The organism is Streptomyces spinosus (genome assembly GCF_020400655.1).
GTDB classification, from domain to species: Bacteria; Actinomycetota; Actinomycetes; order Streptomycetales; family Streptomycetaceae; genus Streptomyces; species Streptomyces argyrophylli.
In genome coordinates this window covers 1-113,856 of record NZ_JAINRC010000021.1, presented here as the reverse complement: position 1 = coordinate 113,856, position 113,856 = coordinate 1, and the positions used below count along the sequence as shown (strand labels likewise).

99 protein-coding genes and 11 pseudogenes (1 of these 110 only partly in view) are annotated in these 113,856 nt (G+C 70.3%); 55 read left to right on the top strand and 55 right to left on the bottom strand.

Annotated features, from left to right (window positions below):
- Positions 1-859, bottom strand: the 5' portion of a protein-coding gene (locus LG395_RS33770; protein WP_225812425.1) for a Rossmann-fold NAD(P)-binding domain-containing protein. It extends 800 nt beyond the left edge of the window; only the first 859 of its 1,659 coding nucleotides appear in the window; the start codon lies at positions 857-859; the stop codon falls past the left edge of the window.
- A 1,382-nt stretch (positions 860-2,241) separates the two neighbouring features.
- On the opposite strand from LG395_RS33770, the gene LG395_RS33765 reads away from it, so the two are divergent.
- The 3 genes from LG395_RS33765 to LG395_RS33755 all read left to right on the top strand — a co-directional run bounded on the left by LG395_RS33765 (position 2,242) and on the right by LG395_RS33755 (position 6,440).
- On the top strand, positions 2,242-3,510 hold the full coding sequence (locus LG395_RS33765; protein ID WP_225812423.1) for a B12-binding domain-containing radical SAM protein: 1,269 nt from the start codon (positions 2,242-2,244) through the stop codon (positions 3,508-3,510).
- A gap of 262 nt (positions 3,511-3,772) precedes the next feature.
- The gene (locus LG395_RS33760) at positions 3,773-5,158 is read left to right on the top strand and encodes an MFS transporter (RefSeq protein ID WP_225812421.1); all 1,386 of its coding nucleotides are present in this window, start codon (positions 3,773-3,775) and stop codon (positions 5,156-5,158) included.
- The gene (locus tag LG395_RS33755) at positions 5,148-6,440 is read left to right on the top strand and encodes a hypothetical protein (RefSeq protein WP_225812419.1); all 1,293 of its coding nucleotides are present in this window, start codon (positions 5,148-5,150) and stop codon (positions 6,438-6,440) included. The genes LG395_RS33760 and LG395_RS33755 overlap by 11 nt, the downstream gene beginning before the upstream one ends.
- On the opposite strand, the gene LG395_RS33750 is transcribed toward LG395_RS33755, so the two are convergent.
- Entirely contained in the window at positions 6,405-6,905 is a 501-nt protein-coding gene (locus LG395_RS33750; RefSeq protein ID WP_171159360.1) for a winged helix-turn-helix transcriptional regulator, read from the bottom strand. The genes LG395_RS33755 and LG395_RS33750 overlap by 36 nt on opposite strands.
- A 98-nt stretch (positions 6,906-7,003) precedes the next feature.
- Here LG395_RS33750 and LG395_RS33745 point away from each other — a divergent pair, with 98 nt between their 5' ends.
- Positions 7,004-8,215 carry an MFS transporter gene (locus LG395_RS33745; RefSeq protein WP_225812417.1) on the top strand — a complete coding sequence of 404 codons (1,212 nt, stop codon included), beginning with the start codon at positions 7,004-7,006 and terminating at the stop codon, positions 8,213-8,215.
- Between the two features lie 121 nt (positions 8,216-8,336).
- Here LG395_RS33745 and LG395_RS33740 read toward each other — a convergent pair whose 3' ends face one another.
- The gene (locus LG395_RS33740) at positions 8,337-8,867 is read right to left on the bottom strand and encodes a DUF4142 domain-containing protein (protein WP_171150019.1); all 531 of its coding nucleotides are present in this window, start codon (positions 8,865-8,867) and stop codon (positions 8,337-8,339) included.
- A 259-nt stretch (positions 8,868-9,126) separates the two neighbouring features.
- Positions 9,127-9,978 carry a LysR family transcriptional regulator gene (locus LG395_RS33735; RefSeq protein ID WP_225812416.1) on the bottom strand — a complete coding sequence of 284 codons (852 nt, stop codon included), beginning with the start codon at positions 9,976-9,978 and terminating at the stop codon, positions 9,127-9,129.
- Positions 9,979-10,059: 81 nt separating this feature from the next.
- On the opposite strand from LG395_RS33735, the gene LG395_RS33730 reads away from it, so the two are divergent.
- The 5 genes and pseudogenes from LG395_RS33730 to LG395_RS33710 all read left to right on the top strand — a co-directional run.
- Complete coding sequence (locus LG395_RS33730; RefSeq protein WP_225812414.1) at positions 10,060-10,542, top strand: dimethylsulfonioproprionate lyase family protein; 483 nt, start codon at positions 10,060-10,062, stop codon at positions 10,540-10,542.
- Positions 10,543-10,647: 105 nt separating this feature from the next.
- A complete protein-coding gene (locus LG395_RS33725) occupies positions 10,648-11,007 on the top strand; it encodes a DoxX family protein (protein ID WP_225812412.1) in 360 nt (119 codons plus the stop codon).
- A gap of 203 nt (positions 11,008-11,210) precedes the next feature.
- Complete coding sequence (locus LG395_RS33720; RefSeq protein ID WP_225812411.1) at positions 11,211-11,504, top strand: hypothetical protein; 294 nt, start codon at positions 11,211-11,213, stop codon at positions 11,502-11,504.
- A gap of 138 nt (positions 11,505-11,642) precedes the next feature.
- Positions 11,643-11,810, top strand: coding sequence for a hypothetical protein (locus LG395_RS33715; protein WP_171159365.1), 168 nt, complete (start codon positions 11,643-11,645; stop codon positions 11,808-11,810).
- A gap of 218 nt (positions 11,811-12,028) precedes the next feature.
- Positions 12,029-12,151 (top strand): annotated as a pseudogene (locus LG395_RS33710) (IS5/IS1182 family transposase); the annotation flags it as partial.
- A 676-nt stretch (positions 12,152-12,827) separates the two neighbouring features.
- Here LG395_RS33710 and LG395_RS33705 read toward each other — a convergent pair.
- Positions 12,828-14,258 carry an MFS transporter gene (locus LG395_RS33705; RefSeq protein WP_225812410.1) on the bottom strand — a complete coding sequence of 477 codons (1,431 nt, stop codon included), beginning with the start codon at positions 14,256-14,258 and terminating at the stop codon, positions 12,828-12,830.
- 476 nt (positions 14,259-14,734) lie between these two features.
- On the opposite strand from LG395_RS33705, the gene LG395_RS33700 reads away from it, so the two are divergent.
- The 6 genes from LG395_RS33700 (at position 14,735) to LG395_RS33675 (ending at position 20,798) form a co-directional block, all read left to right on the top strand.
- Positions 14,735-15,328, top strand: coding sequence for a TetR/AcrR family transcriptional regulator (locus LG395_RS33700; RefSeq protein ID WP_171159367.1), 594 nt, complete (start codon positions 14,735-14,737; stop codon positions 15,326-15,328).
- A gap of 50 nt (positions 15,329-15,378) precedes the next feature.
- Complete coding sequence (locus LG395_RS33695) at positions 15,379-16,134, top strand: SDR family NAD(P)-dependent oxidoreductase (protein WP_225812409.1); 756 nt, start codon at positions 15,379-15,381, stop codon at positions 16,132-16,134.
- A 128-nt stretch (positions 16,135-16,262) separates the two neighbouring features.
- Positions 16,263-17,150 carry an ABC transporter substrate-binding protein gene (locus LG395_RS33690; RefSeq protein ID WP_263983352.1) on the top strand — a complete coding sequence of 296 codons (888 nt, stop codon included), beginning with the start codon at positions 16,263-16,265 and terminating at the stop codon, positions 17,148-17,150.
- An 869-nt stretch (positions 17,151-18,019) separates the two neighbouring features.
- The gene (locus LG395_RS33685) at positions 18,020-19,588 is read left to right on the top strand and encodes a hypothetical protein (RefSeq protein WP_225812408.1); all 1,569 of its coding nucleotides are present in this window, start codon (positions 18,020-18,022) and stop codon (positions 19,586-19,588) included.
- Positions 19,589-19,709: 121 nt separating this feature from the next.
- Positions 19,710-20,090: a hypothetical protein gene (locus LG395_RS33680; RefSeq protein WP_225812407.1), complete on the top strand. Its 381-nt coding sequence runs from the start codon at positions 19,710-19,712 to the stop codon at positions 20,088-20,090.
- A 246-nt stretch (positions 20,091-20,336) separates the two neighbouring features.
- On the top strand, positions 20,337-20,798 hold the full coding sequence (locus LG395_RS33675; protein ID WP_225812406.1) for a hypothetical protein: 462 nt from the start codon (positions 20,337-20,339) through the stop codon (positions 20,796-20,798).
- A gap of 414 nt (positions 20,799-21,212) precedes the next feature.
- On the opposite strand, the gene LG395_RS33670 is transcribed toward LG395_RS33675, so the two are convergent.
- The gene (locus tag LG395_RS33670) at positions 21,213-21,695 is read right to left on the bottom strand and encodes a hypothetical protein (RefSeq protein WP_225812405.1); all 483 of its coding nucleotides are present in this window, start codon (positions 21,693-21,695) and stop codon (positions 21,213-21,215) included.
- A 22-nt stretch (positions 21,696-21,717) separates the two neighbouring features.
- Between LG395_RS33670 and LG395_RS33665 the strand changes: the two genes are divergently transcribed.
- Positions 21,718-22,122 (top strand): ankyrin repeat domain-containing protein, encoded by a 405-nt coding sequence (locus tag LG395_RS33665; protein ID WP_225812404.1) that lies wholly within the window; start codon positions 21,718-21,720, stop codon positions 22,120-22,122.
- A gap of 29 nt (positions 22,123-22,151) precedes the next feature.
- Positions 22,152-22,754 (top strand): AraC family transcriptional regulator, encoded by a 603-nt coding sequence (locus LG395_RS33660; protein WP_225812403.1) that lies wholly within the window; start codon positions 22,152-22,154, stop codon positions 22,752-22,754.
- Positions 22,755-23,064: 310 nt separating this feature from the next.
- On the opposite strand, the gene LG395_RS33650 is transcribed toward LG395_RS33660, so the two are convergent.
- The 9 genes and pseudogenes from LG395_RS33650 to LG395_RS33610 form a co-directional block, all read right to left on the bottom strand.
- Positions 23,065-24,036 (bottom strand): quinone oxidoreductase family protein, encoded by a 972-nt coding sequence (locus tag LG395_RS33650; protein ID WP_225812401.1) that lies wholly within the window; start codon positions 24,034-24,036, stop codon positions 23,065-23,067.
- Positions 24,037-24,174: 138 nt separating this feature from the next.
- A complete protein-coding gene (locus tag LG395_RS33645) occupies positions 24,175-24,555 on the bottom strand; it encodes a nuclear transport factor 2 family protein (RefSeq protein WP_225812400.1) in 381 nt (126 codons plus the stop codon).
- Between the two features lie 50 nt (positions 24,556-24,605).
- Positions 24,606-24,989 (bottom strand): hypothetical protein, encoded by a 384-nt coding sequence (locus LG395_RS33640; protein WP_308071475.1) that lies wholly within the window; start codon positions 24,987-24,989, stop codon positions 24,606-24,608.
- Between the two features lie 453 nt (positions 24,990-25,442).
- Positions 25,443-26,828 (bottom strand): sensor histidine kinase, encoded by a 1,386-nt coding sequence (locus LG395_RS33635; RefSeq protein WP_225812396.1) that lies wholly within the window; start codon positions 26,826-26,828, stop codon positions 25,443-25,445.
- Entirely contained in the window at positions 26,825-27,487 is a 663-nt protein-coding gene (locus LG395_RS33630) for a response regulator transcription factor (RefSeq protein ID WP_225812394.1), read from the bottom strand. The genes LG395_RS33635 and LG395_RS33630 overlap by 4 nt, the downstream gene beginning before the upstream one ends.
- A 140-nt stretch (positions 27,488-27,627) precedes the next feature.
- Positions 27,628-27,993: pseudogene (locus tag LG395_RS33625) on the bottom strand (DedA family protein); the annotation flags it as partial.
- Positions 27,994-28,060: 67 nt separating this feature from the next.
- Positions 28,061-28,570: a polysaccharide deacetylase family protein gene (locus LG395_RS33620; RefSeq protein WP_225812392.1), complete on the bottom strand. Its 510-nt coding sequence runs from the start codon at positions 28,568-28,570 to the stop codon at positions 28,061-28,063.
- A 16-nt stretch (positions 28,571-28,586) separates the two neighbouring features.
- Entirely contained in the window at positions 28,587-29,939 is a 1,353-nt protein-coding gene (locus tag LG395_RS33615) for a COG4705 family protein (RefSeq protein ID WP_225812390.1), read from the bottom strand.
- 100 nt (positions 29,940-30,039) lie between these two features.
- A pseudogene (locus tag LG395_RS33610) lies at positions 30,040-30,467 on the bottom strand (COG4705 family protein); the annotation flags it as partial.
- A gap of 236 nt (positions 30,468-30,703) precedes the next feature.
- Between LG395_RS33610 and LG395_RS33605 the strand changes: the two are divergent.
- A complete protein-coding gene (locus LG395_RS33605) occupies positions 30,704-31,495 on the top strand; it encodes a COG4705 family protein (protein ID WP_225812388.1) in 792 nt (263 codons plus the stop codon).
- Positions 31,496-31,757: 262 nt separating this feature from the next.
- Here LG395_RS33605 and LG395_RS33595 read toward each other — a convergent pair.
- Together LG395_RS33595 and LG395_RS33590 are read right to left on the bottom strand one after the other, a co-directional pair.
- Positions 31,758-32,087, bottom strand: a pseudogene (locus LG395_RS33595) (cation transporter); the annotation flags it as partial.
- Positions 32,059-32,229, bottom strand: coding sequence for a hypothetical protein (locus tag LG395_RS33590; RefSeq protein ID WP_225812491.1), 171 nt, complete (start codon positions 32,227-32,229; stop codon positions 32,059-32,061). The pseudogene LG395_RS33595 and the gene LG395_RS33590, both read right to left, overlap by 29 nt.
- A gap of 222 nt (positions 32,230-32,451) precedes the next feature.
- Here LG395_RS33590 and LG395_RS33585 point away from each other — a divergent pair, with 222 nt between their 5' ends.
- Both LG395_RS33585 and LG395_RS33580 read left to right on the top strand, forming a co-directional pair.
- Positions 32,452-33,342 (top strand): SDR family NAD(P)-dependent oxidoreductase, encoded by an 891-nt coding sequence (locus tag LG395_RS33585; protein WP_225812487.1) that lies wholly within the window; start codon positions 32,452-32,454, stop codon positions 33,340-33,342.
- Between the two features lie 66 nt (positions 33,343-33,408).
- Entirely contained in the window at positions 33,409-33,987 is a 579-nt protein-coding gene (locus LG395_RS33580; RefSeq protein WP_225812386.1) for a TetR/AcrR family transcriptional regulator, read from the top strand.
- Here LG395_RS33580 and LG395_RS33575 read toward each other — a convergent pair.
- Together LG395_RS33575 and LG395_RS33570 are read right to left on the bottom strand one after the other, a co-directional pair.
- Entirely contained in the window at positions 33,939-34,586 is a 648-nt protein-coding gene (locus LG395_RS33575; protein WP_225812486.1) for a transposase, read from the bottom strand. The genes LG395_RS33580 and LG395_RS33575 overlap by 49 nt on opposite strands.
- A 3-nt stretch (positions 34,587-34,589) precedes the next feature.
- Positions 34,590-34,802, bottom strand: a pseudogene (locus LG395_RS33570) (transposase); the annotation flags it as partial.
- Between the two features lie 158 nt (positions 34,803-34,960).
- Here LG395_RS33570 and LG395_RS41800 point away from each other — a divergent pair.
- Positions 34,961-35,266 (top strand): response regulator transcription factor, encoded by a 306-nt coding sequence (locus LG395_RS41800; RefSeq protein ID WP_225812384.1) that lies wholly within the window; start codon positions 34,961-34,963, stop codon positions 35,264-35,266.
- Here LG395_RS41800 and LG395_RS33560 read toward each other — a convergent pair.
- Positions 35,256-35,780 (bottom strand): DUF4232 domain-containing protein, encoded by a 525-nt coding sequence (locus tag LG395_RS33560; protein ID WP_225812382.1) that lies wholly within the window; start codon positions 35,778-35,780, stop codon positions 35,256-35,258. The genes LG395_RS41800 and LG395_RS33560 overlap by 11 nt on opposite strands.
- Before the next feature lie 780 nt (positions 35,781-36,560).
- A complete protein-coding gene (locus tag LG395_RS33555; RefSeq protein ID WP_225812380.1) occupies positions 36,561-37,187 on the bottom strand; it encodes a TetR/AcrR family transcriptional regulator in 627 nt (208 codons plus the stop codon).
- 274 nt (positions 37,188-37,461) lie between these two features.
- On the opposite strand from LG395_RS33555, the gene LG395_RS33550 reads away from it, so the two are divergent.
- Positions 37,462-38,340 (top strand): NmrA family NAD(P)-binding protein, encoded by an 879-nt coding sequence (locus tag LG395_RS33550; RefSeq protein WP_225812378.1) that lies wholly within the window; start codon positions 37,462-37,464, stop codon positions 38,338-38,340.
- 15 nt (positions 38,341-38,355) lie between these two features.
- Positions 38,356-38,544: a hypothetical protein gene (locus tag LG395_RS33545; RefSeq protein ID WP_225812376.1), complete on the top strand. Its 189-nt coding sequence runs from the start codon at positions 38,356-38,358 to the stop codon at positions 38,542-38,544.
- A gap of 238 nt (positions 38,545-38,782) precedes the next feature.
- Here LG395_RS33545 and LG395_RS33540 read toward each other — a convergent pair whose 3' ends face one another.
- A complete protein-coding gene (locus LG395_RS33540; RefSeq protein ID WP_225812374.1) occupies positions 38,783-40,858 on the bottom strand; it encodes a glycoside hydrolase family 36 protein in 2,076 nt (691 codons plus the stop codon).
- A gap of 428 nt (positions 40,859-41,286) precedes the next feature.
- On the opposite strand from LG395_RS33540, the gene LG395_RS33535 reads away from it, so the two are divergent.
- The 6 genes from LG395_RS33535 to LG395_RS33510 all read left to right on the top strand — a co-directional run bounded on the left by LG395_RS33535 (position 41,287) and on the right by LG395_RS33510 (position 47,653).
- Positions 41,287-42,075 (top strand): GntR family transcriptional regulator, encoded by a 789-nt coding sequence (locus tag LG395_RS33535; protein ID WP_225812372.1) that lies wholly within the window; start codon positions 41,287-41,289, stop codon positions 42,073-42,075.
- A 185-nt stretch (positions 42,076-42,260) separates the two neighbouring features.
- Complete coding sequence (locus LG395_RS33530) at positions 42,261-43,556, top strand: D-tagatose-bisphosphate aldolase, class II, non-catalytic subunit (protein ID WP_225812369.1); 1,296 nt, start codon at positions 42,261-42,263, stop codon at positions 43,554-43,556.
- Positions 43,553-44,716: an SIS domain-containing protein gene (locus LG395_RS33525; protein ID WP_171159387.1), complete on the top strand. Its 1,164-nt coding sequence runs from the start codon at positions 43,553-43,555 to the stop codon at positions 44,714-44,716. The genes LG395_RS33530 and LG395_RS33525 overlap by 4 nt, the downstream gene beginning before the upstream one ends.
- Positions 44,717-44,765: 49 nt before the next feature.
- On the top strand, positions 44,766-45,758 hold the full coding sequence (locus tag LG395_RS33520; RefSeq protein WP_225812367.1) for a BadF/BadG/BcrA/BcrD ATPase family protein: 993 nt from the start codon (positions 44,766-44,768) through the stop codon (positions 45,756-45,758).
- On the top strand, positions 45,755-46,705 hold the full coding sequence (locus LG395_RS33515; RefSeq protein ID WP_225812365.1) for a DMT family transporter: 951 nt from the start codon (positions 45,755-45,757) through the stop codon (positions 46,703-46,705). The genes LG395_RS33520 and LG395_RS33515 overlap by 4 nt, the downstream gene beginning before the upstream one ends.
- Before the next feature lie 96 nt (positions 46,706-46,801).
- Complete coding sequence (locus LG395_RS33510) at positions 46,802-47,653, top strand: class II fructose-bisphosphate aldolase (protein ID WP_225812364.1); 852 nt, start codon at positions 46,802-46,804, stop codon at positions 47,651-47,653.
- Between the two features lie 393 nt (positions 47,654-48,046).
- Here LG395_RS33510 and LG395_RS33505 read toward each other — a convergent pair whose 3' ends face one another.
- From LG395_RS33505 to LG395_RS33485, 5 genes are all read right to left on the bottom strand, one after another.
- Positions 48,047-49,498, bottom strand: coding sequence for a cellulose binding domain-containing protein (locus LG395_RS33505; RefSeq protein ID WP_225812363.1), 1,452 nt, complete (start codon positions 49,496-49,498; stop codon positions 48,047-48,049).
- Between the two features lie 36 nt (positions 49,499-49,534).
- Entirely contained in the window at positions 49,535-51,115 is a 1,581-nt protein-coding gene (locus tag LG395_RS33500) for a beta-N-acetylhexosaminidase (protein WP_225812362.1), read from the bottom strand.
- Between the two features lie 97 nt (positions 51,116-51,212).
- A complete protein-coding gene (locus tag LG395_RS33495; protein WP_225812361.1) occupies positions 51,213-52,085 on the bottom strand; it encodes a carbohydrate ABC transporter permease in 873 nt (290 codons plus the stop codon).
- Positions 52,082-53,065: a carbohydrate ABC transporter permease gene (locus LG395_RS33490; RefSeq protein ID WP_225812360.1), complete on the bottom strand. Its 984-nt coding sequence runs from the start codon at positions 53,063-53,065 to the stop codon at positions 52,082-52,084. The genes LG395_RS33495 and LG395_RS33490 overlap by 4 nt, the downstream gene beginning before the upstream one ends.
- A 131-nt stretch (positions 53,066-53,196) precedes the next feature.
- On the bottom strand, positions 53,197-54,477 hold the full coding sequence (locus tag LG395_RS33485) for an extracellular solute-binding protein (RefSeq protein ID WP_225812359.1): 1,281 nt from the start codon (positions 54,475-54,477) through the stop codon (positions 53,197-53,199).
- A gap of 296 nt (positions 54,478-54,773) precedes the next feature.
- Here LG395_RS33485 and LG395_RS33480 point away from each other — a divergent pair, with 296 nt between their 5' ends.
- Complete coding sequence (locus LG395_RS33480; protein WP_225812358.1) at positions 54,774-55,628, top strand: GntR family transcriptional regulator; 855 nt, start codon at positions 54,774-54,776, stop codon at positions 55,626-55,628.
- A gap of 374 nt (positions 55,629-56,002) precedes the next feature.
- Here the strand turns inward: LG395_RS33480 and LG395_RS41795 are convergent, their stop codons facing one another.
- Together LG395_RS41795 and LG395_RS33470 are read right to left on the bottom strand one after the other, a co-directional pair.
- Complete coding sequence (locus LG395_RS41795) at positions 56,003-56,896, bottom strand: helix-turn-helix domain-containing protein (RefSeq protein ID WP_225812357.1); 894 nt, start codon at positions 56,894-56,896, stop codon at positions 56,003-56,005.
- Between the two features lie 33 nt (positions 56,897-56,929).
- Entirely contained in the window at positions 56,930-57,670 is a 741-nt protein-coding gene (locus tag LG395_RS33470) for a peptidoglycan-binding protein (protein ID WP_308071474.1), read from the bottom strand.
- 380 nt (positions 57,671-58,050) lie between these two features.
- Here LG395_RS33470 and LG395_RS33465 point away from each other — a divergent pair, with 380 nt between their 5' ends.
- The 3 genes from LG395_RS33465 (at position 58,051) to LG395_RS33455 (ending at position 60,972) form a co-directional block, all read left to right on the top strand.
- Positions 58,051-58,509: a peptidase inhibitor family I36 protein gene (locus LG395_RS33465; protein ID WP_225812356.1), complete on the top strand. Its 459-nt coding sequence runs from the start codon at positions 58,051-58,053 to the stop codon at positions 58,507-58,509.
- Between the two features lie 38 nt (positions 58,510-58,547).
- Entirely contained in the window at positions 58,548-59,432 is an 885-nt protein-coding gene (locus tag LG395_RS33460) for a hypothetical protein (RefSeq protein WP_225812355.1), read from the top strand.
- Positions 59,433-60,444: 1,012 nt separating this feature from the next.
- Positions 60,445-60,972, top strand: coding sequence for a GNAT family N-acetyltransferase (locus tag LG395_RS33455; protein ID WP_225812354.1), 528 nt, complete (start codon positions 60,445-60,447; stop codon positions 60,970-60,972).
- A gap of 18 nt (positions 60,973-60,990) precedes the next feature.
- Here the strand turns inward: LG395_RS33455 and LG395_RS33450 are convergent.
- Positions 60,991-61,612, bottom strand: a pseudogene (locus tag LG395_RS33450) (IS5 family transposase); the annotation flags it as partial.
- A gap of 18 nt (positions 61,613-61,630) precedes the next feature.
- The gene (locus LG395_RS41315) at positions 61,631-61,756 is read right to left on the bottom strand and encodes a hypothetical protein (protein ID WP_263983350.1); all 126 of its coding nucleotides are present in this window, start codon (positions 61,754-61,756) and stop codon (positions 61,631-61,633) included.
- A 336-nt stretch (positions 61,757-62,092) separates the two neighbouring features.
- Between LG395_RS41315 and LG395_RS33445 the strand changes: the two genes are divergently transcribed.
- Together LG395_RS33445 and LG395_RS41790 are read left to right on the top strand one after the other, a co-directional pair.
- The gene (locus LG395_RS33445; protein ID WP_225812353.1) at positions 62,093-62,893 is read left to right on the top strand and encodes a class I SAM-dependent methyltransferase; all 801 of its coding nucleotides are present in this window, start codon (positions 62,093-62,095) and stop codon (positions 62,891-62,893) included.
- A gap of 104 nt (positions 62,894-62,997) precedes the next feature.
- On the top strand, positions 62,998-63,921 hold the full coding sequence (locus LG395_RS41790; protein ID WP_372463504.1) for an SMI1/KNR4 family protein: 924 nt from the start codon (positions 62,998-63,000) through the stop codon (positions 63,919-63,921).
- A gap of 522 nt (positions 63,922-64,443) precedes the next feature.
- Here the strand turns inward: LG395_RS41790 and LG395_RS33435 are convergent.
- Positions 64,444-65,874: a selenium-binding protein SBP56-related protein gene (locus LG395_RS33435; RefSeq protein ID WP_225812352.1), complete on the bottom strand. Its 1,431-nt coding sequence runs from the start codon at positions 65,872-65,874 to the stop codon at positions 64,444-64,446.
- A 235-nt stretch (positions 65,875-66,109) separates the two neighbouring features.
- On the opposite strand from LG395_RS33435, the pseudogene LG395_RS33430 reads away from it, so the two are divergent.
- From LG395_RS33430 to LG395_RS33405, 6 genes and pseudogenes are all read left to right on the top strand, one after another.
- Positions 66,110-66,339 (top strand): annotated as a pseudogene (locus LG395_RS33430) (hypothetical protein); the annotation flags it as partial.
- A gap of 667 nt (positions 66,340-67,006) precedes the next feature.
- Positions 67,007-67,204 (top strand): annotated as a pseudogene (locus LG395_RS33425) (ricin-type beta-trefoil lectin domain protein); the annotation flags it as partial.
- A 140-nt stretch (positions 67,205-67,344) separates the two neighbouring features.
- A complete protein-coding gene (locus LG395_RS33420; RefSeq protein ID WP_225812351.1) occupies positions 67,345-68,883 on the top strand; it encodes an arabinofuranosidase catalytic domain-containing protein in 1,539 nt (512 codons plus the stop codon).
- Positions 68,884-69,332: 449 nt separating this feature from the next.
- Positions 69,333-71,741, top strand: coding sequence for a ricin-type beta-trefoil lectin domain protein (locus tag LG395_RS33415; RefSeq protein ID WP_225812350.1), 2,409 nt, complete (start codon positions 69,333-69,335; stop codon positions 71,739-71,741).
- A 69-nt stretch (positions 71,742-71,810) separates the two neighbouring features.
- Positions 71,811-73,793 carry an alpha-L-fucosidase gene (locus tag LG395_RS33410; RefSeq protein WP_225812349.1) on the top strand — a complete coding sequence of 661 codons (1,983 nt, stop codon included), beginning with the start codon at positions 71,811-71,813 and terminating at the stop codon, positions 73,791-73,793.
- A 73-nt stretch (positions 73,794-73,866) separates the two neighbouring features.
- Positions 73,867-75,174 carry a ricin-type beta-trefoil lectin domain protein gene (locus LG395_RS33405; RefSeq protein ID WP_225812484.1) on the top strand — a complete coding sequence of 436 codons (1,308 nt, stop codon included), beginning with the start codon at positions 73,867-73,869 and terminating at the stop codon, positions 75,172-75,174.
- A gap of 225 nt (positions 75,175-75,399) precedes the next feature.
- Here the strand turns inward: LG395_RS33405 and LG395_RS33400 are convergent, their stop codons facing one another.
- Positions 75,400-76,008 carry a TetR/AcrR family transcriptional regulator gene (locus tag LG395_RS33400; RefSeq protein ID WP_263983349.1) on the bottom strand — a complete coding sequence of 203 codons (609 nt, stop codon included), beginning with the start codon at positions 76,006-76,008 and terminating at the stop codon, positions 75,400-75,402.
- A 171-nt stretch (positions 76,009-76,179) separates the two neighbouring features.
- Here LG395_RS33400 and LG395_RS33395 point away from each other — a divergent pair, with 171 nt between their 5' ends.
- Positions 76,180-76,917 carry an SDR family NAD(P)-dependent oxidoreductase gene (locus LG395_RS33395; protein ID WP_225812482.1) on the top strand — a complete coding sequence of 246 codons (738 nt, stop codon included), beginning with the start codon at positions 76,180-76,182 and terminating at the stop codon, positions 76,915-76,917.
- 921 nt (positions 76,918-77,838) lie between these two features.
- On the opposite strand, the gene LG395_RS41785 is transcribed toward LG395_RS33395, so the two are convergent.
- The 3 genes from LG395_RS41785 to LG395_RS33375 form a co-directional block, all read right to left on the bottom strand.
- Entirely contained in the window at positions 77,839-78,279 is a 441-nt protein-coding gene (locus tag LG395_RS41785) for a hypothetical protein (RefSeq protein WP_372463503.1), read from the bottom strand.
- A 237-nt stretch (positions 78,280-78,516) separates the two neighbouring features.
- The gene (locus tag LG395_RS33380) at positions 78,517-79,293 is read right to left on the bottom strand and encodes an IclR family transcriptional regulator (RefSeq protein ID WP_225812346.1); all 777 of its coding nucleotides are present in this window, start codon (positions 79,291-79,293) and stop codon (positions 78,517-78,519) included.
- Between the two features lie 10 nt (positions 79,294-79,303).
- Positions 79,304-79,765 (bottom strand): MarR family winged helix-turn-helix transcriptional regulator, encoded by a 462-nt coding sequence (locus tag LG395_RS33375; protein WP_225812345.1) that lies wholly within the window; start codon positions 79,763-79,765, stop codon positions 79,304-79,306.
- Positions 79,766-80,004: 239 nt separating this feature from the next.
- Here LG395_RS33375 and LG395_RS33370 point away from each other — a divergent pair, with 239 nt between their 5' ends.
- The 4 genes from LG395_RS33370 to LG395_RS33355 are packed head-to-tail and all read left to right on the top strand — an operon-like array spanning position 80,005 to position 83,784.
- The gene (locus tag LG395_RS33370; RefSeq protein ID WP_308071473.1) at positions 80,005-80,922 is read left to right on the top strand and encodes an SDR family NAD(P)-dependent oxidoreductase; all 918 of its coding nucleotides are present in this window, start codon (positions 80,005-80,007) and stop codon (positions 80,920-80,922) included.
- The gene (locus LG395_RS33365; RefSeq protein ID WP_225812344.1) at positions 80,922-81,797 is read left to right on the top strand and encodes an amidohydrolase family protein; all 876 of its coding nucleotides are present in this window, start codon (positions 80,922-80,924) and stop codon (positions 81,795-81,797) included. Before LG395_RS33370 ends, LG395_RS33365 begins: the two co-directional genes overlap by 1 nt.
- Positions 81,798-81,809: 12 nt before the next feature.
- On the top strand, positions 81,810-83,315 hold the full coding sequence (gene menE, locus LG395_RS33360) for an o-succinylbenzoate--CoA ligase (protein WP_225812343.1): 1,506 nt from the start codon (positions 81,810-81,812) through the stop codon (positions 83,313-83,315).
- A 13-nt stretch (positions 83,316-83,328) separates the two neighbouring features.
- The gene (locus tag LG395_RS33355; protein WP_171159407.1) at positions 83,329-83,784 is read left to right on the top strand and encodes a MaoC family dehydratase; all 456 of its coding nucleotides are present in this window, start codon (positions 83,329-83,331) and stop codon (positions 83,782-83,784) included.
- 367 nt (positions 83,785-84,151) lie between these two features.
- On the opposite strand, the gene LG395_RS33350 is transcribed toward LG395_RS33355, so the two are convergent.
- From LG395_RS33350 to LG395_RS33335, 4 genes are all read right to left on the bottom strand, one after another.
- On the bottom strand, positions 84,152-85,087 hold the full coding sequence (locus LG395_RS33350) for a PDR/VanB family oxidoreductase (protein ID WP_225812342.1): 936 nt from the start codon (positions 85,085-85,087) through the stop codon (positions 84,152-84,154).
- A complete protein-coding gene (locus LG395_RS33345) occupies positions 85,084-85,266 on the bottom strand; it encodes a hypothetical protein (protein ID WP_225812341.1) in 183 nt (60 codons plus the stop codon). Before LG395_RS33345 ends, LG395_RS33350 begins: the two co-directional genes overlap by 4 nt.
- Positions 85,263-86,327: an aromatic ring-hydroxylating dioxygenase subunit alpha gene (locus tag LG395_RS33340; RefSeq protein WP_225812340.1), complete on the bottom strand. Its 1,065-nt coding sequence runs from the start codon at positions 86,325-86,327 to the stop codon at positions 85,263-85,265. The genes LG395_RS33345 and LG395_RS33340 overlap by 4 nt, the downstream gene beginning before the upstream one ends.
- Positions 86,328-86,659: 332 nt before the next feature.
- On the bottom strand, positions 86,660-88,276 hold the full coding sequence (locus LG395_RS33335) for a flavin monoamine oxidase family protein (protein WP_225812339.1): 1,617 nt from the start codon (positions 88,274-88,276) through the stop codon (positions 86,660-86,662).
- A 678-nt stretch (positions 88,277-88,954) separates the two neighbouring features.
- On the opposite strand from LG395_RS33335, the gene LG395_RS33330 reads away from it, so the two are divergent.
- Entirely contained in the window at positions 88,955-90,181 is a 1,227-nt protein-coding gene (locus tag LG395_RS33330; protein WP_225812338.1) for a cytochrome P450, read from the top strand.
- A 51-nt stretch (positions 90,182-90,232) separates the two neighbouring features.
- Here the strand turns inward: LG395_RS33330 and LG395_RS33325 are convergent, their stop codons facing one another.
- From LG395_RS33325 to LG395_RS33305, 5 genes are all read right to left on the bottom strand, one after another.
- Positions 90,233-91,507, bottom strand: coding sequence for a cytochrome P450 (locus LG395_RS33325; RefSeq protein ID WP_225812337.1), 1,275 nt, complete (start codon positions 91,505-91,507; stop codon positions 90,233-90,235).
- On the bottom strand, positions 91,504-92,121 hold the full coding sequence (locus tag LG395_RS33320; protein WP_171159414.1) for a GTP-binding protein: 618 nt from the start codon (positions 92,119-92,121) through the stop codon (positions 91,504-91,506). Before LG395_RS33320 ends, LG395_RS33325 begins: the two co-directional genes overlap by 4 nt.
- Positions 92,102-92,458, bottom strand: a complete 357-nt coding sequence (locus LG395_RS33315) for a DUF742 domain-containing protein (RefSeq protein WP_171159415.1) — start codon at positions 92,456-92,458, stop codon at positions 92,102-92,104. The genes LG395_RS33320 and LG395_RS33315 overlap by 20 nt, the downstream gene beginning before the upstream one ends.
- Complete coding sequence (locus tag LG395_RS33310; RefSeq protein WP_225812336.1) at positions 92,455-92,874, bottom strand: roadblock/LC7 domain-containing protein; 420 nt, start codon at positions 92,872-92,874, stop codon at positions 92,455-92,457. Before LG395_RS33310 ends, LG395_RS33315 begins: the two co-directional genes overlap by 4 nt.
- Positions 92,875-92,993: 119 nt before the next feature.
- Entirely contained in the window at positions 92,994-94,742 is a 1,749-nt protein-coding gene (locus LG395_RS33305) for a sensor histidine kinase (protein WP_263983346.1), read from the bottom strand.
- 401 nt (positions 94,743-95,143) lie between these two features.
- Between LG395_RS33305 and LG395_RS33300 the strand changes: the two are divergent.
- A pseudogene (locus tag LG395_RS33300) lies at positions 95,144-95,681 on the top strand (lamin tail domain-containing protein).
- Positions 95,682-96,087: 406 nt separating this feature from the next.
- Here the strand turns inward: LG395_RS33300 and LG395_RS33295 are convergent.
- The 3 genes from LG395_RS33295 to LG395_RS41545 all read right to left on the bottom strand — a co-directional run bounded on the left by LG395_RS33295 (position 96,088) and on the right by LG395_RS41545 (position 100,833).
- Entirely contained in the window at positions 96,088-97,419 is a 1,332-nt protein-coding gene (locus LG395_RS33295) for a hypothetical protein (protein ID WP_263983362.1), read from the bottom strand.
- A gap of 874 nt (positions 97,420-98,293) precedes the next feature.
- Complete coding sequence (locus LG395_RS33290) at positions 98,294-99,880, bottom strand: Na+/H+ antiporter (protein ID WP_225812334.1); 1,587 nt, start codon at positions 99,878-99,880, stop codon at positions 98,294-98,296.
- Between the two features lie 488 nt (positions 99,881-100,368).
- Entirely contained in the window at positions 100,369-100,833 is a 465-nt protein-coding gene (locus tag LG395_RS41545; RefSeq protein ID WP_225812333.1) for a LysR family transcriptional regulator substrate-binding protein, read from the bottom strand.
- Between the two features lie 848 nt (positions 100,834-101,681).
- Here LG395_RS41545 and LG395_RS33280 point away from each other — a divergent pair.
- From LG395_RS33280 to LG395_RS33270, 3 genes are all read left to right on the top strand, one after another.
- Positions 101,682-102,239: a hypothetical protein gene (locus tag LG395_RS33280; protein ID WP_225812332.1), complete on the top strand. Its 558-nt coding sequence runs from the start codon at positions 101,682-101,684 to the stop codon at positions 102,237-102,239.
- 264 nt (positions 102,240-102,503) lie between these two features.
- A complete protein-coding gene (locus LG395_RS33275) occupies positions 102,504-102,872 on the top strand; it encodes a hypothetical protein (protein WP_225812331.1) in 369 nt (122 codons plus the stop codon).
- A 51-nt stretch (positions 102,873-102,923) separates the two neighbouring features.
- Complete coding sequence (locus LG395_RS33270; protein WP_225812330.1) at positions 102,924-103,286, top strand: DUF5335 family protein; 363 nt, start codon at positions 102,924-102,926, stop codon at positions 103,284-103,286.
- A 130-nt stretch (positions 103,287-103,416) separates the two neighbouring features.
- Here LG395_RS33270 and LG395_RS33265 read toward each other — a convergent pair whose 3' ends face one another.
- Positions 103,417-103,788 carry a MerR family transcriptional regulator gene (locus tag LG395_RS33265; RefSeq protein ID WP_225812329.1) on the bottom strand — a complete coding sequence of 124 codons (372 nt, stop codon included), beginning with the start codon at positions 103,786-103,788 and terminating at the stop codon, positions 103,417-103,419.
- A 26-nt stretch (positions 103,789-103,814) separates the two neighbouring features.
- On the bottom strand, positions 103,815-104,582 hold the full coding sequence (locus LG395_RS33260; RefSeq protein WP_171159421.1) for an SDR family NAD(P)-dependent oxidoreductase: 768 nt from the start codon (positions 104,580-104,582) through the stop codon (positions 103,815-103,817).
- 493 nt (positions 104,583-105,075) lie between these two features.
- Between LG395_RS33260 and LG395_RS41780 the strand changes: the two genes are divergently transcribed.
- The gene (locus LG395_RS41780; RefSeq protein WP_372463502.1) at positions 105,076-105,390 is read left to right on the top strand and encodes a hypothetical protein; all 315 of its coding nucleotides are present in this window, start codon (positions 105,076-105,078) and stop codon (positions 105,388-105,390) included.
- 515 nt (positions 105,391-105,905) lie between these two features.
- Here the strand turns inward: LG395_RS41780 and LG395_RS33250 are convergent.
- Positions 105,906-107,723: a hydroxysqualene dehydroxylase gene (locus LG395_RS33250; protein ID WP_225812328.1), complete on the bottom strand. Its 1,818-nt coding sequence runs from the start codon at positions 107,721-107,723 to the stop codon at positions 105,906-105,908.
- Between the two features lie 204 nt (positions 107,724-107,927).
- Here LG395_RS33250 and LG395_RS41305 point away from each other — a divergent pair, with 204 nt between their 5' ends.
- A complete protein-coding gene (locus LG395_RS41305) occupies positions 107,928-108,335 on the top strand; it encodes a transposase (RefSeq protein ID WP_308071472.1) in 408 nt (135 codons plus the stop codon).
- Between the two features lie 21 nt (positions 108,336-108,356).
- Here the strand turns inward: LG395_RS41305 and LG395_RS33240 are convergent, their stop codons facing one another.
- From LG395_RS33240 to LG395_RS33230, 3 genes are all read right to left on the bottom strand, one after another.
- Complete coding sequence (locus tag LG395_RS33240; protein ID WP_225812326.1) at positions 108,357-108,815, bottom strand: PPOX class F420-dependent oxidoreductase; 459 nt, start codon at positions 108,813-108,815, stop codon at positions 108,357-108,359.
- Between the two features lie 317 nt (positions 108,816-109,132).
- Positions 109,133-110,896: a thiamine pyrophosphate-dependent enzyme gene (locus LG395_RS33235; RefSeq protein ID WP_225812325.1), complete on the bottom strand. Its 1,764-nt coding sequence runs from the start codon at positions 110,894-110,896 to the stop codon at positions 109,133-109,135.
- A gap of 14 nt (positions 110,897-110,910) precedes the next feature.
- Positions 110,911-112,494, bottom strand: a complete 1,584-nt coding sequence (locus tag LG395_RS33230) for an FMN-binding glutamate synthase family protein (RefSeq protein WP_225812324.1) — start codon at positions 112,492-112,494, stop codon at positions 110,911-110,913.
- A gap of 299 nt (positions 112,495-112,793) precedes the next feature.
- On the opposite strand from LG395_RS33230, the gene LG395_RS33225 reads away from it, so the two are divergent.
- Positions 112,794-113,219: a PaaI family thioesterase gene (locus LG395_RS33225; RefSeq protein ID WP_225812323.1), complete on the top strand. Its 426-nt coding sequence runs from the start codon at positions 112,794-112,796 to the stop codon at positions 113,217-113,219.
- A gap of 142 nt (positions 113,220-113,361) precedes the next feature.
- Here the strand turns inward: LG395_RS33225 and LG395_RS33220 are convergent.
- Positions 113,362-113,544, bottom strand: a pseudogene (locus tag LG395_RS33220) (IS701 family transposase); the annotation flags it as partial.
- Between the two features lie 73 nt (positions 113,545-113,617).
- Between LG395_RS33220 and LG395_RS33215 the strand changes: the two are divergent.
- A pseudogene (locus LG395_RS33215) lies at positions 113,618-113,856 on the top strand (hypothetical protein); the annotation flags it as partial.

The window sequence follows — 113,856 nt, the reverse complement described above, 5'->3', positions numbered from 1 at the left end:
CGCTGACGGTCAGTTCCAGGGCGCCGTCGATGCGTTCGTCGAGGACGCCGTCGGCTCCGTAGCCCTGCGCGAGCAGACCGCCGTCGTCGATCACCAGCACCTTGCGGCCCGCGCCGTGGGCCTGGCGGACGAAGTCGTCCACCCGCTCGTTGACGGCCAGGGCGTAGGCACGCGCCGCGGTGTCGGCCGAGCCGTTGATCACCGAGTTGTCCAGGGTGTCGCTCCGGTAGCCTCGGTGCAGGAACCAGGCGTGGACACGGTCGCGGTGCTCGGTCCGGTCGCCCTTGGACAGCGCGAAGATCCACTCCTTGTCCATGCCGGCCCGCTCCATGCCGAGCAGGAAGCCCACGCTGTTCTCCACGTAGTGGTCGCGGAAGATCAACGCCCAGTCACGGAAGGCCGGTTCCTCGTCGGCGTAGCGGGCGACCAACGGCATGCCGCGCACGATGGTGTCGATCTCCGCGTCGGTGTAGCACCGGCCGCGCAAGGTCAGCGCGTCGACGAGACGGTCGAAGACGACCTCGGCCCGCCCGGAGAGCGGTCCGGCGGCGGTGAGCAGCACCTGCGTGCGGCCGGCCGGGGGATCGACGGGATCCAGGGTGTCCGGGGCCGCGTCGGCGACCGGCCGGCTGCGCAACTGCACGGGAGTGCCGTCCAGTTCGAACACGAGACCGCCGGGCTCCCGTTCCGCGGGTTCCCCGAGTGGCACGCCCTCGCCGCGCAGCACCGAGCGGACGGTCTCGTCGACGTCCTGGAGCGTCATGCGGCCGTCGAGGACCTCGTACCGGCCTGAACCGGGATACGCCGCCGTGCCGTCCTGCACCGCGACACCCAGGGACTCGCTTTCCGGAAAAGCCATCGTCTCAACCTCTTCTCGTCGTGGATCGGGCCATCGATCGGTGCTGACCAGGACACCGGGAGGGGCAGCCAGTGCCTCCTGCCGCGGGGCGGGAACTGTGCGGGAACGGGATGGGCGGGCGGAGCAACGGCCCGTGGGGACAAGCACGGAGGCGGGAAGGAAGGGAGACCACCTGCGGCCGGGTCGGGTCCACGCCGCACCGGGCCGTCTCACACACCGGAGCCTATGAAGATCGCCCTCCGTCTCCCCAGCCCCTACGGCCCCTACGACCCCCTGCCGCTCACCCGGCGCGGGAGAGGGCTGAACGGGATCGGGTACCGGGGTGCGGGGGCGGGCGGGGACACGGGGCGGGCCAGGGCGGCGGGCATCCGGCGCGGGAGACGGTGGGGACCGGCGGGGGAAGGGGAGGCGTACGGCCGGGCGCGGGGCGGGACTTGGCGCGCGTCGCCGTGAGGTGCGGCCGGGTTGCGGTGGGGGCCCGGCGCGGTCCGGCTGGTGCGCGGCGTGCGTCCGGCGTCGGGTGGCGTGCACCGGATGGGCACGTGTGCTTCACGGCTCTGGGTGCTTCACGGCCCGTGGCCCGTGGCCGGCGCCCCGAGGACTTCCCCACGCCCCGCCACCTCGGCAAGGTTCGTCACGGCGCGCCCGGGGGCGTCTCCCGCCCGGGTGCGCGACAGGGGGTCGTAGGGGCCGTAGGGGCTGGGGATGCGGAGGACGATCTTCATAAGCTCGCGGTGCCGGGCACGGCCCCGGCGCGGCCGGTCCTCTCGCATGCCGGTCCCGCACGGTCCCGTTTCCGATGGAGGGGGCACCGGCCGCTTCCCTGCATGCCGGTCGCCGCGGATCGAGGGCCCCGCCCACGACGAGAAGAGGTGGAGACGATGGCGTGGAGTTCGACACCGCCGGCACGGCCCCTTCAGCGGCGGTGAACCCCTCGGCGCACGGGGACTCCGTACGCCCGTCCCGCTGCCGGGGCGACCGCGCGGACCGGCTCACGGGCCGGACCCCGGCAACGACCGCCCGGACACCGCGGCCCGTCCGGCCCGTCGCACCGCCCGTCCGGCCCGTCGCACCGCCCGCGCGGTCGGGCAGCCGCCCGCCCGCCAACGCACCGTGACCACCGCCCACCCGCCCCCGGCAAGGCCGGGTGAACCGGCAGGCCAGGTCGACCGGCCCGGGGCCGGCGGCCCGGCGCCCTCGCCGTACGGCCACAGGTCCGCGCACACCGGAGTGCCGGCGGACCCCCGCACCACGACGCTCACCTCCGCTTCCCCCGCACACCCGCCGGCGCGACCGCGGCGGCGCCGAGGGCGACCGGGTCCATCACCCACGCCCTCCAGGCCCCTGCCGCCCGCGCCCATGACCTCGCCCGGGAGTCCCCGATGACCCAGGTCTGTTTCGCCATTCCCGACGACGAATTCGAGCGCGACTTCCTTCAGCTGCCCCTCGACGTGGCCAACGCCTGCGCCGCCCTGCGCGCCGAAGGCATCGGCGTGTCCGTCTGGGACAACCGGCTTGCCGACACCCCGCCCGACACCGGCCCGGACCCCGACATCGTGGTCGTCGTGACCGCCATCGCCGACCGCGCGCAGTGCTATCCGCTCGTGCTGCATCCCGTCCGGGCGCTGGTGGACCAGGTCCGCCGGCAGTGGCCGCGGGCGACGGTGCTCGCCTGCGGACCGCACGCCACCCACCTGCCCGAGGCCACCCGCGAGGAACTGGGAGTCGACTTCGTCGCGCGCGGCGAGGCCGACTCCGCCGCCGTACAGGCGGTGCGCGACCTGGTCGCCGGCCGGCCCGGGCTGCCGGTACTGCCCCTGGTGGACAGCTACCCGCAACTCGCGCCCGAACAGTGGCCGTTGCCCGCCTACGACCTGTTCGACCTGACCTCGTACACCGCCGAGGTGTTCATGGACGGACAGGTGCGCCGAGGCTCGTGCGGCATGGTGCTGGGAGTGCGCGGCTGCACCTACGGGTGCACCTTCTGCCATCTGCCGTTCGGCACCCGCATGCGCCCGCAGCCCGTGGAGCGCACCCTGGCCGAGATCGCGGCCATGCGAGAACGCGGCGTCGACTTCGTCTTCTTCCTCGACTACGTCTTCGGACTCCACCCCACCTTCTACAAGGACCTGTGCCAGGGCCTGACCGGGCAGGGCCTCGGCTGGACGGGCCAGAGCCGGGCCGAGGTGGTGCTGCGCACGGACGTGGAGCAGTGGGCGGCGGCCGGCTGCAAGGGCATGTGGCTCGGCGCCGAGTCCCCGGGGATCGCCGACACACCGGTGGGCAAGCGGGTCAAGCCCGGCGTCACCAACGCGGCGGTGCGCAAGCTCCAGGACGCCGGGATCACCCCGTTCGCCTTCCTCCTCATCGGGCTGCCCGACGACACCGCCTGCCAGAACGGCGAGCTGCTGCGATGGGCGGCCGACCTGCCCGGCTACTTCGGGCTCAACCAGCTTTTCCTGCGTCCCGGCACCAAGCTGTACGAGCAGCTGGCGCCCCGCTACAACGACGGCCGGATGCCACGCACCTGGGCCGAGGTGGAGGCCGTGACCCGGCGCTACCGGGAGAGCTACCCCGTGGACCTGAACGAACTCTGGGACCAGTTGGTACGGCTGCCCAACTACCTCGGCAACGCCATGGCGGCGCTGTGACGGGCACGGCACCCCCCAGCCCCCGCCGGCCCCAGCCCACCACCGCCCCACCGGCCCGCCGAGCCCGGGGAGAACGGGCCGCGCGGCGACCGACTGCCGGGCGACGGCACGGCGGGCGACAGCTGCGCGCAGGACGATCCGGCGGAGAACGGTCCGGCCGGCCCGGCGGCCTCGCCGACCCGGTAGTGACCACGGTGCGCCGGTACCACGACGGAGCGCCGTCGGCCGCCCCGCTGCGCCGGCGCCGGGAGGTCGCGCAGCGATGAGCACCGCACCGTCGGCGCCGCCGCGGCCGGGCCGGATGAGCACGGTGCTCGGTCTGCCCCGGCTCGGCGGTCAGCGGCTCCTGCTCGCCGCCGTCGTGGTCGACAGCACGGGCAGCGGACTGGCCGTGCCCTTCCTGCTTCTCTACCTGACCCGGCAGGACCGCATGACGGCGGCCACCGCCGGAACGCTCCTGACGGTGGCCGGGGTCATCGCCCTGGCAGCGGGACCGCTGTCCGGGCCGCTGCTCGACCGATGGGGCCCGGGCCGTCTCGTCCAGGCGGCCCACGTGCTGCGCGCGACGGCCTTCCTCGGCTACCTGACGGCGGGCTCACCGCCGATGGTGCTGGTGATGGCCACGCTCGCGGCACTGGGGGACAACCTGTTCTGGCCGGCCAACCGGGCGTTCCTCGCCCGTCGCTGCCGACCCGGCGAGTTGATCCGCTGGTACGGCCTCGAACGCACCCTGCGCAACATCGGGCTGGCGGCCGGCGGACTCGCGGCGGGATTCCTGGCCGGGTGGGGCCTTACCGGCCTGCGGCTGGTCATGGCCGGGAACGCGGCCAGCTACGTCCTCGCCACGGCGTTGCTCACCCCTCTGCTGGTCACCGCCCGGCGCCCGCCCGCCGACCCGGCACCGGCCGCGCCCGGGACCCGTCCAACCGTGTCCGGGCCCCGTCCGGCCGCGCCCCGGCCCGACCGCGCGTACGTCACGATGGTGGCGGCCAACACGCTGCTCGTGCTGGTCTGCGTGGCGCTTCCGGTGCTCGTACCGCTCTACGTCGTCCAGCAGCTCCACCAGCCCTCCTGGGTCGTCGGCGCGGTGTTCGCCCTGAACACCGTCCTGGTGACGGCAGGCCAGACCCTGGTGGTGCGGTACCTGGAGCGGCGTGAGTACCTGCGCACCCTCCAGTGGGCGGCCGTGCTGTGGTGTGCGGCGGCCGTACTGTTCGGCGCGGCGAGCGGGCTGCCGGGGACGGCGGTACCACCCCTGCTCGCGGCCGCCGTGCTGGTGTTCACGTCGGCGGAACTGCTCCACGCCCCCACCAGCGACGCCGTCGCCGTCCGCATGGCACCCGAGGACAGGCCCGGCCGGCACCTGGGTCTGCACCAGCTGTCCTGGGGAGTCGGCTCCGCGATCGCCCCGTCGGTCCTGACCTGGGCGCTGGCTCTGGGCCCCTGGTGGCCGTGGGTCCTGCTGGCCACCGGGTCGGCGGCGGCCACCGGCGCGCTGGCCGCCGTCCGCCGCGCCGTCGGCCCGGTCGTCCCGGACCGGGACGGAGCCGGGCACTGGGCACGACCGGCCGCGGCCGCACCCGGTCTGCGCCGGCGGCAGGCATCCGAACCAGACGACGAGCGGAAAGAACGAACCGATGGCCGATGAGATGACGTTCTGGGACTACTCGCGGTCGCAGACGCTCAGCCGCTACAACGGCGCGAGGATCGACGTGCGGGAACTGGCGGAGCTGTGCCGCGTCCGCGGAGACGCGGAACGGGCCGACGTCGAGCCCCCCTCCCCGGACGCCATGGCGCAGATCCATCCGCTGGCGCTCAAACGGCCGCGCCGGTGGGAGACGGCGATCGCCGCCACGATCTACGCCGGGAGCGGTCAGGTCGCCGCGCGGCAGGAGATCATCAAGGCGAGGGAGCTGCTGGACCGGCTCCCGAAGGCCGACCGGAGCACCCTCACCGTGCCGCGCATGCTGGCGCTGGTCCCCACCATGATCGCCGGCTTCCGCTTCAGCCGGCGCAGCGAGACGTTCAACCCCGAGGCGAACCGCTACCTGGACGGAGCGCGGTTCCTCTCGGCGCTGCTGGAGGACAGGCCGGCCCTCGACGTCGAGATCGGGCTGTGCGCACACCGGGCCGGTGTGAGCGACCCGGTTCTCCCCGAGCACGTCAGCCCGACGGGCGCCGGCCGCATGGTGGCGTTCGTCGGAGCGCTGCTGGACAACTCGCTCGCCGGGAGACGCACGGTCAACGTGTCCCAGCAGACGGCGACCGACCGGGCCGCGAGCACGGTCAACTCGCTCGTCTTCACGCGCTACGCGAGCGAAGGGAGGGTGGAGGACCTGCTGCGCATCCTCGATCAGCACGCGGACGACATCCGGTCGGTGCTGGCGCGGCACAACGCCGTCTCGGACACGGAATTCCGCTTCACCCCGCTCGATCCCTTCAGCGAGCTGGTCGAGCGCGACATGGACGAGGCGTTCGGCCCCGACTGGTCCGGCGCGCCCGCCCAGCCGCGATGGCGAACCGGAGGGACACTGGACGCGGCCGTCGAGGCGGCGAAGGGCAAGATGGCGCGGTTCATGCGGGACGAGCCGCTCGACGTCGACCGCCTGATCAGGCTGCACAAGGACTCCGACGAACCCAGTGAGCGCGGTGTCTCGGCGCTCCAGTGGTTCGACCGGCACCAGCGGCAACCGCTTCAGGTCCGGGCCCGGTACGACGTCGCCTTCCACCACCGCCTGGCCCTGGCCACGTTGGCGAAGAACGGCGTGGGAATCGGCATGGAGCGAGGATGGGACGCGTACCAGTGGCTGGCGTGGAACGCCGCGTACGGGACGCCCAGGACGGCCATGCCGCTGCTCTACGCCAGGAGTTCGACCGAGCCCGCGAGCCACGTCTCACTGCGGAGCTTCAACCTCCGCCAGTTCTGGTGAACTTCCGTCCTCGGTCTTCCGCACGTGAGTGGTGCCGGCGTCGATGGGAGCCCCGTCGGCGCCGGTCGGTTTGAGGTCCGGCACGCGGGCGCCGTGCTCGTCGACCAGTGTGGAGCGGGGTTCACCCGGCTCGAAGGCGTGGCGTTCCCCCCACTGGCGCATGGTGAGCAGGACGGGGAAGAGGTCGCGGCCGGCGTCGGTGAGCACGTACTGCAGGCGGCGGCCCGAGGGCGCGGTCTCCTGGGCGAGCACCCCGTGCGCGATGAGCCTGCGCAGACGGTCGCTGAGGATGTTGCGCGCGACGCCGGTCCGCCGCTGGAACTCGGTGAAAGACCGCGCGCCGTCCATCGCGTCCCGGATCACCAGCAGACTCCACCGGTCACCGACGAGGTCGAGGGTGCGGGCCACGGGGCAGTCCGGATCCGTCCAGGCGGGCTTCGGAGCGGCCGCGGAGGGGCGCGTCATGACACCTCCCGATGAGTTGCGAATCGAGACCATCATGCCCTACGGTCGAAACAGTTTCATTCTGCTACTCATTCGCCGCTCATTTTGTTGGGAGTGCGATGGACGTCTGGCGACGGTTACTCCTCGCGACCGTGTGCGGTGTCGCGGTAGCGAGCATCTACGCCGCGCAAACGGTGCTGGGGCCCATGGGGGCCAGCCTCGGTGTGCCGGCGGAACACGCCGGGTGGATCGTCTCGACGGGCCAGTTCGGCTACCTGGCCGGCCTGGTGCTGCTGGTGCCGCTCGGCGACGTCGTCTCCCACCGGCACCGGCTCATCGCGGTCCACCTGGTGATCACCGCGGCGGGCCTGGCCCTGACGGCCGCGGCTCCCGCCGCGTGGACGGCCTTCGCGGGGCTCGCGCTGGCCGGGATGTTCGCAGTCGTGGTGCAAACCACGGTGGCCTACGCGGCATCGGTCTCCCCGCCCGCTGAACGGGGGCGGAACATCGGAGTCGTCACCTCGGGCGTCGTGGTGGGCATCCTGGGAGCCCGGGTCGTCACCGGAGTGCTCGCACAAGTATGGGGCTGGCGCAGCGTGTACACCGTGCTCGCCGCGCTCGCGCTCGCACTCGCCCCACTTGTCCTGCGCGCGCTGCCACCCGAAGACACCTCCCGCCCCCCTGCCGGCTACCGCCAGGCCCTCGTCTCGCTCGGCGGACTGTTCGGGCAGCGTCTCCTCCTGACACGCGGCCTGATCGCATTCTTCCTGTTCGCATCGTTCGGCACCCTCTGGAGCGGCCTGTCCCTGCCACTGGCGGACACACCATGGCACCTGAGCGAAAGCCAGATCGGCCTGTTCGGCGTCGCCGGACTCGCCGGCGCACTGGGCGCGGCGCGTGCGGGACGGTGGGCGGACGCGGGACGAGCCGTCCCGATCAGCGGCTACGCGCTGACTCTGCTGATCCTCTCCTGGGCCGCGACCGCGCAACTGCCCTGGTCGCTGTGGCTGCTCCTCACCGGCATCGTGGTGCTCGACTTCGCGGTCCAGGTCGTACACGTGAGCAACCAGCACCTGCTCACCACCGCGCATCCGGAACGCACCAGCAGCGTGATCGGCGGCTACATGGTCTTCTACTCCCTCGGATCCGCCCTCGGCGCAGCCGCCACCACCTCGGTCTTCACCTCCCACGGCTGGACCGGCTCCAGCCTGCTCGGAGCCGGATTCGCGACCTGCGCGCTGATCGTCTGGGCCACCGGCGGACGTCGACGCCCAACGACCCCGAATGTCGAACAGGCCGGCCGAGTGGCGGAGAGTTTCCGGTCTTCCTGAGAGCTCTCCACTCGGCACCGACCCGGCCGACGGCGGACAGCCCGCTGCCGGCCGGGCCCGCGGAACCCAACGCCGTGGTGCCGACGCCGACGGTGATCGGATCACTGCCGGTCGGCCCCGGTCAGCCGGTGTGAGCGGGCATGTGGCAGATGCCCTGGCGGACCATGTCCAGGTGCATCACCACGACCGGACGGGCGTTGCGTGCAGCGGCCACGACCTGGCTGTTCTTCCCCGCTTTGATCTCCTGGTCGATCAGCGCGAGTGTCTGGCGGTGTCCGGCATCCTGAGCCTGGAGCCATGCCCTGTCGTAGGCCGACGTTCCGGCCTTGGCCTGCACGGCGGCCAGTTGCTTCTGCTGCTGCGCGGACGGGGAGGCGGGCAGCCGCACGTTCAGCTTGCCGGCCAGTGTCTTCACATCCGCGTCCAGCTTGGTGTGGTCACGTACCAGTACGGCGCCGACCTGCTTGACGCACGCGGTACGGGCATGCCTGCCTGCGTCCTGGCCCGCCGCGATCTCGGCGAGGTTTCCCTGGTGCACCTGCACCAGGAACGTCGAGTCCTGGCCGGCGAGCTTCTGGGCGAATGCGTGGGGTGCGGCCGTACCGCACAGCGCTACCGCCGCGAGCGCGGCGGCCACCGATCGTTTGCGCATTGGTCTTGCTCCCTTCGCGTCGGCTCGGCACAAGTGCGCCGCACCGGCGATCGGAACGGGCGCGCGATGGAGCGCCCCATGCATCTGTACCGGGAAGCCACCCGTCCGTACCGGATCGGCCCGCAGTTCACCCGAGCGGCCCACACGGACAGCCCCGGGGTGTGCACGGACGTACGCTGAACGCTTCGGCCGGCTCGGGGGAGTCCACCGCGAGAACCCGACCCTTGGTCCCGAGTGCGACCGCACCGGTCACCGAAGCTCAGCGACGGTACGCGGTCGTCGCGATCTCGACGAACGATCGGATCAACGGGTTGGCGTCACCCTCGTTCCACACCGCCACCACCCGGCTCGGAGGCATGTCGACCAGCGGCACCACGGCCAGCTCCGCGGGCAGGTCGTGTCCGAGCGGGGCCAGACCGACCGTGCCGTTCCACAGCACGGCCTGCAGACATTCCTGTACGGCGCGCACCTGTGGGCCCTCGCGCGGCGTGCCGCCGTTCCAGTACGACTGCCAGAGAGGGTCGGTGCCAGGCGGGAACTGGAACCAGCGGCGACCGCTCAGTTCCGCCAGTCGCAACTTGTCGCGACGGGCCAGCGGATCGTCAGCGCGCACGACCACGCCGACCGGATCGGTCCGCAGTGCGCGCACCGTCAGGCCGGTCTCGTCGAACGGCGCCCGGGTCAGCGCCACGTCAACCAGTCCGGCACGCAACCCGCAGGTCGGATCGGTCAGATCGGTGTCGCGGACACGGACGTCGATACCGGGGTGCTGCCGGCGGTAGGCCGCGGCCAGCCTGGCCACTCCCGGATCGGTGCCGTCGCCCAGGATGCCGATGGTGATGGTCGCGGCACCGGCCGCCGCGCTCACGCGCACCCGGACGCGGTCAGCGTGGTCGAGGAGTGCCCTCGCCTCGTCGAGCAGCACCGTGCCCACCGCGGTGAGCGTCACGCCGGCCGGCGAGCGAACGAAGAGCAGGGCCCCGACGTCGGCCTCCAACTGCTTGATCGCCCGGCTCAGCGGCGGCTGGCTCATGTGCAGCCGGGCGGCGGCCCGGCCGAAGTGGAGTTCCTCGGCGACCGCCACGAAATAACGCAAGACCCGAAGCTCCACTCTGCAACGATACCGACAAGGTATCGGCGCTGCGGGACAGGTCTTGGACACCCTCGGGGGACCGGCGGTGAACTCGGGAGCATGACCGAAGAAACCGAAGCCGCCGAGCAGCACACCCACCCCGCGATATCAGTGAGGGGCCCCGGGGACGGCGAGACGATCACTCTGGGTACCACACGCATGAGGGTCCTGGAGGACGGCAGCCACACCGGACACCGCCTCGCGATCACCGAGTCCCTCCTCGCCCCCCACACCCAAGGACCGCCGCAGCACCGCCACGCCCGACACGACGAGGGCTTCTACATCCTTTCCGGCACCGTGCGGTTCACCGTCGGCAACAAGGACTACGACGCCACCACGGGCACACTCGTGATGGTCCCGCCCGGCACCTCCCACACCTTCGCCAACCCGACCGACCAACCCGCCCTCATGCTCAGCACATTCACCCCTGCCCTGTACGTGCAGTACTTCCGGGACCTGCGGGACCTACTCGCCGACGGCCGGCCGCTGACACCACAGGCCAACATCGACATCATGAGCCGCTACGCGACCGAGCCCGCCTGAAACCGAGCCTCTCCCCCCGGACGGCGGCCCCGGGCGGCACCAACGTCCCTCGGAAATCGACGCAAACGACGGCCTCCGTAAACCGGTGACCCACGAACGGAAACGATGAACACCGCCTACTGGACCCTCGCAGGACTGCTCGCGCTCTTCTACCTCTACGCGGGCACGCTGAAAGTGATCCGCAGCCGCGATCAACTCCGGCCGATGATGGCCTGGGTCGACCACATACCCCTGCCTGCGCTGAAAGCCCTGGGGGCGGTGGAGATACTCGGCGCGACCGGCCTGATCCTGCCGCCGCTGACCGGTATCGCCCCCTCGCTGGCGCCGGCCGCGGCCATCGGATTCGTACTCCTGCAGACCGGCGCGATCGCCGTCCACCTGATGAGCGAGGACCGCCGGATCACACTCAACGCCGGGCTCATCCTCACCGCGGCCGTGACCACCTGGCTCGCCACCCAGCTCTGATCCCACACAGTCCGGAAGGCGGGACCCGGGCGACGCTCCACCACCTGTGGTCCCCGGCGCGGCAGGTCCGATCATGACGTGGTCGGCCCGCCGGCGCCCAGGAGACGCACCTCGGTCCGACGCCGAGTGGGCCGCGGGACGGCTGTCGGTGGAAGGTCTGATCGTGATGCAGCGTCGAGGTGCTTCGGGGTATACGGGCCGGCATGGCACCGATGACTGAGCGCGTCATGTTCCTGCGGGCCGTGCGGCAGATGCACCGGATCCGCTCCTTCTACGCTGGGGGTGTCCTGTTGTGGGCGGTGTGCGCCGCCTGGACCGGCTGGCAGGCGCCGGGAAGCCGGCAGATGTGGGCGTGCGTCCTCCTCCTCACCGTCTTCACCGGTCTCCTCGTCACGGCCGACCTGTCCCTGCGACGCCTGGAAGTCCCCAAGACGGGACGACCCGCGCATCACGCCGCATCGCATAAGGCGGCAGGCCCTCGTCACGCTCACGCCTGAGCCCGTCACCACCGCCGGTGCGCAGACTCGTCTCGGGGCCGCGCCTGGCGGGCCAGTGCGAGTCGGGGATGACTTCACGTCTGCGGAGACGATGACCGGGCATACGGGTCTCACCCACCTTCGAGAGGAGTTCGTCTCATGCTCGGCATAGTCGCGGCAGTGCTGTTCTTCGTGTCGTTTCTGATCAACGCGGCGGATCTCAGCACCAACGATGTGTTCTCTTCGACGAACGTGATGCTGCTGGGGCTGACTGCTCTGGCCCTGCACGTGGCCGGTATCGGTTCCGGCTGGACCCGCAGACGCTGACCTCCATCATCCCGGGGCCTGGTGACAGTTGTTACCAGGCCCCGTTCGTCTGGCTGTCAGCCTGGCCCGCGTCAGCATGCCTGGCGTCCTTGGAGACCCGGCCTGAAGACCACTCGTGCACGCGGCGGATGCACCGGTCCCCTGAGCGGAGCGCGGTCCCACCGGTCCCGTCCTGCCCGACGAACGCGGCTCCTTCCAGACCGCCCACACACGGCTGAGTTGAGCGGTGCATCAGCCGTCTCGCGCAGTGGCGTGGCCTGGCCGCCCGGACCGACAAACTCGCGATCGTTCACCAGGCCGCACTCCACCTCGCCGCCATCTTCATCCGGGCACGGCGCTGACCAAGGAGACAGAACCCGGGCGAGCCGGGAATGTCCTGGTGGCGGTCGCGTCTCGCCGAGGGTGGTGAGGAGGACGACGTGACGCGACGGTGCCGGTGCGGTGAGCCCGTCGAGTCCGGGGCCCGCGATGCGGAACAGCACGGCGGTGGGGTCGAGGGCGGGTACGGCTTCGAGAACCTCGTCGCCGCGGCCGAAGGCCGGACCTGCTGGGTGGATCAGGCGCTTTCGGTCTCGACGGCGGGTGGGCGTGCGGAGACGGAGGGACGGGTGCCGCCGCGGAGCCGGCGGGCCTGGGCGACGGCTTCATCGGGGTGACCGATGAACTGTCCAGGTCCAGGTAGCGGCAGTCGCCGGCCGGCAGGCGCTCACCTGCGACTCGGAAGCGGTACGTGGTCCCGAAGCCTTCGACGCCGACGGCCTCGGAGGGGCCAGCCCAGCCGAAGGATGCCGTGGCGTCTGCCTTCCGCTTTCCGCGCCGCCTGCCGCGGCACGGAAGGCGGACGCCCCGGCCACGACGCCCGACCCGCCGTCGTGGACCCCCTCGAGCACGCTCGAGGGGGTCCACATGTCTGGGACCTCGACGCCGGCCCGTGACTACTCAGCGGTCGTCAAGCGGCTGGCTGTGGCCGGGAGTTCACCGCCGTGCACACCGCACGGGGCGCTGATGGGGACGGCGTCACGAATTCGCTTTCCGTGCCGTCGGGTGGATGCCGATGAAGCCAAGCACCGCGCCGAGGGTCGTCACACCGGCGGCGATGGCGAAGCTGAAGGCATAACCGTGTGCGGTGGCGCTCATCGGGTCGGCGCCTGCGTGCTGCAGCACGGTGGCGTGGCTGGTGCCCAGCGAGACGAGGGCGGCCAGGCCGATGGCGCTGCCGATCTGCATGGACGCGTTGTTCATGCTGGTGGCGATGCCCGCGTCCTCACCTGTGGCGCCGTCCACTCCGGCGACGGTCGATCCGACGAGGACCAGGCCGCCTCCCAGGGGCACGAGGATGAGTCCGGGCAATACGTTGGCCAGGTACGTGCCGTGGGTGCTCAGCCCGGAAAGGAGGACGTACCCGACTGTGGCGATGGCAAGTCCGCCTCCGTTCAGCGCCCGCAGTCCGAACCGGGGAAGGAGGCGCGGTGCCACCATGGTGGCGCTGAACAGAATGACCGCCCCGAATGGCACGAAGGCGAATCCGGTCGCCAGTGCGGAGAAATGCAGTATGTGCTGCACATACAGGCTCAAGGAGAAGAACAGGGTGGCGAAACCGACGTAGTAGCAGATACGGACGACGTTGGCGATGCTCCGGTTGCGTGAGCGCAGGAACGTGAGGGGCACCAGAGGCTGGGCCACTCGGGCCTCGACCAGCACGAAACCGATCAAGCAGAGCACGCCGATCGCCACGCAACCCAGGACCAGGAACGAGAGCCAGGGATGGGTGTCCTTCTCCAGCAGGCCGAACACGACCAAAAGCAGGCCGAGAGTCACCAGGACGGCGCCCAGGACGTCGGGACGGCCTCGCTTGGCGGCCCGGCTCTCGGAGATGAGCGGGAAGGTGGCGAGAAACGCGAACGCAGCGATGGGGAGGTTGATGAAGAATATCCAGCGCCAGGAGGTGATGGTGGTGAGGACGCCTGAGAGCATGACGCCCAGGGCCACGCCGACTCCGGCCAGGCCGCTCCAGATGGCCATGGCCCGTGCCCTTTCCTGCCGTTGCGTGAACAGCAGCGTCACCATCGACAGGGCCGCCGGGCTGACGAGTGCCGCACCGATGCCCTGGACGAAGCGGCTGGCGACCAGTAGACCGGCTTGCTGGGCCACCCCCGCGCTCGCCGATGACAGCGCGAAGATCGCCAAGCCGGTGAGGAACAGGCGCCTGCGGCCCAGCAGGTCACCCAGACGTCCGCCGAGCATCAGCACGCCGCCATAGGTGACGGTGTATCCGTTGACGACCCATGCCAGGCCGGTGGTCGTCAGGCCGAGGTCCCGCTGGATGGGGGGCAGAGCGACATTGACCACGGTCACATCGAGCAGCAGCATCACCTGTACCAGGCAGATGACCCCGAGCGCGCGCCACCTGCGCGGATCCGGTTCGGGAGTGGGACTGATCGATGTCATCGCTGATCTCCTTCTGGTCGGCCGGGACGCAGCCGTGCTCCTCAGCGGTCGTAGGAGGCACGGCCCAGGCCGACGGGTCCGTGGACAGTTCTTGACGCGTTCAACGCAAGGAGGCTGCTCGTGCCTGGCCGCGATTGAGGACAGCGAGGGTGCACATCCGGACCCCCGCGACGGTCACGTCGCAACCGCGGGCAGCCGCCCGGAGACCGGTCACCGTGGTGTCACTGTCTGCACACCTCGCGTCGCACCGGGCCTCGGCCGACCGGTGAAGGGCTCCCGGGCCCACGCTGACGGCCCCGGCTTAGACGGCCGTTCCGGCGTGTTCGGCCGAGTGGGCGAGGCAGAAGTCCCCTCGGTACAGCTGCACCGCCCCCAGTAGATGCGCATCCCGGCCGCAAGGCGTCACCTTGACAACGTAGGGGTCCCCAGCCATCGTGGAAACTATGGAAACTACACCAGTTTCGAGAGTTTCCGAGGTGGACGAGCAGCGCGCCGACGTGATCGTGCAAGCGGCCTGCCGGCTGTTCTTCGCGCCGGGGCTCGCGCGGGTGAGCATGGACGATCTCGCTCGTGAGCTCGGGATGAGCAAGAAGACGATCTACCGTCACTTCCCGGACAAGCGCAGCCTGCTGGCCGCGGTATTGGACCGGCAGTTCGCGACAGTGGAGCGCACGCTGGCGGCGGCGGCCGAGGAAGCGGAAGGGCAGCCATTCGGTCTGCAGGTCCGGCGGCTCTTGATCGCGGCAGGCAGTGAGCTGGGGCGGATCGGCGCGGCTCAGCTCGCGACGGGGCGGGGCGACGCGATGTTGCGCCAGTACGTGGAGCAGCGTGTGGACGCGGTGGTCCACCGGCGGCTCGACGAGTTGTTCAGGGAGGGGCACCGGCGGGGACTGCTGTCGACGCCGCCGGAGCTGCTGAGCGAGATCACCCGCGGCGCCCTGGAGCGTTTGCTCACCTCGCGGTTGCCGCACGATCTGGGCTGGACCGCGGCGGATCTGCTGCGGGCGACCGTCGACACCGTGCTCTACGGAGCGATCCGCTCGGCAGAACCGGGCACCGACGACGCATGACCCGGGGCGGTCGTTCCGACCACCCGCGCTGACGAGGAGGAGGTGGTCCCATGACCGGGGGAAGCGGCAGGGTGGCACTGGTGACAGGGGCGAGCAGCGGAATCGGTGCGGCCAGCGCGCGCCTTCTGGCCGCGCGAGGGATGCGCGTAGTGGTCAACTACCTGCGCGGCAACACGGCAGCCGAGGAAGTCGTGGCCGACATCGAGGCCGCCGGCGGTCAGGCCATGGCAGTACAGGCCGACGTGCGCGAGGCAGCGGCGATCGAGAGCATGGTCCAGCAGGTCCAAGCGGCATGGGGACACATCGACGTGCTCGTGCACAACGCCCTCATCCCGTACGCGATCAAGTCGTTCCAGGACATGACCTGGGAAGAACTGGGCGGCAAACTCAACGACGAGATGTACGCGGCGTTCGCGGTCACCAAAGCCGTCCTGCCGGCCATGACCGAACAGGGCTGGGGACGCATCATCTACATGGGCACCGGCCTCAGCCGCCGGCCCCGGGAGAACATGATCGCCCTCGGCACGTCGAAGGCCGCACTGGAGCAGTTCGCCCGGTACCTCGCCCAGGAACTGGGCCCGCGGGGCATCACGGTCAACGTCGTCGCGCCCGGCCCGGTGGAGGGCACCCGCATCGCGAACGAGTTCGACGACGACCACAAGCGGCGTCAGGTGGCCGCCACCCCCATGGGGCGCCTGGCACGCCCCGCCGACGTGGCCCAAGCGGTCGCCTTCTACGCCAGCGAGGACAACGCCTTCATGACCGGCACCACGGCCGCGGTCAACGGCGGAATGGCCATGTACTGACGCCTTCTGTCGGTACTCAGGGCGATACGCATCCCGCATCCGGCATAGCGGCACCTGACACACCGGCCGCACACCGCCCCCACGACACGAGCGGACTCAGCGCGGCGACACCATCAAGGGAAACGCCCATGCACACGATCGATCTCGCCTACGTCGGGCGAGGCCTGCACGAGGAACTCGTCGCCTACATCGCCGATCAGGAGGACTACTACGCCCAGGAAGGCGTCCACGTCGCGCTGCGGGACGGCTGCTCGTGGGCCGAGGAGCGGCTGCGCCGCGGCGCCACCATCGGGCTCGGCCGGGCACTGCTGTCCCGACTGACCGGCGGCATCCCCTGGGTCACGCTCAATGTCAACACGTGCAGCCCGCTGTTCTGGTTCCTCGCCCGCCCCGGCATCACTTCCCTGGCCGACCTGGCCGGCCGGCGGCTCGCGGTGCACGCCCCCCACACCGCGCCCGGGTGCTTCACACGGATCGTGCTGCGCCAGGCCGGCCTCGACCCGGACCGTGACGTTCAGGCCATCGTCCGCCGGCCCGGCGACTACGGCATGGACCTGCGCGGGCTACAGGACGGCAGCATCGACGCCGCCCTGGTCGGCAGCACCATGGCGCCGGAGGCAGTAGCCGCCGAGCACGGCTGGCAGGTGCTGGCCTGGGTCGGCGGCCATTTCAAGATCCCCACCGTGGGGGTGGCCGTCGATCCCACCTACACCGACCCGGACGACCCCGCGGTCCAGGCCGTCGTACGAGCCCACCGGCGAGCCCTGCAGGTGATCCACAACGACCCCGACACCACGGTGCGGTACATGCACACGTTCCTCGGCCGACACACCGAGGACGAAGTCCGAGCGCACTACGAGGCGTTCATCGCCCCGCATTACACCACCGACGGCCAAGTCGACCTCGCCGTCGGCACCACCGCGATCACCGCGGTCGCCGCCGAACTCGGCGTCCCCGCCACCATCACCGCAGCCGAGTTCTACCGCACCCCAACGACCACACCCGGGCCGCATTGATCACGAGCGTTGTCGACACTCGATAGGTCCGTGAATGGTGTCCCGTCTTCAGGGGTGGGACTCAGGACGGCTGGGGCGGCTGCGCTCCCTGCGGGCTTCGGAGTTCGTTCGCCTGGTCAGGCGAGGGCGTGAGAGGACTACCGGCTGTGATGCGGCGGGCGTACCCCGCTCGTAAGCGGGCAGCTCAGCCAGCACCTCTCCACCGGCCGCCACGATCAACCCCGCGCGGCCCCGGGTGGCGAGATACCTGAGCGGGTGCTCGGAGGAACCCCGGGGGAGCTCCTCAGCTGAACCGCCGTCATTCTCGCCCGCTGGCCACCCCCGGTTTCAACACCGCCTTGCTGACGGCCGGTTGCCCGACACCGGCGCGTATTCGCCCTCTTCCTCGGCCTCGTGAAGAGGAACGAGGCCTGAGAATGCCCGAACCGCAGGAGATCTCCTTGACCTGACGCCGTTGCGCGCGTAGGTCGACGACGGTGTCCCTGTGAAGCGGGCGAGCGTCCGCGGGGCCCGGTGGAGGGATGAGGGCGGCCTCTGTGGCAGATCCGACTGGAGACAACGCAGAGCCGTCAGAGCTGTTCTCCGAGTCGGTGCTCCAGGCTGGAACCGGCCTTGGCGGCAGTGCACCAGCGGTCGTATGCATGGCACGAGTCCATCCCGCGGTGCAGCGTCTTCGGCGCTTGCACGTCCATGCCGGCCGGGTCCAGGAGCTACGCCCGGTTCGCTCCGGAGGCACGATGACGCGCATGTCCCTCGCGCTGGGCAGCGGCTGAGGACTTCAGGGTGGTGCCGGGCCGGGCGAGGAGGAGAGCATCGTGTCGCGTCGGGAGAGAAACACCGGAGACTTACCGCTGGCTGCGGCCGTTCCCATGCCGTCCTGGCGGGCCAGGGCGGGCTGGCTGCTGAGGGCCCACCGGCAGTGCCACGGCGACGCCGGACTGCGGGGCCTCCGGGGCTTCGCGCGGGCCCTTGCGGCCGTGAACGGCGACGCCAGCCCGAGCTCGGTGTCGCGCTGGGAAACCGGACGGACCGCCGTGGACCGCGGCGTCGTACGTCGGTACGAAGACGTCCTCGGGCTGCCATCCCACCATCTGCTGTCCGTCATCGACGCGATGGCCCGCTACGACGGAGGACGGTCAGCGGTGGCCTTCCTCCGGCCTGCCCGGCCGACGAGCACGGGAGACCGCGCGACCGGACGGCGACTGGACGCCCTGCTGGACCGGGTACTGGACGGCGACATCCTGGCGGCCGGGGACTGGGACGATCTGACCGCACTGGTGACCGCTCCCGGGGTCGTGGTGGCGCCGGGCCGCGTCCGGCAGTCCGTGGCACGGCGGCTGCTGAAGGAGATGCTGGTCTCGGACGGCATGGCCTGGCAGCGGCGTTACGAAGCAGTCGGGCGGCTGATGGCCGACGAGGTGTGGGCGACGGACGCTGTCGAGGCGTGCGAGGACGTGCTGGCGTGCCCCGAACACGCGGGGTTGATCGAGGTCGCCAGCATCCTGGAGGCCAGTGCCCATCCGCAGGCCGCCCGGCAGGTCCTGCGACAGCTGACCGACCCGATCGCTTCGGAGACCTTCTACGGGGCACTGCTGGCCAGCCACCGCAAGAACCGCAGGCGTCACTTCTCCGGTCGGCAGTCTGCCGTCCTCGCCGAGGTGGTGTCCGGCGTCCTGGAGAAAACCGCCGGCCGGCTGGAGGCTGAAGCCGCCGCCGTGCTGCTGCAACAGTTACCGCTGCCACCGGCCCGAGCGGCACGCCTCGCCGAGATGGCGTACGAGCGGCCCGTGACCCGGAACATCGTGCGGCACGGGCGGCTCGTCGAACCGCACGCCGCTCGGGTCGTGCTGGACCGCATGTCGGCCCGCTTCTCCGACGGTCCGGGGCCCGCCCCCGACGCGGCGCTGCGCGGCGTCGTCGACGACATGCTGCACCACCCCGTGGCGGACGTCCGGCTCTACACGGCGATGCTCCTGGACGCCAGTCCCTACGGCGGCGCGGTGGCCGAGGCGCTCTGTGAAGAACTGCGTGTGCCCGGCACGGTGCAGGTGACCGAGCGCGCAGTGCCGGTCCTGCACGCCCTCCGGGTGCTGGGCGGCCCCGACCAGCGGCCGACCGTCGCGCGGCTCACCCTGGCCCGCGGACTGCCCCATGAGGTCGAACAAGCGGCGGTGCACGCGCTCGGGCACATCGGCGGCCACAGCCCCGCGGGCTATTGGCAGGCAGCCCTGCGACGCCTGGAGGAGCACTGGCGGGAGCATCCCGGCCCCACCGCCCGGACCGCCCTGAAACGCTTCGTGTACAACGCCGCCATGAGCGGAGAACTGGATCTGCTCCGGCGCCTCGCCCACCCCCGGGCGCACTCCGAGCCGTTGCGCAGCCTGTCGGGCTGGTGGGTCGAGCTGGCCCGCGCCGTCCGGGAGAGCGCGTGCGTGTAGCTCGGCCGGGGCGGTCCCGGCGTGCGTGTTGCACAGCAGCAGAGCCGGTGCAACGCATCCGTCCGGGCAGCCCGGGCGCGGCGAGTATGAGCACGCCGATTCCCCGACCTCTGGAGGAGACATGAGGACGCGCTTGCGCACCGGAACGGTTGCCATCGCTCTCGCCACCGCCACCGCGGCACTGGCCCTCGGCACCGGCGGTGCCGCCGACGCCGCGGCCCTGAAGTCCGCCACCGGCTGCAACAACAACGTGTGCATCTACGTCGCCGGCAACGCGGGCGGCACGGTGCTGGTCCAGGCCTGGGCGCGGAACACCACCTTCACCGGGTACTTCCACGTCACCTGGCCCGGTGGGAGCCGGGACAGCGGCACCCAGACCTGGTACGGCGGCAAGGGCAACTACTACTCGACCAGCTTCACCTCCGGCTCCGGCTCCGTGTGCGCCACGGGCTACACCACGAGCGGAGCGGCGCAGGGCACCCCCTGCGTCAGGGTGTCCTGACCCGGCGGCCCCCGGCCCGGCGCTGCTGCCCGCATCCTCACCGGGGCGGGCAGCGCTGCCGGGCCGGGCGAGCATTTCCCGACGCCGACCTGTCCGGCCGATGCGGCCACGCGTCTTCGCAACAGACCGTAGCCGAAGCATGCTTCGCCGGGTATTTCGACCAGTGGGGGGATCGTGCTGTGACCGGATAGGTTCGCCGGGTCGGTGGACGAGGAGCGGCCACCGGCCGGTACGGGGAGGCGGGCGATGAGTGACAACTACCTGACGGTGATTCCGACTGATCCGTACTGGCGGCCCAGTAAGGATGCGGCGGATCGTGCTGCGGCTGTGCTGTCCGGGATGCTTCCCGACGACGACGCCCGCCGTGGCCTGGAAGCCAAGTGGCATGACAGCGTCGAAGTGGTCTTCTGCGGCGCCAGCCTGGAGAAGATCTCCTGCCCGCGCTGCGGTTCGCAGTTCACACCCGACTGGTGGGGGGAGTCCGTCTCGGAGCGCTACAAAGAAGGCTTCTCGACGCTCACGGTGACGGTTCCCTGCTGTGGCGTCGAGACGTCGCTCAACGAGCTGGTGTATGACTGGCCGACGGGGTTCGCGCGGTTCAGGCTCGAGGTCCTGTATCCGAACCGGGCATGGCTGACCGACGAGGAACTGGCCTCGCTCACGGAGGCGCTCGGACATCCCGTACGGCAGATCCTCATCCACACCTAGCGCTGCGACCGCGTAAGTTCGCCGGGTTGGTGGTCGTAGCGGCTGGGTGTGCGGTGACGCCCGCTCCCACCGATGGGGGTGCGGTGGCTGAGACTGTCCTCGTTGCCGTGGCACTCCCGAGCGGAGCCGTCCCCGCCGCAATGGGGACTTGCTGAGCGGCCTTGTCGTGACCTGGTGGCATCACGACTGACGCGCCGGCCGCTCGGCGCTAACTCGCCGGAGGACACAGGCCTGGGCGGCGCCGAACGCCACCGAACAGGCGCCCTGTCCGGCGCATGGCGCAACGGCCAACGGGCTCGCGTTCCGCCCTGGGGCGGGCAGGGGGCGCTGTCCGAGGCGCGCTGGCGGGTCCGCGCTCCCGGGAATGCGTCACGCGCCGGCCGGAGGCGGGCTGGCCGAGGAGACGGAGGAGACCTACGCGGGTGGCGTCATGGCCGCGTCACGGCCTCGATGTCGGGCGAGGGCGTCGCGAAGGTAGGCGGGTAGTGCCTGGCAGACGGCAGGGTCCGCTTCCCAGCCGGGGTCGGTGAGGTGGTCGGCCATGACGACGTGGTGGCCGTGGTCGGTGCGGACGAGAAAGCGGAACGTTTCGCCCCGGCTGTCCCGGCCGGCGAGGTAGGCGGCCAGGACGCCCCTCCCGCCGGACACGGGAGAGGCGGCGTTGACGAGCAGCGGCTCGGGTCGGGCCGGGGCGGCCTGCTTCGGCCGCGCGGCGAGTGGGGAGTGCCGTCCTTTCTCGACCGCGTGCAACTGGTCCCAGTCGACCTCCGGGTGTGCGGCGGGGATCGCGTCGACGGAAGCCGTGGCGTGGAGCGCGACGTCGACGGCCCTGACCCGGCTGCTACCGAAGCGGACCTCGATCGACCTCGGAGGGGGTGCCCCTATCTCTTTGGTCAAGGTCGTGGGTCAGGATGGCGGCATGACGGATCGAGATCGGTTGGGGCGGACGGCGGTGCATTATGCGGCTGTCGATGGGCACGTGGAAGGCCTGAAGGTGCTGTTGGCCGAGGGCGCCGACCCTGAGGCAGCCGATGCCGCAGGCTGGACGCCGCTGCATTTTGCGGCTCAGGCCCAGGCACCATCGGTTATCGAGATTCTCTTGGCCGCGGATGCCCGGGTCGATGCCGTGGATGGTCAAGGCAATACGCCTTTGTGGCGGGCGGTGTTCTGTTCGCAGGGCGAGGGGGCGGCGATCCGGCTGCTGCTGGAAGCCGGTGCCGACCCCGACCGGGTTAACGTTCACGGTGTGAGTCCGCGGGCATTGGCCGGACGGATCGCCAACTATGACGTGGCTGCCCACCTTCCGGGCGGAGCTTTCTCCTAGGCTCTGCCGACTGCCTGACCGGCCGAGCGATGCTGTTGCAGTTCCCCCGGCAGCTTCTTCCGTTGCCGGAAAAGGCGGTAGCACCGCTATGTGGTGCGGCGCTTGACGGACGAGCAGGGGTCGGTCTGCTCCTGCGCCAGATGCTCACCGGCCTCGCCGATACACACGCCGACCTCACCTCCGGTGACAGCGTCCGGCTGGGCACCACCGCAGTCGACCTCACAGCCGCCCTACTCGCCCACCATGCCGACCGGCAGACACTGCTTCCGACTGGCTCACGGCAGCGCGCACTGTTCGAGCAGATCAGCGCCCACATCGCCACCCACTTGGGCGATCCCCGCCTCACACCCCGCGCGATAGCGGCGGCACACTTCATCTCCACGCGCTATCTGCACCGTATCTTCCAGCAGCACGGCACCGCAGTCAGCGACGTCATCCGGCAGCAACGCCTCGCCCGCTGCCGACGAGACCTGGCCGACCCGGCCCAGTGCACCGTCCCCATCGCCGCCATCGCGATGCGCTGGGGATACCCGAGGCCATCCGATTTCACCCGATCGTTCCGCACCGCCACCGGCATGACTCCAAGCGAGTACCGTGCCGCCAGCCAGGACATGGACCGAGGACAACGGTAGCTACACCCAGGGCAAGGTCCACCCGGCGTGGGGATCTGTCCGGCGGAGGGCTGCCGCGTGACACCGGCCGGGCGCCCTCGCCGCCGACGTCCTCCGCCGTACCCACGCGCTCCCGGCCGGGCAAGGTCCGCGCCGACCGGGCCTACGGCTCGCGCGCGAACCGCGCTTACCTGCGCAGGCGCGGCGTACGGTGCACCCTCCCGGAGAAGGCGGACCAGATTTGCAATCGCCAGAGGTTCGGTTCTCGCGTGGCCGTCCGCCGAGGTTCGACAAGGCCGGCTATGAACAGCGGCCCGCCTACCCGGCCGGTTCAGCGGCTCGCATCGAGCAGCAGCTTGCCGGAGGTACGCCGCGACTCGATGTCCGCGTGTGCCTGAGCGGCCGCGCCCAGCCGGTAGCGCTCACTGATGCCGATCCGCAGCTTCCCCTCACGGATCTTGTCGAAGAGGTCCTGGGTGTGCCGGAGCAGCAGCTCCCGGTTGTGGATGTGGTCCGCGTACACCGCGTAGGTGATTCTGACGCTCTTGGGCAGGTCGAGCATGCGCACGGTGGGGACGTCGCCGATCAGCGGGCCGTAGTAGACCAGGGTGCCCACCCTCCGCAGCACCTCCAGCGAGGGCCGGAACGTGGTGGCGCCACCGCCGTCGAAGACCGCGTGCACTCCCTCCCCGTCCGTCAGCTCCTTGACGCGGTCCACGAAGTCGCCGCCGGAGGAGACGAGCACCTCGTCCGCGCCCGCCGTCTTCGCGACAGCGACCTTCTCCTCCCGCGAGACCAGGCCGATCACCCGTACGCCGCGCAGTGTGAGCAGCTGGGTGACGATGCTTCCCACACCGCCGGCGGCGGAGTGGACGAGCGCGGTCTCACCCTCGGCCAGGGGCGCGGACTCCGTGACGAAGTGGTGGGCGGTGAGTCCCTGCATCATCGTGGCGGCGGCGATGTCGCTCGGGATGTCGTCCGGGACCGGAACGACCTGGTCGGCGGGGACGGCGATCTTCTCGGCGTAGCTGCCGTAGACCGAGACCCAGGACACCCGGTCGCCGATCGCGAAACCGCTGACGCCCTCTCCGATGGCGGTGACCCGGCCGGCGCCCTCGACACCGGGGACGAAGGGCGGCTCGCCGGGCACCGAGAAGCCGGAACGGGTGCCGGTGTCCATGAAGTTGATGCCGGCGAAGTCGATGTCCACCACCAGTTCGCCCGGCTCGGGCACGGGGTCGGGCCACTCCTTCAACCGGAGCACTTCCGGCCCGCCCAGCTCTTCCACTACCACAGCCCGCATGGGGCACACCTCTTTCTGTCGGTACGGCCGCCGGTCGGGCGGCGAGTGCATTGACGGGTCCCCCGGGACTGGCAGGGGCCCTGTTGTCGCGGGGAGGGAGACGTCGGTCCCTGCCGCGTTTTCGGCCAAGCGCCCCGCTCAGGCGTGCAGGAGGGTGGACGCGTAGGCGGGGTTGGTGTAGTCGCGCCAGGCCGCGATCCTGCCGTCGCGCAGCTCGTAGACGGCCATGTTCATCACGGGGGCGAGCTCGCCACCGGGCAGCGCGAGCCCGTGGATCTGCTCGGCGATGACGACGTCGCCGTTGACCGCCTGGTGCACGGTCTCGAACTTGATCTGCCCGAAGTTGGCGAACACGCCCTTCCACAGAGCTATCACCGCGTCGCGCCCCCTGACGGGCGCGTCACCGTAGGCGGTGAAGAGAACGTCGTCGGCCAGGAACGGGGCGAGGGCGTCGGCGTCCTTGCCGTTGAAGGTGTCCACGAACTCGCGGACCAGTGTGTCGTTGTCGGTGACAGCCATGACGCAAGCCTCCAGGCTCGGTGGATACGGGTGTGCGGTTGCCGCCGCTGTCATGTCACGCGGTGGACCATGGCCCAGCCGGCCCGGCGGCCTCTTGCGGTATGACTGCGAAAGTAGAGCGCACTTTTTGGACCGGCAAGTCCAGGAAAATGGGCGGCAGACCGGAAAGATCCTCGGCGCGCGCCGGCGCCGCGTAGGGGCTGACAGCGTCTCCGCACCGGATTCCCTCGCCGCCGAGGTAGAAGCCCCAGGCCACCTGGGCATTCGGCCGCTTCCAGTCGGGTGTGCCGGTGAAGCCGCACGTGGAAGGTGTCCCGAGGCGGCTCCAGTGCCGGGATGCCCAGGTACTGCGTACGCGGGGCGGGGAGGTCGTGATCGCGGGCGTACAGGGCGCTGCCGGCAGCCAGACCCGCGCCGGCGCTTTCCCCGGCCACGGCGATCCGGCCGATGTCGACGCCGAGCTCCCTCGTGTTCCCGACCAGCAAGGTCAGCGCGGCTCAGGAGTCCTCCAGGCGGCGAGGACTGAGAGCTCGAAGACGATCAGGAATTTGCGTCTCTTCAGACGTCACATGCAGGTGAGGCTGCCGGCCAGGGAGACGAAGGCTGCGTGGAGTCAGGCTCGGCACTCCCAGCGGGCGGCGAGGCGTTGAGCGCGCCCCACGGGGGAGGACGGCCACGAGCGGGCTGCCGCCCTGCCGCGCCCCGGCGATCGACGCTTGCTGTAGGGCCGGGCATGTCTGAAGACACCGCCTGGCCGTGCCCCACACCGTCACCCGCAGGCAGCCCGGGCACCCCCCGCGCCCAGCGCCGGCGGTCACCGGCGTCGTCGTAGCGGGTAGGTGCCGGAAGGCCGGCCCGCGACCGGCCGGTGACGCAGCAGGCTCCGGTCACCCAGCGGGCAGGCTGACCGTGAACCTGGCTCCAGGCACGTGTCCGCGGTCATAGGACACCTCACCGCCTACGGCGCGGGCCAGACGCCGTGCCAGCGGGAGCCCCAGGCCCGCACCGTCGTGTCCGTCGTCGGAGTCGGCGCGGCGGCCGGGCAGGAAGAGTTCGTCCACGAACTCCTCCGCCACGCCGGGGCCGTCATCGACGACGTCAATCCGTACGGTGCCGGGGCCGCGCCGTACGGACACGGTCACGCGGGCGCGGGCGTAGCGTACGGCGTTGGTCAGCAGGGGGCTGAGGATGCGTTCCAGGAGAGGGGCTGCGACTCCTGCCTCGAGCACCGGCGTTTCGGTCTCCACGGCGGTCATCATCCGGTCCGGTGTACCGAGTTGCCGGAAGAGGCGGTCCAGGACGGGCACGACATCGGTCGTGCCGGGGGCCGTCGTCGGGTTCAGCGCGTCTCCGCGGGCCTCGTTCAGGAGGGTGTCGCAGATCGTGCGCATGGACTGGGCGGCGTCGCCGATCACCTCGTGCACGGCGCGGGTCTCGGCGTCCGTGCGGGGGCGGGTTCGCCACCAGTCGAGTTCCATGATGATCCGGGTGAGGGGGGTGCGCAGTTCGTGGGACAGCTCTCCGGTCAGCTGCTGTTCGTGGCGCAGAACGGTGCGGATGCGGTCGAGGAGTGCGTCCAGTGAGGCTCCGAGCCGTGCGAGTTCGGTCGGGTGGTCTTCCGTGCCGAAGCGCTCGTCGGAGCCCACGGCGCTCCACTGGGTGGCTTGGTCGGTCATCGTCCGCACCGGGCGCAGCGCCCGGCCGACCGAGAGCCGGGTGAGTACGTACGTACAGCCGAGCATCACGGTGTCCAGGATCAGCGACCCCAGCAGCAGAGTGTCGGCCGAGCTGCGGTACGGGGCGAGGCTCAGGGCGGTGACGACGGTGGCGGAGGCCTGGCGGCCCGGGAAGTGCTGGGAGCACACCCTGACGGATGAGCGGCCCTGGGCCTGGACGGTCGCGCAGGCGTGCTTCCGCTGTGCGGCCAGCCGGTCGGCGGCCTGCGTCAGGGAGGTGCCGTCCGGAGCCGACGGGGGCTTCTCCAGCAGACGGGTTCCTGCGTAGATCCATACGTTGGCGTCGAGGAGACGGTCGTTGACGGTTTCCAGGACGCGGACCCGAGGGCCGCTGGTGTCGATGGTCGTGGCCACCGCTGCCGCCCGGTTGCGTAGTTCGTCGTCCGCCTGGTGCTGTAGGTGCCGGTCCATGACGGTGTTGAACGTCACGGTCAGGATCGTCATCAGCGCGGCGGCGGTGGTCAGCGCCACGAGGGAGAGCCGGCCGCGCAGGGTGCGCGGGCCGACGCGGCGGAAGAAGCGCAGCACGCGGTTCATGACAGGCGGTGTCCTGTTCCCCGTGCCGTACTGACGGTGAGGTCGCTGCCCGCCTCGCGCAGCTTGCGGCGCAGTCGGCTCAGGTACTGGTCCAGGGTGTTGTCGCTGACCTGCGCTCCCTCGGGCCAGCCGGACCGCACCAGGTCTCGGCGGCGTACGAGAGTGCCGTCCGCGGCGGCGAGTGTGGCCAGCAGCCGGAATTCTGTGGGGGACAGGCCGATGCGGGCACCGCGCACGGTCACGCTGTGGTCCACCGCGTCCAGGACCAGGTCGCCGGCCGAGGCCACCGCGGTGGCGGCGGTCCGTCTGATGACGGCTCTCAGCCTGGCGACGAGCTCGGCCAGGTGGAAGGGCTTGGGCAGGTAGTCGTCGCCCCCGGCGGAGAAGCCCGACAGGCGGTCGGTGAGCCGGTGCCGGGCGGTCAGGAAGATCACGGGGGCGACGAAGCCGTTGGCACGCATCGCCTGGCACACGTCCCGTCCGTCCGCGTCGGGCAGGCCGACGTCCAGGATGGCCGCGGCGATGTCGTCGGTGGCCAGCCGCAGGGCTGTGGCGCCGTCGGCGGCCAGGACCGGCTCGAATTCCTCTTCGGACAGTCCTCGGCGCAGCACGTCCCGTAGGGCGTGATCGTCCTCGACAACCAGGATCTTGGGGCGCATGATGCTCCGTCGGCCTTCCGGCCGGGGTCGTACGTGCGGTGAACGATTCGGGCAGCAGTGCCTCACACGGCTCATGCGGCCGGCAGCAGGGCACCGAGTCGTCTGGCGGTGAGCCGGCGCGCCAGGGCCTCCGGCTGCCGTCGCTCCACCAGTTCTTCGGCGCGCTTCACTCCTTCGTGCAGGCGCCCGGAGCGGCTGCGGGCGATCAGCGCGCCGCCCGCCTTCCGGCCGAGCAGGTATCCGCACTGTGCCCCGGCCGGCGCGCCGGTGGCCGCCGCGACCGGCAGAGGTACCGGAGACAGGTGCACCGCCCGGTCCCCGGTGCCCGTGCACAGCAGACCCGCCGTGAACAGCAGGGAGTCGCCGGGAAGGAAGAACCCGACCAGCAGTCCCGTCTCGGCGGACATCACCACGCCGACGCCCAGCACGCCGAAGGCGGCCAGGAGCGAATGGGCGTCGAGCACGTTGACGGCCGGCTGCGAGGCCGGATGAGGCGGGCTGGTCATAGGCGCCTTCCCTGTAGGGGCCGAGAGTGCATGCCCGGCGATGAATGACTCCGTGAACGTAGATTGTCTACAGAACTGTAGACGAACGTCGACCGCGAAGTGTTCCCGGGCTGCGGGCGCTGGGTGGCGGCCATCCGTGGTCACACAGCGGGCCGACCTCGAAGCCCCGTTCCGCGTAGGTGTCGAGGATGCGGGGAAGGGCGTCGAGGGCAGGGTGCCGGGCGCCCGGGGCGGAGGTGCGGTCGGAGTCGTGAAGCAGGATGGTTGCGCCGCCGTCGAGGTCGCGGGCGACGGTGCCGCGCACGGACTCCGCTGTGGCCCGTGCCGTCCAGTCCGCTCCCCAGCAAGGCCACAGTACCGGTGTGCGGCCGAGGCGCCGGGCGGCGAGGTGGGCGGCGGTCGGCATGACGCCGTACGGCAGCCGGAACAAGGCGGGCCGAAGTCCGGTGATCACGGTGACGGTGTCGTGGGCGCCGCTGGTGGTCCGCAGTGCCGCCGACACCGGGGCGCCGGGCCTTGGCGCACCGGTACTGCGCGGTGGGTGACCGGTCCTGGGCAGGCCCTTCGAACCGGCCACCAACGCGGTCCTCTGCTCAGAAGCGGTGGCTCTGAAGGTCGCCCAGCAGGGTTTCGAGTTGCTTTTCCTGTTCGGCGGCCGAAACGGGCTGGATGTTGCCGTGGTCGATGGCGTACGCCTTGAGGACCTCGTCCATCTGGTGGTCGAGCAGCGTCCAGGTCGTGTTGTTGACCGCCTGCAGCGAGGTGGCGTCGGCGTCCCAGTCGTCGCGCATCTTCTGCACGGTGGCATGGGAGGCCGCGGCCGTCCCGGCCCGGTCCTGAGCGATCGCCGTCCGCGCGAACCTCTCGTACTTCGACACTGCCGCAGTCGTCTGCTTGCCGGTCAGGGCCGCCTTCGGACAGGCCGGCATCGTCTCGCTCCGACCGGTCGGGTCGCAGGTGACGTGAGGCTGGTGGTGGGCCCAGATCATCAGCGCGACGGTGCCGGCGGCGATCACTGCGAAGCCTGCGAGCGCGATGCGCTCCTTGCGGGCGTTCGTAACCGGCGGCTCGTGCGTCGCCTCGGAGGTCTCGGCGACGTCCTGGCGGCTGATCGTCAGGTAGATGACCGTTGCCAGGATGGCGCCGAGGAAGATCAGGCTGGTGGCGAAGGTACCGAGGCCGAGTCCCACCGGGTCGCCAGGGTTGGCTGCGGCCTTCGGGGAGGCGAGCCAGTCACCGATGTTGGCGCCGAGCGGGCGGGTGAGAATGTAGGCCAGCCAGAACGAGAGAACCGGGTTGGCGCCGAACTTCCACAGCGCGGTGATCGACGCGATGAGGCCCAGCGGCAGGAGCACCGACTGCGCGGGTGTCCAGTTGGTCAGCTCCAGCGTCCAGTCACCGAGGGCGGTGCCCAGCGCGAACGTCACCAGGACGGTCAGCCAGTAGAACGCCTCACGCGGGAAGGTCGTGATGCTGTGGATCGACAGGGTCCGCTCACGCAGCCACCACACCCCGAAGACGAGGGCCAGAAGGACCGAGAACACCGCTGAGCTGAGCCACAGCGGGACGTTCTGCTTGTCGGTGAGCATGTCGGTGTACAGCGTGCCGGTAACGCTGACCACCACCACGGTGAGCCAGTACGGGAACGGCACGTAGCGCTTCGTACGGAACTGGACCGCCAGCACGATCGCGAAGACCGCGGTGAACAACAGCATGGTGTTGGTCAGGCCGAAGCCCAGCGTCTCGTTGATGTAATCGGCGAAACTCTCGCCGACGGTCGTGCAGAGGATCTTGATGATCCAGAACCAGACCGTGACCTCGGGCACCTTGTTCAACAGGCGGCTGCCCGCGACATGACGAGCAGTCGTGGTAGTCGACTCGGTTCCGGTCTCCTTGCCGGGTGTCCACCTCTGGACGACCGGACTCTCAGGCGTTTCACGCGTCATGCCGCACGACTGTGCCACCGGGAACCTGAACACATCCTGACTGCGGGCCCGCCGATCACTCTCGCAGCATCAACAGCACGTATCCATGGACACACCCACGTCACCGGGGCACTTCATTGGCTTCGGCTGCTGTAGGAGGTGCAGACGTGAGGCGGATGACCAGCCCGAGGCAGATCGCGAGGAACAGGGCGCTGGTCATGACGGTGCCCCGGCCGAGATCCCCGTCAGCGGTGGACTGGGAGAGGTAGTCGCCGATGGACGCGCCGAGCGGACGGGTCAAGATGTAGGCGATCCAAGCTCCACACCGCGTTCAGGTCCAGCCGAAAGTGCGCGATGGCCACCGCGGCGATGGCTGCCGCGAACAGGACGGCGGACAGCCAGTAGCCAAGGTCGACGCGCTCGGACACCAGGTCACCCGGCCGCAGTGCCGAGGGCGAAGGTGAACGGCACCGCCGGCCGGTAGAAGGACTCGCGGCTGGCGATGTCGACGTGGTGGAGGGACGGGGTCTGCTCGCGCCGGTACCAGGCGACTCGATGTCCGGCCGTTGGGTCGGCCAACTGCCGGGTCCTGCTCTTCAGTCGCCAGGTCGATGCCGGGACACAGCCGATATCACCGGCCGCACGCTGCTGACCAGTGCGTCGGCCTCTGTGTTCAGGTCGCGTTCAGGTTCGGCCGAGCGTCGGGCAACTCCCGTACCGGAAGCGCCAAAACTCTGGCAAAGGGGTCTGGGGCGAGTGCCGGTCACCGTGCCATGGTGCCTGCCATGTCGACTGATCACCTCACTCACAACCGGCCCGTGGGCCACCTCCGGCACGCGGCGAGCAAGGTGCCGGAGGTGACCGTCTACTTCTGGATCATCAAAGTGCTGACCACCGGGATGGGCGAGACAGCGTCCGACTACCTGGCCCACCTGCTCGGCCCGATCCCCGCTGTCGGCCTCGGTGGTATCGCCCTGGTGGGCGCTCTGGCGGTGCAGTTCGCCGTCCGCCGGTATGTGGCCTGGGTCTACTGGACGGCGATCGTCATGGTCAGTGTGTTCGGCACGATGGCCGCCGACGTCCTGCACGTGGGCCTCGGCGTGCCGTACACGCTCTCGACCCCGTTCTTCATGGCCGGGCTGGCCGCCGTCTTCGCCCTCTGGTACAGAGCCGAAGGCACCCTGTCCATCCACAGCATCCACACTCGGCGTCGCGAGACCTTCTACTGGGCCGCCGTGCTGGCCACGTTCGCGCTGGGTACCGCCGCTGGTGATCTCACCGCCACGATCGGTCTCGGCTACCTGGGCTCCGCGGTCCTGTACGCCGCCGCGATCGCCGTTCCGGCCGTCACTCACCGGTGGGGGAGGCTGAACGCGGTGGCCGCGTTCTGGGCGGCGTACGTCGTCACCCGCCCCCTCGGTGCCTCCGTCGCCGACTGGATGGCCGCCGGCCACGGCAGGGGCGGACTCGACCTGGGCCTGGGGCCGGTCACTCTGTCCTGGACGATGGCGATCCTCGGCTTCGTCGGCTATCTGGCCCTGTCCCGCAAGGACGTCCAGCGCGACATCACGCCGTGACACACCGGTGGTGTCGAGCGCGACGCGGTCACCCGGCGGGCAGGAACCGTGCCCCCGGGCGTGTTCGGGGTCGTACGCCACCTCGCAGCCGGCGGGAGTGGGCCAGGCGTCGCGCCGGCGGCAGTCCCAGGCCCGCTCCCGTCCTCCCTCGGTGCCCCCTTCTGCGGGCGCCGGCGGTGTGCTGGTGGGCGCGGTTGATGGTGCAGTCGACCGGCACCGTCCACTCCACCGCGCCCACCGCGTCGTCGCGGACCTGGACGACGGCCGCTCGCGTCGCACAACACGCCTCCTCACGCCAGGCGTCGCGCCCCTCCTTCACCGCCACCGCGGCGATGACCAGGGCTGCCGGAGCACCGGCTCACGACCAGCCGAACACGGCGCCCGCGACCAGGCCCACCAGCAGCGCCGCCGACAAATAGGTGCACAACAGCGTCTGCTTGGAGTCGGCCACGGCCGATGCGGAGCCGAGTTCCCGTCCGGCGCGGCGCTGGGCCGCCGAGAGGACCGGCATGACCACGAGCGAGAGGGCAGCCGGCGCGATCCCGGGCAGGGTGCGCGTAGCCTCACCTGTACCGGCCAGGGCCCGTACTGACCGGGACGAAGTGGTTGCGGCGGAAGTAGCCGATCTGGCCCTCGACGCCGCCCTTCTCGTGTGCGCCCCCGATGCCTCGACGGCAGTAGAAGCTCTCGATGCCGTAGGGCGATCTGAAGGCGATCCACCTGTCCGCTTCCACCCTCGCCCGGCTCAGCCCAAGCACGCGGGCGACGGCCGCCTTGCCTGGCGTCGGCGAACGCCGAAGGGCTCAGGGACGGTTCTCCAAGCCGCGTCAGCAGGTCCCGTGGCGGCCCGGCGTCGCCTGGGTGACTGACGACTCTTAACCGGATAGATCATCCGAATATGTGCTACCGTCCCAGCTAAGCGGATGACCTATCCGGATCTCTGGGTGGAGGAGCCTATGAGGAAGACAGCTGTGATCACAGCCGGAACGGCTGGCATAGGCCTGGAGACGGCCCTGGGGCTGGCTGCTGCCGGGTTCGCAGTCACCGTGGTCGGACGCGACGCCGACCGGGGCGCCCGGGCGGTCGCCCGAATCAACGCGACAAGCCCGGATCACCCTGGCCGGTTCCTATCCGCCGACCTGGCCTCGCTCGACGAAGTGCGCACGCTCGCCGAGCGGATCAACTGCGACCATGCCGCCTCGGGGGAACCGCTGACCGTTCTGGTCAACAACGTCGGGGCGATGTTCGCGGATCGCCGGGACGTCGGTGGCGTCGAGGCGTCGTTCGTCGTCAACCATCTCTCGCCGTACTTGTTGACCGAACTTCTGCTGCCCATCCTGACGGCCAGTGCGCCGAGCAGGATCGTGAACGTGACTTCAGGGGCGGTCGGGGTCGCCAAGCGGGTTTTCGACGCCGTTGAGCCGCCCGGAGGCTACTACGGCTTCCACTGGTACGGCCGCGCGAAACTCGCCAACCTCGCCTACACACTCGACCTGGCCGCGCGACTCAAGGGCACGGGCGTATCAGTCTTCGCCGCCGACCCGGGAGGGGCCGCCACCGACATGACCAACGGCACCCTGACCGACCCGAAGATCGTCTCGCCCGCCCTGCGACTGCTGTGGCCACTGGTACGCCGCACATTCGAACGCTCGACATCGGGTCCGGCGTCCGTGGCGGCCAGGCCCTCGGTCGTCGCCGCCACCGACAACGCCCTGGCCAGTCACACCGGCATCGTCCTCGGAGCCCGAGCCCGCCCTGTGACGCCGTTCCGCGCGGCAACAGATCCCCGCCTGGTAGCGGCCGTACGCCGACTCAGCGAACGGTACGCGCCCCTCTCGGCCGCATGATCGCCCATATGGCGAAGGCGCGGCCCACGCAACCATCTGGATGGGCTATCCGATTACACTGCTCTCATGACGACGACGCCATTGCGCAAGGATGCGGCTCGCAACTGGGCCCAGATCGTCGCCGTCGCCCGTGTCCTGGTCGACGAGGGCACGCCGTTGCAGCTCAACGACGTCGCCCGCCGTACTGGACTCGGTGTCGGCACCGTCTACCGGCACTTTGCCACCCCCGAAGCGCTGCTGGAGACCGTCGCCACCCCTTGCCTGGAAGCTCTGGCTGCGCACGGCGAGCAGGCGCTGGCCGACACCGACCCCTGGCGCGCACTGGAGCAATTCCTGATCCACACCGTCGAAGCCCAAGTCACCGACGCCTCCCTGTCCCCGGTCACCGCCGCAGCCACAGACGCGCTGCCGCGCACCACGGAACTCAAGAGGTCGCTTCGATCGGCCGGCGCCACACTCCTCGACCGGGCCCGCGACGCCGGAGCGGTCCGCCCGGACCTGGCCGCCGCCGACCTCGTCCCGCTCATGTGCGGCATCGCCCACGCCGTGAACGTCCATGACGGCCCTCCCACCGACCGGGTCGACACCGCACACCGCTACCTGGCCACACTGCTGAGCGGCCTGCGAGCTGCACCGAACGCATGAGATGCCTCCCGCGCCACCGCCGGCGCGAAGCCGGCCTTGAGGCCCCGGGTGAAGACACGCAAGTGGGGTAGGTCCTCGGCCTGCGACAAGGTGATCCAGGTGCTCAGCAGGGCGGCATTGCCGTCGGCGGGATCCAGCAGCACGGCGAAGTGGTGGACGAGGTCGGCCAGAGCGTTCATCTCTTTGCAGGTGGTGCGGGCGGCCTCGATGTGGTCCCGCCGGTGGTCTTTGAGGCGCTCGGGGTGGGTGAGCAAGTAGCGGGGCGGGGCGCCGGGGCGAAGTGCGGGTCGGTCGGCCTTGACGCGGCCCTGGACGATGTAGTGGGCGAGCACGTTCGAGCTGCCGGTGCAGCCCGGTTCCCTGATCTCCTGGAGGAGATGGGACCCGCTTTCGCCCAGCAGGTGCTGTGCGCCGACTTCTTTGCGGACGGCCTCGACGAGGTTGTGCCACAGCTGCCGGCGGTCGCTGATCCGGAGCGCGTCGGGCAGGGCTCGGCGGACCGCCTCGGCGTAGGTTGTCGATCCGTCCCGGCACCCGGCCTCGAAGCTCGGATGCCTGCGCAGCCAGGCCTCCACAGTGGCGGTTTCGCGGCCGGGCAGTACCGACGATTCGGTTGTGGGGGCGAGCCCGGCGTAGGAGGCGAGGTTCGCGGCGGTGGGGAGGCTGATGCCGTCACCGACGGTGACCAGCAGGACTGTGGCGGTCCTGACCGCGACCCGAAGCATCGAGGTCAGGACCTGGGAAAGAGAGTGGTCCTCCAGCAGGGCCTTGATCCGGGCTTCCAGAGCACGGCGTTGTGCGTGGACGTCGGCCAAGGGGCCGGGCGGGGGAGGGGACCACGGCTCGAAGGTGCCCGTCTGATGGTCAGTGACATCCGCCTGGGCGGCGCCTACTTCGGGGCCGTCCGTGTCAACACCGGCGCCGTTACCGGCACGTCTTCCCCGTTCTCGCCCCGGAGGCGGTCGACCATCTGGTGGCCCAGGCGGTCGCCGGGCCGCCGCCTGCCGTACCGCCCCGACTGCCCGCACTCACCTTGCGCGAGCGGGAGGTGCTAGCGGGGGTGGGGGACGGGCTGAGCAGCGCCCAGATCGGTCGACGTCCGGGCTTGGGGGTGCCCACGGTGAAGGCACACGTCTCGCGGATCATCAAGAAACTGCAATGCGAGAATCGGGTACAGGCCGGGCTGTTCGTGTTGCGTCGCAACAGGGCCCCCGTGGCGCCGGGAGTGCCGGGACGCCGGGCACCGCGCGGGTGCCCGGCGCGGCTCGTCAGGCGGTGAAGGGCACGGCGTCGGTCGGGTCGGCGTGCCAGTTGGTCGCCACGGGCCGGTCGACGGTGACCGTCTGCGGCAGCTTGAGGGTGACGGAGTTCGACTCGTCGCCGGTGACGGAGAGGTGGAGGCGGTCGAACTGCTTGCCCTGGTTGTCGTTGGTGGTCTTGGGGTTGATGCCCGCGTAGGCGGCCTTGGACCCGGACAGGGTTACGTCGTCGCTGACGGCGTGCTCCGCCGGCCCGACCTCGGTGTCGGCGGAGGAGCCGAAGGAGGCGGAGGGGAAGACGCCCCGCAGGTGGCAGGTGACGCCGGGCTTGGCCTTGGCGGTGAGGAGGAGGTAGCCACCCGCCTGCGTCTTGGACGTGAGGTCGAAGGACAGGTCGCCGGTGACGCAGGCCCGCGTGACCGGGCCGCGGCCGGCGGCGGCGTGGGCGGTCGCCGTGGCCCCGGCGGTCAGGGCGGCGGCCGCGACGGCGGCCAGGGCGAGGTGGGCAGACGGGGAAGCGAAGCGCGAACGCATGTCGAGATCTCCATGTGCGTAAGTGATCATCCGGCGGGTCGCTCGGACGACTGCAGCCTGTACCGGTGTCCGTCCCAGGAGCCACAGACTGCGGACATCTCGGGACACTGGAACGGTGGAACGGCCGCTGATCAGCGGCGATGGTGACGGCCTGGAACGGGCGACTGGGACGAAGGCGCCGTTCGGCCCTTGTTCGGACCCGGCGGCACTCAGAGGTCGTGAGCCGTACGTGCGGGTGATGCGGTCCGCGTCCCGGCGGCCGAAGTTCGGGGCGGCGGCCATGACCGGGCTTCGGTCCGCAGGCCGGACGTCTCCGTCGGCCTGGACGCCGACTCCCCGCAGATCCTGATCAGCGCCTCCACCCGGTTTCTCGTGCACGGGCCGAGCCCGCTGCGCCGATCCCGCCACCGCCTCCACCTAGCCGTTGCGCAGCCTGCGCCAGGATGCCTCCTCCCGGGACCTGTCCCCGCCCGCCGGCCGTGACGCGGCCACCCATCGGACAGCCGGACGGCGGACCATGCCGTGCCGCGCCGCCGTCGGTTGGTGGCCTGCCCGTGCCGTGCCCCGCCGCGCCTTCCGCCCCCCGGGTCCGCACGCGCCCGGCTGTCCGACCGGCGGCCCCCGTCCGCCCCGCTGCCAGTGCCCGCCGTCCTCGCGCTGGCAACGCGCTGCTCAGACCTGCCGATGGCGCGGCCGCCACGACTGGTCTTCGTCGCATCCGGTGGGCTGCCTGTGCTGCCGCGGCGGCCCGCGTCCGTGGGACGGCAGCGCGCGGCGCGATCAGCGTTCTGCGGCGAACGACTTGACGTAGGCCAGGGCTCCGTACAACGCGTCACGCAGAGGTGTGGACTCGCCGGCCGCCTGGTCCAGCAGCGCTCCGCCCTGGAACGCGGCGGCGAGCAGGTGGGCGAGTGCGGCCGGGTCGGCCTCCGGTCGCAGTTCGCCGCGCTCACGCATCTTGCTCAGGCCGCGCTTGAACAGCTCCTGCCAACGCTCAAAGCCGTCGGCCACCGCGTCCCGGTGGGCGGGCTCGGTCTTGACGACCTCAGCGGCCAGGGAGCCGAACGTGCACCCGCCGCGGAGCATGTCCTGCGAGGCGATGTAGGAGTCGGCCCACCGGCGCAGCGCGGCGAAGCTGTCCAACTCCCCGAGTTCGGGCGCCTGGTGACGAGCGACGATGGTGTCGGCTTGCCAGGCGAGCACCGCGCGCACCAGGGACTCCTTGGTAGGGAAGTGGCGCGTCAGCTGCGAGCCGCTAACCCCGGCGGCCGCACGGATCTGCTCGTTGTTGGTGTTCTGCGCGCCCTGTTCGTAGATCAGTTCGGCGGCCGCTTTCACGATGCGCTCGCGTGTGGCCAGGCCCTTGGCGGTCAGCTTCCGGGCCGGCGCTTCGCGGGTAGTGGTCATGCGCACTACCTTATCGCAAAAAGGGCTTGACGGCCCCTTCTGCGAGGTGTTCTCTGGGGTGATGGAAAAAGGGCCTACAAGCCCACTTTTCTGGGAAGCGAACCGGATGTAAGCGGACCGGATGTCCACACAGGCGGCACCACACACGGTCGCGACGGCCACAGCCGCCTGCTGAACGGGTTTCGCCCCGCCTCGCTCATCTCGCGCTGCACCCGCCCGCAGGACTGACGCTGCAGTTCCCCCCAGCTCCCTCTCAAGAACGGAGATCACCATCATGAAACGCCACCTCCTCGTGATCGGGGCCACCGGCAAGACCGGCCGGCACACCACCGAGCTCCTGCTCCAGCGCGGACACCGCGTCCGCGCACTCGTCCACGGCCTCGACGCACGCGCCGAGCGGCTCGCCGCCCTCGGAGCCGAGATCGTGGAAGGCGACGTCCTCGACCTGGACTCCCTGGCCCGGGCGACCAAGGGCATCGACGCCCTGTACTTCACCTATCCGATCCGCCCCGGCCTGATGGACGCCACCGCGAACGTGGCCCAGGCGGCGGAGGAGAACGAGGTCAAGGGGATCGTGAACATGTCCCAGGTCTCCGCCCGCCGCAACACCGCGAGCAACGCCGCCCGCCAGCACTGGGTCGCCGAACGCGTCCTGGACCACGCCCCGGTCCCGGTCACCCACCTCCGGCCGACCTTCTTCGCCCAGTGGCTGATCGACACCTGGGCCGACGGCACCGGCGAACTGCGCCTGCCGTTCGCCGACGGACGTCACGCCCCCATTGCGGAAAGCGACCAGGCGAAGGTGATCGCGGCCATCCTGGAAGATCCCGCACCGCACGCCGGCCAGATCTACCGGCTCTACGGAGCCGAAGAGCTCGACCACTACGAGATCGCCGAGAAGATGTCGCGGGCGCTGGGCCGGAAGGTCACCTACGTGCCCATCGGACTCGACGAGTTCGCCGCCATTCTGCGCGGGCGCGGCGCGTCGGACCACCTGATCCAGCACCTGCTCGCCGTGGCCGTCGATTACCGAGACGGCGTCTTCGCCGGCACCAATGACCTGGTCAAGACGATCGGCGGCAGCGCCCCCCTCGACGTCGAGACCTTCATCGCCCGGAACCGCACGGCCTTCGACCTGCCCACCACCATCTGAACGCTGGAGAAGGCAATGAGTATGCGGTTCGTCGCTGGATCGTCCCGGCGTTTCGGTCTGGAGATCACCCGTGCCGCTCTCGCGGCCGGCCACCAGTTCCTCCTGCTCGTCGCCTTCGATCTCCTGGTGCTTCACTCCACCGCAGAGCTGCCACAGCACGTCAACTCGGCAGGCAGCCCGTACCCGAGGCGTTGCCTCGGCTGACCGGCCGCCGCGCCCGCGTCGTGCGCCTTCCTGGTGCGGCCGGTGCCGGGGGAGGGCGGACGCCGCGCGCCCCGTGCCGGTCCGCCAGATGAGCGACGGTGACGCCCAGGACCGGCGCGGCCTTACGGGCCGTGCCGGGTCCGAGCCGCCACCTGACCTGCCGAGGGAAGCGGGGGCCCGGCAAGCCTGTGGCACGGCACTCGCACGATCAAAGAGCGTTGCCGCAGCCGTCTGCCGGTCAGCCGATGGGCTCGGCCACGATGAGCTGGAACCGTGCGAAGGACAGCTTCACGGTGTTGTGCTCAGCAGTGGCGGTTCCGAGTGACGTGCCGGTGAACGGGTCGGTCAGGCGGTACCGCGTGCGGTCCAGACCGCGCAGCTCGACCGTCCCGTCCCACTGGTCGGCGTAGAAGGCGTAGTGGAGGGTCCGCTTCGTGGCCACGACATGCGCCTCGGGCTTGTCGAAGCCGATGTCGTAAAGCTCACCGCGGTACTCGCCGGTGGGCAGCATGTTCTTCTCGTACAGGGACACCCACTTGCGCCAGAGGACCTCCTTCTCCGGGGTGAGGTCGGTCGCCTTGTCCGGGGCCCCGGTGCCGGGGAGGGTGAACTTGGTCGACAGGACGGCTCCGACCCCGTAGGAGGACGCGAAGTCGTCGCCGTGGTCGCTCAGTTCGACGTGGTCGCCGGCGTAGCTGCTGCCCGCGCCCATGAGCGCCTTCATCGACTTGCCCTTGCTCCGGACCTGGTAGGAGGACTCCGGGTCCGAGCTGGGGTACTGGTCGACGTAGGGCAGGTTGTGGAAGGCGAAGGCGGTGCCGCATGGGCAGAGTTCGACGAGGGCGTCGGGGTTCGCCGCGTGCGCGGCTTCGTGGATCGCCTTCCAGAACCGGGCCACGCCCTCGGTGGATTCCTCGGGGCGGGCGTGCCGGTGCTTCGGGTTGTAGCAGGGTGCGACGCTGTTGAGGTGCTGGCCGTCGATCTTGAGCCCCTCGTAGCCCCAGTCGCCGATGAACTTCTTCGCCTGCTCGACGAAGTAGTCCACGGTCGGCTGGTAGGCCGGGCAGAGCGTGTAGGCGTCCCACCATGTGACGTCCTGCTTGTTGCCGTCGCGGTCCAGCAACAGCATGTCGGAGCGGTCCCGGATCAGGTTGCTGTCGGGGTCCGCCGCGAGCGGGGCCCACCACAGGCGCGGTCGCAGGCCGGCGTCTCGTATCTCCTTGGTGAAGGCCCGCATGTCCGCTTCGCCGCGCGGGAACTTCGTCGTGTTGATGTCCCAGTCGCCCTCGTTGGTCTGCCAGCCGTCGTCGAGCACGACCCAGCGCAGGCCGACCTCGTGGGCCTTCGGCAGCGTTCCGGTGACCTGCTCGACGGTGAAGTCGCGCTCGTAGCCCCAGGCACACCAGATGGGCTCGAAGGCCGAGGCGGGAACCTTGGGAGCGCGCTGGCCGATGTCGCTCATGTAGTCGCGGTACCGCTGGAGCGGCACGAAGTGGTCGCCCGGGAGAGCGGTCAGGAACGTGGTGCTGGTGCTGAGCCGACGGCCCGGCTTCAGGGTGCGGGCTGTGTCGTCCTGGATGGCGATGCTCGCGCCGTCGGCCGTCTTGCGGACCGGCATGCGCAGGATCGTCGCCACGGGCTCGACGTGTCCGACGGAAAGGCCGGCGCCCCGGCGCCAGACGGTCGCCAGCGGGGTGCCGCCGCCGTAGTCGGAGGAGTCCATCCCCAGCGAGTTCTCCTGGACGTAGCCGTCCTTCACCGGCATCACCCAGTCGCGGCGGTCCGTGTGCGTGGTGCCGGAGAAGGTGTAGAAGCCGCCGGGGATTTCCAGGAGTTCGTGAGCTCCGTTGCGCCACCCGGTGACCTTCAGCGCGGTGGAGGACCTGTTGGTGTAGGTCACCTTCATCACGATCATGCCGGCCAGACGCTCGAAGGAGGTCAGCTCGACCGTCTTGTGCACGCCTTCCTCGGATGTGCCCTCGATCGTCACCCTGACGCCCGCGCCGTGGCGGGGGTGCCGGGTGGCGCGGGTCCGGTGTCCGCGGTAGGCGAACGCCTCGATGGCCTTGTCGCCCACCAGCAGGGCTTCGCCGGCGTCGAAGCGGGTGAGGTCGACGCCCTTCAGCGCGACCCGGCTGCGCAGTTGGTCGTCGAACTCCAGGGTGATGGAGCTGTCGCCGACTCCGACGAGGTCAGGATGCGAGTTCGGTGCGGCGTCCGCGGGTGAGGTGCTCATGGCCACGGCGGGGAGGGCGGCCAGGCCGGCACCCCCCAGCGCGACCTTCAGTACGCTTCGCCGGTTCATGTCCGTCATGTCGAACTCTCTTTCGGTCATGCGTGCCCGACTGGGGCAGCTGCCTTCTGTCCGTCGTGGTGGATCGTTCAGAGTCGAGCCGCGTGCTCGCGGCGGAGCGGTCGTCCGTGCGTCTGGTCGATGCCTGGTCTGCTACTGGTTCTCGCAGTGGGTCGGGTGGGGCCGGGAGACGGCGTGGCGTCCGAACGGGCACACCGGTGCGAGGTCGCCTCCGGCGGCGGAGTGCGGCCATCCTCGGTGAGCTGCTACCACGCTGCCTCAATCCCGGGAGGTGCCCGGGGCACGGCGAAACGGAAGGTCGCTCACGGGCGCCTTCTTCATCACCGGGTGGCCTGCTGCGAGAACGTAAGTGGTATTCGAGTGGCATGTCAACGGGTGGGCCGCCCGGACGAGGCTCATGCCGTCGATCGAATTGGTATGTTTCTGGTATGACGAATGCGAGAACGCCGATGCCCAGAGGTCTGTTCGCGGACGACGCCCTCCCGTTGTACGAGCGCACGGCCACGCGGCTGCTGGAGGACCTGCGCGCCGCTGCCGCCCGCCCCGGTGACCGGCTGCCCTCCGAGCGGGCTCTGGTCGAGCGGTACGCCGTGTCGCGCGTGACGCTGCGCTCGGCCCTCGCGCAATTGGAGTCACGGGGCATCGTGCGGCCGTCGTCGTCGCGCGGGTGGTTCGTCGCCGAGCTCGGTCTGCTTCCCGAGGCGACGATGACGTCCGGCTCGGCGGCCCCGCAGTTCCAGGGGTTCGCCGACTATGCCCAGGCCAACGGCTTGACGACGGCCAGCAAGGTGCTCTCCGCCACCGTCCGGCCGGCCACGGTGTCCGAGGCCGAGCAGCTCCGGATCGCTCCGGGCGCCGACCTCTTCGACCTCCACCGACTGCGCTTCCTCGACGGTCTGCTGGTCGTGCTCGAGCACAACCGGCTCCCTTTGGCGGCCTGCCCGGCCCTGGCCGGGACCGACTTCAACACGGCCTCGCTCTACGCCACCCTGCGCGCCGCCGACCCGCCGCAGTTGCCCCGCGTCGCCGACTACTCGGTCGAGGCCCGCCACCCGACGCCACGGGAGATCGAGCTGTTCGGGATCGCGGAGACCATGCCGATGCTCGTCGCGACCCAGCTGACGTCGAACCAGGAATCACGCCCGATCGAACTGACCGTCCAGGTCTACCGGGGGGACCGTTACCGGTTCCGGGCCTCCATCACCAATCAGGACTGATTGATCACCGCAGGTCACGGAGGCCCTCCTCCACGTACCAGCTGCAAGCTGGACTCGATGCCAATACCAGATACATACCAGAATAAGACTGTTGACGGCCACCACTGAGACCAGTACTGTCCCCACTGGGCTCCGGGCCACCCTGGCGAAAGGGCTCAAAATGCACGTTGAGTAAGGGGTCGGCAATGCAGAGCCCATTGAGCGAGGTCGTCCGGCGCCAGAAGGCCGGACAGCCGCAGGGCATCACGTCGGTGTGTTCGGCTCATCCGCTGGTCATCGAGGCAGCCGTGGTGCAAGCACGGGAGAGCGGCGGTCATGTACTGGTGGAGGCGACCTCGAACCAGGTCGACCAGTACGGCGGTTACACGGGCATGCGGCCCGCGGACTTCCGTGACCTCGTGTACCGCATCGCCGCCGGAAGTGGTCTGCCACTGGACCGCGTGATTCTCGGCGGCGACCACCTGGGGCCGAACCGGTGGCGGTCCCTGCCGCCCGACGAGGCGATGGAGCGGGCCGATGCCCTGGTCGCGGCCTACGTGGCGGCGGACTTCACCAAGATCCACCTGGACTGCAGCTTCGCGTGCGCCGGTGACCCCGTACCGCTGACCGACGACGTGGTCGCCGAACGCGCCGCGCGGCTGATCCGGGTGGCCGAGGAGGCGGCCGGCCCCGAGCGGGCCGAGCGGATCCGGTACGTGATCGGTACCGAGGTGCCCACGCCCGGCGGCGCGCACGAGACGCTCGGCGATCTCGTCCCGACCACGCCCGAGGCGGCGCGCACCACTTTGGAGGAGCACCGCAAGGCGTTCGCCCGGCACGGACTCGACGAGGTCTGGCCGCGTGTCATGGCCCTCGTCGTCCAGCCGGCCGTCGAGTTCGACCACCTTCAGGTCGTCGACTACCGGCGGGAGCTCACCGAGGAGCTGCGCAAGGTCCTCGACGACGAGCCCGCCATGGTCTACGAGGCCCACTCGACCGACTACCAGACCGCCGAGGCGCTCACCGCGCTGGTCGAGGACCACTGGGCGGTCCTCAAGGTGGGCCCCGGGCTGACCTTCGCCCTGCGCGAGGCGCTGTTCGCCCTCGCCGCGATCGAGGACGAACTGGTGCCGGCCGCCGAGCGGTCACGGCTTGCCGAGGTCGTCGAGCGGCGGATGCTCGCGGAGCCGGCCACATGGGAGGGCTACTACCCGGGCGGCGCCGCCGAGCAGCGCCTCGCACGCCGCTACAGCTACAGCGACCGAATGCGCTACTACTGGCCCGACCCCGAGATCGAGAAGGCCCAGGCCCGGCTCCTGGACAACCTCTCGGCCGTGGACATCCCCCTGCCGCTGCTCAGCGCACATCTTCCGCTCCAGTACGCCCGTGTCCGCCACGGCGAGCTCGCAGCCCGGCCGCGCGACCTGGCCGTGGACCACGTCCGCGATGTCCTGCGCGACTACGACCGTGCCTCCCGCCCGAACCAGAAGGAGTACGTGTGACCACGCCCTCCGGCACGCTGTCCTTGGACGACGGCGCTGCCCACACCGTCCGCGAGATCGCCCAGCAGCCCGCGCTGTGGCGCGAGGTCGACCGGATCGTCTCGGCCTCGCGGGACTCACTGGACGCCTTCCTGCGTCCGCTCGTCGCCCGCGGCGATCTGCGCGTGGTACTCACCGGTGCCGGCACGTCCGCCTTCGCCGGCCAGGTGCTCCAGCCCGCCCTGGCCCGGCGTCTGGGACGGCGCGTCGACGCGGTTGCCAGCACGGATCTCGTCGCCGACCCCCGCGGCTGTCTCGCCGAGGACGTGCCCACACTGCTGGTCTCCTTCGCACGGTCGGGCGACAGCCCCGAGTCCGTGGCCGCCACCGCGCTGGCCGACCAGGTTCTCTCCGAGGTGCACCACCTCGTGATCACTTGCAACGAGCAGGGCCGCCTGGCACGCGAACACGCGGAGCTGCCGAAGTCCTACGTGCTGTTGATGCCGCCCGGGTCCAACGACCGCGGCTTCGCCATGACGTCGAGCTTCACGTGCATGACACTCGCGGCACTGCTCGCCCTGGGTGGCAGTGCCTACGACGGCGTCGCCGAACGCCTGGCCCGGGCAGCCGAGTCGATCACCGACAGCAGCGCTGTCGACCGCACCGTCGGCGCCCTCCTGGAGAGCGCGCCCGAGCGGATCGTCTTCCTCGGCAGCGGCCCGCTGAAGGGCCTCGCCGAGGAGTCGGCGCTGAAGGTGCTCGAACTCACCGGTGGGACGCTGATGGCCGTCGCGGAATCCTCGCTGGGATTCCGGCACGGTCCCAAGGCGGTGCTCAACGACCGTTCGGTCGCGGTGGTGTACATGTCGAACGACCCGTACACCCGCAAGTACGACCAGGACATCTGTGCGGAGCTGCGCGGGCATCTGCCCGCCGGCAGCGTCGTCACGGTCACCGCGGACTCCGGCGCGGGAACGGAGGGCACAGGCACCGACGCCTGGCCGCTGCCGGACCTCGATGGCGTCGAGGATGTCGCCCTGGCGCTGTCCGCCGTGGTGTACGCCCAGCTCATCGCCCTGCGTGCCTCTCTGGCCCGGGGCCTGCGGCCCGACAATCCGTTCCCCTCGGGTGAGGTCAACCGCGTGGTGCAGGGCGTGACCCTGCACTCCTTGCACAGCTGATCCAAGGCATCGACGGCGCGGTTCGAGGGCGCCGGACGGAGGTACAACGATGTTCCTAGGTGTCGACGGCGGCGGTACGAAAACCGCGTTCTGCATGGTCGACCGGTCCGGACAAGTCGTGGCGCGAGCGCAGGCGGCAAGTTCGTACTACTTCTCCCACGGCATCGAGCTCGTCGAGCGTGTGCTGAAGGAAGGCGCCGAAGCTGTCTGCGCAAAGGCCGGGCTGACCCCTGCCGACATCGAGTACGCCTTTTTCGGGCTGCCCGGTTATGGGGAGGCGGCCCGCGATCTGCCCGTCCTGAACGCGGCCCCGCGAGCGGTGCTCGGGCACGACCGCTATGCCTGCGACAACGACATGGTCTGCGGCTGGGCGGGTTCGCTGGGCGCGGTCGACGGCATCAACGTCATCAGCGGCACCGGTTCGATGACCTACGGCGAGCGACTGGGCCGGGGTGTGCGCATCGGTGGCTGGAGCGAGATGTTCGGCGACGAGGGATCGGCGCACTGGATCGCGGTCCGGGGCCTCAACGCCTTCTCGCGGATGGCCGACGGGCGGCTCCCCGAGGGCCCCCTGGCCGAGGTGTTCCGGCGCCACCTGGATCTCGCGTCCGACCTCGACGTGATCGACGTCGTCCACAACCAGTGGCAGGGCGACCGGAGCCGGATCGCCGCGCTCAGCCGCTCGGTTGCCGAGGCAGCCGCTCTGGGCGACGAGGTCGCCACGCAGATCCTCACCGACGCCGGCCGGGAACTAGCCCTGCTCGTCGAAGTCACCCGAGAGCGGTTGGAGTTCGGCCCGGACGAGACCGTACCGGTCTCCTACTCCGGCGGCACCTTCGGCGCCCACACGGTTCTGGAGGCGTTCGCCTCCGGCCTCAAGAACCGTTTTACCCCTTATGAGCTACGACACCCTCTCTACGAGCCTGTCGTAGGCGCCGCCCTGTACGCGGCAAAACTCGCTGGAACCCCGCTCGACCGGCCCGCGCTCGACGCGCTGCGCACGGCCCCAGGGACCCCTGCCCCAGGAGAGGACGACCGATGAACAGAGGCACAAAGAGCTGGATCGTGTACGCATCGCTGCTGGTCCTGTTCTGGGGTGTGTGGGGCGCCTTCTCCAGCGAACCGAACAGCAGGTACGGCTACCCCAACGAGATGATCTACATCATCTGGGCCTTCACGATGCTCATCCCCGCATATGTCGCGATGCGCGGCAACACCTTCGACCGCCGACCGATCGCCGCCGTGTACGGGCTGATCGCGGGACTGACCGGCGCGGGCGGACAGTTGCTGCTGTTTTACGCGCTCGCCAACGGCCCGGCGTACCTGATCTTCCCCCTGGTCTCGCTCTCCCCGGTGGTCACCGTCCTCATGGCGATGGCGCTGCTGCGTGAGCGGATCAACCGACTCGCCCTCGTGGGTGTCGTCGCGGCGCTCGCGGCGATCGTGCTGCTCAGCATTCCCAGCACCAAGGACGACTCGAACTCGCACGGCCCGTGGCTGCTGATGGCCATCCTGATCTGCGTCGCCTGGGGCGTGCAGGCGTTCTGCATGCGCAAGGCCGCGGTGGTCGGGATCAACGACGCGACGACCTTCGGCTGGATGACCATCAGCGGGCTGCTGCTGGTGCCGGTGGCGTTCGTGATGATGGGCGATTTCCCGTCCGATGCCCCGTGGCAGGCGCCCGCGCTCACCGCGGTGACGCAGGTCCTCAACGCGGTCGGCGCGCTGTTCCTGGTCATGGCGTTCAGCCGGGGCAAGGCCACGGTGGTCGCCCCCGTCACCAACGCACTGGCACCGGTGCTGACCATCGTGCTGTCCCTGGTGGTCTACCAAACGCTTCCCACCGTATGGGGCACCCTCGGCATCGTGCTGGCCCTCGCCGGCTCGACCCTGATGGTCTACAGCGACGAGAAGAGCGGCGAGAGTTCCGTGGCCCCGGGGGCGGCGGACGATGGCGCGGACGTGAGTCCGGCCCTGCAGAAGTCCTGATCACCCACATATCCGTACCGACCGAACCGCGTAAGGGTACGGGCCGACACCGGCCCGTGCTCACCGAACCGACATGAAAGCGAGGGGGACACCCTCATGCCCCTGGTTCCCACGCGCGAACTCGTCTCGAAGGCCGCCGCCGCGGGCCGGGCCGTCGCGGCGTTCAACGTGATCACGCTGGAGCACGCCGAGGCGATCACCGCCGGCGCAGCCGCCGCGGGCGCCCCGGGGGTGATCCTGCAGATCAGCGAGAACGCCGTACGGTTCCATGGCGGGCGGGTCGAGCCGATCGCGCGGGCTGCGGCCGAGGTCGGCAAGGCTTGTGACGTCGACGTCGCACTGCACATGGACCACGTGACGGACATGCGGCTGCTGCGGATGGCGGCCGACGCGGGGTTCTCCTCCGCGATGTTCGACGCCGGGGCGCAGCCGTACGCCGAGAACCTCGCCGCCACCCGCGCCGCGGCCGAGTGGGCCCACGGCGCGGGCCTGTGGCTGGAGGCCGAACTCGGCTATGTGGGCGGCAAGCCCGACGCACCCGCGAGCGCCCACGCGGCCGGGGTGCGCACCGACCCGCAGGAGGCGGCGCGCTATGTCGCGGACACCGGCGTGGACGCCTTGGCCGTGGCCGTCGGCAGCAGCCACGCGATGACTGAACGCTCCGCGACCCTGGACCACGTGCTCATCGAACGCCTGAGGGAGGCGGTGCCCGTACCTCTGGTGCTGCACGGTTCGTCGGGCGTCGGCGACGACGATCTGCGACAAGCCGTCCAGGCGGGCATCGTGAAAATCAACATCGGTACCGCTCTCAACGTCGCGTTCACCGGCGCGGTCCGTGAAGCGCTGGCGGCCCGGCCCGACCTGACCGACCCCCGCCCCTACGTCGCCCAGGGCCGGGAGACGATGGCGGAGACGGTCCGGGTCCTTCTCGGTGTGGTGAGTGGCTGAGCGGGCCCGAAGCTCTCCCGCACCTGATGTCGCCTGGCCGGTGACGGGTTCCGTGCGTCGTGGGCACCGCCCCCGTTCTGTGTGCTCCGGGTTCATCTACGTCTTCTTCGACCGGGCCGGCGGCACCGTCTTCCCCCTGATGAGCACCGAGTTCCGCATCGGCTCCTCCCGGACGGGCCGGCTGCTATATCCCTGGGAGCGCTGAGCGGAGTGACGGACTGAGACTCGTCCTCGGCCGGTGGCGTCACGTCCATCCGAAGAGCGCGCCGCGCAGCGGTCGGGCTGCTTTGCACCCGCCACACACCCCGATCACGCGGGCCCCCGGCGGAGGGATCGCCCCACTCCCTCCGCCGGGGGCCTCGTCGTACGGCACTTCCGCGTGGCGCCATCGGTTCAGCTCGCGGGCACCGTGTCCTCGAAGGCGGTGCCGGCCGACCGGTACGCCGCGATCTTGGCGCTGACCTGCGCCGGAGTCAGCACCTGGTCCTTGACGTGCAGGAAGTAGTCGACCTGCTCCTGGTAGGCGCGGGGTGTGGTGGAGGTCTGGCCGTTCAGGTCGATCAGCCACTGGTTGAAGTTGACCGACATCGGGCGCTCGGGCAGGTAGGCGGCGTCGTGGGTGCCGAACAGCTGGCCGTCGATGTAGTACTTGATGGTGCTGTCGTCGATGGTCAGCACCAGGTCGTGCCAGCCGTTGTAGCTCTGGCGGCCCTCGGTGTGCTGGTTGACCGCCTGCCACGGGTCGGGGTTGTACGTCTCCCAGGACGTGGTGTAGAGGATGTTGGAAGGCTCGCCCCAGCCACCGTTGGGCAGGTACTCGAAGTCGTACTCGGAGTAGTCGTCGGCCATCGGCGCCTTGAGGTCGTTGATGGTGAAGAACGTCTGCACCAGGTGGTCGCCGTCAGGTCCCGAGACGGGCGCGTCGTTGAACTTCACCCGTGCCGCGTAGGTGCCGTTCTTGAACTTGGTGGCCTTGGTGAGCACTTCGGTCTGCTTGGTGCCGGAGCCCGTGCCGTCGGTGGAGGTCTCCAGCGTCATCACCGTGTTGCCGGCACTGCTGCTGAAGGTGACCTTCGAGGGGTCCCAGGTGGCGCCCGGCACACCGGGGCCGCCGGAGTTGGAGCGGACCGACCAGCCGTTCGCGGAGATCTTCGGGTCGGTGTACGAGCTGTAGCTGAAGTCGTCGAAGAGGGTGCCGGAGCCGCCGGGCGGCGGCGAGGTCGGGGGCGGGGTGGTCGGTGGGTCGGTGGGGGCGTTGCCGTCGGGTGCGGTGCCCCAGACCAGGGCGCCGGCGCGGGTGGCGGTGACCTTGGTCCAGTCGCCGTAAGCGGTCTGGGCCGAGCTGAAGGAGTAGTCGTCGCTCTGTCGGAGGGTCTGCCAGTTCGCCTGGTAGAAGCGCAATTGCAGGTCGCCGGTGTCGGTGCCCGGGACGAGGGAGCCGGCGCCGGAGGTGAAGCCGATCTCCAGATAGCGGTCGGCGGTCGCGGTGGGATGGGCGAGGGTGCCGAAGGTCCCGGTGATGTTGGCGCAGCCCTTGACCGCCCAGGAGCAGGCGAAGCGGTAGGCCGAGTCGGCCGAGTCGGCCTTGAAGTAGTAGCGGAGCTTGACCTCGCTGAGCGGCAGGGAGCCGCTGCCTGTGTTCTTCACCTTGAACCAGGGCTCGCTCTGGTCGGCGGTGGCGCCGGTGGCACTGGTGCGGTACTGCACCGACAGGGTGTCGGCGGCGCTGGCGCTGCCGGGCAGTGCGGCCAGGGCGGTGGCGCCGAGGGCCGTGACGACGGCCGCCGCGGCGGCGGTGCGCAGCCGGCGGCGGCGTTCCGCGGGCCGGTTCTCGTTGCTTGTCACAGTGCGGTCCTCTCCGGGACGGGATCGGGTGGGGGGTCATGCGGAGGGCGCTGTACCGGCCGGCGCCGCGTCGGTGCGCGGCGCGAGAGGGGTGGGGTGACGGCGGACGCCGAGGGCGTCCAGCCGGGGAGTGTGCGCTCCGAGGCGGTCGGTGAAGTCCGGCCACGAGGTGGGTCCGCTCCAGGCCCGGTCGGCCAGTGCGCACAGCCGGGGGTAGGCGAGGCGGTCGAGGTGGGCGGCGGTGGGGACGAACTCGGTCCAGATCTGCGCCTGGGTGCCGAGCACCCGCCCCCCGCTCGTGCCGGTGCGCGGTTGGGGGTCGCCGCCGTGGACGGCGCGCAGGTCGACGACCGGGCCGGGCTGGACGAACGGCCCGTCGGAGGCGGCGTCCTGGGCGTAGTCGAGATACGTGGTGCGGTGGTGGGTGAGGACGACGTCGTGGCCGCGGCGCAGCGCGGCGGCGGCGTGGCCGGGTTCGCGCCAGCTCATCACCGTGAAGCCGGGCGGGAGCCGGGTGCCGTTCTCGGCCCAGCCGACCGGGCGCCGGCCGCGTTCCAGGAGGTACGTGGCCGCCCGGCCGAGGAGCCAGCCGTGCAGCGCGGCGGGTGTGGGCAGCCCTTCGGCGGCGGCCCGGGCGCGGGCGGCGGGGCTGCGTTCCCACTCGGTGGTGGGGCACTCGTCGCCGCCGAGGTGGACGTAGGGCGAGGGGAAGACGTCCATCACCTCGGCGAGGACCGCGCGGTAGAAGTCGAGGACCTCGTCGTGGACGCCGAGGATGGTGTCGCACACGCCCCAGCGGGTCCACACGTCGAGGGCGCGGTCGGGGCGGTTGCCGAGGTGGGGGTAGGCGGCGAGGGCGGCGCGCACGTGGCCGGGCATCCCGATCTCCGGCATCACGGTCACACCGCGGCGGGCCGCATAGGCGACGAGGCCGGTGAGTTCGGCACGCGTGTAGGCGCCGCCGTGGGGGCGGCCGTCGAAGCGGGTGGAACCGTCGGGGCCGATCATCGACTCGGCCCGGTGGCCGCCGACCGAGGTGAGACGGGGGTACGCGGGGACGGGCATCCGCCAGCCCTGGTCGTCGGTGAGGTGGAGGTGGAGGACGTTGAGCTTGTGCAGGGCGAGCAGGTCGACCTGGCGGCGCAGGGTCGCGATGTCGTGGAAGTGGCGGGCGACGTCGATCATCAGGCCGCGCCACTCGTGGCGGGGCAGGTCGGTGATCTCCGTGCACGGCAGCTCCCAGCGCTCGGGGCGCGGGGTGGCGCGGGCGAGTGCTTCGGGCGGCAGGAGCTGGCGGAGGGTCTGGACGCCGCGGAGCAGGCCGGTGGGGGTGGCGGCGCGCAGCAGGACGGAGTGCGGGGAGACGGTGAGTCCGTAGCCCTCCTCGCCGAGGCCGTGGAGCCCCGCGTCGACGGCGAGGGTGACGGCGCCGTCCGGCGAGGGGGCCAGGGGCAGTCCGGTGGTGGGGCCGAGGAGGGTGCGCAGCAGGTCGGCGGCGCCCCGGGCCTCGGGGGTGGCGCGTACGGTGGTGGCGGCGTCCAGGGTGAAGTGTCCCGAGCGGGGGGCGTACCGGGTGGGCCGGGGCAGGAGGGTCTGTTCGCGGCGGGGTGAGGACACGGGCGGCGGCCTTCCGGGTGGGGGCGCGGGCGGGTGCGGTGCACGGGTGCGCCTGGGTCGGGTGCGCGGAGTGCTCGGTTTCGGCCGGGGCGGGTGTTCACCCCTTGACGGCGCCGGAGGCGAGGCCCGAGGTGACGTGGCGCTGGAGGAGGAGGAAGACGCCCAGGGCGGGCAGCGCGAAGAGAGTGGAGGCGGCCATGGTGGCGCCCCAGTCGGTGCCGAAGGTGTTCTTGAACGAGGAGAGCCACACCGGCAGGGTCCGGTTGTCCTGGTTCTTGATGATGAGGAAGTTGGCGTAGGCGAACTCGTTCCAGGCGGTGATGAAGCCGAACAGCGAGGTGGCCATCAGGCCGGGCGCGAGCAGCGGCAGGGCGATGCGCCGGAACGCCCCGAACCGGGTGCAGCCGTCGACCCGCGCCGCCTCCTCCAGCTCCGGCGGGATGGTGGCGATGAAGCCGCGCAGCACGATGGTGGTGAACGGCAGGGTGACCATGAAGTAGACCAGGGTGAGGGTGAGGAGCCGGTCGAGCATGTCGGTGTCGCGGGCGATGATGTAGACCGGGATGATCAGGGACTCCCAGGGCGCCATCTGGGCGACGAAGACCGCGAGGACGAACTGTCGGCGTCCGCGCCACCGCATCCGGGCCACGGCGAACGCCGCGCCGCAGCCGATGACGAGGGAGAGCAGGACCGCGCCGACGGTGACCAGCAGGCTGTTGGACCAGAACCGGGCGAAGCCGGCCGCGTGCACGGCGGTGCGGAAGTGTTCCAGCGTCCAGGTGTGCGGCACGAACTGCGGGGTGGTGGACTGGATGTCGCGGGAGGGTTTGAAGGCGGTGACGGCCATCCAGTAGACGGGGAACAGGCAGACCAGCACGGTGAGGGCGGCGCCCGCGTGCAGCGGGAGGCGGCGCAACCGGCGTACGGTACTCCGCCGCCTCACCGGGGTGTCCGGGCTGGTGACGCTCACAGCTCGTCCTCCTGTCGGAACATCTGGCGGAAGTAGAGGACCAGCACGCCGGACATCAGGACCACGGTGGCCAGCGAGGCCGCCGAGCCGAGGTCGTAGCGCTGGCCGGCGAGCGCGGTCTGCACGGCGTAGACCGGCAGGATGGTGGTGGCGTCGCCGGGGCCGCCGCGGGTCATCACCCAGATCTGGGTGAACGCCTTGAAGGTCCAGATCACCTCGAGGCACAGCACGAGCATCACGATCGGCCGGATCACGGGGAAGGTGATCGAGCGGAGGATGCGGAAGGCGCCGGCACCGTCGATGCGGGCGGACTCGTGGAGTTCGGCGGGGACCGTGGTGAGCGCCGAGTACAAGGTGATGGCGGCGAAGGGCACCGACTGCCACACCACCAGCAGGACGAGGATCGCGAAGGCGGCCGTGCCGTGCGCGAACCAGGGGTAGCGCTCGAAGGAGTCGAACCCGAGGGAGGTCAGCGCCCAGTTGACGACGCCGAACTCGGAGTGGAACAGCCACTGGAAGACGGTGGTGGCCGCGACGACCGGCATCGCCCAGGCCAGGACGAGGGAGCTGAGGACGGCGGTCCGCCAGATCCGGCCGAGCCGCTGGGTCATCAACGCCACCAGCAGGGCGATCACCATGATGAGGACGACGTTGACCGCCATGAAGACGAACGTGCGGCGCACCACCGTCCAGAACCGTGGATCGCTCAGCAGTGTGCGGTAGTTGGCGAAGCCGACGAACTTCGCGTGCCCGGCGATGAGCTGGCGCAGCCGGAAGTCCTGGAAGGAGATCAGGACGGCACGGGCGAGCGGGTAGACCAGCAGGTAGAGCATGCCGAGGACGGCGGGCGCCACCAGCAGGTACGGCCAGGGGCCGCTGCGGTCGCGGGAGGTGCGCCCGGCGGCTCCGGGTGGCGGGGAGGTACGGCCGGGCCGACGGCCGGCGGGGCGGGGGACGGCGCGTTCGCGGATGGCCGACACGGCTCCTCCATTCGTACGGGGCGGACGGCGGTCGCAGGGGGCGGGCGGCGGGCCGGCGGGCGCACGGACCGCGGCGGCGGTCCGGGAACGCCGCCGCGGGCCGGCTCCGTGCGGCGGGACGCTCGCGGTGGTCAGGACGCGCTGTTCATCGCCCGGGTGACCTCCTCGGAGGTCTTCGCCGCCTCCCGCTTGATGTCGCCGCCGGTGAGGACGGCCGTCATGTAGTCCTTGATCGGGTTCTCCGCCTCCACGGCCGCCCAGCCCGGGGTGTTGGGTGTGGCGTGGCCCTGCGCGGCGCCGGCGGCCATCGCCGCGGCTCCGGGGTCGGAGGCCACCGCGGAGGCGAGGGAGGTCTTGTTCGGCACGTAGCTCATGGCGAGGGCGAGCTTCTTCTGCCAGGTGTCGCCGGTGAGTTCCTTGACGAAGGTGTAGGCGGCGTCCTGGTGCTGCGAGGCGGCCGGGATCACGAGGTCGGAGCCGCCGGTGAAGACCGCGCCGGGCTTGTCGGCGCTCTTGCCCGGAATGGGGAAGAAGCCCAGCTTTCCCTTGAGTTGCGGGTTCTGCTCGGTGACGACATTGGCGCCGCCGGGGGTGGCGATGATCTGCGCCACCTTGCCCTTGGCCATCACCTCGGCCTGGGGCGGGTTGGCCTCGTCGGCGTCCTTGGGTCCCTTGCCCAGCGCCTGGAGCCGCTGGTAGAACTCCATCCCGGCCAGGGCCTGGGGGGTGTCGAGCGCACCCTGCCACTTCCCGTCCCGCTGGACGGCCAGGTCGCCGCCCTCGTCCCAGATGAACCCGGCCAGCGCGTACCAGGTCTGGCCGGTGAGGTAGATGCCCTGCTGGTCGCCCTTGTTCAGTTTCCCGGTCGCGGCGAGCCACTGGTCCCGGGTCTTGATGGCGGTCGGGTCGACGCCGGCCTGCCGGACGAGGTCCTTGCGGTAGATCACGACGCGGTTGGCGGCGTAGTACGGGATGCCGTACTGCTTGCCCTCCCAGGCGCCGGGTTCGGCCAGTCCTCTGAGCCAGGTGGCGCCGCCGAGGTCGGTCTTCTTGTCGCTGAGGTCGAGCAGGCCGCCGCTCTGGGCGTACTGGGCCACCTGGGTGTTGCCGATCTCGATGACGTCGGGCGCGTCGTTGCTGGCGAGGGCGGCGGTGACCTTCTGACCGATGCCGTCCCACTCCTGGATCTGCACCTTGAGGCGGATGTCGGGATGGGTGGCGGCGAAGGCGGTGGTGAACTCCTTCTGGAAGGCGGCGGAGACGCTGTCCCGCATCAGCCACACGGTCAGCTCGGACGTGCCGCCGCCCGCGCCGCCGCCGGCCGCGTCGTCGGAGCCGCTGGAACAGCCGCTGACGAGCAGGGCGGCAGTGAGGACGATGACGGACGCACTGGTGGGCAGGCGGAACTTCACGGGTCACCTCGGGGAAGCTCAGGGAGGGCGCGGAGCAGGAAGGGCCCAACCAGTAACCTGACCAGTTGAGAAGTGGACAGGTGACCTGCTGGTGGTGGATGAAAATGGCACGGACCAATGAGGTCGTCAACCCCCCTCTACTCAACGGATTTCCGACCGTCCGAGCGCTCCCGCACCCTGCGGAGTCCTGACCTGAAGACATGAACTGGTCCTGACCAGTACGGTATTGAGCGCACGGAGGGTGCCAACTGGTCACCTGCCGAGGCCTGTACGTACCGAAGAAAGGGACGAGGCGGATGGGTGACAGGGAGCCGGGCACGGCCGGACCGGGCGGCGTTCTCAAACGCGAGCGGGTCCGGGACGCGGTGCTGGAGATGGCCGAGGAGCGCCGGCCGGGGGACGCGATCCCCTCCGAACGGACGCTGTGCGCTCAACTCGGCGTGTCGCGGCCGACGTTGCGAGCCGCCGTGGACGAACTGGTCACCGCCGGGGTTCTCGTCCGGGAACACGGCCGGGGGGTGTTCGTCGCCCCGGCGAAGATCACCCAGGAACTGGTCCAGGGCACCCACTCGCTCAGCGTGCCGCGCGCCGCAGGCACCTGGGCAAGCCGGCTGCTGGAGTTCACCACCGTGCCGGCGGGCGCCCGGGTGGGCCGCAAACTGCGCCTCTCTCCTGCCGCGCAGATCGTCTACGTCGCCCGGCTGCGTCTGGTCGACGCCGCCCCCATGGCCATCGAACATCTGCACATCCCGGCCGACCTGGTGCCCGGACTCACCGCCCGCGAACTCGAACAGGGGGACCTCTACGAGCACTTGAGCATCCGGCACGGCATTCACGTCAGCGAAGCCACCCAGGCCATCGAGCCGACGGTGGTGACCCGTGCCGAGGCGGAGCTGCTCGATGTGCCGGAGCTGTCCCCGGCCCTGCTGTTCGAGCGCCTGACCACCGACACCGGCGGACGCCCGGTGGAGTTCGTCCACTCGCTCTACCGCGGCGACCGGTACCGCATCGTCTCCCGGCTGACGCTGGGCGCCGACAGCGCGCCCGCGACGCCGCCCGACGGGCACCACCCGGGCATCCCGCCGGGCGACTTCCCGCACAGCGACCCGGTCACGGCCTCGACGCTGGGCGACGTCCAGAACCAACGCTGACCCCGCCGCGGGCCGCGCCCCGGGCTGGCACAGCGACCGGCCGGCACAGCGACCGGCCCGGCCTCGCGCGGACCGGTGCCGTACCCGTCGGCGGCCCACGCGGACCGGTGCCACACCGGCCGGCGGTCCCCGGGCCGGTCGGTCCCCCGCGCCGACCGTCGCCCCGCGTCCCGCTCCCAGCGCTCGGCGTCGGCCACCCGGTCGGCCGGGCGTGCGGCGGAGGCTGCGGCGGCGTCGAGGCCGGGTGCGGCGGTGAGGGCAGTCGCGGCTGCGGCCAGGTCCGGCAGTTCGTCGACCGACCACTGGTCGTAGGCGTGCACGCCGTACTTGACGGCCAGAATCCGGCCGTCGGAGGGGACGGGAGCTCGCCGCTGTCAGGAACCCGCGTCGAAGCACTCCCGACCGGGTTGGCCCGCCGAGGGGTAGTAGCAGCACCGTAGCCCCATGGCGTGCCCAGCAGAGATCATGGGGGTTGTGACCATGTCTCCGGCTGTGGGTCGGGCGGTTGGAGCGGTGGCAGCCTGGGCGTGCCCCTTGGGGCTGGTGACCTCGATACGGAAACCGCGGTGTGTGGGCCAGCTGCGTACCCACCCGGCCTGACAGCTCGGGCTGAGTCGGATTTCCAACCGGGTGCCGTCGGCGGCCGTGCGTGAACCCACGGTTATGGGGTCCTCGCATGCCGTGGTCAGCGGATCGCGGCCCTCACAGGAGCGAAGTCGGCAGATGGGCGGGCGCGCGGCGGCCGTCGGGCCGGTGCCGTAGGAGGCGTGGATGACCGCGGCGGGTGCGAGCATCGCCGTACACAGCAGGAGGACTCCCACCGTAGTGGCCCAAGGCCGAGCAGCAATCAGAGCGGAAGCAGCGAGAAGCGTTCGATGCATGAAGCTGCGAGTGGTCTTGGACTCCCTGACGTTGGCCCCATGGCCACGGTGAGCGGTGGTCCGATCCGGCTCGCACTCGGCCAGAAACGTGGTCTCCCCGCGCCGACTCCATGCGGCGTCCGCACGCTCCCACTCAGGCAGTACGGCTTCTTCGCTCACCTGCGCCGCCCGGCACAACGCCTGCACGGCATGCCGCGGCGGGAACTGTTTGGCGTTGAGGTAGCGCTCCCAGGACGACTTGCTTATGGCGGTCGTCCGCCCCAGCTCCGTGAGACTCAGATGGCTGCGGTCCTTGAGTCGACGCAGATCGCTGACCAGATCCCGGTACTCGGCCGGCAAGGACTGCGGCAACGCCCGCCAGGGGGACCGACTGGGTGAGTGCCTCATCGCTCGGGCTTCCCTTCTCGCCGCAACACACGGTCATTCCACGTTGCGCAGCAAGGACCAGGTCTGCTCGCCGACGATTCCGTCCGGGGAAACGTGGTCCTGTTGCTGCAGGATCTTCACCTGTGCTTCGGTCCGCTTGCCGAAGTAGCCGTCCACGTCGCCTGGTGACAGGTGGTGGCGGCGCAGGAGGCATTGAACTTCCGCCACGTCGGGACCCGTGCTGCGCAATGCGACGAGGGCGGAGTTGGTGGTGCTGTTGCCGGCGAGCATCAGGCCTCCGTGCCGGACGTAGGCGCAGCTGTATCTGCCCACTTCTGTGGCACTGCCCTCGGGATGGTCAGCAGCGTTCGGGTGGTCGGCGATCAGCCACCCGGAAACGACGACGGAGAGCAACAAGGCCCCTCCGACGAGGGACAGGGCCACTCCGCGTACCCTCTCCTGCTCCTGGCCGGGCTCTTGGCCTTTGACCAGGCTCACGGAAGAGGCAGAGGGAGGGCCGGAGGGAGCGGGAGTGTGCTGGGGGGCCCTCTCCGCGGCACGATCACGGTGCGGGCGTTGCATCGCGGCGCCAGAATCCTGTGCTGCGTGTCGCAGGGCCAGCAATGATGACGCATCGGCGTCAGTCAGACCGGCGAACGCTTCGACCGCCGCCGCGGGCGGCAGCGCCTTACCGTTGAGGTACCTCTCCCACGACGAACCGCTGAAGGACGTCTTGGCCTGGAGCATCTGCAGCGTGAGACCGCTGTGGTCCTTCAGCCGCCGCAGCTCCTGCACGAGACGTCGACCATTGGGGTCCAAGGTCTCCGGCAACTTTCTCCATCTCATGACATCCCCCTGACCCTGATTCTCCTGCAAGCCCGGCCACCTCTGCGGCCCCACCTGTCTCGAAGCCACGCCCCGCCGCATGAATCAGGCCACCTACGTCCGTACTTACCCGGACGCAGCGATACTTCCCGAGTACCCGTCTCCCTTCGCGCATCGCCGCAGGTCACAGTGCGGGACGTCCCGGGATATCGCGAGACGTCCCATGCATCTGGCGTTTGGCACGGCTGCTTCGGGAAGCTCGCTCAGGCCGTACCGCCTCCAGGCCCTGGTCGTGGGCTCGTTGGATAACTGGGTCGGCTCGCGTTGATCGAATGGCGAAAGGATGCGCAATGCGAAAGGCACGAGCCGCCGGGACCTTGGCGGCCATAACGGCTGCTGTTTCCCTGGCCTGCGGCGCCGGTGTGGATGCCCATGCCGCTCCGTCAACGCCGCGCGCCGTCCAGGACGGCGGCTGCGGGACATGGATCGGCCTCGCCTGCTTCTGGCCCTACAAGCACGGTGTGGGCACGCTGGGGGAGGTCGCCGACAACAACAGCGACTACACCAGGCTCTACAACAGCAGTGGATGCGCGAACCACAACTGGAACGACTGCATCAGCTCCATCATGAACGGTGGCACTCAGTGCACCGTCTACTTCTGGAGCGGTGCCGGCTACACCGGAACCGTCCACAGCCTGTCTCTTGGCGACGCGGTGTGGGACTTCTCGGCTCCGGTATCGGATGGCGGCTACAACGACCCATCGTTTGAGAACTCGATCAGCTCCAACCACTGGTGCACTCCGAGGTGACCAGTAGAGCAGTGGCGGCTCTCCTGACAGGATGTGCCATGGCTGCGGGGATGCTGGGCTGCACCTCCGCGCAGCCCAGCATCCCGCAGGTGTCCGCCGCCATGACGGACGTGGCAACGAGATCGGGCCGCTTTCCAACAGGTGCAGAGCAACTTCAGGCCGCCTTCGACCGGCTGGACCGCGAGTGCCTGAGCAAGGCAGGGTTCCACCTTCCAGCTGCCCCCAGGGCATCGTTGCCAGTGCCCGAGAACGAGGCCGCCACCATCGACCTCGCAGGCCGCAGGCAGCACGGTTACGGAATATCGATGTCCCCCGACCGTTCCGCAACCACCGAGAACCCCAACGCATACGCGTCCTCTTTGTCCGCCAGGGACCGGCAGCGCTTGGGAAGAGCGCAGTTCGGGCCCGGGATGCCGAGAGCCGGTATCGCGCTGAAAGGGAAGGGAAAAGCGACCGTTCCCACAGCGGGATGTGTCGCGCGTGCACGGACGGCACTGGCCGGAGATGTCCAAACCTGGGCTGAGATCTCCTACATTCCCCAGCAGTTCGACGACCAGGTCAGTCGCGAGGCGCTGGAAGACACCGGATACCGAGCCACGCTTGCCCGGTGGCGATCTTGCATGGCGAAGGTGGGTTACACGTACGCGAGCCCGGACGCTGCTGTGACCGGCCTCCAACAGGAGTTTGAGCGAGGCGAGAACGGCACACGCTTCCAACGTCGGGAGATTGCAGTGGCCGTTTCCGACGGTGAGTGCGCAAGCCGCACCCACCTTCCATCCGGCCTCTTGCGCGCCCGCAGACAGCAAGTAGCCGGGCTAACCGCCCGTGATCTGTCACTGCTGCACTCGGTTTCCAAGGACTGGGGGTCAGCGGTAGCCCGCGCCCGCCGGGTGTTGGCCGATCCAGCGAAGAATGATGCCTGACCGTGGCTGAACGAACGGGGCTACCCGATGAATGGCGAGGTGGCAATGCGCCGCTACGCGGCGAACGCTACATCACCGGGCAAGGCCAGACCGAGCCTACGATCATGAATCGCTTGCGGAGTGGATAACGGCCTCGACGAGGGTCACAACCGCCTCGACGGTCATCGGTGTCTGCGCGGGTCCAAGCGCACGGATAAGGTCGGCGAGGCCAGCTGATGTCCGACCTGTTAATCGGCAAGGCCCTGACGGTCCACAGGCGGGCCGAGCTGCTCGACGCCGTACCGCACGTTATGGAGCCTGAGACGGTGTTCGCGGCCAGCGACAGCCTCGTCGTCCGCCCTGCCCGCAGGGTCTGGCCGGCCTCGACGCCGAGGCGGCGCCGGCCCGGGCCGACCGGGCGGAAGGCGACGGGTGCGGGGCGACCGATGCAGTGTGCTCGTGGCGAGAGCTGCCCTGAGGGCCGGGCCCCGCGGCTCCGGCGGCGGTGTGGGCGGGCGGCCCCAGCCCTGCGGTTGTCCGCCGGTGACGTCGCCGCGGCGAACCGGCCAGATACCCGGCCACGAAATGACAGACCTGCGCCTGGCTGCGCCGGCTCTCCGCCCTGGGGCCTGTCCCCGCCCGCTGGCCGTCCGCCGCCCGGCTGTCCCACTGGTGGCCGCGTCTACCGTGCCGTGTCGGGCCGTATGTCGCCGGCCAGTCTGTGCGGGTCCCGGCGGGCAGGCCTCCGGGCCGCTGGCGGTTTGGTTGTCTGCCCGGGCCGTGTCCCGCTGCCCCTCCATGGAAACCCGTTCCGGATAGGCACTGTCTACGTACACAGCGCCAACCCCATCCGCGCCGAGACTGTTGTGCGCTCACTTTCTCGTTGGAGTACCGCGTTCGCAGAGCGGTCGTCGCCCGATGAGTAGCTAGTAACTGATCGTTTCAGAATGAAGCGCTTGGCCAGAAGCGTCGGATCTCGCGGCTTACGTAGGCTGTCCGGTCTCATCCGACGCACCACCATGAGGATCAGCCCATGCACAACAGCACCAGGATCCGTCTGATAGAGCCGAGCGACGCCGCCGCGATCGCTGCGCATAGGGTGCGAGACTTCGAGGCTTTCCGGCCATGGGAACCCGCCCAGTCGGCCGACTTCTTCACGCCGGAGGGCCAGGCGGAGCGGATCGGCAGGCTGCTGGCCGGATACCGGGCCGGCACGGTCTGGCCGGGCGTGGTGCTTGCCGACGACCAGGTGATCGGGCAGGTCACCGTCGGAGGCATCCTGCCGCAGCCACACCTTCGCCGCGGTTCCGTCGGTTACTGGATCGCCAGCCTCGCCCAGAATCAAGGGCACGCCGGGCGCGCCGTCGGGCTTGTACTCCAGGTGATGGCGGACGAACTGGGGTTGCACCGCGCTGAGGCGTCCACCCATCTGGAGAATCTGCCGTCGCAACGGGTACTGCGCCGCAACGGGTTCAGCCCATACGGCGTCGCTCACTCCTCGATCTTTCTCGACGGGAGCTGGCGGGACGCGTTGCTGTGGGAACGGGTCCTGGGTGACTGACTGATCGTTTCCCAGCGAGGTCCGCAGGCGGCGGAGGCAGATGAGGCTGCATGCTAGTTCGAGCAGGCCCCGATGGAGGTCAGCACGTCTTTCGTAGCGGATGCGGAGTCGTTTGAACTGGTGGAGCCAGGCGAAGGTGTGCTCGACTACCCAGCGGACCTTGCCCAGTCCGGAGCCGTGGGCGGCACCGCGTCGGGCGATCATGGGTTTGATGCTGCGTTTCCACAGCAGGCGACGGTACTTGTCGAAGTCATAGCCCCGGTCGGCGTACAACCGCCGAGGCTTGCGCCGAGGGCGTCCCCGCAGGCCCCGGATCGGGGGAACCGCGTTCAGCAGGGGCAGAAGCTGGGCGACGTCGTGCCGATTTCCGCCGGTGAGCGTGACGGCGAGCGGGGTTCCGTGCCGGTCGACGATCAGGTGGTGCTTGGAGCCGGGACGGGCTCGGTCGACCGGTGAGGGACCGACGTGGTCCCCCCTTTGAGGGCCCGGATGTGCGAGCCGTCCACGGCACAGTCGTCGAGGTCCAGCAGGTCGGCGCGGCGCAGCTCGCCCAGCAGGGTGGCGTGCAGACGGGGCCAGACACCGGCCTCGGTCCAGTCTCCCGCAGCCGGCGCCAGGCCGTCACACCGGAGCAGCCCACTCGCTCTCTGCGGGAACGTCACGCCAGGCGTTTGTCGCTGATGGTCGGCGTGTGCTGGAGGCACGGGTACAGGCTCAGACCACGCCGCAGCGCGATGTCCGCCGGGCGCACATGGTCCTGCTCGCGGCCGGTGGAGATCTGCAACGGTCGACTCCGTCAGACCGGGGGCGAGCCCGCCGCCGCGAAAGAAGAGTGCCATGCCCCCCCGCTGACTCCATGCTGCGGATCGCGGTCCCCCTGGCCGAAAGCCCCCCTCCGATCCGGCGACGGCTACAGGTCCCGGCCGACCGCAGATTCACACGTCCGTACCTGTCGATCCAGACCGCGATGCGCTGGGAGAATTCCACAGGCACCTCTTCACCGTCCCGGCTGGCGCCTCCGGGCTACGCGACAGCGAACCCGGTCACCGCGACGGGCGGAAGGCCCGGCGGGATACGGTCACCGCCACCGCCGGCGACACGCGTGACTAGGGTACGGCGTATGAGTCAGACTCCCGTCGACCCCGTCGCGCACAACCGCCTCGCCTGGGACCGCGAGGCGGAGAAGGGCAACGAGTGGTCACGCCCGGTCGGCCCCGAGGTGATCGCGAAGGCGCGGGCCGGTCAGTGGTCCATCGTCCTGATCGGGTACGAGCCGGTCGACCCGACCTGGTTCCCGTCGGAGATCGCCGGTCGCGACGTGCTCTGCCTCGCCTCCGGTGGCGGGCAGCAGGGTCCGGTGCTGGCCGCGGCGGGCGCGCGGGTGACCGTCTTCGACAACTCGCCCCGCCAGCTGGCGCAGGACGAGATGGTCGCGGAGCGGGAGGGGCTCGACCTGCGCACCGTGCTCGGCGACGCGCGCGACCTGAGCTCCTTCCCGGACGCCTCGTTCGACCTTGTCGTCCACCCGGTCTCCAACCTGTTCATCCCGGAGCTGGCGCCGGTCTGGCGCGAGTGCCACCGCGTGCTGCGCCCCGGCGGGACGCTGCTGTCCGGCTTCCTCAACCCGGACGTCTACCTCTTCGACGCCGAGTCCTTGGAGGCGCGCGGCGAGCTGGTGGTGCGCCACCGTCTGCCCTACAGCGACCTCACCCACCTGGAGCCCGCCGAGAGGGAACGGCTGTGGGGCCTCGACGCGCCCGTGGAGTACAGCCACACGCTCACCGAGCAGCTCGGCGGGCAGATCGCGGCGGGCTTCGCCATCACCGGCTTCGCCGAGGCGCCGCACCACTCGGAGGCCACCGCCGGCTGGCTCTCCGGCTACTTCGCCACGAAAGCGGTCAAGGCTGGCGCCGGTCACTGACCCTTCACCGGCCGGGCCGGGTCAGCGGTGAGGCCGGCGAGCGGTCGTTCGGGCGAAGGCGTGCTCGACGCGGGCGCGGACCTTGCTGTGCGAGGCGTTGTGTCGTGCAGGCCGCCGTCGGGGTCTGCAACCAGTGCGAGGACCTGGTTGCTGAAGCGGACGAGCGGCATCTGCTCGACCGCGCCTGGCTCACCCGGGCCATCACCGCAGCCGAGCCGAGCCGAGTGTCGGTGGGGGATGTCATCCTCGGCTCCAAGGATCACTCGGCGCGCATCACCGCGTTCACAGGTCTCGTCGGACCGCCGCCCGGACCGGCGCCCGCCGTCGACTGGGCGGCAGTCGAGGGCCGGCTCGGCACTCCGCTGCCCGGTGACTACAAGGCGCTCGTGTCGGCGTACGGTGCGGCCGAGATCGGCGGCCCGGGTGCGGCGATCCGTCTGCACCCCCCGTGCGTCAGCACCGACGGCCGCTTCGAGTACGCAGCGTGGATCGTCGAGACACACCGGCACTCGGCGATCCGGCCCGGCATGTTCACCGCGCGTCGGCGCCCCTTCCTGCCCGAGGAGGGCGGCCTGCTCGCCTTCGCCACGACGAGGAGCGGCGACCACCTCTTCTGGAACACGGGCGCGTCGGACGACCCCGACGAGTGGCCGGTCAGGCTCATGACCACGAATGTGGCGGTCGGGGTGAGCGAACCCTGGGTGGACTACGAAGTCCCGTTCCTGGAGCTGGTGTTCACGCTGTTGCGCACCGGCGTGCCGCACCCGGGCGAGCCCGGCGGGCTGCTGGGCCCACTGTCCCCACAGATACGAATCTGGCCGCCGCCGGCCGGGGCCGCACCCTGGTCGCCACCGCCTGAGGGCACCGCCGTGGACGCGCGGCAGCACGCGGCGCTCACCGAGGGCTCGGGCCTCGACGCCGTCACGGCGCTGGTTCCACCACCCCTGGAGCCGTATCTGGGCGAGGGCACATCGACGGGGACCAGATCGGCTGGTGCGCGGACGGCCCGCCCGAGACATGGCGCGTAGCCGTCAACCCACGCCACTGCGAGCAAGGCCCGCCCCTGCCAGGCGACTTCACGACGACCCTGCTCACGTGGTTGCGCGGCGGCCCCGCCGAATCCGGCTTCCCCGGTCTGACCGGCCGGGCCCTGCATCCGCTGGACGTCATCTGCTTCGAACCGTTCGGTCCGGGCGCGCCGTGGTGAAGGCCCCAGGACCATGGGCTGGGGCCTCGGCACCGTTGCGTTCGGGCCATGGGCGGCTGTCGAGGCCGTGGGCGAAGAACGTGACGGTGGTGCGGACGGTGTAGTCCTGGGCCTTGTGGGGCACGGTGCCGTCCGGCGCGCGGTGGCCGGCCGTTGCGCCAGCCGCTGTCCCCGACCCCGAGGATGTCGAGCATCGCCCTGATTGCCGGGCTGGGGGGTGCGGTCGGGAACTGCCTGTCGAGCGTGGAGACGATTCCTCAGCCCGGCGCCGTTCAGGCGGCGGGCCGCGCGGGCGGCGCCTGGCGTACCGGAGCCGGCCCGGACGCAGTCAACGGCCCTGGGGTCAGCGGCGGTAGCAGTAGGAGTCGGAGGAGGCGTCGCCACCCTGCAGGCGTGTCTGGTGCACGCGCAGGCCGGCGAAGTCCTCGCCGTGGGGGAAGAACCGGCCGTCCACCGACAGCCCGCCGCGTGAGGTGTCGGCGTCCAGCTTGACCATCCACGGTTCGATGCCCGCGGGATAGAACTGCTCGTCCCAAGCGGCGTACAGGGAGTTCGTCAGGTAGACGCGCTGCCCGTCGCGGCTGACCTCGACCATCTGGGCCCCGCCCGACAGCGGCACGTCGGGCACTGCGGGGTGCGGCCGGCGAGCGATGATGCCGCCGAGCCGTACGGCCGCGGTCCGCCGGGGTCGCCGCGGGTCGCGCACGTCGTACTGGATGAGGTCGCCGGTGCCCCATGCGGAGACGTACAGCCACCGGTCGTCCACCGAGAGGTCGATGTCGGTGATCAGCGGGGGCACGGCGCCGAACGGCTTGAGCGCCGGGGGCAGGTCCTCGGCCGGGGCGGGCTCGGCCGGGAGGGTGATCACCTTGGTGACGTGGAATTCGTCGCCGGCGCGGTGCCACCGCCACACCGAGGCCGACAGGTCTTCGACGTCGATCACGGTGTTGGTGAACCCCCAGGTGGCCTCGGGGTCGTGCGCGGGACGCAGTTCCAGCACCATCTGGTGGGCGTCGCCCAGGTCGACCTGCTGCAGGTGCCGGCCGGTGCCGAGTTCCCAGAAGTGCAGGCAGTGGCCGTAACGGCGTCCCAGCAGCAGGTCGGGGACGAGACCGCCCTCGATCATGGAAGGGGTTCCCCACTCGCTCGTCACGGCGATGTTCTGGGCCAGGTGCCACCAGACGTCATAGGCGAGATGCTGCGGCCCGCGCTCGCTCTCCCAACCGCGCAGCACCTCGAAGCTCTCGTGGTCCAGCAGCGCCACGCCGCCGGGCCCGTCCGCGCCGTCCGCGCCGCCCAGGCACGACAGGAAGACGCCGTCGGGACCGCAGTGCAGGGTGTGGGGGCGCGAGTACCCGGCCCGGGCGGCCAGTTCACCTGGCTCGACCGTCTTGACCAGGCGGGGGCGGGTTGGATCGGGGACGGTGTCGAAGACGTGCAGCCTGGAGGAGCGCAGTCCGGGGACGATGAGATAGCGGCGCGCGGCGTGGTGGTGACCGGCATGGGCCAGCGCGCTCGAGCAGGCGTTCCAGCCGAAGTGGTGCAGTTCGTTGCCCACGCCGGGCACCTCGGCGTGGGCGATCACCCGGCCATACGCCGCGGAGCCGGGGTCGGTGCCGACGGTGAACAGCGCGTCCGGGCGCGCTCCGGCCGGGTCGAACCCGACGACGTAGGCGAGTCCCTCCCCGGGCGCGGCGGCGGCGTCCGCCGGGGTGCGGTACAGGGTCGGATCCTGGTGGCCGTCGTGGTCGTGCGGGTGCTCGGTCGTCGTCATCGTGTGTTCCCCACTCGGCGAACACAGGGCCGAGGGCCGGGTGGGCCCCCGTCACGGACGGGCCGGCTCTCTCGTCCGCCGTCGACGTGCGGTGAAGGACGGATATGCCACTGCTTCCGAGCGTTTCACACTCCCGGGGGCCCTGCCACGGCGCCCGGCCTGTGCTGCCGTGTCTCGCGCCGTGCGGCCGTCTCGCCCGTGTCCCCGGCCGTCGGGTCGTCACCCGCCGTGCCGGGTGGGCTCGCTCAGCCCGTCTCCGTCGAGGGCGCCGTGCCGTGCCGCCGCTCGGCCCGCCCTACGCTTCCTCGCCGCCTGCCTGTCGGAGCACCGCCGCGCTCTCGGAACCCGACGGCGACGCCTGAACGCAGGCCGACAGGCCCTGCTCGCCCTCGCCCGCCTGCGCAAGGGCAGCCCCGCGCCCGGCTCGCGGCCGGATCCGGGATCGGCACCACCACCGCCTGGCAAAGATCTGCGCGCTGGTCGAGCGGTCGAGCAGCGGAGTTCGTGGAGGAGGCGCCAGGACTTGAGCGTGGGCGATGGCCTCGGTTGTCCAAGCCCGCGCTCAATCCGCTTCCGCGGAAGTCTCGAAATTTCGGATACTCTTCGTAAATCCAGAGTAGGGCGCTGGTGCCGGAGTGGTGACCGGCGCGGCCACGCCGTCCGGGAGTGGCGCCGCTCCGCTGCCGGGGTGTGCCGATCCGCACCGCCCGCTAGGCGGTTTGGTCAGGCATGTCTACGACGTTACGCCTTCACGGGCGCAGCGAACCTTTCGAAGTGATTGCCGATTCATGTTGCAGGTATTGACGCCGTTCACCGGTTCCCTATTATCCACGTTGCCCGATACTCCGACAGTGGTTCGGTATATCGAACAGGGACGGGACTCCTCCGCCTGTCAGTGCACTTCCGTCGCCGCCGCGGCGGCCGAGCCGTAAGGAGCACGTCGCACCATGAATATGTCATGGCCTCGTCAAAATTTTCGAAAGTGCCGGCCCGTCGCAACCAAGTACCGTTCCGCGCCCGCACCAGGCCCTCCCCGTGCGGGGTGCCGCCGGGGAGCCGGGTGGCGACCGGTTGACCGGGTACGCAAGCGAGGGCCTGAGGGCCTGGACGTCCCGGATCGCGCCACTGGGCCACACCGGGGACGAAGGTGGAGACCTGGACCTGCAACGGCCAGACCGACCAGCAATGGATGCTGAACGCGGACGGCACGATCACCGGCGTCGAGTCCGGCCTCTGCCTGGACGTCACCGGAGGGGCCGGCTCCGCCGGAAGCCTCGTCCCACGGTCGACCTGCAACGGCGGCAGCAGCCGGCGGTGGACGCCGGCATGAGTCCCCCCTTCACGCCCCGGCCGAGCCCCGACCGGTCTGCCTGCCGCGTGCCTGCCGGCCGCGGACAACCGGGCACCTCCACACCGACCACAGACAGCTACGGCGCCGCCGTGGGGCGGCACCCTCACAGAGGAGGTCTCATGATCCGATCAGCCGTCGACCGCCGGCGGAGGCGACGGAAAGCCGCGCTCCTCGTCGCCCTGGCGATGCTCGTGGCCGCGTTCGGCACAACGGCGTTCGCCGCGTCCTTACCGACCGGCACGGCCACCACCACCCGCCCGGCCGCCCACTCGGCGAAGGCCGACGCGGCCGACGCGTCGCTGCCGTGTGACATCTACGCAGCGGGTGGTACGCCGTGCGTGACGGCGCACTCCACCACCAGGGCGCTCCTCGCGTCGTACAACGGGCCGCTGTACCAGATCCAGAGGTCCTCCGATCACAGCTACCGCGACATCGGAGTGCTCAGCGCGGGCGGCTACGCCGACGGGGCGTCCCAGGTCTCCTTCTGCTCGGGCACATCGTGCACGATCACGAAGATCTACGACCAGACCACCAAGCACAACGACCTGCCGATCTCCTGGGGCGGCTACTGGAAGGGGCCCGGTGCCAACGGAGCCGATGTCGGGGCCGACGCCATGGCCCTGCCGGTGACCGCGGGCGGTCACCAGGTCTTCGGTGTCAAGGTCAAGCCCGGTGTCGGCTACCGGATCGACCACGCGAACGGCGTGGCCACCGGTTCCCAGCCCGAGGGCATCTACATGGTGACGTCGTCGGACTACACCAACCAGTGGTGCTGCTTCGACTACGGCAGCGGCGAGAACTCCCACACCGACACGGGCAACGCCACCATGAACGCCATCTACTGGGGCAACGCCTGCTGGTTCGGCGGGTGCACCGGCAGCGGTCCGTGGGTCGAGGCCGACCTGGAGAACGGGATGTACCACACCAACACCGGCTCCAACAAGGACCCCGGCAACACCGGTGTGCACTACCCGTTCGTCAGCGCGTGGCTGAAGAACAACGGCACGAGCAATTTCACCCTGAAATACGGCAACGGCGCCGGCGGCGGCCTGACCACGACGTTCTCCGGCCCGCTGCCGAACGGATACTCGCCGATGAAGCTCGACAGTTCGGTGCTGCTCGGCACCGGCGGCGACAACAGTGTCTCGGGCTCGGGCGAGTTCTTCGAGGGCGCGATGACGGCGGGCTACCCCTCCGACGCCACCGAGAACGCCGTGCAAGCCGCCATCACCGCGGCCGGCTACGGGACGGCCGGCGGCACCAAGACGGGCGCGCTGCGCGCCGTGGGTGCGGGCAGGTGCCTGGAGGCGACGGGTTCGTCCACGACGGCGGGTACGCAGACCCAGATCCGGGACTGCACCGGCGCCGCGAACCAGACCTGGTCCCAGACCAACGCCCGGGAGCTCACCGTGTACTCCGGCAGCAGCCGCCTGTGCCTGGACGCCTCCGGTCAGGGCACCAGTCCCGGCACCAAGGTCATCACCTGGTCCTGCAACGGCCAGTCCAACCAGCAGTGGAACGTCAACGCGGACGGCACCGTCACCAGTGCCCAGTCGGGCCTGTGCCTGGACGTGACCGGCGCCGCCACCGCCAACGGCACCCCCGTCCAGCTGTGGACCTGCAACGGCCAGTCCAACCAGAAATGGTCGCTGAACTGACGCCCTGAAGGATCCGCGGCAGCCCACCTGGGCGGCATGCGACCACCGCCCCGGCGCGTCACCGCGCCGCCCACGCGCGGGACCGTCCCGCCCTTCACCCACGCCGCAGCGAGGGACCGCACAGGAGGACCGGATGAGGACGAGAAGGCTCCGGCACGCAGACCGTCGGCCCGTGTGCGCGAGGGCACACACCCACGCGATGCACGTCGGCCGGTCTGGGCGAGCGGACACACCCAGGCGATGCACGTCGGCCGGTCTGGGCGAGCGGACACACCCACGCGATGCACGTCGGCCGGGCGCGCTACGTCACCCCGGACCCGGTCCGGAGCGCTGAGCCGGAGCGGGGGCGGCCCGCAGCCGACCGGTGACAGGCGACCGCACAGCCATCGGGCCCCGTGACCGGGACCCACTCCGCACGCGACACCTCCCACCTGGGAAAGGAATCCACCGTGTCAGCATTCAGCCGGTTGTTCCGGCGTCTGCGCGTCTTGACGGCCGTGCTCACGGGCCTCCTCCTGACCGCCGGCGGCATCGTCGCCACGACCGCCGCCCCGGCCCAGGCCGCCACCTCCATCACGATCAACGGCGCGTCCGGCGGCCGGACCTTCGACGGCGTCGGTGCCATCAGCGGCGGGGGCGGCAACAGCAGACTCCTGTTCGACTATCCCGAGCCCCAGCGCGGCCAGATCCTGGACTACCTGTTCAAGCCCGGCTACGGCGCCTCCCTGCACATCCTCAAGGCGGAGATCGGCGGGGACACCAACTCGACCTCAGGGGCCGAGCCGAGTCACCAGCACACCCGGTCCGACCTCAACTGCGACCGGGGCTACGAATGGTGGCTGATGGAGCAGGCCAAGGCCCGTAACCCGGGCATCAAGCTGTACGGGCTCGCCTGGGGCGCGCCCGGCTGGATCGGCGGCGGGAACTTCTGGTCGGCCGACATGGTCAACTACCTGCTTTCGTGGCTGGGTTGCGCCAAGCAGCACGGGCTGAGCATCGACTACCTCGGTGGGTGGAACGAGCGGGGCTACAACATCTCCTGGTACGAACAACTGCGCAGCGCGCTCGACGGCAACGGCTACGGCAACGTCAAGATCGTCGCGGCCGACTCCGACTGGTCCGTGGCGAACGACATCAACTCGAACCCGGCGTTCGCCTCCGCGGTGAGCGCCATCGGCACGCACTACCCCTGCGGCTACCGGTCATCCCAGTCCAACTGCTCGGTACCGTCGGCCGCCACGTCGTCCGGCAAGACGCTGTGGGCGAGCGAGAACGGCTCGGACGACTACAACGGGGGAGCGCCGGCCGTGGCGCGCGGCATCAACCGCGGATACATCGACGGCCGGATGACCGCGTACTTCAACTGGCCGGTCGTCGCCTCGATCACGCCCAACCTGCCGTACCCCACCATGGGGCTCGCCCTGGCCCCGCAGCCCTGGTCCGGCCACTACGCGATCGGCAAGAACGCCTGGGTGATGGCGCAGACCAGCCAGTTCACCGCCCCGGGCTGGCACTACCTCGACGCCTCCAGCGGCTACATCGGCGGCAACCGGAACAACGGCAGCTACGTCTCGCTGAAGTCCACCAACAACTCCGACTACTCCACGGTCATCGAGACGATGGACGCCGCAAGCCCCCAGACGCTGAACCTCAACGTCACCGGGGGACTGTCCACCAAGACCGTTCACGTCTGGTCGACCGACGTCACCTCCGGCAACCCGGCCGACTACCTCGTGCACACCGCGGACATCACCCCGTCCGGCGGCGGCTTCGGCCTCACCGTCCAACCGGGCCGCGTGTACACCCTCACCACCACGACCGGCCAGGGCAAGGGCACCGTCACCGGTCCCGCCCAGGGCACGCTGAAGCTGCCGTACAGCGACTCCTTCGACGGTTACGCCGCCGGCACCGAGGCCAGGTACCTCATGGACTGGCAGGGCGCCTTCGAGGAGGTGGGCTGCGGCGGCGGACGCAGCGGCAGGTGCGTGCGCCAGATGAGCCCGCAGAAGCCGATCACCTGGGACGCGCTGTCCGATCCGCACGCCCTGCTCGGTGACGTGAGCTGGAGCAACTACACCGTCTCGTCGGACGTGATGCTCGAACAGGCCGGATACGCGGAGTTGATCGGCCGTGCCGGCGCGCAGGACTACAGCAGTGCCGGTGGGCTGAACGCCTACCACCTGCGGGTGAGCGACACCGGCGCCTGGTCGGTCCTGAACTCCAACACCAACGGCACCGTCACCACCCTGGCCCGTGGCGCGACCACGGCGCTGGGCACCAACCGGTGGCACTCCCTGGCGCTCACCTTCTCCGGCACCACCATCACCGCCGTCATCGACGGTGCCACGGTCGGTTCCGTGAACGACCGGACCTGGGCCGGCGGACAGATCGGCTACGCGACCAGCCAGGGCGAGACGGCGCAGTTCGACAACCTGTCCATCACCCCCGGCAGCGGCGGGAACGACGGCGGCACGACAGGCGCGATCGTCGGGGCCGCATCCGGCCGGTGCGTGGACGTGCCGAACCAGTCGCAGACGGCCGGCACCCAGGTGGAACTGTGGGACTGCAACGGAGGCACCAACCAGCAGTGGACGAACACCTCGGCCGGTGAGCTGCGGGTCTACGGCAACGTCTGCCTGGACGCCGCGGGCCAGGGCACCAGCCCCGGAACCAAGGTGGACATCTGGGACTGCAACGGCGGCGGCAACCAGAAGTGGACACTCCACTCCGACGGCACGATCACCGGCGACCAGTCCGGCCTGTGCCTGGACGCGACCGGCGGGGGAACGGCCAACGGCACCCTCCTCCAGCTGTGGACCTGCAACGGCAACAGGAACCAGCAGTGGACGCGTGACTGATCCGGTGACCGGCCGACGACCACCGGCTCCCGCACCACCCCAGTCGACCACCCCCCGAGAGGCCTCCACATGTCTTCCTCCTCCCTGCCGGTCAGCCGCCGTCGACTGCTGGCGGCGGCCGGCGCGGCCACGGCCTTCGGCCTGCTGCGGTTCGCTCCCGACGCCGCCGCGACCGACGGTCCCGGCAGCTACACCGCGAGCTGGCCGTCCGTGGACCAGCACCCCCCGGCCCCGGCCTGGTTCCAGGACGCCAAGTTCGGCATCTACTACCACTGGGGAGTCTTCAGCGTTCCCGCGTTCGGGAACGAGTGGTACCCGCGCAACATGTACATCGGGGGCTCGAACGAGAACAGGCACCACATCGCCACCTACGGCGACCCCTCGGTATGGCCGTACCACAACTTCATCGACGGTGCCCGCGACAAGGCCGGCAACTACGTGCGGTTCGCACCCGAACTGGCCGCTGGCGGAGGCGACTTCGATCCCGACGCCTGGGCCCGGCTCTTCAGGTCCGCGGGCGCCAGGTTCGCCGGCCCGGTCGCCGAACACCACGACGGCTTCTCCATGTGGAACAGCAGCGCCAACCCGTGGAACTCGGTCCGGCACGGCCCCCGGCTCGACCTCGTGGGACTGCACGCGCAATCCATCCGCGGGCAGGGGCTGAAGTTCATGGCCTCGCTGCACCACGCCTACCACTTCAACGGCTACTACGACCACGTGCCGTCCCAGTCGGACGCGTCGCTGCGCGTGCTCTACGGCCAGCAGGACTCGGCAGCGGAGAACAAACTCTGGTTCGACAAGCTGGTCGAGGTCATCGACGGCTACCAGCCCGACCTGATCTGGCAGGACTTCGACCTGGGCCTGGTGCAGGAGTCCTACCGCCTCCAGTTCCTCGCGCACTACTACAACCAGGCCGTCTCCTGGAACAAGGACGTGGTCGCGACCTACAAGGACGGCCTCGACGCCAAGGGCGAGGTCTACGACTTTGAACGCGGCGGCCCGGCCGGGCTGCTCACCCCCTACTGGTTGACCGACGACAGCATCTCCTCCTCCAGCTGGTGCTACACGACGGGCATCGGCTACTACTCGACGCAGGCACTGCTCCACTCGCTGATCGACCGGGTCAGCAAGGGCGGCACCATGCTGCTGAACATCGCACCGACGGCCGCCGGCGCCATCCCCTCCGGACAGCAGTCCATCCTGCTCGGCATGGGCGACTGGCTCGGCCGCTTCGGGGAGGCGGTCTACTCCACCCGCTCCTGGACCAGCTACGGCGAGGGCCCCACCAAGATGGGCGGGGGCTCGTTCAGCGGACCTGTGGCCGGCACCGCCAAGGACGTCCGGTTCACCCGCAGCAAGGACGACACGATCCTCTACGCCACCGCGCTGGGCTGGCAGGGCGGCACCATGACCATCACGACCCTGAACTCCAACCAGTTCAACCTCAGCACCCTGACGAGCGCCCGACTGCTGAACAACGCGGCAGGCAGTTACACCGACCTGCCCGCACCGGTCCAGGACGCCTCCGGCCTGCACCTCACCATGCCTTCGGCCAACCCGCCGTTCAGCGCCCTGGCCTACACGGTCAAGCTCACCTTCTCCGGCCGGATCCCCCCACTGAGCGGGCCGGGCGGCTCGACCACCTGGGTGCGGATCGCCAACGTGACCAGCGGGCTGGTACTCGACAGCGGGGGCAATGTGGCCTCCGGCTCCCACCTCAAGCAGTGGAACTACGACGGAAGCGTCAACCTGCAATGGCAGCTGATCGACCTCGGCAACGGTTACTACCGCATCATGAACCGCGCCAACGGCATGGCCGCCGACAGCTGGGGCGACTCCACCAACGGCGCCCCCGCCCGCCAGGCGGCATGGAACGGCGGCGACAACCAGCAGTGGTCGCTCAACAGCCTCGGCGGCAACCGCTACCAGATCATCAACCGCGGAACCGGCACCGCACTCGACGGCAGTGGCAGCACCACGGTCGGCTCCACCACGGTGATGTGGGCGCCGAACTCCAGCACCAACAACGAATGGACCATTACCGGCGCCTGAAACGCCGGCCACCGCGTCCCCTGCACCTCCTCACCCACGGAAGAAGGAGTGTATGAAACGCACACCACTCTTGATGTCGATCGCGGCCGCGATACTCCTCGTCCTGTCGGCCGCGGGCACCTCGTCCGGCAGCGCCCGCGCAGCGACCGCGCCGGCCACCACCGGCACCGTCAGGGCGACCGCCGGCTGCGGCAAGGCTCCGGCGCTGACGAGCGGCACCCACACGATCCAGAGCGGCGGCCAGACCCGCAGTTACCTCCTGCGGGTCCCCGCCGGCTACGACAACAACCACCCCTACCGGCTGATCTTCGGTTTCCACTGGCGTGGCGGCACGGCCAACGACGTCGACTCAGGTGGAACGGACGGGTACAACTGGTCCTACTACGGCCTGCGGCGCCTGGCCGACGCGAACAACAGCACCATCTTCGTCGCCCCCCAGGGCAACGGCAACGGCTGGGCCAACCCAGGCGGCCAGGACGTGGCCTTCGTCGACGCCATGGTCAGCCAGCTCGAAGCAGGCCTGTGCGTGGACACCACGCAGTTGTTCTCCGCCGGCTTCAGCTACGGCGGTGCGATGTCGTATGCCCTCGCCTGCTCCCGGCCCACGGTCTTCCGCGCGGTCGCGGTCTACTCCGGAGCGAACCTCAGCGGATGCGACGGCGGTACTCAACCCATCGCCTACATGGGCCTGCACGGCATCAGGGACAACGTGCTGCCCATCGCGTCGGGACGGGGACTGCGCGACACCTTCGTCCGGAACAACGGCTGCACCCCGCAGAACCCGCCCGAGCCCGCCTACGGCAGCCTGACGCACATCGTCACCGCCTACTCCGGCTGCCGGTCGGGATACCCCGTCGTCTGGGCCGCGTTCGACGGAGCGGGCCACGACCCCGGCCCCATAGACGGTTCCACCGGTGACGGCTGGCGCACCTGGACATCGGCAGCGGTGTGGCAGTTCTTCACACAGTTCGACTCGAATCCGCCGCCTTCCACCGGCAACCATGAGATCGTCGGCGAGCAGTCAGGGCGCTGCCTCGACATCAACAACTCCACCACGGCCAACGGCACACAGGCACAACTGTGGGACTGCAACGGTGGCGCCAACCAAAGGTGGACCTACACCTCCGGAAAGCAACTCGTCGTCTACGGCAACAAATGCCTGGGCGCCGGCCAGACAGCGGCCAACGGCACCCCGGCGGCGATCTGGGACTGCAACGGACAGACAGACCAGCAATGGAACATCAATCCCGACGGCACGATCACAGAACTGCGCTCGGGGCTCTGCCTGGATGCCAACGGCCAGGGCACCGCCAACGCGACGAAGATCCAGCTGTGGACCTGCACGGGCGGCACGAACCAGCGCTGGCACTTGCAGAGCTGACACACCGGGGCAGATGCGACACGTGTACGGTGGCAAGAAAGGGCCCGGCAGCGCACCAAAGAGACACCCTTGGGTGTGCTGTCCCGGGACGTCGGTGACACACGTGCTGGGTGTTCGAACAGGTGAGGGCCTTCACGCGGCTGCTCCACAGGCACACCGGCCCGGGCGCCCCGGCAGGGGCGTTTTCGACCGGACGCGGGGACCGGCCGCGACGCCCCTGCCCAGTCACTGGGCACTGTCCGGCGGATCATGTGGCCGTGATGGCACCGAGGGCACCGAGTTGGTTCTCGCGGGCCGGACTGCGCCCGGGCGCGAGGCGTTTCCGCCCCCGGGCTTGGGCAGGACTGCCAGTGCGGTGTCTGCGATGTTCCGCAGCGTCTCCGGGTCCAGGCCGGCCTTGCCTACCGCCTCGATACCGCGGACCACCGTCAGCAGCAGTGCCGCCAGCCGCTCCGGATCCGCAGCGCTGTCGATGTCGCCGTGGCGCTGGGCGGCGCTGATCTCCGTCCGCAGCAGGGTCAGTAGTGCCGTCATGGTCTCGGCCGACCGTCCGGCGACCGTCGGATCGCGCTGGGCCAGTTCCGCCGCGCCCTTGGCCAACAGGCACCCGCGGCGCTCGGTGTCGGAGGCAGCGTTCTCCGCCATGAGGTGCACGTATCCCGACAGCCGGGCCAAGGCCTCTGCGTCCGGGCCACCCGCCAGCCGCTCTTCGGCCACCTCGACGACTGCGGTGCACCAGTCGCCGAACACGCGGTGGAACAGCTTGCTCTTGTCGCCGAACGCGCCGTACAGGCTGCCCTTGCCCAGGCCGGTCGCCTGGGCGATGTCGTCCATCCGGGTCCCTGCGTAGCCGGTCGCCCAGAACTGTTCCCGGGCCCGCTCCAGGACTTGGCGTTCGTCGAATGCGCGTGGTCTCGGCATGACGCCAGCCTAACCATTCTTGACTCGATCGTCCATTACTGCCTACGTTATGGACGATCCATTCCACAACTGAAGGGCTTCGACATGCCAGGCGTACTGCAGGAGAAGGTGGCCGTGGTCACCGGAGGCACCAGCGGGATCGGGCTGGCCATTGCCCATCGCTTCGTCCGGGAGGGTGCTCGGGTCTTCGTGGCCGGCCGGGACATCAACCGCCTCCAAGAGGCAGTCAAGGAGATGGGCCCTGCAGCCACGGGCGTACGATCCGACGTCTCGAACCTGGCCGACCTGGACACGCTCTACGCGCGAGTCCGCGAGGAGGCCGGACGCATCGACGTACTGGTGGCCAATGCGGGAATCGTTGCGGACGCCGCGCTCGGCAACCACACCGAGGCAAACGTCGACCTGACGCTCGCCGTCAACGTCAAGGGCACACTCTTCACCGTGCAAAAGGCGCTCCCGCTGCTGGCGGAGAACGCCTCCATCGTGGTCGTCGGCTCGAGCAACAGCGTGCGGCCCAACGAGCAACTCGAGGTCTACAGCGCCTCGAAGGCGGCGGTGAGTAACCTCGTGCACAACTGGGCCCGGCAGTCACGGGAGCGCCGGTTCCGAGTCAACGTGCTCAGCCCGGGTCCCACGCGGACCCCTGGCCTGCTGGGCGTCGCGGGGCCGGCCGCCGATCAGTTCGCCGAGACCACCGTGCCACTGGGGCGGCTGGCCGAGGCCGAGGAGATCGCCGAGGCCGCCTTCTTCCTGGCTTCGGACGCCTCGTCGTTCGTCACCGGCGCCGAACTCTTCGCCGACGGCGGCTACACCCGGGCCTGAACGACGGCCGGTGGTGCGCATCCGGTTCCCGCGAAACGAAGGGGCGCACTCCCGGCCGCGTGTGTGCCTCGTCCCGAAGCAACGAGACCCTGGCCGCGGCCTCTTGAAATGACGTCGGCCGCCACCTCGACTGCCGCTCCGGCAACGCCGGCCTCCGTTGGATGCTCATCCATCTCGCCGAGGAAGCGAGCTGGATCGCCGCAGGACTACCCGTGCGGGTCCGAGCGTCGGGAGGGGAGTGGACTGAACGTGATCCCCGAGTTCCTCGGCGATCCGATGACGCAACCGTCTCCGGATCCAGCCGTGTGCCCTGAACGCGGCGTCTTCGACGGGTACTTGGCCGGGGCGGTGCCGTCCACCCGGGGACATCTGCGAGGACACGCCATCGTGTTGATGGACATCGACCGTCCGCGGTGGATTCATCGGCTGGTTGTGGCGACCCCCTTGTATGTGGAGGCCGTGCACGAGCCGGCATCACAGGCGCGCAGACGGATCCTTCCCGGCACCCGCAGGCGCACCCGCTTCTGCCAGTGCTCCCAGCACCCCCGGCCGGACCGGGAAGAAGGCGGGGCACTATTCTCGGCAACCTCACGGTTGCAGTGTGTGACGACCCGCTGGACGGCAGCATGGTGACCCGGCCCCCACTTACACTCGCTCGATGAACAACATGCGGTGCACTCAATGTGGTCAGGTCGGGCTTGAGCAGGGCTTTGTCAGTGACAGTGGCCAGGGCTCCCGCGGGTACGCGCGATGGTTCGGGAGCCTCCTTGAGCGGGGCATAATGGGCATAGCCAAGACGCGGGGCCTGCCGCAGTGGCAGATCGATGCCTTCCGCTGCCCGAACTGCGCACACCTGGAACTGTTCGCCGTCCAGCGATTGAACCTTCGTGCGTAGAGTTGCGCGCGTTCTGTGATCTTCGTTCAGGCGGTGCGGCCGCGTTCGAGCCGGAGCAGGACGAGGGAGGCTTGGGCGATCCGGGTGATGCCCGCGAGGTCGAGGCTGAACCTGCGCAGGGCCTTGAAAGTGACCTTCAGCAGGGCATCGGCACGTGCGTGGGCGCCCTTCGCGTTGCCCGGGCGGGCGTCCTTGAGTGAGGTGGAGGCGAGGGTCTTCAGCGCGGCGACCTTGGCGGGCGGGAACCTCTTCACCGCCTGGCCGGGAGCCATCTGGACGGCGGAGGTGTTGTCTTCTTCCGGCGCCGGGCCGACGCGCGGCCGGCCGTGGGCCCAGACCAGCAGACCCGTGGTCGCGACGGCGAGCAGGCCCAGGCCGGCCGGCGCGAGACCGGCCGGCTCGCCCGGCTGAGCGAGGTTCGGGGAGGCGAGCCGGTCGCCGATGTCCGCGCCCTGCGGGCGGGTCAAGACGTAGGCGAGCCAGAAGGGAAACACCGGGTTCGCGCCGGACCTGGAGGTTCGGCGGTCAATGTTCCGGACAGGGAGACGTCGGATCACCACCAGCCAGACTTTGCCTCGGGCACCGACTCATCGGTCGGTTCGGACCCCGGCCCGTCTCGTGCTGCGCCGGCTGACCTCCGCACTCTTCCGCGCACACGGCTCCCGCGAGGCGACACCCGGTGTCCGAACCGTGTGAACCTCGGCTCAGCGTGCCTCCGGCTGCCACCCCAGCGCCCGTGATATGCCGCGCGCCGCGAGCCGTACCGCCGGGATCAGAACGGGTACCTGGGCCGTCGCGTGCGGGACCACGATCGACACCGCAGCGGTCACCCCACCGTCGCGGCCGTGCACCGGGGCCGCCACCGACAGGGCGTCCCCGGTGATCTGACGGCTGCTCACCGCCACGCCCGACCGCCGCACTTCGGCCAGCTCGCGGCGCAATCGCGCGGGGTCCGTGACGGTGTACGGGGTGAACGCGGCCAGCGGCCCCTCGCAGTAGGCCTCCTGGAACGGCTGCCCGCTGTGGGCCAGCAGCGCGAGCCCGACCCCGGTGGCGTGCAGCGGCCAGCGGGCGCCGACCCGGATGTGGACGCCGACCGCGGAGCGCCCGGAGAGCCACTCGATGTACACGACGTCCCCGCCGTCGCGCACCGCCAGCTGCACGTTCTCGTGCGTCGCCTCGTACAGGTCCTCCAGGTACGGCAGCGCCACCTGCCGCAGCGCCAGCCCGCGCGGGGCGAGCGCCGCGACCTCCCACAGCCTCAGGCCCACGTGGTAGCGACCCTCCGCGTCCCGCTCCAGGGCGCCCCACGCGGTCAGTGCCCCCACCAGCCGGTGCGTGGTGGTGAGGGTGAGCCCGGCCCGGCGGCTGATGTCGGTCAGACAGAGCGCCGGATGCGCGTGGTCGAAGGCCGCGAGCACGGCGAGCAGCCGGTCCGGTGCGGAGCGCACCGTCCGCGGGGGCAGCGCGTCGGCGGTCATCGGGACGGCGTCACCCGAGCCCGCTCTCGGCGACCCTCAGCAGCAGGGTGTGCAGGACGTCCCGTTCCTCGGCGCCGAGCGGCCGGAGCAGTTCGCCCGTGACCCGCGAACCCGCCTCGTCGGTGTCGCGCAGGAAGACCCGGCCGGCCTCGGTCAGCACGACGATTCGGCTGCGCCGGTCGTCCGGGGAAGGGCGGCGCTCGGCGAATCCCAGCCTCTCCAGGTCGTCGACCAGGCCGACGATCGCGCTCGGGTCGTAGCCGAGGGAGGTGCTCAACTCCCGCTGCAGGGCGCCCTCGGAGGTGGCGAGGAAACGCAGCAGCGCATAGTGGCGCAGCCGCAGGCCGGACTCCTGGAGGAACGCGTTGAACAACTGGCCCGAGCGCAGTCCGAGCCGGTACAGCAGATAGCCGGTGTCCGCGTGCAGCCCGCGCATCCACGGTTCCCGGGCGTCGATCGGGGCGGAACCCACGGAGTGTTCTGGGGCGTGCTGCTGGCCGGTGATGGCGGGCTCCCTGGGCCGGGCCTCCCTCCGGAGGCGGGACGTACGGATGTGCTGCCCCCCAGCATGCCGCACGGGCAGGCCGACAACAACTATTGACGACAACAATGATTGTCCTTAGCTTCGATCCCGGACCGCACGCCGCCCGGGCCGAAGGCGCACCTGCCGCCGGCCGCCCGGCGGCCGACCCCCCTGGAAGGGACCCGCCCGTGCCCAGCATCGATCTCACCGGCAAGGTGGCAGTCGTCACCGGAAGCGGCCGTGGCCTCGGCCTGGCCTACGCCCACGCCCTCGCCGCCCACGGCGCCGCCGTGGTCGTGAACGACGTCGACGAGGCCGTCGCCGGGCAAGCCGCGAAGTCCGTCACCGAGGCGGGCGGCCAAGCCGTGGCCGAGGCCGTCGCGGTCGGTACCAGCGAAGCCGCCGACCGGCTGGTGGCCCGCGCCGTGACGGAGTTCGGCCGCCTGGACATCCTGGTCACCAACGCCGGCATCCTGCGCGACAAGGTGCTGTGGAAGATGACCGACGACGACTTCGACGCGGTCATGACCACCCATCTGCGCGGTACCTTCACCTGCGCGCGAGCGGCCGCCGTCCGGATGCGTGAGCAGGGCGAGGGCGGCACGATGATCCTGGTCGGCTCCCCGGCCGGACAGCGCGGCAACTTCGGACAGACGAACTACGCCGCCGCCAAGGCCGGCATCGCCGCCATGGCCCGCACCTGGTCGATGGAGCTGGCCCGCGCGCACATCACCGTCAACGCGATCGTTCCGGTCGCCGCCACCGCCATGACGGAAACCATCCCGGCCTTCGCCCCCTACATAGCGGCCATGAAGAACGGCGAACCGCTGCCCGACTTCCTCCGCAAGGGAGAGGGCTTCGGCACCCCCGAGGACTGCGCCGCTCTCGTACCCTTCCTCGCCTCCGAAGCGGCGCGCGGCGTGACCGGCCAGGCCATCGGCATCGGCGGTGACAAGGTGGCCCTCTGGTCGCATCCGCAGGAGATCACCGCGGCGTACGCGGACGGCGGCTGGTCCCCGGACACCCTCGCCGACGTGTGGCCCACCTCGTTCGGCGCCGCACCGCAGACCGTCGGCATCCCGGCGCCGAAATTCCCGGAGGCGTGATGGACCTGGACGGACTCGTCGCGATCGACGTCCACACCCACGCCGAGGTCTCCTCCAAGGGACACACCTCGCTGGACGACGACCTGCACGACGCCTCCTCCGCCTACTTCAAGGTGGAGGGCAATCGGAAGCCGACCCTGGGGGAGACGGCCGCGTACTACCGCGAACGGAAGATGGCCGCCGTCGTCTTCACGGTCGACGCCGAGTCCGCCACCGGCACCGAGCCGGTCCCCAACGAGGAGGTCGCCGAGGCCGCCGCCGCCAACCCGGACGTGCTGATCCCGTTCGCCTCCATCGATCCCTTCCGCGGCAGGGGCGGCGTGAAGCAGGCCCGGCGCCTGGTCGAGGAGTACGGGGTGAAGGGTTTCAAGTTCCACCCCAGCATCCAGGGTTTCTTCCCCGACGACCGTTCGGTGGCCTACGGCCTGTACGAGGTCATCGAGGAGACCGGCACCATCGCTTTGTTCCATACGGGCCAGACCGGCATCGGCGCCGGCGTTCCCGGCGGGGGCGGCATCCGGCTGAAGTACTCCAACCCGCTGCACGTGGACGACGTCGCCGCCGACTTCCCCCACCTGAAGATCATCCTGGCGCACCCGTCGTTCCCCTGGCAGGACGAGGCCCTCGCGGTCGCCACGCACAAACCCGGCGTGCACATCGACCTGTCCGGGTGGTCGCCGAAGTACTTCCCGCCCCAACTCGTGCAGTACGCGAACACCTTGCTCAAGGACAAGGTGCTCTTCGGCTCGGACTTCCCCGTCCTCACCCCCGACCGCTGGCTCGCCGACTTCGCGAAGCTGTCGATCAAGGAGGAAGTGCGCCCGAAGATCCTCAAGGAGAACGCCGCCCGGCTGCTCGGACTGACGCAAGCGTGAAGGGGCCGTGAGATGCGCAACGAGGGACTGGGGTCGTGGCCCGCACGCCGGGCCCGCAAGACCCCGCACCGCACCGCCCTGATCCACGGCGACCGGAGCGTCACCTACACCGAGCTGCACGAACGCACCACCCGCCTCGCGCACGCCCTGCACGCCCGGGGAATCCGCCGCGGCGACCGGATCGCCTACCTCGGCCCCAACCACCCCGCCTACCTGGAGACGCTGTTCGCCGCGGGCACCCTCGGCGCGGTCTTCGTCCCGCTCAACACTCGCCTCGCCGCCCCCGAGATCGCCTACCAGCTCGCCGACTCGGGCGCCAAGGCCCTCCTCCACGCGCCCTCGTCCGCCCCGCTGGCGGCCGGACTGCCGGACAGCACCGATGTACGGACGGTCGTGGAAGTGGGCACCGCATACGAGGAGTTGCTGGCCGCCGCGAGCGACGAGCCGATCGACCAGCCCGTCCTCCTCGACGACACGTGCATCATCATGTACACCTCGGGGACCACGGGCCGGCCCAAGGGGGCCGTGCTCACGCACGGCAACCTGGTCTGGAACGCGTTCAACGTCCTCGTCGACCACGACCTGATCGCCGACGAACGCGCCCTGGTATCCGCCCCCTTGTTCCACACGGCCGGACTGAACATGCTCACCCTGCCCGTCCTGCTCAAGGGGGGCACCTGCGTCCTGCTCGAGTCCTTCGACCCGGACGCCGTCTTCGACCTGATCGAACGCCACCGCATCACCTTCATGTTCGGGGTGCCGACCATGTTCGACCAGGTGGCCCGGCACCCGCGCTGGGAGGGGGCCGACCTGTCCAGCCTCCGCATCCTCACCTGCGGCGGCTCCCCGGTCCCGACCCCGCTGATCGCCAGGTACCAGGAGCGCGGGCTCACCTTCCTCCAGGGCTACGGCATGACGGAGGCCGCGCCCGGCACCCTCTTCCTGGACGCGGAACACGCGGTCGGCAAGGCGGGTTCGGCCGGTGTGCCGCACTTCTTCAGCGACGTACGGGTGGTGCGGCCCGACCTCACACCGGTCGACGTCGGCGAGACGGGCGAGATCGTGGTGCGCGGCCCGCACGTCATGCCCGGCTACTGGGGGCTGCCGGAGGAGACCGCGGCCGTCCTCGCCGACGGCTGGTTCCGCAGCGGGGACGCGGCCCGCGTCGACCACGACGGGTACGTCTACATCGTCGACCGCATCAAGGACATGATCATCTCGGGTGGCGAGAACATCTATCCCGCCGAGATCGAGGACCAGCTCCTCGCGCACCCCGACATCGTCGAGTGCGCCGTCATCGGCGTGCCCGACGACAAGTGGGGCCAGGTGCCGCGCGCGGTCGTCGTCCCCCGCGAGGGCGCAACGCTCGACCCGGGCGAGGTGATCGCCTCACTCTCCGGCCGGCTGGCCAAATACAAGATCCCCAAGTCGGTGGTGATCGCGGACGCCCTCCCGCGCACCGCCTCCGGAAAGCTCCTGAAATCCCGTGTCCGCTCCCGGTACGGCACCACCTCCTAGACAAGGACCGCAGATGAGCATCACCGTCAAAGGCCTCGGCGAACTCAGGAAGCTCGCCGGCGGCGACCTCGGCACCAGCGCGTGGATCGAGGTCACGCAGGAGCGGATCAACACCTTCGCCGACGCCACGGACGACCACCAGTGGATCCACGTCGACCCGGAGAGGGCGCAGGACGGCCCGTTCGGCGCGCCCATCGCACATGGCTATCTGACCCTCTCCCTCTTCATCCCGCTCTTCACCGAGCTGCTGGAGGTCGAGGGCGTGTCGACGAAGGTCAACTACGGCCTGAACAAGGTGCGCTTCCCGGCACCGGTGAAGGTCGGCTCCCGCATCCGGCTGGTCGCGAAGCTCGCCTCGGTGGAGGACGTACCGGGCGGGGTGCAGATCGCGGTGGACGGCACGATAGAGATCGACGGCGGCGGAAAGCCCGCGGCCGTCCTGCAGAGCCTGTCGCGGTTCTACGTCTGACCGGGAGGACTCCGCCCGGGGTCTGGCATGCCCTGCCCGAGGCAGTGCGCGGGGCGCACGTCACCGCCCCGGGCGGGCTCCCCGGTGACGGGACACCCCGCACACGGGAGTCCTCCCGGCACCCCGTCGCAACCCGCCGGCCGGCCTTCGCGCAGCGGGCAGTTCCGCGTGGCACTGGCCGCCGCCGCGGTGCCGACGGCCGGCGTCACGATTCTCGCCTCGGACAGGGAGGAGCGTGTCCGCCACCCAGGCGCACCCGTCCGCCGACAGCCGCCGGTCGGGCGCGAGCACCAGCCACTCGCGCTGGACCGGCGGCTGCCGGGACGCCCGGAGGCGGGGGCGCGCCTGGCGTGACCAGAGGGATCCGTCACAGATCGAGCACCAACCGCCCGCCCCGGCAACGCGACACGCAGATCATCATGGTCTCGCCGGATTCCCGCTCCTCGTCCGTCAGGACCGAGTCCCGGTGCTCCGGTGTGCCCTCCAGGACGTCGGTCTCGCAGGTGCCGCAGGTGCCCTCGGTGCAGGAGAAGAGCACCTCGACGCCCGCGGCACGCACGGTGTCGAGGATCGACACCCGCGGCGGGACGGTGAGCGTACGGCCGCCCCGCTTCAGGACGACCTCGAAGGCGCCTCCGTCTCCGGCGGGTTGCTCCTTGGGCCGGAACCGTTCGACGCGCAGCGTCCCGGCCGGGCAGCGCTGCCCCACCGCGTCCAGCAGCGGGTCCGGACCGCAGCAGTAGACGAGCGTGCCGTCGGGCAGGTCGTCCAGTACCGGGGCCAGGTCCAGCAGCCCGGTCTCGTCCTGCGGGGCGAGCGTGACCCGGTCCCCGTACCGTTCCAGCTCCGCGGTGAACGCCATGGAGCGGCGGGTGCGGCCGCCGTACAGCAGGGTCCACTCGGCGCCCGCCGCCTCGGCAGCGGCGAGCATCGGCAGGACGGGCGTGATGCCGATGCCGCCCGCGACGAACCGGTAGCGCGGGGAGGGCTGCAGAGGGAAGTGGTTGCGCGGCCCCCGCACCCGTACCTTGTCGCCCTCGCGCACCCGCTCGTGGACATACGCCGAGCCGCCCCGCCCGTCGGCCTCGCGGAGCACGGCGACCCGCCACAGGTGCCGGTCCGCGGGATCGCCGCACAGTGAGTACTGCCGCTCAAGGCCCGGACCGAGCAGGACGTCGACATGGGCGCCCGGCTCCCAGGCCGGCAGCTCCTCGCCCTGCGGATGGCGCAGGGTGAGGGCGAGCACGCCCTCGGCCGCCTGCTCGCGGCGGTCGACGACGAGTTCGGCTTCGTACACGGTCATGAAGTGGTACCTCCGGGCTGGTGTCCTTCGGGGTGCGCGAGCATCCACTCCCACATCCGCACCGGGTCCTCGGCGGTGTTCTCGGCGCCGCAGTGGCAGGTGCCGTGCAGGACGTCGGTGCCCGGGAGCCAGTCGATGCGGTAGACCTCGCGCCTCGCAGCGGCGGACGGCGTGCTCACCGGACCTTCTCCACCGGCTTGTCGCCCTCCTCGACCAGCCGGGCGAGGATACGTCGGGCGGCGAGACCACCCGTGTCGATGTTGATGCTCAGCTCCTGGTAGCCGGCCCGCTCGGTGCCGAGTGTCTTCTGCAGCAGGTTGAGCGCGTCGACGTCCTGCATGACGACCGTGTGGTTGAAGTCGCGCAGGAACGTGGTGACCGCCTCGTCGTCCTTCGCGAAGTCCCGGGAGACGGCCCAGAAGTCGTACACCTTGCCGTCGGTGGACGGGGTGATCGCATAGGTGATCTCGGTGTGGAAGCCGTTCGGGTCGCCGCCGTCCGGCTCGGGCAGCACGCCGACCGGTGCGATCCGGCTGTGCAGCAGGTAGAGACAGGGCGCGTGGTACTCGATGTCCTGCCAGCGGGTGATACGGCCCTCGATACCGGTGGAGCGGGCGTAGAAGGGCGGGCACGCGGCGTCGTCCATGTGCCGGCTGACCCGTACGATGCCGGCACCCTCGTCGACCTCGGTGGTGATCGGCGTCTCGGCGACCTCCGGGGTGCCGATGTAGCCGCCGTGCAGATACGTCTCGTGGGACAGGTCGAGCAGGTTGTCCACCAGCAGGCCGTAGTCGGCGTCGATCGGTTCCATGCCGCGCACCGTGACCCAGTCCGGGGAGTCCAGGTGCCGGGCCCGCGGGATGGTCCCCGCGTCGGCGAGCGCCGGGTCGCCGATCCACACCCACACCAGGGAGTCCTGCTCGACGACCGGGTACGAGGCGACCCGGGCCGTGCGGGGGATCCGCTTCTGCCCCGGCACGTACACGCAGGCACCCGCCGTGTCGTAGGTGAACCCGTGGTATCCGCACACGATGCGGTCCCCGTCGAGCCGGCTCTCCGAGAGGGGGAAGCGGCGGTGGACACAGCGGTCGGCCAGCGCGACCGCCGTGCCGTCCTCCTCGGTGCGGTAGAAGACGAGCGGCTCGCCGAGGATCGTCCGGCCGAGCAACTCGCGCCCCACCTCGTGGCTGTAGGCGGCGACGTACCACTGGTTCCTGGCGAAGGCGATCATGTGAGGCATGGGGGTCGGCTCCCGTCTCTCGTGGTGGCGCTATCGTCGGGAGAGCCTCCACAGGGGCGCAACACGGCTTCCGCCCCACGGAAGAGGCGATACGAACGCCCTGCTCACTCTTCACCTTCGTACTGTGACGACATCGGTGCCCCGGCCCCCTGCTGCCCTCCCGCAGCCCGCGCCCACGGCAAGGCAGCGGGCACATCCGTCCGCTACCCGCTCCGGGCGCCCCGGCCCGGGCGGGTACCCCGCCCATCCCTCGCGCCTCTTCACGAGCCTGATGGAGGGTCAGCGAGCATGAGCGGAGTCATGTGGTGAACATGTGTGCCCGCGAGGGCGCATCAGGAGGCGAGCACGCGCTGGTGCAGCTCGGTGACGACCTTGCGGGCAGAGGAGATCGCGCCGTGCTGCCAGGCGTCCAGATAGCTGAGGTAGTCACCGGCGAAGTACACGTGCCCCTGGGCCGTGTTGAGCGGCGCGTACGCCGGTGCGTCGGGGCCGCCGGGCATGGAGTGCCAGGCGCCTTCCAGGTAGGGGATGAGCTTCCACTGGTGGGAGTAGGACGCGGCGAGTTCGCTGCGGTACTTGCCGCCGTGGATCTTGACGCCCTGGTCAAGGGCGCGTTCCAGGCGTTGGGCTGGGGTCAGGGCCGAGTACACGTCGGAGTGGGCGCCCGTGTTGTAGTAGCCGATGATCAGGCCGCGCTCGCCAAGGTGCCCGTAGGAGGGGTACCAGATGTGATCGAGGTCCAGGTCGGTCTCGGTGATGCCGCCGAAGATCCTGAAATCCCTCTCCCACCAGCGGCTCTTGTACTCGAGGCCGATCTTGGAGGCGTAGGACGGTTTCACCGCCCGCAGGGCGGTCTGCACGGCGGTGCCGAGGTTGTGCGAGGTCTTGGCCAGGATGTGCGGGGCGAGGGTGGCGATGCAGTAGTCCGCCGTGATGGTGCGGGTACGGCCGTTTTGGGTGTAGGTGATCTGCACGCCGTCGGTGGTGTTCTTGATGTCGGTGACGGGTGCGCTGGTGCGGATCTTCTCCTCACCTATGGCGCGGGCGAACGCCATCGGTATCCGGTCCATGCCGCCGACGGGCTGGAACATCAGCATCGCCTGGTCGTAGCCGAACTCGAAGGAGAAGTAGCGGCCCACGTTGGAGGCGAACACATCGGAGAGGGAAGGTACGTCGCCGAGTTTCTCACCGGGGGCGCCGGCGGCGCCCGGGTCGACATTGAAGCCGCGGTGTTCGGTCCCTGTGTACGTGTAGTCGGAGCCGAGCGAGCCGTAGCTCTTGAGGAAGGTGAGCAGCCGTTCCTTGTCCTCCGCAGTCAACTCGGCGTCGAGAGCGCCTGAGTTGGTGGCCTTGGACAGCAACTCGGAGACGTAGCCGTAGACGTCGGCCTTGGCGGTGCGGTACTGGACCGGGGCCTTCATGCCGGTGGTCTCGTTGTAGATGAGCGCGCCGGCATTGGTGTTGGTGAAGACCTCGATGGGTACGCCCAGCTCGCGGCAGTAGTCGAGGGTGACCATCCACTGGGCGAGGCGTGCGGGGCCGGCGTTCATGTACTGGCCCTTGCTGAATCCCGCGGTCTGGCTGACACCGTTGATGTCGGTCAGCCGGTCGCCGCCGCGGACGGTGAGGTTGCGGCCACCGACGCGATCGCGTGCTTCGAGGACCGTACAGTCGTAGCCGGCCTTGCCGAGTTCGTAGGCGGAGGTAAGACCGGCGATGCCGCCGCCGATGACGACGACCTTGGCGGGCCTGCCCTTACGGCCTTGGAGAGTGAAGTCGCCGTGCCTGGGCGCGCGGAACGGTGCTTCCTTCTCCGCTGCGTAGGCGGCGGTGGGGGCGAGGCCGAGCGCCCCCATCGTGGCGAACATGGCGCCGGCACCGCCGGTCACACCCACACTGCGCAGGAACGCGCGTCGGCTTGTTCCCGTCCCGACTTGAGGCTCTGCCATGGAGGGCTCCCCTTCCGATCTTGAACGACTGGGGAAGCGTGCCAATGGACCGTTACGGCGTACGACGCATTCGTGTATCCCGCACGTTTCTGTGGGCGCAGGGCCGATGAGACATCGACGCGCGGGGCCGAAGGCACCCCCGAACGGCTGTGAGGCCAACGGGTCCGGTGGCCCGGTGACCAGGCAGTCGCCCCAGGGCTGCGACGGCGACCGGTACCTCAGCGACCTGAACCAGCCGCCCGCGCCTGCGGCGCAGGGGACCCGGCGTCCGTGGCCGTGCGCAGCAGCCACTGCAGGTTCGGGGGAGCGGGTCGTCGGCAGTCGCCGCAAGCCCTCGCCCTCGTGCGGATGGTCATCAGTGCGCAGAATCTGTACGGGTTCGAGACCGTCGGCGGCCAGAAGCCGACCTGTGACAGTCAGAGGACGACCGTCGCCAACCCACTGGAGGAGGCCTGGACCGCCGCGATCCGCGCCGGGCTGATTGGGATCCGAATCCGGCGGAGGAACCGGACGAGACGACCTGGGCGCTGTGTGGCGGGCGAGGACTCGCCGTTGTGTGGCACTGCCGGGAGCTAGCGCGGTCAGGTGACAGCAACTTCCGGCCCAGCAGATCTTTTTGACGAGCCGAAAGATCCATAACCTTGCGGTGATGGTCACACATCTGACTTGAGGAGCCCCGTGTCCGCTGCCCACCACCTCCCGGACATCCTGTCGCCCGAGTTCGCCGCGAACCCCTATCCGGCCTATGCGGTGATGCGGGAGAAAGAACCCCTGATCTGGCATGAGGCCACCCAGAGCTACATCATCTCCCGCTATGAGGACGTCGAACGTGTCTTCAAGGACAAGGCGGCGGAGTTCACCACAGACAACTACAACTGGCAGCTCGAACCGGTCCACGGCAAGACGATCCTGCAGCTCAGTGGCCGAGAACACGCCGTGCGCAGGGCCCTCGTCGCCCCCGCGTTCCGCGGCAGCGACCTGCAGCAGAAGTTCCTGCCGGTCATCGAGCGCAACTCCCGCGAACTCATTGACGCCTTCCGGCACACCGGCTCCGCCGACATCGTCAACGACTACGCGACCCGCTTCCCGGTCAACGTCATCGCGGACATGCTGGGCCTGGACAAGGCCGATCACGCGCGGTTCCACGGCTGGTACACGGCCGTCATCGCCTTCCTCGGCAACCTCTCGGGGGACCCGGAGGTCACCGCCGCCGGTGAGCGCACCCGCGTGGAGTTCGCCGAGTACATGCTTCCGGTCATCCGCGAACGGCGTGCCGACCCGGGCGACGACCTGCTGTCCACCCTGTGCGCCGCGGAGGTGGACGGGGTGCGCATGAGCGACGAGGACATCAAGGCCTTCTGCAGCCTGCTGCTCGCGGCGGGCGGTGAGACCACCGACAAGGCGATCGCCGGCATCCTGGCGAACCTCCTGAGCCATCCTGACCAGCTCGCGGCCGTCCGTGCGGACCGGAGCCTGATACCCGCCGCCTTCGCGGAGACCCTCCGCTACACACCACCAGTCCAGATGATCATGCGGCAGTCGGCGACCGACGTGGAGGTCACCGGTGGCACCATACCGGCGGGCGCCACGGTGACCTGTCTCATCGGCGCCGCGAACAGGGATGAACGGCGCTACCGCGACCCCGACCGGTTTGACATCTTCCGTGACGACCTCGCCACGACCTCGGCCTTCTCGGCAGCTGCCGGCCACCTCGCCTTCGCGCTCGGCCGGCACTTCTGCGTGGGCGCGCTCCTGGCCAAGGCGGAGGTCGAGGTGGGCCTGAACCAGTTGCTGGACGCCATGCCCGACCTGCGCCTCGCGGACGGGCACGATCTCGTTGAACAGGGCGTCTTCACCCGGGGCCCGAAGACGCTGCCCGTGCGCTTCACACCGGTCACGGCCTGACGGAGTGGCTTCCTCCGCGCCCGGGTCCCGCCCGGTGCGCGGAGGGCTGGTTCACAGAGGCTGGTTCACGGCCGGGGTGAACTCCACGGGCAGCGACGTCAGGCCACGCATCCAGATCGAGGGACGCCAGGTCAGTTCCTCGGGCTCCACCGCCAGCACGAGGTCGGGGAGGTGTTCGAGCAGGGTCTCCACCGCTGTGCGGGCCATGACGTCCGCCAGCAGCGGCGCGGGGTACGGACAGCGGTGCTCTCCGTTGCTGAAGGAGAGGTGCGCCGAGTTCCCGGAGCCGGCCTGCGGGTCCGGCCAGATCTGCGGGTCGGTGTTGGCCGCCGCCAGGCCGAGCACGAGGCAGTCCCCTTCCCGGATGTGTCGCCCGCCCAGCTGCGTGTCGCGCACGGCCCAGCGGCCGATGAAGTTCTGGGTGGGTGTGTCCAGCCAAAGGACCTCGTTCAGTGCCTCTCCGACGCTGACCCGGCCGCCGGCGACGTTGACCGCGAAACGCTCGTCGGTCAGCAGCAGACGCAGCGTGTTGCAGATCCAGTTCGCGGTCGGCTGCTGCGCGGCGGCGATGACGGAGATCAGGTCCTGCACGATCTCCTCGTCGCTGAGCTCGGCGGGGTGGAGCAGCATGCGCGAGGTGACGTCGGGGCCGGGACGCTCGCGTTTCTCCTTCACCAGCCGCATGATGCGTTCACCGACGCGCGTGTACGCGGCCACCGGGTCGTCGCCCTCGCCTGCGTCCAGGGAGATACGCAGGTCGTCGACGAGGCGCTCGGTGTCGGTGTCCTCCGTCGGCATGCCGCACATCCACAGCACGCCACGGGCGGGCAGCGCATGCGCGTACATGCTCATCAGTTCCGCCCGGCCACTGCCGGAGAAGGAGGAGATCAGCCGCGCGGCGATCAGCTGACACTCCCGGGCCAGCTCGAACTGGTCCACCCCCTCCAGAGCCTGGGTGATCACACCCGCCCGGCGCTGGTGCTCGGCGCCCTCGGTGAACAGCACCGACGGCTGGTACCCGACGTACGGCAGCAACGGCCAGTCCGGTGGAATGTGCTCCCACTGGTTCCAGCGGCGGGAGTCCCGCGCGAACAGCTCGTCATGGGCCGTCACATAGCAGACCTCGGGGTAACCGAGCACCAGCCAGGCCGGGATGCCGCCGTCGAGCAGCACCGGCGCGACCGCCCCGTGCTCCCTGCGCAGGGTGCGGTACAGCTGCGAAGGCGTCTGCTGGTACTCCAGCCCGGCCAGGTGTACGGCGGAGCCGTGCGCGGGGCAGCCCGGGGGAGGGGCGTCCGTGGACGGGAAACCGGTCGTGTCGCTCACGCAGTGCTCTCCTTGGCCAGTGCACGTGTGTACAGGTGGTCCACCAGAGCGATGAGGACCTCCTTGCCCGACGCCCTGACGCGGGCGTCGCACTCGATCATGGGCACGTGCTCGCCCAGCGCGAGTGCCTGACGGACCTCGTCGAGGGAGAACCGCTTCTCGTCGCCGTCGAAACGGTTGACCGCCACCACGAACGGTGTGCCGTGGTGCTCGAGCCGGTCAATGGCGTACCAGCAGTCCTCCATGCGACGGGTGTCGACCAGGACCACCGCGCCGAGGGTGCCGGCGAACAGGCGGTCCCAGAGGAACCAGAAGCGCTCCTGGCCGGGCGCGCCGAACAGGTAGAGCACCATGCGGTCGTTGAGGCTGATGCGGCCGAAGTCGAAGGCGACGGTCGTGGTGGTCTTGCGTTCCACCCCGGCTGTCTCGTCGATGCCCGCTCCCGCCTGGGTCATGACCTCCTCGGTGTTCAGGGGCCGGATCTCGCTGACCGAACGCACGAGGGTGGTCTTGCCGACCCCGAAGCCGCCCACGACGACGATCTTCAGACCGGTCTCGGCGGCGGCGGTCAGCGGTGTGCGCTGGGAGGGCAGCTCAGAGGTTGTGGAGCCCATGGAGCACCTCCTGGAGCAGGGCGGTTTCTGGAAGGCCCGCGACGGACGCGGCCGCGCGCGGGTGGCGGGCGCTGACCTTGCCCAGGGCGCACAGGTCGCCGAGCAGGATGCGCACCACGGTGATGGGGAGTTTCAGCTCGGCGGCGATCTCCACCACCGCGGTGGGATGCCGGCACAGTTCCAGGATGCGGACGTGCTCCGACTGCATGCCGGGGGAGGGCTCGCACTCGCTGACGATCAGTGTCACCAGGTCGAGGGACGCATCGGCTTCACTCCGGCCACCCGTGACCATGTACAGCCGGTCGGGGTCGCCGAGGTCCACGGGTTTACGCATCACGCCGGGGCGCCCCGGTCGACGGGCGTGCGGGGCTCGGCCCGCAGGTGGTCCCCGATCTGCTCGACCATTTCGGTCATCTGGTGGCCGACGACACCGGGGTCCGCGCTCTCCTGGGCGACGACTGCGAGGTGCGCGCCCTCGCCCGCCTCCACGATGAACAGAAGGCCACCGTGGAACGCGGTCATCGAGTGCCGGACACCGCCCGATCCGTCACCGAACTCGACGGAGGCGCCCTGGGACAGCGCCTGCATGCCGGAACAGATGGCGGCCAGTTGGTCGGCCTGGTCGACGGTCATGTGTTCCGTCCAGCACAGTTTCAGACCGTCGCGGGACAGCACGAGGGCGTGGCGCGTGCCGGGTGTGCGTTCCAGCAGGTTCTTCAGGAGCCAGGTGAGGCTGTTGTCGGTGGTCTCCATGATGGGTGGGGGCTGCTGCTGACCGGTGAGGTCACCAGCAGCCCCTGTGCCTCCAATCCAGCGAAGTGCGGCGAGAAGTAGGGTCAATCAGTCGGGGGAAGCTCGCTGACGAAAGGGACTCAGCCCTCAGCGTCGGGCGTAACGTCGTGCGTGTTCCCGTCGGCCGAGGCGCCCTCGGCGCGGCGCCGACCGCGGTGGAAGGCCCCGAACCGGCTTCCCGCGTCGAGGGCGGGACCGGACCCGGGCGGGTCGGCGGGTGTCTGAGCGGCCGGCTTGCGCCGGGTGCGTTCGGCCTCGGCCATGGCGCGGCCCGGGGCCCGGACGGGCAGTCCGTTGGCGGTTGCCCCACCATGTCCGGCGGACACATCCGACGTGGACGAGGCCGGGGCGGGGGAGGCCGGCAGCGGCGCGGTCCGTGCGGCCGGTTCTCGGCGTGTCAGCCGCGGCTCGTCGGCGGGTCCCGCGGGCGCGTGCGGTGCCGGTACGGCCCGCCGCGGCCGCTCGGTCGGGACCGGCTCGAGCCGCTGGGCGACCAGCTGCGGCGGAATCAGGACGACGACGCCCGTGCCGCCGCGCGAGGAGGGCCGGTAACTGACGCTGATGCCGTACTTGACGGCGAGTCGCCCCACCACGCCCAGACCCAGCCGGGTGCCTTGCAGCGAGGCGAGGTCGGTGACGCGGCCGGAAACAGACTCCACCGCTCGCCGCATGGCCGCGTCGGACATCTTCAGGCCGCTGTCCTCGATGGTGACCACGAGGCCCGCGCTGCGTTCCTCCACGTAGACGTGGACCTCGTCGATGGGAGGGGAGAAGTTCGCGGCGTTGTCCATGAGTTCGGCCAGCAGGTGCATGACGCCCTCTGCCGCGAAGCCGCTGATCGCGGCCCTGCTGGAGGAATGAAGACGCACACGCCGGTAGGCGGCGATCCTGCCGACGGCACCCCGCAGGATGCTCTCCATGACGATGGGCTTGTTCCATACGCGGCTGGAGCGACCGCCCATCAACAGGGCGAGCCGGTCGGTCATCAGACCCAGCTGGGATGTGCTGTGGTCCAGACGCAGCAGGTCGCCGAAGACCTCCTCGCCGTGCCGCTCCTGCATCTCGCGCAGATCGGCGAGCATGCTGACGGTCTTGGCCTGGACCCGGCTGAGGGCCTTGGCGGACGCGGCCTGCGCGGCGGCGGAACGCCGCTCGCTGTAGGCCAGTTCGCGTACGAAGCGCTCGGCCGACGACCGCAGCAGTACGTTCTGCGGCCAGTCGAACCTGGCGAGCACCGTGTCGGCGGAGCTTCCTTCCCGCAGCAGGGCGATGGCAGCGGGGAACGTTTCCTCGGCTGCACGCCTCAGCTCGGCCGTGTCCCGTTCCAGCTGGGCACGCACATGTTCGAGTCGGGACTCCGCCTCGAGAGCGCGTCCGACCGACGTGGCCAGCTCGGTGGCCACAACGCGCAGCAACCGTTGCAGGTGGGGGTCGGACGGGAGGGTGACCGTCGACAACGCCTCTTCGACGCCGGTGCCGTTGCGTACTGGCGCGAGGACGTCCGGCAGGATCACGTCGACGAGCCGGGACGTTTCGGCGGACTGGTGCCGCCACGCGTTCCTGGCGAGCTCCAGTTCGTTGCCCTGCTCGGCGGCGCGTCGGTGAGCCCGGCGAACCAGGACCGAGGCCCGGCCGACCACCCCCGCGATGCAGATCCAGGCGACGACCACCGCGCCACACACCCAGCGTCGGCCGTCCTCGGGGGCGAGAACGGCCGCGGTGGCGGCGCCGGCGGCGGTGACGGCCAGGATTACGAGCGGCGCGTACGGTGAGGCAGGCGCCGCCCCACCGGCGCCTCGGCGCTGGCGGGAGCGAGCTGGTATAGGCATTCCGCGGTCCCTCGGTCCGTGCATACGGGGGCTGTGTGGACGATTGAGCATCACCGATGCCGTGGAAGGGCGGCCGGTCGAAGGACGCGCCCTTCCGGTTGTTGATCGCCGCTCATGCTAGTCACCGAGCGGAGCGCGGATGACCGGCCGCTGCGTTCACCCCCCCAAGATTTCACTTCGTCGGAAAATAATCACCACAACACCCGTTCGCGTTAGGAAGGTTGCCGCTCGCGAGGCTGCCCTGCAGCGGGGGCGAAGACGGACATGCGTGCACTTGATATCCGGTTCCTCACGCCGTGCGCCGCCACGTCAGAAGCAGAAGCGTACAGTTCTCGCCAATCACCCCTCGTCTGGGGAGTGTTCGGCCGGGGAGGATCACCTCAGTCCCGACGAAGCGACCCGTGATCACGACAGCCGGCTCCGCCCGGGGCGGCCCGTGTACGGAACCTGCCACCACGCCGGGCAGCGCTCTCGCAGCCCAGCGGATACGTCGGTCCCATCTTGTTGCGCCGGGGACGGCTGGCTGCGTGCAGGAACGACAGGTGGCGCGCCTCGCCCTCACCACCGTCCCGCCGGCCCACACGCAGATCCGCGACGACTCGCGGCGGGCGGTGAACCTGGACGGCTGGGCCCTCTCCGTCGAGGACGGCCACACCTACACCTTCGGCCACTACCGGATGAACGGCCGCGCCACCGTCCGCGTCCGCACCGGCATCGGCCGCGACACCAGGTCGGACATGTAGCAGGACCCGCGGGCGTACGTGTGGGACAACCGCTCCGACACCGCGACCCTGCGCAACGCCCCGCGACCGGTTCCTCGACGAGGTCTCCTGGGGCTACGACCGCGACCGCCACGGCGAGGACCGGCACCGCGGCAGCGGCCACCGGGGTGACGGCTGGCGTCCCGGCGGTGACCACCGCGACGGACACCGCGACTGACCTCGCGCGGCGGTAGATGACGCCGGGGGTGGGTTGTCTCGTGCGGGGGCGGCCCACCTCCCGTGATGCGCATGGCGGCGGGCTGAGCGGCGGGCAGCCGCCATACCGTGCGGCTGCTCAACAGGCTTACCGCGCGGCCCCCCCCGGCAGCGGCGTTGGGGCGTTGTGACCGGACTCGGGGCCGGTCGGGACGCCCCTGCCCGGAGGGCATGAACAACGCGCACACCGGAGTTCCCCCTCGCCGGCACACGCTCACGGAGCCGAACGGGTGGCCTGATCACGTGAGGCTGTTTCGTCAGCCGAATACGCCCAGACCGTGGGTCCGGTCCCGTCCGCGCAGGCTGCGCGGGATGCGCGGGATGCGGGGCGCTCCGGCCGTCCCGCCCGCCTCGCGTCGCTCGGCCTGCTATCCCCGGCCCCGGGACCGTCGGCTCTTGGCGCGCGCGACCGGGCCGTCCGCCCCGGCGGCCTCGCCGACCGGCTCGGCTCGTGTAGCGCCGTGCGCGGCGCACGCGCACGACGAGGCGAGGGACGCCGGCGTCGGCTTCCTTCCTGTGCGCACCCAACGGTCAAGCGCGAAGATCGAGTTGGCGTACTCCGAGTCGCTGAGCTGACTGTGCTCGTGCTCGTCGGTGAATGCCTGCACCAGGTACCGGTCGCGGTGGGCACCCTGCAGCGTGGCCCGGTACGCCGCCTCATGCTCCACGAACGCCGTCGGGTCGTCGATTGCGTGCATGGTCAATACCGGGATGTCGACCTTGCCGGTCAGATCACTGTCGTACGACAGATCGCGCACAGCGGTCGGATCGGCGGAGAAACGCTCGACGCCCGCATTCAAGGCCTTGTCGTCATGTGAACCGGAGTACCACACGCCCTTGTTGGAGAACGGGTTGCGGCCTCCTAGTCGTGTGGACACGATGTCTCGGAACGTAAAGGTGGCGAAGCGCAGATGGGACTCCAGTGTGCGCTCCGGGATCTTCGTGACGGCGAGAATGTCGTCCAGGTTCCGCTGCTGGAGCGCGGTGCGGTCCGCGGGCGCTGAGGAATAGCCGGTGCACTCCTGGAGCCGGGCGCGCAGTCCGGTAGTCGTCATCGTGGAGTCGGGGCGTAGCCCTTCCCATAGCGGGTACTGCGGCTCCGTGGGCCGGGGATGGTTCTGGCAGTAGTACTGATAGACCACGCGCAGGTCGACCCGGTAGTCGTAGCCGCGCGAACCACCGCCCAGGACACCGCTGGTGAGCAAGGCACCGTCGTACGGCCCGTTCTTCCTGCCGTACATCTCGACGGCCTTGGCGGCGACGTCCCCACCCCACGACTGTCCGTGGATGTATGTCCGCTTCGGGGTGCCGAACTCGCTGACGAACAGGCGCCGCACGTTCTCGGTGTCGATCGCACCCATCCGGGTGCCGTAGCCGCCGCGGCGGTACGACGAGCCCGCCCAGGCGTAGCCCTCGTCGAGCATGACGGACCAGCGGCTGAGGTCGTCCAGGCTGCGGGCGGGGTCGGAACCGTCGCCCAGGTCGGGGCCGCCGTGCGCGTGTACAACGAGGGAGCCATTCCAGTTCTTCGGGACGGCGATCGCGTAGTAGGCACCGTTCGCGTCTTGCCCTGTGTAGCAGGTGGTCTTCACGGCAACGTCGGCCGGACAGGCCACCACCGCAGGGCGGTCCGCGCTCGCCACGGCGGGCGCCGCCCCGGTGAGCGGCGTGACGATGATTCCCGCTGCGCCCGCGGCCAGGGCAGCGCGTAGTCCTCTGCGGGGCCGTGGTGCTGGGTTTCGCCTGGTCAAGGTCTGCTCCTAGCTTTCGACGGCGCCTCGTCGCGCCGCGCGCAGTGATGCTAGGAACGAGCCGCGCGGGAGGACCATGCCGCGATCGGTTGTGTTCATAGTGTTCGTCCGTAGAGCTTGTCCGGTCGCAGGCACCGCGAGCGGGAACCCCCGTCGTGGTGGACCAGCGGCACGCGCACGCGTTCCGCGGTTACGCCGACGCATGGACATCCTTGCCGGCAACCACCTCGCCCGCGCCCTCTACACGGATTTCGAGGCCCTGCCGACCCGCAGCCGCAACAATCAGCGCACCCACGGAACCAAGCGTCTGCGCCCCCCGTCCTCGGCGACCTCGTTCTCGGCGACCTCGTTCTCGGCTATGAGGCATTCATCCCCGTCGACGACCCTGAACAGACCCTGAGTTATCCACCGTCGAGCCGGACTCGCCCCCTGCTGAACGCCTCGCCCTACTGGCCGGCTGGCACGATCGGTACGGAGTGTGCACCAAGCGGAGCGACGCAGCACTGACGAACAGCCGACGGTGTGCCGGAGCGGCTGACCCAGCACCTGGGACCGTACGACGTGTTCGGCGCGCCTGACGCGGTCCGCTGCGTGCCGCGGGCCGCGCGATGAGCAGCGCCGTGCCTGCTGCCAGGGCTGCGGGCACGGCTTCCACGCCGCGGCGGCCGCGCCGCTGGGCCACCCTGACCTGTGTGCTGCTCGCCGAGAAGCACGACCCGCGCAGACTTCCCCTCCTCCCCAGTCCACGATCGTCGCTCCGCCTTGGTTACAGGCAGCACACCGCCGTCGGCAGCGGCGACCAGGGGTCGCTGTCCCGGTCCGTTCAGTCGGTCGGCTGATGGGGGGCAAGTCCGACTTCTTCGTTGTCCAGTCGGGTCACCAACTCGCGCAGCACGGCGTCGTCGATCCGGCGTTCGTCCCGGAGCCGTACGAGCGTCGCGCGCTTGCTCGCGACGAGGGCCAGTCGCAGGGTCCGGTACTCCCGCTCCTTGCGGAGGACGGGATGTTCCTCGTCGCCGTCGACGCGTGCGCGCAGGAAGGTGAGGTGGTTCTCGTACTCCGTGCGCAGCCGCTCGGCCACGTCGTCGTTGATGCCGAGAGCAGCGGAGAGCCGGGGCAGGGCATCGAGGGCCTCCTGCGTGGCGATGGTCTCCGCGAGCTGACGCTCCTGTTCGGGCGTGGTGTCGCGTGGCAGCCGGGCCCAGCGCACCGCGGCCGGCAGCACGAGTCCCTGCAGCAGAGTCAGCACGATCACTCCGCCGGTCACGAACACGATCACGTCCCGGTCCGGGAAAGGCGCACCGGAGTCGTTGTGGAAGGGCACGGCGAGCGCCGCCGCGAGGGAGACGGCGCCGCGGAAACCGCACAGCCCGCTGACCAGTCGGGACCGGTTGCTGAAGCGCAGCATCCGCTGTTTCGGACGGCGGTCGAGCGAGCGGATGAGATAGGCGCTGGCGTACAGGTGGCACAGACGCACGCCGATCACGACGGCGGTCGCGGCGAGGGCGGTGAACACTGTCCACGACAGGTCGCCGGCAGACAACCGCTCGCCGGAGGAGTGGAGTTCGAGTCCGACCAGTACGAACAGGGAACCGTTGAGCAGGTGGGTGGCCACGGTCCAGAACGCGTTCGCCTGCAGGCGCATGTCCGCGCGTACCACGCGCGGCACCACCTGGCTCATGATCAGTCCGCAGACGACCACGGCGACGACCCCGGAGGCGCCGATCTCCTCGGCGATCAGGTAGGTGGTGAAAGGGACCAGCAGCATCAGGGACTGGCCTTGCAGCGGGTCCGCCCGGATTCGTTGTCGCGCCCAGACGGCCATCCAGGCGATGGCCGCACCGACCAGCGCGCCGCCGGCGTAAGCCCGCACGAACAGCCACCCCACGTGTGAAGCGACGAGGTGTTCCCGGCCGATCGCGATGCCGACGGCCACGCCGTACACGACCAGCGCGGTGCCGTCGTTGACCAGGCTTTCGGCGCGCAGCACGGTGACCTGGCTCCGCGGAAGCAACCGCCCGACGATGCCGAGGGCCGTCGCGTCGGTCGGGGCCACGGCGGCGCCCAGCACCCAGGCGGGCCCCCATGGCAGGTCCAGCGCGTGGGCGGTGGCGGCGACCGACGCGGCCGTGATGACGACCAGGACGGTGCTCAGCAGAACGATGCCCCGCAGGTGGATCCGGACCTGATTCAGTGAGGTGTTCAGGCTCTCCCAGTAGAGCAGCGCAGGAAGAAACAGCAGCAGTACGACGTCCGGGCGCAGATGCACCTCGCGCAGCGCAGGGATGAAACCGAGCAGCACGCCGGCGACGAGCAACACGACGGGCGGCGTGATGCGCAAGTGCTTCGAGAGCACGTTACCGAGCAGCGTCGCCGAGCCCAGCAGTACGACGAGTTCAAGACCGAGCATGGTGCTCCGGGGTCGGCGGCAGATGAGGGCCGGCCCGGACGCAGCTCCGGCGGCGGGCAGCAGGCCCCCGCTGTGGAGTATGCCGGGCGGGGCGTGTTCCGCGGGTGTGGGAGGCGGCGTGTCGGCTGGCGCGGAGGACGGGCCGACGCCACCGAGTCCCGTTACGTCCGCACGACCGATGGTCTCCGGTTGCCGCTCCGCTGCGCCTGCCCCGTCGCACGCGGCGATCACGGCTCACGTCAGGCGGACCGCGGACTGCGACGGGGGTCCGGACAACACGGTCGCCGGACCATCGAAGGCGTCACCGCCCGAGCCGGCCGGCGGCTCCCGGCATGTCCCGCGCCGCCCGGCAGCACCACACCACCGGCCGTACCACCGCACGGTCACTGATCGCCCACGGGACCGACCGGCAGCACGGGAACGACCCTTCGCCGTCCGCACCTGGTCCAGGTCGGCCCCTGTCTCCCCTTCCGAGGGACACACTCCTGTCACGCAGTCGGTGCCAGGGAAGGGAACGCATCGGCGAAGTCCTGGATGGGCCGGGAGCGGCGCGTGGCGACCCAGACGAGGCACACCCGGCTGGGGCCGATGCCGTCGACGGGTACGGCGACGACATCGGGACGTGCGCAGAAGGCGGCGGTGGAGAGCGGGAGGACGCGGATGCCCGCCCCGGCGGCGACCAGCTCGAGCTTCTCTTCCACGCTGTGCAGGGCAGGGACGTCGTCGCATTGACCTGTGCGCAGTTCGCGTGCCACGTCACGCCACTCGGGCACCGCGTCCGGAGCCTGCAAGAGGTGGTCGTCCGCCAGGTCGAGGACCGTGACGGCGGACCTTCCGGCGAGCGGATGGCCGATGGGAAGGACGGCCACGCGAGGCTCGGTGAACAGCGGCTGTACGTGCGGACCGCTCTGGTCGACGGGCAGACGGATGATGCTGACGTCCGCCCGTTCCACCCCGTCCTGTACCGGCAGACGGAGCAGATCGCCGCCGTCACCGCGCCGCCGGTGAGGCGGAAAAGACCCTGTGCACCAATGTCGCTCGCCAGGCGCGTGCCGTCGGGGCCGTCGGGGAGCCGATCGCACGGGCAGGCTTCGACCAGCAGATCGCCGACGTGTACCTGCCGGAGATCCCGGCCCTGCCCCCCGCGGCAGGAGGCGGTCCTGCAGCGGATCATGGAAGACCACGAGCGGCGGATGACCGGGTTCACCACCGTGGTCCGTCAGCGCACCCACGGCACCGGACACCCGCCTCCGGAACAGGGCCAGGACGCTCGCGTACAGCGCGGCCTGCGCCCCTAGCCTGACCGCAGACCCTCGTCCACAGGCAGTGGCCCTACCCGAAGACCGGCTCATGCTCCCCAGTTCCCCCAGGTCATAGCTGCTGCCCGGGTACCCGGCAGCTTCCGGGCAGGGGTCTTGCAGCTCCCGGTCACCGCCGGCCACGGTGTAGGGGTGCTCTGGGCCGGGGTGCTCCGCGATCTCCTGCCGGGCTGTGAGGCCCGTCTACAGGCTCCGGCGCGGCACCCTCTAACACGGCTCAGTTCGCCGCGTCCGCAGCGACGCGCCGTCGTTACGGGAGCGAGGAGGCGTCAGAATGTCACCTGGAAAGCCTAATAGTATGTCAATCTGCCTTTTACATAGCTGATGTGACTTGCTGTCAGCTCTTGATGAAGGAGCCGAGAATACCCTATTCGGAGCTAAATCCATGACCTTCCGATATGCCCGTGATGTCGGTTGTAGGTAATTTCATTCACGAGCCGGCCGACGGGCCGGCGCCTCTCTGCGCGACAGGAGATCGTGACATGAAGGTTCGTTCGACCGTGGTCACCGCCGTTGTGTCGGCTGCCGCCGCCGTGGCCGCGACCGGCATCACCTACGCCTCGGCCGCCTCCGCTTCGGTGCCCCAGGAAGCCCCGGCCGCCGTCGCGGCCGTGACCGGTGGCAACGGCAACGGCAACGGCAAGGGCAACGAGGGCAACAACAGCAAGGGCAACGAGGGCCGCAACGAAGGCCGCGACAACGAGGGCCGGGGCAACGACAACGACGAGGACAACGAGGGAGGGAAGGGCAGGGACGAGGGCCGTATCCAGGTCAACGAGCGCTCGTACTCCACCCACCCCGGTGACTGCATCACCGTGGTCAGCGGTCTGGGCGCGAAGACCCTGAACGTCCGCAACGAAAGCCGCAAGACCGTCGAGGTCTTCCGCGGGGCCGTCTGCGACAACGGCGCTCCCATCGCCACCGTCGGCCCGCACAGCTCCAGCTACGGCGTGAAGCCGGACTGCACCGAGGGCATCGACATCGAGGACGGCGTGGTGGCCAGCTTCCGGGTCATCAAGCGTCACCACGACGAGTACTAGACCGCGGCCGACCGCTCACTGTGGAGCCCCGGCCCGCCGGAATCGGGCCGGGGTCCCATTTTGGCCCATGTGCGTGGCGGTCACGCCCCCTACAGCCCTGCCGGTTACGGATGCCGGGCGCGCGGCATCCGGTGTCCGCAAGGCCACCCCTCGCCTTCCCCAGCCATCCCACCTGCGGCTTTGTGCCCGCCGATGTGCTCTCAGTCCGCCACGTGCGACCGTCTGACCGACGCGTTCCCGGCCCGCAAACGGGTGAGGAGTGACATGAGCGTCCGCCTGGTCGAAGATGTGAGCGACGACACCTACGCCCTGGACGGCCTCACGCTCACGCTGACCCCGGCGCTGACCTGGCTGGGACACCAGGCCTGCTGGGAGATGAACGGCCACCTCAAAGAGCCCGTCGACCTGACCCGGGTCACCCGCAACGTGATCACGGAATACGGGCCGGTGAAGATGCTCGAGAGGACCGACAGCGCGCCTCCTGAAGGACCGAGCGCAGCCGCGCGCGCCGACGTACCTCCTCGGCAACGCGCCCGTACCGGAGCCCGCCCCGTGGGGCTTCGGCCCGGACTCGTCCAGGCAGGTCCAGCAGGGCCGGACTGCCTCGACCTGTCAGGCCGAGGCAGTCGCTGAAGGCTGCGGCTACCGTCGGGAGAGCAGATCGCCACCGGAGGAGGAACGACGATGGCCGGTACCGAAACGCTCGACCGCAACACCTGGGAGACCGTCCTCAACCAGATGACCGAGGAACACCAGGGAGAGTTCGTCACCATCGAGGTACTGGACCCCGAGGTCGGGCACCAGAGCGAAGCCGACCGGCTGCCCTTCGCCACCCTCGTGTACGACTCGAAGGACGACGTGGTGGCCGTCTCCGTCGGCGGACGGTCGCCGCGCTACCCCGTCGTCCTGCGGCACCTGGTGTGGCACCCCAGGGAGATCGACGTCGCCACGCAGGACATTCCCGAGCCGGCGGTCCGGACAGTCGACAAGGACGGCACCGCCACGCTGATCACCTTCTTCCCCCAGGAGTCCGGCACGGAGTCCTGACCCCTGAGGCGCGCCCGCCGCCGTCAGCTGTCGCGGCACCTCTTACGCTGGCCCGTGATGCGACGCACGACCCGGGTCCTGCTTCCTCCCCTGCCCAGCGCCACGGGGGTGGACCCGGTGCTGCGGGCGTTCAGGCCACTGGGGGGATCCGGCCACCGGTTGCCTTTCGCAGCGCGGTTTCCAGCCGGTCGCGGGCCTCGGTCTGGGCGGTGATCCGTTCGTTGAGGACCGCCAGCCGTTCCAACCCCACCCGCAGGCCCTTCTCCGAGGGTGGTGCGGCGGCCACATCGCCGTCTAGGCACGGCAGGAACACCCGCACGTCGTCCAAGGTAAGCCCGGCGGCCAGCAGATAGCGGATATTGCGGACCCGCATCACCGCCCGCTCGTCGTAGATGCGGTAGCCGTTGGGGGCCCGCTGCGAGGAGATCAGCCCAGCCCGCTCGTAGTGCCGCAGCGCACGGGCGGTTGTCCCGGTCGCCCTGGCCAGCTCACCGATCCGCACCCATCCCACCTCCCGGGCCACTCCTATCACGCCACGACCGCTCCGCCGTCGACCGGGAGTACCACTCCGGTGACGAACGACGCGGCCGGTGCGGCAAGCTGGGTGACTGCCCAGGCCACCTCCTCGGGGCGGCCGATCCGGGCCAGTGGGGTGTGCGCCAGCTGCCATTCCCGCACCGCTGCCATCCGCTCCGGCGTCAGGCCCTGGTGCTCGCCGATGGGGGTGTCGATCGCGCCGGGGGCAACCGCCACCACCCGGATCCCGCGAGGTGCCAGCTCGACCGCCCAGCTGCGGGTCAGCAGCTCAAGAGCGGTCTTGGTAGCCGCATAGACCGAGCTGCCGGGCCAGGCCCGCTGCCCCACCGATGTACTGACATTGACGATCGCCCCGCCCGACTTCTCCAGGAGTGGCAGCGCGACCTGGGCCAGCAGGATGGGGGCGACGAGGTTGGTGGCAAGCTGAGCTGTGATCATCTCCGGCGTCAGCGTGCCGAGGGCGCCGCTGCGCACGATGCCTGCGTTGTTGACCAGCACATCCAGCCGGCCGTGTGTCTCCAGCACCTCCCGGATGATCCGCTCCGGCTCGCCCTCGGCGGTGATGTCGGCGGCCATCGGCGTGATCCGGTCGTGCCCGGCCCCGGTCTCCTTGAGGGGCTCGGCCCGCCGCCCGATCGCGACCACGTGAGCCCCCTCAGCGGCGAAGGCGCGGGCGGTGGCCCGGCCGATCCCGGTGCCGGCTCCGGTGACGGCGACGACCCTGCTGCTCTGCGGCGCGGTGCTGTTCATGCCGGTCATCGTGCAACCCTGCCGCCAGCGGCAAGGTCAAGCAGCGCCTGACGGGCGGTAGCCACCGCCGCTGGTCACCGGGGGCATGGTGACGCCGAGTTCCTCCAGCCTCTTCGGCCATCCGGGTGGCGTGGTCGTCGTTGTGGCCGAGCATCCGGGCGACCGCCCGGCCGGGGCCTGGAGGACGAGTCGGCGGATCGCCGCTGTGCGTCCTGGCCGGGTCGGGAAGCCGAGGTGGCGAAGCCGAGGTGCCATGGCTTCCGCACTCCTGCATGTGCACGGCGGTATTCCACTCGTGACACACCTGGATCGGATGGGTGCCGAAGCGGCGCTCACACCCAGCCGCCCAGCCGCAGGCCGGGTCGGTGGCGTGATCGCAGAACAGGCGCACCGCCACCTGGTAGCCGCTCAGCGTCGAGCGGACGCAGCCACGGACCGCCCGCAAGTCACCGGACCACTCGTCCGCCGGCATCGAGGACCAGCTCCACGGAAAGGCATCCGCGTGCGCGGCGAACGCCCGCACCTTCCGCTTTCGTCCGTTGCTGGTCGACAACGCCAGGTTCCGCGCCAGCTGCCGGTTGCGCCGACCGTCGAGCATCGCCTCGAAGACCTGTTCCTCCGGCCGCGACAGCGGTACCCCGTCGGCCAGGTGGAGCCGCACGGTCCCCGGTGGGACGACGTCGCAGTCAACGTTGAGGCCGCCCGGGCGGCGGGCATGCGGGCGTATCTGTTCGAGGACAACATCGGGACGATCACGCGCATCGCCGCCCATCTGGATGCTGGGCCCTTGACTCCAGCGCACGTCCCACTCGGGTGACGCGGCTGGCCGGTCGCGGTATCTGCTGCCGGGCCGAGCCCCCGGGCGCCCCCGCAACCCTGCGGGACTGTCCGAGACGGGCCGGCGGCTGGTGCCCGGTCCGCCGGTCGCCCTGCCGGCCCGCGGCCGCCCCCGTACCGGACGGATCCGGGAACTTCCGGCACCTGCTGCTGCCAGAGAAACCGAACAGACCGGCTCGTGGGTGGGGCAGGAGAGTGATCGAAGACGAGGTTGGCGGGCAGCTTGGCCGTGGCTCAGCCGTGGACCCGTAGGCCTTTGGTTCCGGTGCGGTCCCTGGTCGACCAGGACCCGACCCGTTCCGGTGGCGTACGCGGCGACCACACCGAACTGGCAGGAGCCGAACCGTCCCGGTGTGCTGGCGTACTGCCGTCCGGCTCCAATAGCGTGGAGCGCCGGCAGCTGTTCGGTGCCGCCGCCACGGATTGTCTCCCAGGGCGGCGGCGATGTGGAGGAGGTGGGGGAGCTGGGTACGTCCGGTGATGTCGGTGTCCGACTCACCCCAGGTCGAACGTATTGGGCAGCCCCAGCCTGTGGCGCACCTCGTCGATTCGCTTCAGGGGCTCCATCTCCGGCGGCCGGTACAGCTCCCACACCCGGCACCGCTCGGCGTCCGAACGGTCCGCGTCCAGCAGGGCGTTGACGGCTCGCCGCGCGGACTCGTTGGCGCCTTCCATGGTCGCCAGGTCCACGTCGGTGCGGATGTAGTCGCCCGCTAGGAAGAAGTTCGGCACTCTCGTCCGTGCGGAGGGACGATGGTAGAGCGTGCCCGCCGGGTGGATGAGAAGCTGTTCGCGGTTATGCGGGTCGGGGCCGCCCAGGCCGGTGACTGCCGGGTCCATGAACCAGCCGAGACGATCCTCGTCCCTGAGCGTGGTCTTGCCCGTGTCGTTCAGTCCGTCCTTCAGCTGCGCCCACAGCTCGGCGACGATCTCGTCCCGCGTACACTTCTTGGCCGTCTTGCCGTACAAGATGCCTGGCTTGTCCCATTCTGAGATGATCGCGGAGAGGCAGTCATGGGCCCGCCCGTCGCCGTAGTCGCGGGAGAAGTCGCGTACGTCCCAGAACTGGGCCTGGCCGATGGCGGTCACCGACCAGGGCGAGTCGAGGCAGTTGATGTGACCGTGCACAACGGGGGTGGGCGTACGCAGGTAGAACATCACGCCGGTCATCCAGTCCGTCTGCAACGCGTCGCACCGGCCGAGCTGCGGGTCGGCGGCGCGCAGGGTCCTGCCCCAGGTGGCGCGGGCGTGTTCGACGGGCATCGCGGAGACGTAGTGGTCGGCGGTGATCACGCGCTCGTGGCCACCGTCGCGATCCGCGACGCGGACGCCGGTCACCCGTCCGCCTTCGTAGCCGACCTCCAATACCTGCGTGCCGGTCACGAAGTCGACACCGAGGGAGCGCAGATGCGCCTCCCAGGGGTCGATCCACGCCTCGCTGGTGGGAGCGTTCAGGACGCGGTCGATGTCGGCGTCGCCGTCCAGCCCGCGGCCTAGCAGGCCCCACAGGATCAGCGCCTCGATGATGACACGGCCGACGGTCCTGGTCGACGCCACCTCGGCGCGGGTGGCGACGAGGTTGCGGGTCTGCCCGATGCCGAGCAACGTCTGGTACTCCCTGCTCATCTCTCCCGCGCGGATGAAGTCCCACCAGGCGACCCTCTCCCACTGGTCCTCACGGCGTGCGTCGCAACTGGTGAGGTGGACGAGGATACGGTCGGTGAAGTAGGCGACCTCGTGGGCGGGCAGGCGGGTGCCCACATCCAGGACGGACAGGATCTGGTCGCGGAGCCAGGGCACCGTGATGTCACCGGGGGCCGGCGGGGTCGTGCTGCGGCGCAGCGGGAAGTGCAGGTCGGGGCGGCCCGAGCCGCGGGCGAACAACTCCTCGGTGGCATTGCGGAGGTTGCCGTGGACGCCGTGGGTGTTGCCGGGGAAGGGGATACGACGCATCGTGTCCGGGAGGTTCCGGTAGAAGCCGGGGAAGAAGCGGAAGCCGTGCTCGCCGGGCAGGAGCCTGCGCCCGTCGGTGGCCATGCCGGGAACGTCCATCGAGCGGGCCTTGCCGCCGAGGGCGTCGTAGTACTCATAGACGGTGACGGCGTAGCCGCGTTCGGCGAGTTCATGGGCGACGCTGAGCCCGGAGACACCGCCGCCGAGGACGGCGACGCGCCGACGGGAGGATGTGGCCGCGGCTGCCGACGCTGCAGGCCGTAACACGGTCGTGCCGGCCGCGCCACCGGCGGCCGTGAGGAAACGTCGGCGGGAATGCCCCGCGTTCGGCTGAGGCCGCTGCGCGTGTTCTGTTGCCATGGTTCCGGGAGAGTAAAGAGGGTTCCGGGAGCCCGGAAGCCGCTTTCCCGTCCTCCACAGCATCCTCACCATCACGGACGGAGCCGCCCAAGGGCGCGGACGTCCCTGCCCGCAGGGGCCGGCTGCCCACCATCGCTGTCTGCTGGACGGCTGGCGGCCGCGAGGAGGACGCGTCCCGGTCACCGCCTCGCGGGCTCGGGCCTCGTGTCCCTGCTCATCACCGCCGGCCAGCGGCACGACAGCCCCCAGTTCCAGCCGGTCCTGGGCGCCGTCCACGTGCCCCGAATCGGGCCGGGCCGACCGCGCTCCCGGCCCGACAACGCCCGCGCAGACCGGGCCTACGGCTCGCGCGCGAACCGTGCCTATCTGCGCAGACACGGCGTGCGGTGCACCATCCCGGAGGAGGCCGACCAGGTCCGCAACCGCAAGAAGCTTGAATCCCACGGTGGCCGCCCGCCCAAGTTCGACCAGGACGACTACAAGCACCGGCACTCCGCCGAGTGCGGGACCAACCGGCTGAAACGCCATCGCGCAGTCGCCACGAGGTACGACAAGCTCGCCGTTCGCCATCACGCCACCGTGCTGGTCGCCGCCCTCAACGAGTGGCTATGACCAGCGCGAACCCGATACGTCCTAGCCGTTGATGTCGAGCGCGGTTCCGTACAGCCGGTCCACCTTCAACCGGATGACCACTCGGCGCTCGGCGACCAACTGTTCCAGAAACGCGTCTTCATTCTCCGGCTTCGCGGCCTGAGGAATCATCCCGAGCAGCTCCCGACCAACCGCATCGCCAGGAACCCTCGTGATCTCGGAGACCTCGGCTTCGCCTTCGGCGACGGCGAACGACCACACGTCACCGCCCTGCACATGCAGCGCCGCACGCGGGTCGCGCCGCAGGTGCCCGACCTTGATGCGGTCGGCCGTCGTCGAGAACCGCACGATGCGGGCCTCGGAGTCCCAGCTGTACAGCATGGTGGTCAGGTGCGGATGGCCACTGCGCTTGACAGTGGCGAGCGTGCCGAACTGCTGCTTGCCAAGCAGGTTGGAGAGAGCTTCGTCGGACAGTGGGCGAGGCGCTGGTCCTTGAGTCATGACGTGGTCAACATCACCAGCCACCCGACAATTTCGTGGACGCCGTGAACCCATCCCTCCACTTTCACAACACGACCGGGCTACCTACAGGGAGGCCCCGAACGGTCGGCCAAATCCGCATCAGATCGGTACACGCGCGGTTACCCACCGCCCTAGCGTGAAGGGTGCTCGAGCCGATGCGGGCAGATGTGGCTGCGGTCGGCGTCCGCGCGGCCCTGGTTGCTGTACACGTACAACCGGGCCGCTATGACCGGACATCCGGCCCCGCCGGCCACCGAACCGGCCGGCGGGGCCGCCCCACGCACCCGCCCCACGCGTCAGGCGGTGCCGTCGTCCCCGTGGCTGCGGACGATCTCCTTGACCTTGGCCACCGCGAACCCCCAGCCCTGCTCGACGGTCGGCTTGGCCGGGACCGCGACCTCGTCCGGGTTGGTGAGCACGTCGAGCAGCACCGGACCCGGCGTGTCGAAGGCGCGGCGCACGGCCTTCTCCAGTTCGGCCGGTTCGGTGACGCGGATGCCGGGGATGCCCATGGCCTCGGCGACGGCGGCGAAGTCCGGGTTGTCCAGCACCGTGCCGAACTCCGGCAGCCCTGCCTGTTCCTGCTCCAGTTTGACCATGCCCAGGCGGCGGTTGTCGAAGACGACGAGCTTGACGGGGAGCCGGTGCGTCTTCAGCGTCATCAGGTCGCCCAGCAGCATGCTCAGCCCCCCGTCCCCGCAGAAGGCCACGACCTGCCGCTCCCGGTCCAGGCACTGGGCGCCCAGCGCCTGCGGCATCGCGTTGGCCATCGAACCGAGGTTGTAGGAGCCGATCAGCTGCCGCTCGCCGCGCATCTCGACGAACCGCGACAGCCACACCGTCGCCATGCCGGTGTCGGATGTGAAGACCGCGTCGTCCGCGGCGAGCCGGTCCACCACGGCCGCCAGCGCCTCGGGGCGGATGTCATCGGAACGGTTGTCGAACGTGGACCGCAGCCGACCGATCAGACCCTTGTCGTGCGACGGGTCGGCGAGCCGCGCCTGACCGGTGCGCCACTCCTGGAATCGCTTCCGCGCCTTCTCCAGGTGCGAGCGGTCCCGCGCGCCGTCCGTCCCGGGCGCGGGGGCGGCGAGGTGGGTGAGCAGATCGCGGACGGTCGCGCCCGTGTCGCCGACGAGGCCGACTTCGACCGGTACCCGCCGCCCGATGTGGGTCGCCTCCGTGTCCACCTGCACGACGGTCTTCCCCTCGGGATACCAGTCCCGGTAGGGGAAGTCGGTGCCCAGGAGCAGCAGGGTGTCCGCCTCTTCAAGGGCCGAGGCGGCGGCCGGGTTGCCGATCAGTCCGGTCTGGCCGACCTGGAAGGGGTTGGCGTCGCCCTCGAAGCCCTCCTTGGCCTTGAGGGTGAGGACCATCGGCGCGGCCAGCCGGTCGGCCAGGGCGAGGACGTCCTCGCGGGCCTGGCGGGCGCCCCGCCCGACGAGCAGCGTGACCCGCTCGGCGCGGTCGAGGAGCTCGGCCGCCTCGCGCACGGCGGGCTCCTCCGGCCGGGTCACCGGCGAGTTCAGCGAGAAGCGGGCCGGGCGGTCCGTGCTCAGCTCGCGGTCGCCGAGGTCGCCCGGCACCGTCAGGACGGCCACGCCCTTGCGGCCGAACGCGTTGCGCACGGCCAGCTCCAGCAGGTGCGGCAGCTGGTCGGGCGAGGTGACGGTCGCGCGGAAAACGGCCACGTCGCTGAAGAGGGCGTCGTTGTCGACCTCCTGGAAGTAGTCGCTGCCCAGTTCACCGAGCGGCACCTGACCGGCGATGGCCAGTACCGGCGCGTGGCTCTTGGCCGCGTCGTACAGCCCGTTGAGCAGGTGCACGGAGCCCGGTCCGACCGTGCCCATGCACACGCCCAGGGTGCCGCTGAGCTGCGACTGGGCGCTCGCGGCGAACGCCGCCGCCTCCTCGTGCCGGCATCCCACCCACTCCACGCCGTCCGTGGTGCGCAAGGCGTCCGTCAAGGGGTTCAGGGCGTCCCCCACGACGCCGAACACCTGGCGCACGCCGAGTTCGCTCAGGGCGTCCACGATGACACGGGCGACAGTACGGGCCACTTCGGTCCTCCAGGTCAGACGGTGAAACGGTCGGGGTCGGCGGTCTTCCAGTCGGCCGCCCAGGCCTCCGGCGGCTCGGCGAGCAACTGTCCGGGCTCCAGCCACTCGTACAGCTCCTCGTAGGAGCGTTCGGTGCGGGGGTCGATGCGCCGGCGGAGCATGTGCGGGCGCAGGTCGGCGGGGTCGGTGACCCCCATGGACGCCATGATCTCCAGGGCGCTGGCCACGGTCGCCTCCTGGAAGCGCCGCACGCGTGGGGCCTTGTCCCGCACGTCCAGGGCGCGGGCGCGCCGGGGGTCCTGGGTGGCCACGCCGCTGGGGCAGGTGTTGGTGTGGCACCGCTGGGCCTGGATGCAGCCGACGGCGAACATCATCGCTCGTGCGGCGTTGCCGTAGTCGGCGCCCTGGACGAGGCGTTTGACCAGGTCGGTGCCGGTGGCGATCTTGCCGCTCGCCCCGATCCGGACGCGGTCGCGCAGTCCCGCGCCGACCAGGGCGTTGTGCACGGTGAGCAGGCCCTCGGTCAGCGGGGCGCCCACGTGGTCGGCGAACTCCATGGGCGCGGCCCCGGTGCCGCCCTCTCCGCCGTCCACGATGATGAAGTCAGGCGCGGTGCCCTCCTCCAGCATGGCCTTGCACACGGCGAGGAACTGCTGCCGCGGGCCCACACACAGCTTGAACCCGGTCGGCTTGCCCCCGGACAGCTCCCGGAGCCGGGCGACGGCGCGGACGAGTTCGCGCGGGGTGGAGAACAGCTTGTGGTACGGCGGCGAGATCACCGTCTGCCCCTGGGGCACGTCGCGTACCTTCGCTATCTCCGCGTTGACCTTGCTCCCGGGCAGGACGCCGCCGATGCCGGGCTTGGCGCCCTGCGACAGCTTCAGGGAGACGCACTTGACGTTGTCGTGCGCGGCCTTGTCGGCGAACTCGGCGGGATCGAAGTCGCCGTCCCGGGTACGGCAGCCGAAGTAGCCGGTGCCGATTTCCCAGACCAGGTCCCCGCCCGGTCGCAGGTGGTACTCCGACAGACCGCCTTCGCCGGTGTCGTGGGCGAAGCCGCCGGCCGCTGCGCCACCGTTGAGGGCGAGGATCGCGTTGGCCGACAGCGAGCCGAAGCTCATCGCCGACACGTTCAGCAGCGCCATGTCGTAGGGGTGGCGGCAGTCGGGGCCGCCGATCCGGACCCGCGGCGGCGTGCTCGGCGCCTGGCGCGGGGCCATGGAGGGCACCAGGTACTCGTATCCGGCCAGGTAGACATCGCGTTCGGTGCCGTACGGCTGTTCGGCGTCCGTACCCTTGGCCCGCTCGTAGACGATGGTGCGGACGTCCCGGTCGAAGGGGCGCCCGTCGAAGTTCCGCTCGATGAAGTACTGCTGGAGCTCGGGGCGGATCCGTTCCAGGAGGAAGCGGGCGTGGCCCAGCACGGGATAGTTGCGCAGCACCGAGTGCCGGCGCTGGAGCAGGTCCCAAGCGCCCAGCAGGCCCAGCGCGAGGAGGGGCACGGCGCCGAAGCACCACCATGGCGATGCCAGCACCGCGGCGACGGCCGCGAGGAGGCCGAGTGTCAGGGTCAGGACGACGATCGCAATGCGGGTCACCCTTGCCGCATTGCCCTCGGTCGGCCTTCCAGTCCTGTGGTTCGTCAAGAAACCCGTAAGGGTGGCGCACGCGGCCGACGGCCGCCCGGCGCCGGGTCACCGGAACGGAACGGCGGGAACGCGGGGACCTACGGGCGACGCTGTGCGCTCACGGGGGCCGTCGGCCGCCGGCAGATCACCACGGCTACCGTAGGCCGATGCCACCGGTCCCGTACCGTCGCCAGGAAGCGGCAGACCTTCGACGAGCGGCTCACCGGCCCGGACGCGACCGCCCCTCCCCGAACGACAGGACGGCACTCTTGACCACGGACCTCACCCGTTTCGCGCAGAGCATTTTCCAGGCCCAGCCGTTCAGCATGTTCCTGGGCGCCGAACTCATCTCCGTAGGACGGGACTCGGCCGAGATCCGCGTCGTCAACCGGCCCGAGATCCAGCAGCAGCACGGCTTCGTGCACGGCGGAGTCCTCAGCTACCTGGCGGACAACGCGCTGACCTTCGCCGGAGGACTCGCGCTCGGCGGCGACGCGCTCACCGTCGAGTACAAGATCAACTACATTCGGCCGGCCGTGGGCGATCTCGTCGTCGCCCGCGCCGAGGCGACCGCCACGACCCGGCGGCAAGCCGTGTGCCAGTGCTCGGTCTACGTCGTCTCGGAGCAGGGCGAGGAGCACCTGGTCGCCGTGGCGCAGGGGACGATCGTGCGGGCGGCCAACCAGGAGAGCTGAACCACAGAGGGGCACGTTGAGCGGCGCCGACCTGTGGGGCTTCCAGTACGCGTGACCTGACGGGCGGACCGGCCGGCGCACCGTCGGACCAGCGGAGGGTGCCGGTCGACGGGTGTGGGCCGGCGGTCGGTGAGGCGGGTGATCAGCCGTCGTATCTCGGCGAGGCTGAGGTGGATGAGCTGGGAGGATGCGTTTCTGCTTTGTCCGTTTCCAGCTCGCGGGCTCGCGGGACGGTCAGGCAAGCGTGGGCGGCCATGGCCGGGGTCATGTGCCGGTGCCGCCCGGGACAGCCGCGGACCTGGTAGTCGTCCAGGCCACATTCCTGCGGCAAGTGGGTCCCGGACCCGTCGTGGAGCGCGACCGGCAAACAGATCCGTTTCGCGGGCGGCTCGGGCCAGATGGACTCCGAGGGCCTGACGGTCGGCGGCAACGGTCACATCTACGTGACGTCCGAGCGTGACAACGCCGACAACACGGTTCCCAAGGACACGATCATGGAGTTCGACCCGGCCGCGACCGGATCGACCCTGACGCCGGTCCACCAGTGGGACATGACGTCGCAGTTCCCCCAGCTCGACACCGGCAGCAAGGACGACGCCAATCTGGGCTTCGAGGGCGTCGGTTACGTGCCTGACAG

What these genes read in the sequence shown, in the direction of transcription:
- LG395_RS33765 (WP_225812423.1), top strand. Translation starts at nt 2,242, where the DNA reads ATGACCCAGGTCTGTTTCGCCATTCCCGACGACGAATTCGAGCGCGAC.
- LG395_RS33760 (WP_225812421.1), top strand. Translation starts at nt 3,773, where the DNA reads ATGAGCACCGCACCGTCGGCGCCGCCGCGGCCGGGCCGGATGAGCACG.
- LG395_RS33755 (WP_225812419.1), top strand. Translation starts at nt 5,148, where the DNA reads ATGGCCGATGAGATGACGTTCTGGGACTACTCGCGGTCGCAGACGCTC.
- LG395_RS33750 (WP_171159360.1), bottom strand. Translation starts at nt 6,905, where the DNA reads ATGACGCGCCCCTCCGCGGCCGCTCCGAAGCCCGCCTGGACGGATCCG.
- LG395_RS33745 (WP_225812417.1), top strand. Translation starts at nt 7,004, where the DNA reads ATGGACGTCTGGCGACGGTTACTCCTCGCGACCGTGTGCGGTGTCGCG.
- LG395_RS33740 (WP_171150019.1), bottom strand. Translation starts at nt 8,867, where the DNA reads ATGCGCAAACGATCGGTGGCCGCCGCGCTCGCGGCGGTAGCGCTGTGC.
- LG395_RS33730 (WP_225812414.1), top strand. Translation starts at nt 10,060, where the DNA reads ATGACCGAAGAAACCGAAGCCGCCGAGCAGCACACCCACCCCGCGATA.
- LG395_RS33725 (WP_225812412.1), top strand. Translation starts at nt 10,648, where the DNA reads ATGAACACCGCCTACTGGACCCTCGCAGGACTGCTCGCGCTCTTCTAC.
- LG395_RS33720 (WP_225812411.1), top strand. Translation starts at nt 11,211, where the DNA reads ATGGCACCGATGACTGAGCGCGTCATGTTCCTGCGGGCCGTGCGGCAG.
- LG395_RS33715 (WP_171159365.1), top strand. Translation starts at nt 11,643, where the DNA reads ATGCTCGGCATAGTCGCGGCAGTGCTGTTCTTCGTGTCGTTTCTGATC.
- LG395_RS33705 (WP_225812410.1), bottom strand. Translation starts at nt 14,258, where the DNA reads ATGACATCGATCAGTCCCACTCCCGAACCGGATCCGCGCAGGTGGCGC.
- LG395_RS33695 (WP_225812409.1), top strand. Translation starts at nt 15,379, where the DNA reads ATGACCGGGGGAAGCGGCAGGGTGGCACTGGTGACAGGGGCGAGCAGC.
- LG395_RS33690 (WP_263983352.1), top strand. Translation starts at nt 16,263, where the DNA reads ATGCACACGATCGATCTCGCCTACGTCGGGCGAGGCCTGCACGAGGAA.
- LG395_RS33685 (WP_225812408.1), top strand. Translation starts at nt 18,020, where the DNA reads ATGCCGTCCTGGCGGGCCAGGGCGGGCTGGCTGCTGAGGGCCCACCGG.
- LG395_RS33680 (WP_225812407.1), top strand. Translation starts at nt 19,710, where the DNA reads ATGAGGACGCGCTTGCGCACCGGAACGGTTGCCATCGCTCTCGCCACC.
- LG395_RS33675 (WP_225812406.1), top strand. Translation starts at nt 20,337, where the DNA reads ATGAGTGACAACTACCTGACGGTGATTCCGACTGATCCGTACTGGCGG.
- LG395_RS33665 (WP_225812404.1), top strand. Translation starts at nt 21,718, where the DNA reads ATGACGGATCGAGATCGGTTGGGGCGGACGGCGGTGCATTATGCGGCT.
- LG395_RS33660 (WP_225812403.1), top strand. Translation starts at nt 22,152, where the DNA reads ATGCTGTTGCAGTTCCCCCGGCAGCTTCTTCCGTTGCCGGAAAAGGCG.
- LG395_RS33650 (WP_225812401.1), bottom strand. Translation starts at nt 24,036, where the DNA reads ATGCGGGCTGTGGTAGTGGAAGAGCTGGGCGGGCCGGAAGTGCTCCGG.
- LG395_RS33645 (WP_225812400.1), bottom strand. Translation starts at nt 24,555, where the DNA reads ATGGCTGTCACCGACAACGACACACTGGTCCGCGAGTTCGTGGACACC.
- LG395_RS33635 (WP_225812396.1), bottom strand. Translation starts at nt 26,828, where the DNA reads ATGAACCGCGTGCTGCGCTTCTTCCGCCGCGTCGGCCCGCGCACCCTG.
- LG395_RS33630 (WP_225812394.1), bottom strand. Translation starts at nt 27,487, where the DNA reads ATGCGCCCCAAGATCCTGGTTGTCGAGGACGATCACGCCCTACGGGAC.
- LG395_RS33615 (WP_225812390.1), bottom strand. Translation starts at nt 29,939, where the DNA reads ATGACGCGTGAAACGCCTGAGAGTCCGGTCGTCCAGAGGTGGACACCC.
- LG395_RS33605 (WP_225812388.1), top strand. Translation starts at nt 30,704, where the DNA reads ATGTCGACTGATCACCTCACTCACAACCGGCCCGTGGGCCACCTCCGG.
- LG395_RS33585 (WP_225812487.1), top strand. Translation starts at nt 32,452, where the DNA reads ATGAGGAAGACAGCTGTGATCACAGCCGGAACGGCTGGCATAGGCCTG.
- LG395_RS33580 (WP_225812386.1), top strand. Translation starts at nt 33,409, where the DNA reads ATGACGACGACGCCATTGCGCAAGGATGCGGCTCGCAACTGGGCCCAG.
- LG395_RS33560 (WP_225812382.1), bottom strand. Translation starts at nt 35,780, where the DNA reads ATGCGTTCGCGCTTCGCTTCCCCGTCTGCCCACCTCGCCCTGGCCGCC.
- LG395_RS33555 (WP_225812380.1), bottom strand. Translation starts at nt 37,187, where the DNA reads ATGACCACTACCCGCGAAGCGCCGGCCCGGAAGCTGACCGCCAAGGGC.
- LG395_RS33550 (WP_225812378.1), top strand. Translation starts at nt 37,462, where the DNA reads ATGAAACGCCACCTCCTCGTGATCGGGGCCACCGGCAAGACCGGCCGG.
- LG395_RS33545 (WP_225812376.1), top strand. Translation starts at nt 38,356, where the DNA reads ATGAGTATGCGGTTCGTCGCTGGATCGTCCCGGCGTTTCGGTCTGGAG.
- LG395_RS33540 (WP_225812374.1), bottom strand. Translation starts at nt 40,858, where the DNA reads ATGACGGACATGAACCGGCGAAGCGTACTGAAGGTCGCGCTGGGGGGT.
- LG395_RS33535 (WP_225812372.1), top strand. Translation starts at nt 41,287, where the DNA reads ATGACGAATGCGAGAACGCCGATGCCCAGAGGTCTGTTCGCGGACGAC.
- LG395_RS33530 (WP_225812369.1), top strand. Translation starts at nt 42,261, where the DNA reads ATGCAGAGCCCATTGAGCGAGGTCGTCCGGCGCCAGAAGGCCGGACAG.
- LG395_RS33520 (WP_225812367.1), top strand. Translation starts at nt 44,766, where the DNA reads ATGTTCCTAGGTGTCGACGGCGGCGGTACGAAAACCGCGTTCTGCATG.
- LG395_RS33515 (WP_225812365.1), top strand. Translation starts at nt 45,755, where the DNA reads ATGAACAGAGGCACAAAGAGCTGGATCGTGTACGCATCGCTGCTGGTC.
- LG395_RS33510 (WP_225812364.1), top strand. Translation starts at nt 46,802, where the DNA reads ATGCCCCTGGTTCCCACGCGCGAACTCGTCTCGAAGGCCGCCGCCGCG.
- LG395_RS33480 (WP_225812358.1), top strand. Translation starts at nt 54,774, where the DNA reads ATGGGTGACAGGGAGCCGGGCACGGCCGGACCGGGCGGCGTTCTCAAA.
- LG395_RS41795 (WP_225812357.1), bottom strand. Translation starts at nt 56,896, where the DNA reads ATGAGGCACTCACCCAGTCGGTCCCCCTGGCGGGCGTTGCCGCAGTCC.
- LG395_RS33465 (WP_225812356.1), top strand. Translation starts at nt 58,051, where the DNA reads ATGCGAAAGGCACGAGCCGCCGGGACCTTGGCGGCCATAACGGCTGCT.
- LG395_RS33460 (WP_225812355.1), top strand. Translation starts at nt 58,548, where the DNA reads ATGGCTGCGGGGATGCTGGGCTGCACCTCCGCGCAGCCCAGCATCCCG.
- LG395_RS33455 (WP_225812354.1), top strand. Translation starts at nt 60,445, where the DNA reads ATGCACAACAGCACCAGGATCCGTCTGATAGAGCCGAGCGACGCCGCC.
- LG395_RS33445 (WP_225812353.1), top strand. Translation starts at nt 62,093, where the DNA reads ATGAGTCAGACTCCCGTCGACCCCGTCGCGCACAACCGCCTCGCCTGG.
- LG395_RS33435 (WP_225812352.1), bottom strand. Translation starts at nt 65,874, where the DNA reads ATGACGACGACCGAGCACCCGCACGACCACGACGGCCACCAGGATCCG.
- LG395_RS33420 (WP_225812351.1), top strand. Translation starts at nt 67,345, where the DNA reads ATGATCCGATCAGCCGTCGACCGCCGGCGGAGGCGACGGAAAGCCGCG.
- LG395_RS33410 (WP_225812349.1), top strand. Translation starts at nt 71,811, where the DNA reads ATGTCTTCCTCCTCCCTGCCGGTCAGCCGCCGTCGACTGCTGGCGGCG.
- LG395_RS33405 (WP_225812484.1), top strand. Translation starts at nt 73,867, where the DNA reads ATGTCGATCGCGGCCGCGATACTCCTCGTCCTGTCGGCCGCGGGCACC.
- LG395_RS33400 (WP_263983349.1), bottom strand. Translation starts at nt 76,008, where the DNA reads ATGGACGACATCGCCCAGGCGACCGGCCTGGGCAAGGGCAGCCTGTAC.
- LG395_RS33395 (WP_225812482.1), top strand. Translation starts at nt 76,180, where the DNA reads ATGCCAGGCGTACTGCAGGAGAAGGTGGCCGTGGTCACCGGAGGCACC.
- LG395_RS33380 (WP_225812346.1), bottom strand. Translation starts at nt 79,293, where the DNA reads ATGACCGCCGACGCGCTGCCCCCGCGGACGGTGCGCTCCGCACCGGAC.
- LG395_RS33365 (WP_225812344.1), top strand. Translation starts at nt 80,922, where the DNA reads ATGGACCTGGACGGACTCGTCGCGATCGACGTCCACACCCACGCCGAG.
- menE (WP_225812343.1), top strand. Translation starts at nt 81,810, where the DNA reads ATGCGCAACGAGGGACTGGGGTCGTGGCCCGCACGCCGGGCCCGCAAG.
- LG395_RS33355 (WP_171159407.1), top strand. Translation starts at nt 83,329, where the DNA reads ATGAGCATCACCGTCAAAGGCCTCGGCGAACTCAGGAAGCTCGCCGGC.
- LG395_RS33350 (WP_225812342.1), bottom strand. Translation starts at nt 85,087, where the DNA reads ATGACCGTGTACGAAGCCGAACTCGTCGTCGACCGCCGCGAGCAGGCG.
- LG395_RS33340 (WP_225812340.1), bottom strand. Translation starts at nt 86,327, where the DNA reads ATGCCTCACATGATCGCCTTCGCCAGGAACCAGTGGTACGTCGCCGCC.
- LG395_RS33335 (WP_225812339.1), bottom strand. Translation starts at nt 88,276, where the DNA reads ATGGCAGAGCCTCAAGTCGGGACGGGAACAAGCCGACGCGCGTTCCTG.
- LG395_RS33320 (WP_171159414.1), bottom strand. Translation starts at nt 92,121, where the DNA reads ATGGGCTCCACAACCTCTGAGCTGCCCTCCCAGCGCACACCGCTGACC.
- LG395_RS33310 (WP_225812336.1), bottom strand. Translation starts at nt 92,874, where the DNA reads ATGGAGACCACCGACAACAGCCTCACCTGGCTCCTGAAGAACCTGCTG.
- LG395_RS33305 (WP_263983346.1), bottom strand. Translation starts at nt 94,742, where the DNA reads ATGCCTATACCAGCTCGCTCCCGCCAGCGCCGAGGCGCCGGTGGGGCG.
- LG395_RS33290 (WP_225812334.1), bottom strand. Translation starts at nt 99,880, where the DNA reads ATGCTCGGTCTTGAACTCGTCGTACTGCTGGGCTCGGCGACGCTGCTC.
- LG395_RS33280 (WP_225812332.1), top strand. Translation starts at nt 101,682, where the DNA reads ATGAAGGTTCGTTCGACCGTGGTCACCGCCGTTGTGTCGGCTGCCGCC.
- LG395_RS33275 (WP_225812331.1), top strand. Translation starts at nt 102,504, where the DNA reads ATGAGCGTCCGCCTGGTCGAAGATGTGAGCGACGACACCTACGCCCTG.
- LG395_RS33270 (WP_225812330.1), top strand. Translation starts at nt 102,924, where the DNA reads ATGGCCGGTACCGAAACGCTCGACCGCAACACCTGGGAGACCGTCCTC.
- LG395_RS33260 (WP_171159421.1), bottom strand. Translation starts at nt 104,582, where the DNA reads ATGACCGGCATGAACAGCACCGCGCCGCAGAGCAGCAGGGTCGTCGCC.
- LG395_RS33250 (WP_225812328.1), bottom strand. Translation starts at nt 107,723, where the DNA reads ATGGCAACAGAACACGCGCAGCGGCCTCAGCCGAACGCGGGGCATTCC.
- LG395_RS33240 (WP_225812326.1), bottom strand. Translation starts at nt 108,815, where the DNA reads ATGACTCAAGGACCAGCGCCTCGCCCACTGTCCGACGAAGCTCTCTCC.